Origin of the sequence: Natronorubrum amylolyticum (genome assembly GCF_052040145.1) — an archaeon.
GTDB lineage: Archaea > Halobacteriota > Halobacteria > Halobacteriales > Natrialbaceae > Natronorubrum.
This window is the reverse complement of record NZ_JBPPFW010000002.1, coordinates 225,478-334,170: the sequence shown is the minus strand read 5'-3', so window position 1 is coordinate 334,170 and position 108,693 is coordinate 225,478. Positions and strand designations below refer to the sequence as shown.

The window sequence follows — 108,693 nt, the reverse complement described above, 5'->3', positions numbered from 1 at the left end:
TGCTCGACCGCGACGACCGTCGCCTCCGCGACGCCCTCGTGGGCCATCAGTTCGTTCTCGAGTTGCACCGAGGAGATCCACTCGCCGCCGGACTTGATCATATCTTTGTCCCGATCCATCACGTCGACGTAGCCCAGCTCGTTCCGCACGGCGACGTCTCCCGTCCGAAGATAGCCGTCCGCCGTAAACGCGTGCTCGTTCTCCTCGGGACGGTTGTGGTAGTGGTCGGTCACCCAGGGGCTGCGAACCTCGAGTTCGCCCATCGTCTCGCCGTCCCGCGGGACCTCCTCGCCGTCGTCACCGATCACGCGGACCTGCATTCCCGGCACCGGGAATCCGGCCATCGCGCGGTACTCGTACTGCTCGTCGGCCGGCAGCTCCGCGACCTCCTTTCGGAGGGTGCTCAGCGTGCCCAGCGGCGACGTCTCGGTCATCCCCCAGCCCTGGAGGATCGGCGCGTCGTACTCCTCGTCGTACCGGCGGATGAGCGACTCCGGGGGTGCGGAGCCGCCGACCGTCAGCCGGTCGATGTTCGAGATGTCGACCTCCGGGTTGTCGTCCAGGTACTCGGCCATCTCGAGCCAGATCGTCGGGACGGCGGCCGAGAACGTCACCGCTTCCTCGTCGATCAGGTGGGCGATCGACTCGGGATCGGTGTGGACCGAGGGGAATACCTGCTTCGCGCCGACGAACGTCGCTCCGTAGGGGATTCCCCAGCCGTTGGCGTGGAACATCGGGACGACCGGGAGCACGGTGTCGCGCTCGCCGATTGCGTTGGCGTCGACGTGGCCGCCCATGACGCTGTGGAGGTACATCGCTCGATGGGTGTAGGGAACGCCCTTCGGAAGTCCCGTCGTCCCCGACGTGTGGCACATGCCGTACTCCGCGTCCTCGTCGATGTCGGGCCACTCGTACTCGGTGGGGTGGTCCGCGAGCAGCGACTCGTAGTCGGTTACCGGCTCGAGGTCGGTCTCCGGAATCTGCTCCTCGGTCCCGAGGACGACGTACTGCTCGACGCTCTCGAACTCGTCGGCGTTCGCCTCGACCTTCTCGACGAATGCCGGATCGACGAAGAGTACCTCGTCCTCGGCGTCGTCGATGGTGTGGACGAAGTGGTGGTCGGGCAGCCGCATGTTGCACATGTGGATCGAGCGCCCGGTGCAGGCCGGCCCGAAGTAGAGTTCGAAGTGCCGGTAGTGGTTCGTCGCGACCACGCCGACCCGAGCGCCCTCCTCGAGTCCCAGTTCGTCGAGCGCGTGGGCAAGCTGGCAGATCCGCTCGTAGGCGTCGGCGTACGTGTACCGGTGCGTACTCCCGTCGGGGAGCTTCGTCACCAGCTCTCGGTCGGGGAACAGGTCGACCGCGCGCTCGAGAAGCCTGTCAAGTGTTAACTGGACACCCATCATGGCTGGGGCAAATATTACGATCAGACAGTTAACTGTTCGGCTGATCGTATCCCAGTATACTCACTGAGCCGCTTCCTACCCGGTATCGAAGCACCTCCCCGACCGTCAGTCGTCGCCCTCGAGTCGCACTAACTCGTCGACGTCGGGAATGTCGGCCGCGGCGTCGGTGATCTGGCGCATCCGGTCGGTGTGTTTGTCGACGGCGTAGGCCGCAAGCTCTCCGTCCTGCAGACCGACGCGTTCCTCGCCGGGGTCGGGCTGGAATCGGTCGTCCTCGGTAATTCCCTGCACGAGCGGGAGCAGTTCGTTGACCGTCCCCTCGATCAGTTCGGGGTCGACGCCCTCCTCCCGAATGAGCGTCTTGAGTTGATTCATGCCGAAGCCGACGTGGCGTCCCTCGTCGCTTCTGATCTTCGTAAAGCCCTCGACCAGTCCCGGCAGGTACGGCAGTTCCTCGAACTCGCCGCCGTAGGACGTCTGCATCCCGTAGTAGCCCGTCTGGGCGAGGATCCCCTCGACGGTGAGGTGGTAGTGGCAGTACGCCTTCGCGCGGTTTTCCGGGGTGTCGTCCTCGAGCAGCCGATCCTGTGCCTTCTTGTTCCGGTCGAACAGCTCGATGTAGGGGTCGTTGAACCACTTCTCGTCGCGGGGGTTCGACCGCTCCCAGCCGAGTTCGTCCTCGACCGCCCAGATCACCTCGCGCCAGTAGCGGTCGAAGAAGTCGGCGTGTTTGGCCTCCTCGTAGAGCTGGGTCGTCAAGAACAGCTGGTCGTCGATGTCCTCGAGCACTGTCGCCAGCGGGGCGAGATCCTCGGTGACAGCGTCTTCCCCCGCCCCGAACTTGGCGATACCGTTCAGCGTTCGATCCCACGCCCGGGCGTCGTAGTCTTCGGCTCCCTGAATGTACTCGAGGAGATTTTTCACATCTTGTTCGAGGTCGATCTCGCCGGGATCCCAGTGCCGTTCGACGGCGTTCCGGTAGTATCGGTTCGATCGTGATTCCCGATCCATCAGCTCGGACGGCGTGTAGTCCGTTGCCATGGCCCAAACTAGTCGGCGCGGCTACTAAAACTGCTCTTCATCAAACGGTGAAAGAACCGGTCGTCGGTATCCCGCACTGGCGTCGTCCTCGGCCGGAACGGCACCCCTCGAATTACGCTCGTTGCGGTGCCGAGCCAATCTCGAAGATTTCCGCGTAGAGGCTCTCGGCCAGCGCGTCGATGTTCGCCTCCGCCTCGCTTGCGGCCATCGTGTCGCCGACGCCCTGCCACTCGACGGACAGCTGGGCCACCGGGACCAGTGCGATCCCGCCGACGGTGATCTCGCCGTCGGGGGTGTGAACCGTCCACTCCGTTCGCATGCCGTCCGACGAGCGGGTGACGTCGTCGATTCGGCCGCCGGCCGCGGCCCACCGTTCGACGAGCCCGTCGGTGATCCGGCGCAGCTTTCGCTCGCCGAGGACGTGGACGGCGACGCCGGCTCCCACGAGCGCGACGAACGCGACGAGCGCTACCGGCAGCCCGCCGTAGGGAACGTTCACCGACGCCGCGAGTCCTGCGGTGGCGACGACGAGTCCGAGAACTCGCGCGTCGACTGCGCTGGGGATCGTGCCGCTCCAGTCGGCTGTCCGGCTCTGGCTCTGAGTCGGCTGCTCGAGTTGCATCGTACCTACGACTGTCGAGGACGTCCGGGTAGCCGTTGGCCTGTTCCAGTGCTCGCTTTATACGCGAACTGTCAGATTCATTCGTAATCGAGTAATTCTCCGTCGCCGTGACGTTCACGCAACGATTCGAGGTCGGCTCGCTGTTCTTCAAGCCGCGGCGTTGGTTCCGCATACACGTGCTCGAATATCTCGCGAGGATCGATGTCCGAATCGGCATCCTCGGCGCGGTCGATCAGGCTCTCGAGGGTCGCGTCGATCTCCGACTCGATCGACTCGATTCGCTCGTCGTCGAGCAGGTCGCGGCTGCGGAGGTAGGCGTCGAATCGATCGATCGGGTCCCGGTCGCGCCAGCGTTCGACCTCCTCGTCGTCCCGGTAGACCGACGGATCGTCGGCCGTCGTGTGCGCGCCGTAGCGATACTGGACGGCCTCGATTAGGGTCGGCCGTCCCCGGTCGCCGTCGTTTTCGAGCGCCTTCTCCCGCGCGGCTTTCGTGACGACGTAGCTCGCCAGCGGATCCATCCCGTCGACCTGCACCCCTGCGAAGCCGTAGGCGTCGGCCTTCTGCGCCAGGGTGGCGCTGGCCGTCTGGCGCTCTCGCGGGACCGAAATCGCCCACTGATTGTTGTTACAGAAGAAGACCGTCGGCGTCTCGAAGACGCCGGCGAAGTTCATCGCCTCGTGGAAGTCGCCTTCCGACGTCGATCCGTCGCCGAAGTGGACGAGGCTCACGCGGTCGTCGTCGTTCAGTTTCGCGGCCCACGACCAGCCGACCGCCTGGGGGAGGTGGGCGCCGATCGAGATGTTCAGCGGGAAGACGTTGATCTCGTCGATCGCCGCGTTGCCGTCCTCGTGGCCCATCCAGTACAGCAGGTACTCCCAGGGTAGCTCCCGGGAGACGAGCGCGCCGTGTTCCCGATACTGGTAGGAGATCATATCGTCGGCCGCGAGCGCGTAGGTCGACCCGATCTGTGAGCCCTCCTGGCCGGCCAGCGAGGAGTACGTTCCCATTCGCCCCTGTCGTTGGAGGCTGATCATCCGCTCGTCGAACCGCCGGGAAAAGCGCATATCGCGGTACATTCCGAGCAGCGTCTCGTCCTCGAGATCCGGCTCGAGGTCCGGTGCGACGACCGTGCCGTCGCTGTCGAGCACCCGAATCCGATCGTCCGGCGCTCGCTCGAGAACGGCGTGCTCGAGGGCGTCTTCTGACATGCCTGCACCGTGGGGTTCGGACTACATAACGGTACTCGTGCCGGAACTGCAGTCGGAGACCGATGGAGACGGTCACTGACGGGAGCGTGGCGAAAAACGCTATGTGCTGGCCCCGGTACGCCCACGTATGACCTGGACGGTGATGCCGACGTTCGAGGACTACACGCAGGCACGAGCGCGGTTCGAGTGGGACCTCCCCGACGCGTTCAACCCGGCTGTCGACTTCCTCCGGAAACACGACGACACGAGTCGGACGGCACTCCGATACGAGGATCCCGAAACCGGTCTCGAGACTTACTCCTTCGACGACCTCGACGATCGCTCCGATCGGCTCGCGGCGGCGCTCGCCGACCTCAGTGTCGAGGCAGGCGACCGCGTTGGCGTCATCGTTCCACAGAAACCCCAAAACCCGATTACTCATCTGGCGAACTGGAAGCTGGGTGCCGTCTCCGTCCCGCTAACCGTGCTCTTCGGACGCGACGCGCTGCAGTATCGCCTCGCTGACAGCGAGGCCACCGCCGTCGTCGTCGATCCGAGCGTCCGCGAGACCGTTGAGGAGATTCGCGGCGAGTGTCCCGACCTCGAGCACGTGATCGAACTCGGGACCGACGACTTGGTTTCGGGGAACGCCCACGCCTTCGACGACCTGCTTGAGGCTCACGATCCTGGGCTCGAGGTATACGACGCTACTCCGGCGACGCCGTCTGCGATCATGTACACGAGCGGGTCGACGGGGCCGCCGAAAGGTGTCCGCCACAGCCACGCCCTCTGGCTCGGCCGGGCCGCGGCCGCGTACAACTACTTCGATCAGGGGCTCGAGGCCGGCGAAACGACGCTCTGGACGCCCGCCGACTGGGCCTGGGGCGCCGCGCTGGGCGGCACGCTCTTTGCGGCGTGGCACCACGGCTGTACGATCGTCGGCTGGCCCCGCGACGGGTTCGATCCCGAAGCGGCCTACGACCTCATGGCGCGCCACGACGTGGACAAGGCGTTCATGCCGCCGACCGCGCTCCGAATGCTGATGTCGGTCGACGATCCTGAGGATCAATTCGATCTTTCGCTCGAGACGTTTGCCTCGGCGGGCGAACCCCTGACCTCGGAGGTCGTCGACTGGGTCGGGGAGACGTTCGCGAACGTTTCGATCAACGACTTCTACGGCCAGACCGAACTCAACCTCGTCGTCGGCAACTCGGACACCTGGTTCGATACCCGTCCGGGAAGCATGGGGAAGCCGTTTCCCGGCTACGAGGTTCGCGTGCTCGACCCGGACAGCGACGAAGAACTCGAGACCGGCGAGGTGGGCGAACTCGCGGTGAAGCCGGGCGACCGACGTGTCTTCTTCGACGAGTACTGGAAGCTGCCCGAAAAGACGGCGGCGAAGCGGACCGATTCGGGGTGGTTCCGCACCGGCGACCTCGTCAGACGCGACGAGGAGGGCTATCTCTGGTTCGTCTCCCGCACCGACGATGTGATCCTCACGAGCGGCTACCGCGTCGGCCCGATGGAAGTCGAGGAAGCCATCCTTCACCACCCCGACACCGAACAGGCGGGCGTCGTCGGCATCCCGGACGAAACCCGCGGCGAGGCGATCAAAGCCTACGTCCAGCCCGCGACTGCCGACTACGACCCGTCCCAACTGCGCGAGGAGATTCGCGACCTCGTTCGAGAGCGCCTCGCGCAGTACGAGTACCCACAACACATCGAGTTCGTCGAGGAACTTCCGACGACGACTACCGGAAAGATCCAGCGTCGGTCGCTCCGAAATCGCGAGAACCCCTCGGACGGAACCGACGACTGAGACGGTTTGCTGTCGGTTTGCCGACTCGAGTCTCCTCGCTGAGCGTCTCAACGATGGCTGATTCCAGCGAATCGACAGTCAAAGTCGGTTTTATGGGTCCACTGTGTGAACGTCATCCTATGCACCGCGTGCTACTCCCCGTCGACGCGAACGAGAGTCGGGCGATCAAACAGGCGACGTACGTCGCCTCGCTGCCGAACGCAGCGCAATCGGTCGAAGCGCACATCCTGTTCATCTTCGACGAGGAGAGCGCGGACCTGCCGAAGGAGTTCGAGCAGTACAAGTCGGCCTCGAGAATCGGCTCCGTCCGCCGGGCGACGGAGCGACTCGAGGAGGCCTCGGTAGATGTCACCGTCCTCGAAAAAAGCGGCGGTGCCGAGGGCGGCGACATCCTCGAGACGGCCCAGGAGTACGACGTCGACTCGATCGTCCTCGGCGGCCGGAAACGCTCGCCGGTCGGCAAGGCGGTGTTCGGCAGCGTCACGCAGTCGGTCATCCTCGAGACCGATCGGCCGGTCGTCGTAACGGGCGGCGGGGAGGACTGAGTCGGTTCGCCGCGGCCGTTTTTTCGATCGATTTTACGGATTCGACGAGCGAACGCACTGGAAGGACACACCGCATCAGGCGGTGTCACTGCCTGTGCTTCGCGAAGAACCTCGTCAACCGACCACCATCCGGTGAAACTTCCCCACGTACCCGTGTCCAGTCGATCCAGAGTTTGTACCCGACGAGCAGGCATCCGATGACAACGAGCGGGTCAACAGAAGGTTCTGCAGCCAATTCCGCCGCGAGCAGGTACAGTACGACGACTGTCGAAGTCGAGACGATCACCGCTGGAAACAGGAGTACGGCGTACAGGATGTAGAATCGGTGAAGGAAGTAGCCGATCACCATCGCCGACTCGTCTTCGTATTTGTCCGGCCGGAAGTACAGCAACTGGACGATCGTAAGATGTGCAAGCAATATTGCCGCCATCACCAGGAGTCCGGCCGGTGTCAACAGCTCTTCGATTCCACCGAGAAACACCATCGGGTCGATTGCTTCGAAACGCACCCCCTCGGTCGTGGTGTCTCGGATGAGAAAGGAGCCAATAATGGGCGTAAACACGACAAGCAAGAATAGCGCCGGAACGAGCGCTCTGAGATTCCAGAGGTAGCCAGCCGGTAGCGAACCCGGGAGTGGAATCGTTCGTTGCCCGGGGTCCCACGGTTCTTCTGGGAGTCCGTCGCCGTAGTCCCAGCGGCGTTTTTGTTGTGCGGCCAGTGCACAGCAGCCGTACGCCACGAACAGCGCAACCGCGTCGAAACAGTACAACAGCACGACTGCCCGGCTGCTCCAGCCGAAGACGAGAAATCCGATCAACGGGAACGCGTTGATTATAAAGAGGAGTATAATAGATACTGTTCGATTCGTATCTGTGTCAGGCATAATTGACAATTTGGGATAATAAAATGGACTAATTAATATTATTTAAAGTTACTCTCTTCGGCTATGGTGTTAGTCCAGAGATGTCAATGCTTCCTCCAAGCGATTGGCAGTATATGCAACTGATCCAAGGACATGGGTCTGCACAGGCCTCAAAACTGCCACCTTCTCACTCCAGCAAAAACACGGCGAGGTTGTTCGAGCGAGAATATGGTTCGGTCAGTTACGCAAAGTTGTGCTCACGTTGCAGTCAGAAACACCGAACTAGCTATCGATGTCGATAACGGGTGATTTTAGGCGTCTACACAAGGCGATATATTGTCGTTTAGGATATCGGTTTCCAATTCAGAGTTCCAGTGATTAATTTAGTCCTTCAAATAATCATCTGTGATCTAGTGTTTGTAGGAACCTATCTTCCGAACCTCTGGCCGTACCGTCTACCGATTTACTATCGCACTCAGTAGTTTATCGCCCGCGTTCTCCTGTCGTTCGAGGTCCAAGTAACGAGGCTGTGACGACGCCTTGAGTCGGATCACGGGAGAACCGTCGTCTCTCCTGCCCGTTTGCTGACGCTTATCCGTCCGACGGTCGATGTGGACGCATGGCACTCGAGAAACCGGATCTCTCCGGCCAGACGGCGTTTATCACGGGAACGACCCGTGGCATCGGCAAGTCGATCGCACTCGCCCTCGCGGAACAGGGCTGCAACATCGTCTCGACGGGCAAGACGAGCGAGGAAGACGACGACTACGAGGACCGCGACCTCGAGGGGTCGATCGAGCAGACCGCCCGCGAGGCAGAAGAACGGGGCGTCGACGCCCTGCCGATCAAGCTCGACGTCCGGGACGAGGCAGCGGTCGAAGCGGCGGCCGAACGTGCGATCGACGAGTTCGGCGAGGTCAACATCGTCATCAACAACGCGAGCGCGATCCAGTTGGCGGCCGTCGAGGACCTCCCGCCCAAGCGGTTCGACCTCCTGACTGACGTCAACGTCCGGGGGACGTATCTCACCTCGAGGGTCTTCGCGGACCATCTCCGCGAGGTGGATAACGCCTGGCTGCTCACGAACTCGCCGCCGGTCGGCATCGACCGCTCCCCGGGATCGGGTCCGTACGCGTGGTCGAAACTCGGGATGTCGTTCGTCACGCTCACGCTGGCGAGCGAACTCGGCGGCGACGACGTCGGCTGTAACACCTTCTGGCCCGTGACGGCGATCGATACCCGCGCGACGCGGTACTTCGGGATGGGGACCGAAGACGACTGGCGAACCCCCGAGATCGTCAGCGACACGGTGCTCGAGATTCTCGGTCGCGATCCGGCCGAGTTCACCGGAAACGCCGTTTACGACGAGGAACTGCTTCGGGAAGCAGGTGTGGACGATTTCTCGCAGTACAACCTGACCGAGGGCGATCCGGCGCCCGGGTCGGCGCAGCTGTTCGATCCGGAGTACTCTCGGCCGGAGTAACAGTTGGCTGCGGTCACAGTCGGTGAACCGTCTCGAGTCAGCTACGACAGGAGTTCGGGCGCGTCGGTCGACGCAACCTCGGCCTCGAGCGCGACCGGAACCGAATCGAGGACGATCGACGGCGCCGCGTCGGACGGTTCGCCGGCAGTCGCACCACTGCTGCCGGTTTCTTCGACGACGTACCGCTGACCCAGCATCGGATCGAGTAAGCTGTCGACCTCGCCGCGGTCGTCCCGGAGGATCGGCGCGTCGGGGTCCGGATCGCCCAGGTGGTTGTCGATCTGGTCTGCGAGATCGACGCTCAACTCGCGTTCGTCGTTTCGCTCGAGGAGATCGGCCTCGGAGAACCCGGTCTCCTCGTTCGTCGCCACGATCTGGATGTTCTGGATGGCACTCGAGTCCGACGTGCGGTAGGCGTACGTGTCGCCGAAGGCCTCGTCCATGGTCCCCTGCTGGGCGTGATAGAACTCGGCGGCCGGCCCGTTCGGTGCGGCGATGACGTTGGCGTGGAAGATGCCGTCGTCGGTCAACCGATCGCTCACGAGGTCCATGAACTCTACGGTGGTCAGGTGGAACGGGACCTGATCCTGTTTGTAGGCGTCGAGGACGATCAGGTCGTACGTTTCGTCGCTGCTCTGGAGGAACTGCCGACCGTCGTAGACGTGTGAGGTCATGTTCTCGTCGTGCTCGAGGCCGAAGTAGTCCTCCGCGGCTCCGGTGACCTCGGGATCGATCTCGACCACGTCGATGTCGACGTCGTACTGTTCCTCGAAGTCCTGCGGGCCGGTGTAGCCCCCGCCCCCGATGAACAGGACGTTATCGACGTCTTCGACGTCGTCCGTCATGAGCATCGGCAGGTGAAAGTAGGTCGTGTACTCGAAGACGTGTCGGTCGGGATCCTCGAGGTCCACCGCGCTGTGTCGCGCGCCGTCTAAGTACATCGTTCGTTCGTCGCCGTCGTCGACGATCTCGAGTTCCTGATGGGCCGTTTGGGTCTGGTAGACGACGTCGCCGCGGTGATCGATGGCGACCGGCCCGGCGCCGGTCGCGGCGACCAGCAGGAGGAGGACGACGACGCTCGTGAGGACGGGTTTCCGCGGGAGCGTGGGGAGGTTGAGTACGAACGCCGTGCCGACGAGGATGAGTCCGAACAGGAGGCCGATGCCGTCGATACTCAGCCCCGGAATGAGGACGAACGTGGTCGCTCCAGAGCCGAGGATGCTGCCGATCGTCCCCAGCGCGTAGACGTGTCCAGACGCCTCGCCGGTTCCCTGCTTCTGTGAGAGTTCCGCGGCGTATGGGCTGATGAAGCCGAGCAGGTACGTCGGCGGGCCGAAGAGGATGATCGCCGCCGGGAGCGCGGCGTACCGCGGCGGCAGCGCGAGCGTCGCCGTATACCGCAGGAGGAAGTCGCTCGCGTAGATCACGACCGCGACGTACACCGCCGTCCCGAGCAACAGCCACGACATCTCCCGGTTCGTCGCGGTGCTGGCTCGTTTTCCGCCCTGCCAGTAGCCGATGCTCAACGCGGCGAGGACGACCGTCAGGATCCCGCCGACGGTGTAGATGTGGCTCCCGAACTGCGGGGCGATGAGTCGGACGGCCAAAATCTCGAGACCCATGCTGGTGACCCCCGAGACGAAAACGGCGAGTTCGGGTTTCGTGGGTCGATAGTTCGCGGCGGTCCGCACGTCCATTACCCGATTGGAATGGGTCCCGCCGTGAGTACTTGTCGTCTCGGTAGCGGTCCGGGACGCTTTACGGGGTCCATTACGGCCGCGTGATAACGTGCGTGAGCACGAACACTGCAACCGCGACGACTGCGACGGTCACGACGCCGAACTCGAGGGCCCCAACGAGGTCCGCACCCCAGACGAACATGGCGGCGAACAGCGTCGACAGCACCGCGTTCAGCAGGACCAGTACGCGCGGGTCACCCTCCGAGGACTCGAGTCCCTCCTTCAACCCGTCCGGTTCGGCGTCAGCGTCTGTCATGGCTGAATACGCGAACGTCGCCCACTTATCCGTTTCCCTGTCGGAACCCACTCGCGCAGTCGGCGATACGGGCATTTATATCGATTCCCACGAAGGTGGCCGGTATGCGCGAGGTGACGGTCTCTCGAGTCGTCAACGCGTCGCCGGTCGTCGTGGCCCGGTGGCTCGATCCGCCGACGATCGTCGAGGCGGAGGGGAGTTTCACCGTCGAGACGATCGACGAGCACGGGGACGCGACGGTCGTCGTCGCCAGCGGCCCCGGCATGCAACTGCCGCTGCGGTTCGAGGAACGCGACGAATCGATCTACTACACCCAGGAAGGTGAGGAGGGCCCGTTCTCCCACATGGAGACGTGGATCGACCTCGAGGACGTGCCCGACGGAACGCGGGTCACGATCCGGTCGACGGTCTCGCTCGCCGCACCGCTGCCGTTCGGCGATCGGCTGGCTGCTTGGAAACGAACGGGCGAACTCAAACGGGCGCTCGACGCGCTCGTCGAGGAGTTCGGAGAGAGTGGATGAATCGCGGAGACCGGACGTAGTCAGGGCGTTCGGACCACCACGTCTTCGTCGTCGTTGCTCGGGAACGGGTTCTCGAGATCGTTCTCTTCACCCCACTCCTCGTCCGTGACCAGACAGTCCTCGAGCGTCGCCCCGATCCGTTTCTCGTCGGTCTCGGTCCCGATGAAGACCAGTTCCGTCCGTCTGTCACCGTGGTCGTCGTGCCACTCGAGATTCGGTCGATTGGAGCGGTAGAGGTCCTGTTGCACCTCCGGGAGGGAAGCGATCCACGGGCCGTTGGTGCTCGCGCGAACTGACGGGCCCGCGTGGGAGACGTCTATTTTGACGTCTCGCCCGGCGATCCAGACGACTCCCTTCGAGCGAACGATCCCGTCGGGAAGCGCTCGGAGGAACGACGCGAACCGCTCGGGGTGGAACGGCCGCCGCGCGCGGAAGACGACGGAGTCGACGCCGTAGACCTCGTCTGGATGGCGGTGATCGTGGTCGTGATCGTGACCGTGCCCGTCGTCGCTGTGACCGTGGTCGTCGTGCGTGTGGTCGTGGTCGTGTTCGTCGTGACCAGCGTCCTGGTCGTGGCTGTGACCGTGTCCGTCCTCGCCGCGCTCGTCGCCACTGTCCTCGCCCTCGTCCGCCAGCGCGCGCTGCCAACCGGCGATCTCTCCCATCCGATCCGGATCGAAGAGTCCGACGCCGAGGACGCGGTCAGGATCGACGTTGCTGAACTCCGTACGGACGATCTCGGCCTCGGGCTGGAGCGCGCGGACCAGCGCCTCGGCCTCCTCGAGTTCCTCGGGCGAACAGAGATCGGTCTTGTTGAGTAAGACGAGGTTCGCGACCTCGAGTTGCTCGATCATGAGATCCGAGAGCGGGCGCGTCTCCTCGTCGTCTTCGTCACCTGCGACCGCCCCCTGCCGCTCGGGTACCTCGTCGCCGGCGAACTGGTCGAGAAAGCGTCGCGTGTCGAGGACGGTCACGAGCGCGTCGATCTCGTAGCTGGCGGCCACTCGCGAGGTGGTCGTAAACAGCCGCGCGACCGGTTCGGGCTCCGAGATGCCCGAGGATTCGACGAGCAGGTGATCGAAGTCGCGCTCGCGGGCGAGTCGAACTACCGCGGTCTCGAGGTCGTCCTGCAGTTCACAGCAGATACAGCCGTTCGAGAGCTCGGCGACGCCGTCCTCGAGGTCGAGATCGGAGCCGTCGGCGACCAGTTCGGCGTCGACGTTGACCGCGCCCATATCGTTGACCAGGACGGCGAGATTTCGCTCGCCCGCGTTCTTCAGCAGGTGATTGAGGAGCGTCGTCTTGCCCGCGCCGAGATTTCCCGAGAGCACGGTGACGGGAATGCCGCCGGATTCGGATGACATACCGGAGAGGTTGTAACTCGAGGGTCAAGAAGCGTCGTGTTGCGGCCGACAGGGCTCGCGAGCGGGGTGTCCGACGCGACAGGTTTTTGCCTTCGGGCCCGAGCATGACCGACGATGACACTCGCCGATCGGATCGCGTCGTTCCGGGAGACACTCGAGGAGTGGCTCCGCGGACTCTTTCACGGGATGTTCACGCACCCGGCCTACGAGAAGATCGAGGCCGAGGCCGAAGACACGGAGGACGCGTTCATGCTGGCGTGTTTCCCCGACGCCTTCGGCATTCCGAGTCCCGTCTCCTACTACACGGCCGAACTGCTGCCCTACCTCGAGGACGAGTATCAGGCCTGGGAGCGGCGCATGTGGGACCGCCAGTCCGTGATCGAACGCAAGGGCCACCAGTACCACTTCTGATCGATGGCGACCTTCACCTTCTTCGGCGGCAAGGGCGGCGTCGGCAAGACGACCGTCTCGAGCGCCTACGCGCTCGAGTGCGTCGAGGCCGGACTCGAGACGCTCGTCGTTTCGACGGACCCGGCCCACAGCACGGCCGACGTCTTCGATCAGGAGTTCAGTGACGAACCGCGGCCCGTCGAGGGCTACGACGGGCTCTCCGCGATGGAGATCGATCCGGAACAGGAGGTCCAGGATCACCTGATGGACCTGCGTCGACAGTTGAACTCGCAACTGTCGGCGGCGATGGTCAACGAGGTCGACATCCAACTCGAGATGGCTCACCAGACGCCGGGAGCCTACGAGGCCGCCCTCTTCGACCGGTTCGTCGAGGTGATGCAGAACGCCGACCCCTACGACCGGGTCGTCTTCGACACCTCGCCGACCGGGTCGACGCTCCGCCTGCTCGCCCTGCCGGAGCTCCTCGAGCGCTGGATCGATCGGCTGATGGCCAAACGCGAACGTAGCATCGATCTCTTCGAGAAGGCCGCAATCGGCAACCAGGAGCCCCGACGCGTGATGGAGGGGGATCCGATCCTCGCGCGCCTGCAGGGGCGCAAGGAACGTTTCGAGTTCGCCGGCGAGGTGCTCCGCGAGGACGCCTCCTTCTACCTCGTCCTCAATCCCGACGAGCTCTCGATCCGGGAAACCGCTCGGTCGCTCGAGACGCTCGGCGAGGCCGACCTGCCCGTGCGCGGACTCGTCGTCAATCGGCTGACGCCCGAGCCGGAGCCCCACGAGGAGGGCCGCGGTGCGACCTACCTCCGCGATCGGGTCGAGACGGAGCGCGAGCGCCTCGAGTACATCGAGCGGGAGTTCGACGCGCCAGTCGTCGCGACCATCGAGACGCGCGTCGCGGAAGTTCGGGGGAGTATACTCGAGGACGTCGCCGGCGAACTCGAGATTTCGGTTGGTGATGACCGACCGCGGCCGAGCTAAGTAACTCGGTCGTGTTCACGATCGAACGGTTATCTCGGAGCGGAGTGTCTTCTTGGTTTACAATAATCGGCGTTCTCGGGGGTATCTGGGCATATGATCAGGGCTAGAACAAACTACAATAAATTATATTTATAGTGCTCCCGTTCAACACACGGTTAGGGAGACAATACCATGGCAGGTGTAATCTGGATCGTGGCACTGGTGCTGACGACGTTTACCGTCGCGTACATCGGGTACGGACGGTACCTCTCGCAGTTCGTGGGGTTAGACGACAGTCGGGAGACGCCAGCACACAAGTACCAGGACGGACAGGAGTACGTCCCGGCGAAGAAGCCGGTACTACTGGGGCATCACTATTCGAGTATCGCGGGCGGCGCACCCGTCGTCGGGCCGATCACGGCCGCACTGGTCTGGGGCTGGGTGCCAGCCGTGCTGTGGGTGGCGATCGGGAACCCGCTGATGGGCGCGGTTCACGACTTCATCTCGCTGTCGAGCAGTCTTCGACACGAGGGGAAGTCGATCGGCTACATCATCGGCGAGTACGTCGGTGAACGGGGCAAAAACATGCTTCTGTGGTTCGCGTTCTTGCTGACGATCCTCGTCGTGGCGGTGTTCGCACTCGTCATCGGGGTCGTACTGAACGCGTACCCGTCGGCGGCGACCGCGAGCCTGCTATACATTACGCTCGCGTTCGTCTTCGGGATCTGGCTGTACCAGCTGGGACTGCCGTTCTCGGTCGGGACGGTCGTCTTCGTCGCGGGCGTCTTCGCGTCGGTCTGGGTCGGCATCCAGTACCCGCTCGCGATCGTCCCCGGCGAGTATCCCGAGGGCACGATCGTGCTGCTCGAGTCGGCGCTGTTCTTCCCGGAACTGCTCGACAGCGCGAACATCGGTGCGTGGGTGCTGATAATACTCGTATACGGGGCCGCTGCGAGCGTCCTGCCGGTGTGGATGCTGTTGCAGCCGCGTGACTACCTCTCGTCGTTCCTCCTGTACACAGGGGTCGGCGGGAGCCTGCTGGCGGTCATCGTCGGCACGTTCATCACCGGGATGGGCAGCGACGCAGTCCACCCCGACACCGGGAATCAACTGAGCTTCGATATCGCGACCGGGGCCTGGTACGGCTTCCTCGGCGAAGGCGGACCACTCGCCGAGATGCTGCCGCTCATGCCGTTGTTCCCGCTCCTGTTCCTCACCATCGCGTGCGGGACCATCAGTGGTTTCCACTCGCTGGTGTCCTCGGGAACGACCTCGAAGCAACTGAACAAGGAGACCGACGCCAAACTGATCGGCTACGGCGGAATGCTCGCGGAGGGGCTGCTCGCGGCAGTCGCCCTCTGTGCGGTGACGATCGTCGCGATTCCCGCTGCTGACGGCGGGATCGGTCTCGCGTTGCCGAACTTCGCGACTGGCGGTGGGGCGATCCTCACCGCGCTCGGCATTCCGTTCGAGTACGCCGCGCCGTTTATGGCGCTCGTGCTCGCGAGCTTCCTGTTGACGAGCATGGACACGGCCGTTCGACTGGGACGGTACATGTTAGAGGAGATCGTCGGCACGCCGGAGACGTCGGCCGAGGAGTACGCATCCAACCGCTACATCAACACGTCGTTCATCGCTATCGCGGCGTTCTTCCTGCTCGGCAGCGGCCGATGGGAGGACCTCTGGACGCTGTTCGGCGGTGCGAACCAGCTGCTGGCGTCGCTGGCGCTGCTGTCCGGTACCGTCTGGCTGGCCAACTGGAGCAAATCCAAGCAGCTGATCTCGACTGGCGGTCCGATGGTCCTGATGGGCTTCATCACGGTGATCGGTCTCAGCTGGGTCGGGCTCTATCAGATCCTCGCGGGTCGACTGCTCGGTATCACTGCCGACGCAGAGACGGGACTGATCGGGCAGGTGTCGGCGGTCGCCCAGCTCGTGATCATCGTCGTCCTCATCTACCTCGCGCTGTCGCTGTTCAAGATCGGTTACGACAACATGCAGACGGCTCGAGAGACCGGTGACGGCGTTGCAGCCGACGTGAGTACGGACGACGACTGATCGCGACTCGGCGTCGCGATTTCGACTGCAATTTTGCTTTTTCGACTCGAGTGAGAGCGACTGCGCCCGCTCGTCGCGCAGATTCGAAGCGAAAAGAGACTCGTCGTGTCGGTCACAACTACAACTGCAGTCGTCGGGAGATCAGATCGAGAATGCCCGGCTCCTCGCGCTCGATCGAGTCCCAGAGTCGAAAGGCGGTCGCGACGTCGGCGTTCTCGCTCGCGACGAGGGCCTCGCTCTCGGGCGAGACGACGGCCAGATTGATCTCGTAGTGGCCGTGGTAGCCGTACTTCAGCAGCGTTCTCCCGTCGAATCCCGAGACGCGGTTGCGGACTTCGTCGGGGATCGAGGGAGCGACCGCGACGAACGTAAAGTCCGTCGAGAAGTGTTCCTCGTCGGGATCGATCCAGTCGTCGGCCAGCCGCTCACCCAGGTCGACGAACCGGTCGAGCGTCCGGTCGTCGACGCGGTCGACCCGCCTGACGAACAGGTGTTCGGTGGACTCGTGTTCGGCCAGCGACAGCGCGGGGTGGAGGAAGTGTTTCTTGCTCGAGAGCGCCATCTGGCCGTACAGCGTGAACGTCTCACCCTCGACCGTGTAGTCCTTCTCGAGGTCGTAGTTGTGCATGAGTCGGTCGCTCACCCGATCGACGTACTCGTCGTCCCAGTCGGGGACGCCCTCGAGCGTCTCGCTCGGAGACGGCTCGGCGTCCGCGTCTGGAGACGTGGCCTCGAGCGGCTTTCCGGCGGTCTCGCTGTCGTCGGGGTCGCGTGTGCGATCACTCATATCGGTCACCGAGTTGATCCTCCGGGGCGTGCCAGCCGAGGGGTGGCGACTCGGCGCGTGGCCGGTCCATGTGGGCTGATGGCACGACGACTCCAAAAGTCCGTCGGCACCGGTGTGCAGTTGGGCGTTCGCCCGTGACAGCACTTAAGCCACAGTATCGCTAATACGGGACCACTATGGCCAAAGACCGCGAAGCGTGTGGCCGTTGCTCGATGTCGGTCGCCACCGAGGTCGCGAACGCGGACCGGTCCGCCGAGGAGCGGGCCGATCGAGATCCGTACGGCGAGCACCGGATCGAGGTCGACGAAGACCAGTTGCGAACGTTCTCGCCGGGCGCGTGGCTCTCGGGCGTCTCGAGCCGTCTCGACGACGCCGCTCAGCGCGTGATCTGGGGACGGTAGTCCGAACCGGCGAGACGCGACGGTGACTCGAGCGGCTAGCACTTGTGCGGGTGGCCGACACTCGTGGCGTTTCCACGAGCGGAGAATACGCTTTTCGTCGTCGGGACGGATTACTCTCGAGAGCCTCAGTTCGTCGTGATGACTTCGATCACGTCCCGCGACTCGACCTCGTAGTTCTTGCCGAGTTGCCGGTTCGATCGGCAGTCGATAGCGTGGAGGAAGCCGTCGCCGATATCGGAGTGGAGGCTGTACGCGAAGTCCTCCGCGGTCGAGTTCGGCGGGATCAGATAACAGTCGGGCAGCACCTCGCCGCGTTCGTTGCCGAGACCGTTTGCGCCGCCGGGGAACACCGGCGTCACCTCGAGGACGTCGAACAGCGCGGTCTCGATGGCCGCCTGCACGCCGCTCGCGCCGTACTCTGTGAGGAAATCGCGAATCTGCTCTAACCCCTGTTCTTGCTCGTCCGAGATGTCACCGACGATATCGAAGTCCTCGTCGCCGGGTCGGTAATCGACGACGCCGGCCTGATCCGCCGACTTCAGGGCCTTCTCGGCGTGAGCGCTGCAGGGGACGATCGTCAGGTGCTCGTACTCCGGATCGCTCGTGATCTCCTCGTAGTTGTCCTGGGCTTCGGGCGTATCCATCTTGTTCGCCGCGATGACCATCGGCTTGGTCTCCTTGCGGATCTCGCGGGCGAGTTCGAGTTTGTCCGCGTCCTCCCACTCCTCGGGCTCGAAGCCGACGTCCGTGCGCCGAATGAGGCGCTTGATCTCGTCCTCGTTGGTCTTGAACGCGCTCATCTGGACGGCGAGTTCCTCCTCGATGGCGTCGTCTTCGGTCGTGTAGCCGGAGGCGTAGCGGTCGATCCCCTTCTCGAGAACGCCGAGATACCACTGGTCGAGTTCCTCCTCTAAGAACGCGATGTCCTTGCGCGGGTCGTGGCCCTCGGTGGGCTCGCCCTCGAGGTCGGTCTCGCCGGAGAAGTCGACGACGTGGACGAGCACGTCGGTTTCGTTCAAGTCCGAGAGGAACTGGTTCCCGAGACCGTTGCCCTCGTGAGCGCCGGGGATCAGCCCCGCGACGTCGACGAGTTTCGTCGGAACGAAGCGGGTGCCGTGGTCGCAGTAGCCGACGTTCGGGGTACACTCCTCGTCGAACTCGGGAGCCGCACACTCGACGCGGACGTAGGCCTCGCCCACGCTGGGGTCGATGGTCGTGAAGGGGTAGGCCCCCTCGGGGACGTCGTTCATCGTCGCCGCATTGAAGAAGGAGGACTTGCCGACGGAGGGTTTGCCGACGAGTCCGATCCGGTAACTCGTACTCATTGTCCGTCCCACGAGCGGGGTCACTAAACGGGTTTCCTTCCGCTCTCGCAGTGTGATGCGTGTACGTAGCACGGAAATAGATTGGTCGCGCATCGCTCGAGACCGTCGCTCCCCGGTGTCGCCGTCGCACTGTTTGGTACTCTCCGTACTGCCCCATCCCCGGTACTCGGTCAGAGCCGTTCCCGTCTCAGTGTTCGGTCAGAGCCGTTCGCGCTCGTCCGCATCTCGGCTGCGCCACCAGTGGACCAACAGTCCGACGCCGGTGACGAAGAGTCCGAGACTGAGCAGGTCGATAGCTGTGGCCAGACTGCCGCTGAAGGCGGTGACGACCTGGAGGAGACTCCACGCCAGCCACATGAGCGCGCCACCGTTGGCCAGAGACAGCTCTCGTCGGGTGATCCGCTCGCGGTCGTATCGGTACAGTGCGACGCCGATCCCAACGACCCAGGCCGCAACGAAGACAGCACCGAGCGCCGCGCTCGAGAGTCCGAGTGTCTCGGGAATGCTCATTCGTCTCGGTTCGACAACGTACCGACACGTGTTGAAGATATCGGTGCCGATGAACGACCGAGTCGGTGTCGTTTCCGCGAACTTCCTGTCGGCGTCTCCCAATCGTGGTACCACGACCCTCGCAACCCTTATCCGGGGGCCGTCCCTACGTTTGGTTGTAATGGCAAACGGTAAGGTTGATTTCTTCAACGACACAGGCGGCTACGGTTTCATTGAGACGGACGATGCGGACGATGACGTTTTCTTCCACATGGAAGACGTTGGCGGTCCGGACCTCGAGGAAGGCACAGAGATCGAATTCGATATCGAACAGGCCCCCAAGGGTCCGCGCGCGACCAACGTCGAGCGTCTATAATATCGGCTTCGCGTCGCCCTAGGCGACGCTGACTACTACTATCATTTTTCGCACCGCTACACTCCAGCCACCGGTGACTCCGGCACTCGAGCCGTGGTCCGGTGGTCAGCGCCGGCTGTGAGAGACGGATGCGAGCGGCGTTCGTTCATCCACTCCGAAATCAGTATCCCTATCACGAATCGGTACTGACGGGAGTCCATGAAGGTCGGCGCACACGTTTCAATCTCCGGTTCGCGCGTCTCGTCCGACGACGAAACACCGCCGTACGACGACATGCGGAACGCGGTTCACCGACAGCTCGCCTTCGGCGGCAACTGCGGACAGGTCTTTACGACCTCCCCGCAGGTCTGGGCCCAGCCCGAACTCAGCGACGAGGCCGCCGAGGGCTTTCGGGAAGAAACCGAGGAACAACTCGAGGGGCCGTGGGTGATCCACTCGTCTTACCTGGTCAACCTCTGTACCCCTAAAGACGACCTCCGCCGGAAGTCCAAGGAAAGCATGCAGGCTGAGCTCGATGCCGCCGAGCGCCTCGACATTCCGTACGTCAACGTCCACCTCGGCGCGCACACGGGCGCCGGCGTCGAGGGCGGCCTCGACAACGCAGCGAGCCTGATCGACGAACTCGACGTGCCAGAGGATGTCGAGATTCTGATCGAGTCCGACGCGGGTAGCGGGACGAAACTCGGCGGCGAGTTCGCCCACCTCGCGGGGATCATCGACCGCACCGAGACCGATATCGGCATCTGTATCGACACCGCCCACACGCTGGTCGCGGGCAACGATCTGACGACGCCCGAAGCGGTCGACGAGACCGTGGGACGGTTCGACGACGAGGTCGGCCTCGAGTACCTCAAATACATCCACCTCAACGACTCGAAACACGACGTCGGCACCCACAAGGACGAACACGCCCTCATCGGCGAGGGCTACATCGGCGAGGACGGCATGAAAGCGATCGTGAACCACCCGGATCTGCGTGAGCTGCCCTTTGCGCTCGAGACGCCGACCGAGGACGGCCGCGGCTTCGCGTGGAACATCGAGAAGGTGAAAGAGCTGCGAGATTCGGAGTGAGCGCGGTTCGGAGCGAGCACTGCGAGCGAGAACCGCGAAAACGCGAACGGCGTGAGCCGTGAGCTAAGCGACTCGGAGTGAGCGGCGGAGCCGCGAACTGCGAGCCACGTAAGCGCCTCGAGATTCGAATACATCTCCTATCGCCGGGTTACGATGCATCTGACGGAAGTATAGCGAGATACGTGCCCGCGAATACGACACCGAGAAGCGGCGGTACGATCGTTCCGACGAGGATGGGCGCCGAGATCTCGATCCCGCCGTAAAGATCCACTACCGTAATCGCAGTCAGTACCGGTGCGACGAGCGCGGCGAACACGAGTAACGCGCCGGCGAACACGTACCCCCACCGCCGCTCCCGCCAGAGCCAGCGGGCGCTGATGGCGAGGGCGGGGACGAGAACGCCGAGATCGACGACGTACGTGTATGCGGCTTCGGCGCCGAGTTGCTCGATCGCCGACGGAAGCGTCCCCGCACCGAGAGCGGGAAGGATGTCCGACAGCCACATGGCGGCGAGTCCGACCGCGGCGGTCGCGAGGAAGCCCGCGTAGACGCGTACCGGCAGCGCACCACGTGCTGCCTCGCCGAGTGCGGCCGCGTCGGTTCTGGCGGAGCCGCTGATCAGCGTAAACGTCGAGAGGGCGAAGAGCGCGACGTAGCCGAGGAAGAACTCGTTGTACGCGACGACGAACGCGTAATGCGTCCACATGTACGTCATGAACGCGAGCGAGCCGAGCCACGCGACGCGACCGCGTACCGACCCGCGCGTCGCGTACAGTAGGCTGATCGCGAGCACGGGAACGCCGATTACGAGGACGACGGCGTCTTGTGCGTGTATTCGCAGCAGTTCCCCTGCGGGCTCGGCGTAGTGACCGTCCCGGAACAACCCGAGAAGGCACGACGTGCTCGCGAGCGCAAGGATCGCTACCGAGGATGCAACCTCCCAACGGTTCGGTGAGGCGTTCATACGAGATCACTATCGAGCGAAATACGCGCCGAAGAGCAGCGGTGCGACGAGCAACGTCAGCGGGACGACAATCCAGACCTGCCCGCCGAACACGTCGTACTGCGCGACGGTCTCGCTGACCGGAACACCCTCGAGGTAGCCGACGAGGAACTCGAAGCCGACTGTCAACACGACCCAGATCATTCCGACGAGCAGTCGTTCCGTTCGAGTGTAGTCGATCGCCGTGTACGCGAAGTAGCCGGCCGAAACGGCGAGAATCGCGACGACCAGAAGGGCCGTGCTGAGTAGATGACCGGAATACGCTCCGACCCGCGGGATGATTACCGTCTCCCTGAAGATTCCGTTAATGACGGCAAGAACGGCCATCACTATCCAGAGGCCAAGCGGGTAGACGATAGCTGTCGGCTCTACGGAGTGGCGCTGTGCGGCCGGCGTCTGGCTCGGCGAACCCATCTCTCCCGCGACTACGCCGAGGCACCTGAAAAATCGACGGGGGTCCGTCGTCGAACCTGACGTGTTGGATCGAACTGCGCCACTCGAGCGAGTGGACGAACGAGCGCAGGTCGCTGCGGGCGGCGAGGGGCACAACCCGTAGCCGCTTGCGCTCGCGGTCGGTATCGAATCCGCGACTGTCAGGGGAAGGTATAGGAATCGCCGCCGCTAACGGTCGCGTATGAGTTCCGCTGGACGGACGCCCGCACTCGGGATCGGACTCGGAATCGCCCTCGTCGCCCTGGGTATCGGTGCCTACGTGCTGTCCGACTTCGCGAGCGTTACGGCGCTCATTCCGGCCGTTTTCGGCGTCGTCATCGCTCTGTTCGGCGTCGTCGGCTGGCAAACGGATCGCCAACGGCTCGCCATCTACGGCATCGGCGCGCTTGCACTGCTCGGCGTGTTGGGGTCCGCCCGCGGGATCCCGGACGTGATCGCGCTGCTGACCGGCGGATCGGTCGAGTCGACCGTCGCTGCGGTCGCACAGGGGTCGATGATCCTCATCGGACTCGTCCTGCTCGTCGCCGTGGCTCGAGACCTGTGGAGCGGTTCTCGATAACTAATCCGCGGCAGCGTCGGCCAGAACCGCGAATCGACCCGCTTTTACTCGGCCCGTTCGTCTCTCGAATCGTGCGCGAGTTCTCCGAATCTTACCTCGAGCGGACCCGCGAGGGGATGTGGGACGATAGCCGCGAGGCCCTCGAGCCGCTCGCCCTCGAAACCCGGTCCCGAATCCTCGACGTCGGCTGCGGTACCGGCGAACTGAGCCGCGTCCTGCGCGAGGAGGCCGGCGACGACGCCACGGTGGTCGGCTGCGACGCGGATCTCGATCTCCTCGCGGCCGCCGCCGATCGCGATTCGACCGGCGACTCGATCCCGTTCGTCGGTGGCGACGCTCTCCAGCTACCGTTTCCCGACGACACCTTCGATCTCGTGGTCTGTCAGGCCCTGCTGATCAACTTGCCCGATCCCGCCGCCGCGCTCGAGGAGTTCGCCCGCGTCTCTACGGACCTCGTCGCGGCCGTCGAACCCGACAACGCCGCCGTCGAGATCGACTCGAGCGTCGAGAGCGAGGATCGACTCGAGCGGCGGGCCCGACGGGCTTACCTCGCGGGCGTCCCGACCAACGTCGCGCTCGGCGCCGACGCTCGCGAAGCGTTCGAGCGAGCGGGCCTCGAGGTGTGTGAGACCCGGCGGTACGATCACGTCCGAACGGTCGAACCGCCCTACAGCGAGGGGGCGCTGCTCGCGGCCCGGCGGAAAGCGATCGGGGCGGGGCTGGCCGACGACCGCGAGACGATGCTTTCGGGGGCGTTGACCGAGTCGGGGTACGACGACCTCCGAAGCGCGTGGCGGGAGATGGGCCGAGACGTGATCGAACAGATGGAGTCGCGGGAGTATTGCCGTGAGGAGGCGGTTCCGTTTTTCGTCGTCGTCGGCCGCGTGTAGCCTGACGGCTCCACTCCGTTTCAGTCGTGCCCGGCGTCGCCTTCGGAACGGTAACCGACGAGCGAGACGAGGACGCCGGCGAACCCGATCGTGACGAGCAGTATGCCGGTGACGATGTCGACGACCGAAAGCAGTGCGAGCACCGACCCCGTCATCACGAGGGCGAGATTGGCGATCATCGCAGTACGCGGCGAACGGATCCGGTCGGCGAGTGACGGCGCGCTCATACCGCCGTCACTGGACGCGACGGATATAGCCGTTCTCCTCGAGGCTCGGGCTGGCCGAGGAACCCCTCGAACCGCCGTTTCGGGGAAAACGGACCGATTCCGCCGGACTGTGACGTTGGGTTACATGTGCTCGGGTGACCAACGACTCCCCATGGCAGCGATCGAACTCGAGGGACTCACGAAGGACTACGGGGAGGTGCTCGCCAACGACGACGTGACGTTTTCGGTCGAGCGCGGCGAGATATTCGGCTATCTCGGCCCCAACGGGGCCGGGAAGACGACGACGATTCGGACGCTGCTCGGCCTCCTGTCGCCGACCGACGGCTCGGCCCGACTGCTCGGCCGCGACGTCATCGACGAGGGCGAACTCATCGAGGCCAAACGTCGCCTCGGTTACCTTCCCGACAGTCCCGCGTTCGACGAGACCGCGACGGGTCGGGAGATCCTCGAGTTACACGCCTCGATCAAGGGCGACGAGCGCAGCGACGAACTGCTCGAACTGTTCGATCCGCCGCTCGATCGCCCGGTTCGGGACTACTCCCACGGCAACGTCCGAAAGCTCGGACTCGTGACGACGTTCATGCACGAACCGGAGCTGGTCATTCTGGACGAACCGACGGGCGGGCTCGACCCGCTGATGCAACACCGGTTCGCCGAGTTCCTCCGCGACGAGCGAGAACGGGGCGTAACGGTGTTTTTCTCCTCGCACATTCTCGGCGAGGTGCGCCGGCTCTGCGACCGGGTCGGAATCATCCGCAACGGTCGGCTCGTCACAGTCGAACCCGTCGAATCCCTCCTCGACCGCAGCGGAAAGGTCGTTCGACTACGGGCCGCCGATCCGATTCCGTACGACGCACTCGAGATCGACGGCGTCCACGACCTCGAGGCGACGCTGGACCGCGGCTCGGACTCGACTACGGAATCCGCTCGTGACTGCTCGAAGTCGGTGTTTACGGAGTGTACGTTCACGTTCACCGGCGACGTCAACGCGTTACTCGAGCGCCTGCGGGAGTACACCTTGCTCGACCTGTCGATCGAGGAAGCGCCGCTCGAGGACGTCTTCATGCGATTTTACGGCGGTGAGGTGGACGAGGAAGAGAGCACCGCGGCCGGTCGCCAGGGGACCCCCACGGAGGTGACCGACGATGTTTGAACTCACCCGCTACGACGGTCGCCACCGCCTGAAGGGCAGCGTCTACCTCTCGATCGCGATGTCGCTGCTGGCGATCATCGTGATCTGGATCTACCCTTCGTTCAGCGGTTCCTTCGAAGACGTCGACGAGGAGTTCCTGCAGGCCTACCCCGACCAGATCATCCAGATGTTCAACATCCAGACGATGGCCTCGCTCGAGGGCTTCCTCGCGTTCGAGCTCTACGTCTTCGGCTGGATCATCCTGCTCGGACTCTACCTGGCCTACCTCGCGGCCGGAACGATCGCCGGCGACGTCGAGCGCGGCCGGATGGACATCCTGCTCTCGATGCCGATCTCCCGGGCTCGTACCGTCGGCGAGAAGTTCGCCTCGCTCGGCGTACCGATCGTCGTCGTCAACGTCATCACGCCGATCGTCGTCTACGTGACCGCGCTCCTGGTCGGCGAACCGCTCTCGGCCGCGGATCTGGCGGCCGTCCACCTCCTCTCGATTCCGTACCTGTTCGCCTGCGCTGGCATCGGGCTGCTCGCTTCCGTCGTCGTCGACCGGACGAGCATCGCCCAGCGGATCGCCCTCGGCGTCACGTTCGGGCTGTTCATGCTCGAGTCGCTGCTCTCGGGGACCGACTACGAGGCGATCGGGGCGATCGCGCCGATGCGGTACTTCGATCCGAACGAGATCCTGCTCGAGAGCACGTACGACCTCGTCGGTGCCGGCGTCCTGATCGCGATGACCGTCGCGTGCGTCGTGGTCAGCCAGCTCTGGTTCAGGCGGCGCGATATCCAGTAACGAGTTCCGCGTTGCTGGTGCCGAAAACGAATGTCACGTACGAAAACGCGGGTTACGGGTCGTCGCGCCGGTGTTCGTCGTCCAGTTCTCCGAGTCGATCGAGTTCCCGTTCCGCTGCCGGAGAGCGTCGGTGCTGGGGCGACGTGATCGCCTCGCCGGAGCCCTCGATCCGCTCCTCGGCGTCCTCGACGGCGATCCACTCGCGGAGTCGGGCGATCACTCTCCGAATCATGTTGACACCTTTCGTGTGATCAAGTAAAAGTGTAAGCCACGGGACGTGCGTTTGCAGGCCGGTTCCGGCGCCGATCAGACGACGTCGCCGCGCACGGTCACGCCCTCTTGCTCCTCGCGCCAGGCGTGGAGTTCCTTGGCTGCGTCCGTGGCCGCCTCCTCGTCCATTCCGAGCATCTCGAGGGCACTCGAGAGCGTCGGCAGCGCCAGTTCGCTCTCGCGGAGCTTTCGGAACGCCTCGTCACTGCGGGTGCCCTCGGCCCAGAGACAGACCCCGCGGGGGTCGAGCAACTGGGTATAATCCTCGCGCATCGTCGCGCCGCGGAGCCGCTGGGTGACGTTGTCCTCGAAAGGGGCGTTACAGACCTCGAGGTGGATCGGCTCCTCCTCGCTGGTATCGCCCAGCAGGTGGGCGGCGAGACACTTCTCTGGCGCGGCGTGACCGTTCGCGTTCGCCCGAAGATACTCCGGATGGTCGGCGGCCCAGTCGGCTCGGACGGACTTGCCGACGCCGTCGACGGCGAACGTCGCGTCCGGGTCGGCGCCATCGGCGCTGTCGTCGCGCATCAGGATGTCCTTCGTCAGGTAGACGTCGAGCCGTTCGACGGGGTCGAGCCCGAGCGCGACGTCGCCGAAGGCCCAGACCTCTCGCACCGGGACGGGCATTCGCTCCGCTTCGACGGTGTCGACGAGTCGCTCGAGACGGTCGACCGCGTCGTGGCGGTCAAATCCATTCATTACTCGACCTGGGGACTCGAGTCGCAAAACGGTTTCTTCGGCGCTCCCGGGCGCCCGATTCGACGGCGCCATCGCCGACCGTGCCTTCCCCTCCCACACGTGTCAAGAGAGCACCTTTTTTATCAGTTCCCGGCGAACACGAGGGTATGAGACACCGCATCTTCAACGAGGACGGCGACGAAGAGCTCGTCTTCGTCATGGGCTGGGGCAACCGCTGGACCCACGAGAACGTCAGCTGGCTCATCGGCACGCTGACCGAGGCCGACTACCGGGTGCACGCGTTCGAACTGCCGACCAACATCGACGATTTCAAAGCCGACTGGCTCGAGCCGATCGCCGAGTACGTCGTCGAGTTCGACGAGCCGTACCAGCTGCTGGGTCACAGCGCGGGCGCGCTCGTCGGACAGGCGCTCGACGGTGCGGAGAACCACGTCTACCTGAGCCCGTGGTGGGGGTACGGCGCGGACTACTCGGAGCCGCTGCTGGAGGTCGCCTCGAAGCTGCCGACGACGCTCCCGTGTCTCCCGGCCGGCGAGATGGGACGCGAAGCCCTCGGCGAGCTGGCGACCGATCACCAGATCGCGACGACGCCGGACTGGGTATCGCCCGCGTTCGTCCGGGAGACCCGTCGCGCACAGGAAGAGCTGCTAACGATCGACCACGACGCGGTCGTCTTCTGCTCGCTGCGCGATCCCGTCGTCAGCCTCCGCCCGATCGGCGAGCGCGTCCCCGCCGAACACGTCGTCCTCTACGACGGCGGCCACGAACTGTTCTCCTCCGCGAGCCGCGAGCGCCACGTGGAAACGCTGCTCGCCGCACTCGAGGACGGCGCCGACGCCGTCGAAGATGACGAGGACGAAGCGGACGAGGAGGAGCCGGTTCCGGCCTGAGCCACACCCAGTTCGGCGCTGTACATGCCGTGGTTCGCTGTCGGTTAGAGCGCATCGACGAGCGCCCGCAGTTACGGTCCGCCGTTCGTCAACACTGCACGCGGGAGCCCGCGGCGTGCACTCCCGAGCGCGTCAGCGAGTGCAGCCGCGGCGTCCTCGAGAATGCCGGGTCCGTGACCGACGAGGATGCGCTCCGGGGTACCGCAACGAATCGGAGAAATTGTTATGTACGATAGTTCCGATGATTGAACAATCAGGTATCCTGACGAACCGTACAGAAACCAGCCGCGAATCGGATTGCAGCCCCGTGCATCGACGAACCCCCATGACATCGAACCCAACGGACGAGACCGCGACGAACAGCACTGTCGAATCGATCACCGACCTCGAACGCCTCCGCGACCGTCCCGACGTTCAGTTTCACGAGGAGACGGAACGTGTCAATAGCGAACTGTTCGAAACGCTCGAGACCCTGGACGATATGGCCGTCGTCGGCGTCACGAACGGCGATGGCGATGTCTTGCTGATGCGCGTCACCGAGGAGTGTGCGTTGAAAGTTCCGACACCCGAGGTCGGCGCTGATGAGGACTACGCTGCAGCCGCGCGGAACTGGGTCGAATCGCAAGCGGGTCTCGAGATAACGCTCGATTCACTGGTGGGCGTGTGGTGCCACGAGGCGCGACTCGAGGGCACCGAACGAACGACGACGCGGGCCTTCGTCGTCTTCGGTGCCACACCGGAAGTCGACGGGGACGGTATCGTTGAGACGACGGCCGAACACCCCGAGGCACACGCTGTCGGCTGGTTTGCGGAACTTCCGGACGATGCAGCCGTGGCCCCGGGGACTCGACGCTTTTTCGACTGACGGGGACCACTTCGCGCAGACGAAACCGTGATGGGTATAGCCCGTCAACGGACCGCTAATGGACTGTAACCGGTGTGATGAGGAGGCAATTATGCACGCCGCCTACTCCGGGGCACACCTCTGTACGGATCACTTTCGGGAGTCGGTCGAAAAGCGGGTTCGCCGACGGGTCCGACGGGACGACCTCGTCCCCCACGGCGTAACACCCGAAGAGCCCCTGACGTGGGTGATCGGCCTCTCCGGGGGGAAAGACAGCGTCGTCCTCACCGAAATCCTCCACGAGACGTTCGCCGAGGACCCCCGCATCGAACTCGTCGGGCTGACGATCCACGAGGGGATCGAAGGCTACCGAGACAAGAGCCTCGAGGCCTGCGTCGAACTGACCGACGAACTCGGCATCCGCCACGAGGTCGTCAGCTACGAGGAGGAGTTCGGCGTCCGGATGGACGACGTCGTCGAGGACGATCCGGAGAACATGGCCGCCTGCGCGTACTGTGGGGTCTTCCGCCGGGATCTACTGTCGAACTACGCCGACGAACTCGAGGCCGACCTCCTGCTGACGGGCCACAATCTCGACGACGAGGCCCAGACGGCGATGATGAACTTCCTCGAGGGCGACGTCGAACAGATGGCGAAACACTTCGACGCCAGCCTCGGCCCGCTCTCCGAGCGCGACGAACAGGACGAGTTCGTCCCGCGGGCGAAGCCTCTGCGAGACGTCCCGGAGAAGGAAGTCGCCCTCTACGCTCACGTCAACGACCTTCCGGCCCACATCACGGAGTGTCCCCACTCGAGCGAGGCCTACCGCGGCGAGATCCAGCAGTTGCTCTACGGGTTAGAGGAGAATCATCCCGGCACCCGTCACTCGATTCTTTCGGGCTACGAGGAGTTGGCTAACATCGTGTCCGACGAGTTCAGCGGCGACGACGGGGCCGACCTGCAGGACTGTGCTGAGTGTGGCTCGACGACGACCCGCGAGATCTGTCGGAAGTGCTCGCTGCTCGAGTCGCTCGTCTGATTCCGTGAAACCCGGCAGCTATCACAACGCAGCGTCGCAGTGTGTACACGTCGTTCGATCCGGACCGTTCGGCGCGCCGCAGTCGGGACAGTTCTTCGTGCGACTCGCGGATCCGGCTTCGGTGGTGTCGCTTTCACGGTCGATTTTCGTTTCGGACCCGAGCGGCGCACCGCAGTTCGAGCAGTGCCGGACCTCCCACTGGTCGTCGCCCTCCTGGTCGCCGCCGAAGGCATCGGTATCGACAGCTTCGCCGCAGTGTCGGCAGTAGTTCGGGCGCTTGGAGCCGGAATCGGAGTCGCCCCGATGAGTCCGATTTCGGTACACCTGCACGGTACCGATCGCGAGCAACGGTACGAAAACGATGAGACCGATCGGCCCCATCGCGAGGAGCACCACGAACAGGAGATAGCCAGCGGCGAGGAGCCCGATAACCTGGAGGGCGGTATGGAGGGACATACTGGATACTGTTTATTGGATTCCATTAAATGGTTCCGATCGGACAAGTTCTCGGGCATCGCCTCCGCAGTCGACCGGTCGATGTCGCTGACGGTCACTACCGGATCGAATCGTCCGCACCGAAATACCGGCGCGCTCGCTCTAAGTCCGCCGGCGTGTTGACGTTCAGATGCCAGCCGGCGAGTTCGATGCCGACGTATCGGCTGCCGTCGGCGATCAGTCCCTCGAGCGCGTCCGCGAGTTCGTACTCCCCGCTGTCGCCTCGGTCGACCGCGCGACACGCCTCGAATAACGTCCGAGCGTCGTGGGTCTGGACGCCACCGGCGAGATACCCTGATTCGGGTTCGCTTGCCGAGGACTCGACCGACCGAACCGTCCCGTCGTCGTCGAGCACGCAGCGGGCCGTCGTCTCGGCCTCGTTTCTCGCGACGCGATCGAGCAAGAGCGTTCCGTCGACGCCGGGGTCGCGATGGCGCTCGACCAGTCTCGAGAGATCGCAGTCGCTATCGAACACGTTGTCGCCGTTGATGGTCAGTACGTCAGCAGGGGCCGGTCCGTCCCCGCTCTCGTTGATCTCTTCGGGAGCAGCAATACCGTATCCGTCCTCAAATGCCACACAGACCGCGTGGGCGAGTCCCTGACGATCGTCCTGTACGGCGTACCTGATCGGGACACCGTCGATCGCGGTGCCGATGGTGTCGATCACGTCGCCGGCCCGATAGCCGACCACGATGACGATTTCGTCGACGCCTGCGTTTACGACCGATCGCAGCGTTCGACCGAGCAGCGGTTCGCCACTGATCTCGAGAAGCGGTTTCGGCGTTCGGTCCGTATACGGACGTAAACGGGTTCCTCGGCCGGCGGCGAAGACGAGTGCGTGCATCGGGTGCTCGGCGGGATAGTACACGACACCGACTGTTGTGACTATCGGATCAGGTTCCCGTAGGATGCGTCGCGAACGGCGAAAACGGCCGTCGAACGGCACGCAGGTGGTGTGTCAAGTGGTGTGTCGCGTACCGTCGGACGTCTGCCGTGACTGCAGTGGTGTGTCAGTCGTGCCGATTACCGGATGACGTCGACGCCGTTCTGTTTATCGAGTTCCTCGCGGCCGCCGTCGCTGTGAGCGTTGAACCCGTTGTCGACGTTCTTGCTCGCGTCGAAGTCGGTGTTTTTGACGCCTTCGATGCTTTGTCGCGATTTGTCGGCCTGCTTCTGCGTCGTCGGGCCGAGCACCTGGGCGCTCTGGACGCCGGTCATGATCGCCATGACGCGGACCTTGCCCTTGTAGTTCTCTTGGATCCGGGCGCCCCAGATCACGTTCGCCGAGGCCTCGAGGCGCTCGGTGATGTTGTCTGCGATTCCTTCGGCCTCTTTGAGGGTGAGGTCGGGACCGCCGGTGATGTGGACGAGCCCACCCGACGCGCCGCGATAGTCGACGTCGAGCAGCGGGTGGTTCATCGCGTCCTTGACCACCTCGTCGGTCTTGTTCTTGTCCTGGGTCTCACCGACCAGCATGACGGCGACGCCACCCTGGTTCATGATGGTGGACATGTCCGCGTAGTCCAGGTTGATCAACGAGGGTTGGGTGATCGTCTCCGAGATTCCCTTGACGGTTTCGGCGATGATCTGGTCCATCACCGAGAACGCCTTGCCGATCGGGAGGTTCGGGACGTAATCGAGCAGCCGGTTGTTGTCGAGGACGATGATCGAGTCGGCCTGGTCTCGCAGCTTCTCGAGACCCTCTTCGGCCTTGACCGTTCGGGCACGCTCGACGTTGAACGGCGTCGAGACCATCCCGACGACGATCGCACCCTGCTCTTTGGCGATTTCGGAGACGACGGGGGCGGCACCGGTACCGGTCCCGCCACCCATGCCTGCGGTCACGAACACGAGGTCTGCATCCCCGAGGACCTCTTTGACCGTGCCCTGGGCCATCTCGGTCGCGCGTTCGCCCATCGAGGGATCGCCGCCGGCGCCGAGCCCGTTCGTGAGCGACTTGCCGACGAGGATCTTCGTGTCGGCCTCGATCATCTTGAGGTGCTGTTTGTCCGTGTTGATCGCGACGGTATCAGCACCGTCGACGCCGATGTTGTACAGCCGGTTGATGGTGTTGTTACCGGCACCGCCACAGCCGACGATGACGATCCGCGGATCGCCGAACTCGTCGTCGTCCATGTCTTCCATCTCCCGGGACTCCTGTTCGGCGTTTTCGAGGGCGTCTTGTACGATATCCTGCATCGTTACACCTTGGCCCAGTTGCGTTTGCCGGTCTGTTCGCTCGGTGCGTCCTGTTGTTCGTTGATCATCTCTCGGACAGCCGACCGGATCGCCTCGCTCCGGTTCGGGAACTCGCCCGAGTCGACCAGCTGCTCTACCTCATCGATCTGCTGTTTCGGAATTCGCAGTGTCACACGCTCCATTGTTGTATTCCCTTTGGGGTAAGACGGCGCGCGCCCCTGTCAGACGCGGCGTGTCTTACACGGATTCGCCCGACATCGGGCGTTTTTCGGCGTTTGCCGACCGTTGTAAGACGACCGTCTTACGCGAATAAGTGAAATACTGGCATAGACAATAAAGCTTTCGTCGGACACGACTTTCTGTGTCTTACACCGGTTCTTAAGTATGACTGTCACGGCCGAGCACGTCAGCGGCCGGCGTCCGACGCCCACAGCCCGGACAGAAGGCCCAGTCCGACCGAATTTCGTCACCGCAGTCACAGAACAGTCGTCGCGAGGTCTTCTCGCCGCAGTTCGGACAGTAAACGTGGTCGTCGTCGACGTGTTCCCCACACTGGTCACACTGACTCGTCGGCTCGTCCTCGAGCGACTGCGGCTCGCCGGCGTCCTCACGGGCAGGCCGTTTGGCTCCGTCGCCGTGACTGGCGTGGCCGTCTCCGCGTGCGTGCGTATCAGTCTGAGCCCGCTGGTCATCTCGAGCCGACCGCTCCGGCATCCGCCGGTCGTTCTCGAGTGAGACACTGATCGTAACGTCACCCGTATTCCGTCCGCGCGTACGGTACTCCTGCCGTCGGGTCTCGTCGAGTCCGTACTCGTGGAGCCGATCCGCGAGCAGTTCGTCGACACGCGTTCGGATCAGGTCGTCGATGGCGCCGGGCGACTCCGGCTCGCTAATCGACGCGCGTTCCGCTCCTCGGCCGGCCCCCGTGGAGCCGTCGAGGTACGCTCGCAGCGCCTCACGCATCGCTTCGCTCTTCGATACGTCGAGACGCTCGAGCTGCTCGACGAGGTCGTCGTCGGCGCGGAACGTGATCTTACTCATGTCCGTGATATACATGACATTGTGGCTCTATCCATATCAATCATTCTACCGTATGCCACCCGTCACACGCCTCCCGTCACCGAGAATAACAACCCTTATGTTATCCAGAGCGGCTACGTTGAAATGCAACCGCCCTTAGCTCAGACTGGTAGAGCAGTCGACTGTAGATCGACTTGCCCCCCGTTCAAATCGGGGAGGGCGGACTTTTACTGCGAACAACGTGAGCAGTCAAACGTCCAACCGAGCCGATTTGAACACGGAAGTCGCAGCCGCCGAGCGAAGCGAGGCGGACCGTCTTCCATCTGTTCAAATCGGGGAGGGCGGATTTTCGGAGACACTCTGACCAATACGATTTGTACTCGTGAGTCGCAGTCCCAGAACGACGCGCAGCGCCGCACGTCCGGAACGGCTTCCAACTGTTCAATCCGGGGAGAAACAGCGTTCGAGCGGCCATTTAAACGGAAGAGTTCCTCGAGCCACACCGCTGTGAGACACTCGTCTTACAGACCGTTCTACCGACTCACCGAGACCGGATCACTCGTCGGGTACGTCGTCCTCGAGGTCGATATCCGAGACCGATTCGTCGACGGGCGTAAACTCCAGGCTCCCGCATTGACAGCCGTCGCGTCTGCCGATGGGGCGGAAATCGTCCTCGCTGATCTCGAGAGCGGCGTAGAGGGCACCGCATTCCTCACACATGGCGATACTCCGTTGATTCTCGTCGCCGTCGGCCATAGCGTGGTGTCGAGTATCGAGAGGTCACTCAAGAGTGTAATCGGAGGACACAAGCGACAACACCGTCGTTACGACTGTCGTGACAACAGCCGTACGGGCCTCGCGTGGGTGTGCGAACACAGGCGATCGCTGGCCGGTCGCTTTTCCGTCGGCCGGAGATACCACGGGTATGAGAAATGAGGGTCCGAGCCGCGACCGCGCACAGGACCGCGCCGAGCAGCGCAAGTCCGAGCGGGCCGACGAGACCGAGTCGATCCTCGACGACGTCGAGCGTCATCTCAGCGAGCTCGAGTATCCGACCACGAGCGAGGAGATCGCCGCGGAGTACGGAAACGAGCCGATCGACATGCCCAACGAGACGGAGTCACTGGGGAGCGTTTTCGATCGGCTGGCGGGCGAGCAGTACGACACTCCCGAAGAAGTCCGGGAGGCGGTCTACGGCGAGATCACCGGCCAGGCGGGGAGTCCGAACGAGGCCAACACCGAGCGAGATCTCACCGGGCTGGACGCAGAGAGCCAGGGATCGATCAGCGAGAGCGGCGGCGACTCGCTCTGAGCGGGTGAGCTACAGGGGCTCGAGCGACGCTACGCCCGCCCCCGATCGTGATAGCAGAACCGATTTACGTCAGCGTCGTCTGCTCTCGAGTATGGATTACGAAGCGAGTCTCGACCGAGCGATGGAGGATGTTCCGGACATCGGCGGCGACGAGGAACGACTGCAGATTCCGGACGCCCAGACCCAGAAGGACGGTGCATTTACGCGGTTTACGAACCTCGGCGACATTGCCGACGTCCTCTCCCGCGAAGCCGAACATCTCCACCGATTCATCCAGCGAGAGATGGGGACCAGCGGCAAGTTCGAGGAGGGCCGCGGCCGGTACAACGGGACGTTCTCCGAGCAGGACTTCGACGTCGCCGTCGAGGCCTACATCGACGAGTACGTGCTCTGTTCGGAGTGTGGCTTGCCGGACACCCGCCTCGTCCGCGAGGACCGTACGCCGATGTTGCGCTGTGACGCCTGCGGTGCGTTCCGTCCCGTCACCAAGCGCTCGACGAGCAGCCAGCAACAGCAGCAGGCCGACGCCGTCGAGGAGGGGAAGACCTACACCGTCGAGATCACCGGCACCGGCCGCAAGGGCGACGGTGTCGCCGAGAAAGGCAAGTACACCATCTTCGTTCCCGGCGCCGAAGAGGGCGACGTCGTCGAAATCTACATCAAGAACATCTCCGGCAACCTCGCGTTCTCCCGACTCGCCTGATCGGTCGGACGAGTCGGTTTCGGTCGGTTACCGCCGACGGGTTTTTGAGGGGCGCTCGTCCCCTAACCGGCGATTCCGTTTCGGAGCGTTGTGCGACTTTCTGTGGATCCACTAGTCGATGGCAACGGGTCCCAGTGCGGACCGCGAAATTAAAGATAGTTTGTGCTAGTCACACGTACGTGGGAGTATCGTTCGACCTCTTCGGGACGCTCGTGACCGCCGACAGACCGTCCGATCCAGCCGCAGCCGTCGCGACTGAACTCGAGAAGCGAGACGTCGACGTGCCGGACGACTGGGCCGACGCGTACGCCGAGCCACACGTCGACGCGCCCGAGGGTGCGGAGGTACCGTTGCCCGCTCACGTCTCGCACGCGCTCGCGAGTCGCGAGGTCAGCTACGAGCACAACGCGGTCCGACGGGCGGTCGTCGCCGCGTTCGATCCCGATGTCGAGACCAGAGCCGGCGCCAGAGCGGCCGTCGACGCGGCACTCGAGCGGGGTCCCGTCGCGATCTGTTCGAACTGCAGCGTTCCGGAACTTGTCGGCCGAACGCTCGTCCGATCCGCGTTCGATCGCGACGAGTTCGACGCCATCGTAACGAGCGTCGGTTGTGGCTGGCGGAAACCCGCCCCCGAGATCTTCGAGCTCACCGCCGCCCAGCTCGAGGTTGACCTGGACCGACTCGTCCACGTCGGCGACGACTCCCGGACCGACGGCGGTGTCGAGGCAGTCGGCGGGACGGCACTGTTACTCGAGGAACACCCGCTCGAGACGATCCCGTCCCGGCTGGCGACGGTCGCGGAGTCAGAGAAGTCATGACTGCGCGACGGGATGGTGAGGGTCTGAGCGGAGCGCGCTACCTCGCCGAGCCCCGGGAGGGACGACCGTGATACTGACGACGATCGCACTGTTCGGACTGGCGTTCAGTCTGGACCTGCTGATCGGTGAGCCCCCGAACGCGCTCCATCCGGTGGCCTGGTTCGGCCGTTTGGTCGGCGCGCTCGATACGGAGTGGGCCGATACTGACGGTGGCCAGCGACTGGCTGGTGTCGGGATCGCCCTGTTTGCACCGCTGATTCCGGCCGTTGTCTCGGGTGGATTCGTCGTGCTGGCGAGTGCAGCGTCTCCGCTCGCGGGTGCGATCGTCGCCGGCCTCGTGCTCTTTCTGACTACGAGCCTGCGCTCGCTGCTCGAGTTGACCCAGACGGTCGTGGCCGCAACCGACGTCGGTGACGAGTTCCGTACCGACGGAACGACTGACGATACCGACGATGGCCTCGAGAGGGCTCGCGAGCAGGTCCGTGGCCTCGTCGGTCGCGACACTTCGTCGCTCTCGCCCGCCGAAATCCGCAGTGCAGCCGTCGAGAGCGCCGGCGAAAACCTCGCGGACGGACTGGTCGCGACGTTGCTTCCCTTCGCCCTGCTCGCCCCGATTTCGCTGCCGGCGGCCGCGGCGGCCGCGGCGTGGGTCAAGGGCGTCAACACGCTGGACTCGATGCTCGGCTATCCCTCGAAACCGCACGGCACCGGGAGTGCGCGACTCGACGATCTCGTGATGTGGCTCCCCGCCCGAATCACCGCGGTCGCGATCGCCGTCGCCGGAGCCGACCCGTTCGCGGTGCTCCGCGCACGCGAGTGGGCGCGCGATCCGCCGTCGCCCAACTCGGGATGGCCAATGGCGACGCTCGCCTGCGTGCTCTCAGTTCGACTCACTAAGCCAGGCGTGTACGACCTCAACACCGACGCCGATCTCCCGAGCGTCGCTGACGGCGAGCGAGCCGTCTCCGTGGTCGGGCTGGCCGCCGTCGTGTCGGTGCTCCTCGCTATCGCTCTCGCCGCGGGGGTGGCGATCGCCGTGACGACGCTCGAGGGAACGCAGGTAGGAGCGACAGCTCCTACCGCGGTTCTCGAGACTGGATCTAACGTCGTCTTCGCGGCGTTTACGTGGCCTGCGGAGGTGAGTCGATGAGTTTACTCGCCGCCGTTCGGGGTGGGCTCGGCTTTCTGACGCGGTTGCCAGTCGGCCATCACGACGGCGATTGGGACGCGTTTCGCACGCGGCCGGCGGCGTTCCCCGTCGTCGGATTCGTCGCGGGCGCAATCGCGGCGATTCCGCTGCTGGCGACCGAGACGCTGGCTGCGCCGACCGTCGCCTTCGGCTACCTGCTCGCGGTGTACGCCGTAATGGGAATCCACCACCTCGACGGCGTGGCAGATCTCGGCGACGCGCTCGTCGTCCACGGCGACGCCGACCGACGCCGCGAGGTCCTGAAGGATACGACGACGGGCGTCGGTGCGGTGCTCGCAGTGGCGATCACCGTCACGGGGCTCGCACTTGCCGGTCTCGGACTCGCTGGGGTCCCCGTCTTCGTCGCGATCGCCGTTGCGATCGCCGCCGAAGTCGGGACGAAACTCGGGATGGCGGCGATGGCCTGTTTCGGTCACGCGAGCCACGACGGTATGGGACGGCAGTTTACGACCGCGGCCGTCCCAACATCGTTCGTCGCACCCGTCGGCGTCGCGCTCCCGGCAGCCCTCCTTTCCTGGCCCCACCCGATCGCTGCGGTCGCGCTCTCGGGGGCCGTTGCCGGCGTTGCCCTCCCCTGGTACTGGGCGAATCGCCACCTCGGCGGCATCAACGGCGACGTCTTCGGCGCGGCCAACGAGATCGGCCGCCTCGCCGGCGTCCATTTGGGGGTGATCGCGTGGACGCTATCGTGATGTGCGGCGGGAAGGGCACCCGCCTCGAGAGCGCCCACGAGAAGCCGCTCCACCCGATCGACGGCGTCGCGATGGTCGACCGTGTGCTGGCGGCGCTCGAGGGGAGTCGCGTGGAGACGATCTACGCCGCCGTCTCGTCGAACGCCCCGGAGAGCCGCGCTCATCTCGAGCGTGGCGACGGCGAAACCCCGACCGTGACGATTCTTGAGACGGCCGGCGACGGCTACGTGGCCGATCTGATGACCCTCCTCGATCGACCCGCCGTCTCGACGCCGGTGTTGACCGTCGCCGCGGACCTCCCGCTGCTCGAGGCACCCGTTATCGACCGGGTTCTCACGACTCACGGCGAGTGCGACGCCTCGCGGACCGTCTGCGTTCCCGTCGCGCTCAAACGCCGCCTCGGCGCGAGCGTCGAGTCGACGCTCGAGCCCGACACCCACCTCGCGCCGACCGGGGTCAACGTCGTCGGCGACGCATCCGATTCCCAGACCATGACAGACGTACACTACGACCCACGACTCGCGATCAACGTGAACCGACTCGAAGACGCTCGTCTCGCGGCGAACGAACTACAGCGTCCCGACGCGGAGGAGCGATAAGATGCGCGTGATCCTCCCCGCTGGGACGACTGAGACTGCACTGATCGACGGCATCAGCGCCGCCGGCGCATCTCCGGACCTGATGGTGCATACCCCCTCCGCGGACGTCGAGATTCTCGCGTACGGCGAGCCGACGATGGCCCCCGTCACGCCGGTGAGTCCGAACGGCTGTCCGACACCGGCCGCGGTGACGCGAGCTGTCCGCGAGGTGATCGACTTCGACGTCTCGGTCGTCGACGCCGGTCTCGCACAGCCGACCGGCGCACCCACGGTCGACCTCGGCGTCGACCCGGGAGCGGACATTCGCGACCCTGTCGCCGTCCCCGACGCGCAGGCGATCTTCGACCGCGCTCACGCCTACGGCGCGAGCCTGCCCGACGACGAACTCCTGATCGGCGAGACGGTCCCCGGCGGCACGACGACGGCGCTCGGCGTCCTCACCGCGCTCGGCGAACCGGCCGGCGTCTCCTCCTCGCTCCCGAAAAACCCAATCGAACGTAAACGGCAGGTCGTCGACGAAGCCCTCGCCGCGAGCGACGCGTCGGCCGGGAGCTTCGACGGCTGCCCGCTCGAGGCGATCCGGGCCGTCGGCGATCCCGTGCAGGCGACCGTCGCGGGAATCGCCGCCGGCGCGCTCGAGTCGGGGATCGACATCACCCTCGCCGGCGGCACGCAGATGGTGGCCGTCGCGACCGTCTTACGCCACGCCGGCGTCGGCGCACCGTTCTCGATCGCGACCACCTCGTTCGTCGAGCGCGAGCAGGGCGACCGGCTCGGCGAGGCCTGCTATCGGCTGAACTGCCAGTTGACCGTCACCGATCCCGGCTTCGACGCGCGCGATCACGTCTCCATGGAGCGTTACTGCGCGGGCGTGGCGAAAGAGGGCGTCGCGATGGGCGGCGCGCTCTCGCTCGTCCCCGACGAGCGGATGGATGCTGTTCTGGATCGATTCGAGGCGGTCTGCGGGCGTCTCGGTATCGAGGACAAGGACGACGACGGGAACGGGAGCGGAAACGGAAACACCGCCGAATCCACGAACTCGAATCCGGAGGGTGATCGTGCACCCTGACTCGATACGAACCGGGGACCGCGTCCCCCACGGCGGCGAGACCGACCGAAACGTCCTCGACTTCTCGGCCAACACCAACCCGTACACACCAGACGGCGTCGAAGCGGTGTACGAAGGGGCGCTCGAGGCGTCCCGCAGGTACCCCGACGACGACTATCCCGACTTCCGTGCCGCCGCGGCCGCGTTCGTCGGGTGCGAGCCGGGCCGAGTGATCCCCACGCCTGGCGGACTGGCCGCGATTCGACTGGCGATGGAGTGTTCGCTCGAGCCGGGCGACGAGGCCCTGGTTCCGTACCCGAGTTTTGGCGAGTACGCCCGCGAAGTGCGTTTACAGGGTGCGTCGCCTCGATTCGTCCCACACGACGAGCTACTGGCGGTGGACGACGGACTTCTCGAGGACTGTCGGCTCGCGGTGGTCTGCACGCCGAACAACCCCACCGGCGAGGCGACCGATCCGGACGCGCTGGCGGCGTTTGCGGCCCGCTGTGGCGAGGCGGGAACGACGCTGTTGGTCGACGAGGCGTTTCTCGGCTTTACGGATCTGTCGTCAGCGGCCCGACTCGAGGCCGAGCACGTGATCGTCGCCCGTTCGCTGACCAAACTGTTCGGGCTGCCGGGGCTGCGAGCGGGATTTGCGGTCGCGACCGGCGAGCGGCAAGACGCGCTCGAGACGGCCCGTCGCGCGTGGTCGCTCGGCACGCCGGCCGCACGCGTCGGTGCGTACTGTCTGCGTCAGGACACGTTCGTCCGCGATACGCGCGAACGCGTCGAACACGAGCGCGAGCGGATGCGCGAGGCGCTCGAGCGGCGATTCGACGTCGTGCCGTCGGACGCACCGTACCTGCTGTGTGACGTTGGCGACCGCAGCGTCGACGACGTGATCGTGTCCGCTCGCGAGAACGGTGTCGCCATCCGCGACGCGAGGACATTCCGAGGTCTCGACTCGCACGTTCGCGTCGCCGTCAAGGATCGCGAACGGAACGACCGACTGCTCGCGTCGCTTGCGGTGCTCGAGGACGGTAAACGTCGTGTCGACGAGGGCGACGAGACTGAGGCGGACGACGACACCGACACGGGGACGACGTCCAAATGACGGATTCCGATGCAGCGTACGATTCAGTTTGTCGCGACGGCGTCCTCCAGGTACACCGGTCCGAGACCGAGTGGCTCTCGACCGGCTGGAACGGCGGCCGACGGACGGCCGACTGCGCGTACAACGTCTCGGTACCCGAGGGGTGGGATCGGACGGATCTCGGAGCGTACGTCGCCGAGCGCCTCGAGCAGGCGGAATTTTCTCACGCCAGCGGTGGCCCGGTTCTGCTCACCGGGGTCGATCAGGCGGACGCCCGCGGAGCCCGGTACGGTCCCGTCACGGCCTACGCGACAGCCGGCATCTCGAACCCCGCGGCGTTACCGATGGATCCCGACGAGCAGTCGGTGAGCGACGGCTCTCGCCCGGACTCGCGCTCCCACCCGGGGCGCGGAACCGTCAACGTGATCGTCGGGACGACGCGGTCGCTCGCACCCGGCGCGCTGGCGAACCTGATCGCCGTCGCCGCCGAGGCGAAAGCCGCGACCTTGCTCGCCGACACTGGGTTTCCCGGCACGACGACGGACGCCGTCGTCGTCGGCCACGACCCGACGGGCGAGCGCGCCGAGTTCTCCGGCAGCGGTACCGACGTCGGTGCGGCGACGCGCGCCTGCGTTCGAGAGGCCGTCTCCGCTTCGCTTCGGGCACACTACGAGGATCGCGACGAGACCCTTCCCGACTCGTTCGCGGACGCGACGTACGGCGTCTCGACCGACGTTCGGGCGACGGTTTTTCGACCGACGCGGTGAGCGCGCTGTTGCGTCCCGGCTCGAAACGTTAACCCGTCTCGAGGCGAACATCCCGACAATGGCCGGGGACGAAGCCGACGATCCGACGGCGATCCGTTCGCTCGCGCTCTCGCCGGCGGACGCCGCCGACGCCTACGCGTATACCCAGGAGAACCCGGGCGAGGCCGTGCTCCGCGTGACGCCGCCGTTTCACGGCCGGATGCGGGCGCGTATTCACGTATACCGCCTCGACGACACCGAACTGACCGGTGCCGTCCACGTCGCCCCGCAAGCGGTCATCGATGACGACGTCGTTGCCAACTATCCCACGCTCGAGACCGAACTCGAGGACGTCGATCCGAACAAGATGGATCGTGTCCGACAGAGACACGGCGAGGCGGTCGAGGCGTGGCAGGAACGCGCGCGAGAGGCGATCGTCGACGAGATCACGCTCGAGACCGGCGACGGACCCCATTCAGTCGAGATCAAACGGGTCGGATAGCGCGACCTGAACTGAGACCCGTTCTCGTCGCGGCGCTCGATATTCCACGGCACACGTACGCTGTCCTGCACTTTCACTTTCACTCCGGGTGGATCGGATTAACGTACTATCCGTCTCATTGACCAGTATGGCACTGATCGTCGACCGGAGTGAGGACCGAACCGAGCAGACCGAGAGCACCGACACGGTAACCACACTCGAGCCGGAGCCGGAACGACGCCGTATCGATGTCACGGACCTGCACGCCGCCGGAATCGAGGAGTTCGTCGAGTCGAACGTCGACACGGAGTTCGTCTCGCTCGAACACCGCGGCGCGCGGACCTACCTCGTCCTCGAGGACTGAGCGAGACCCACGCCGCGAATCGGTCAGATGCGCTACTTGTACCCCCACCGTTTTCACCGGAACCGTGGGAGGTGGGCGCATGACCGACACTCGAGACCGAGAGGGGAGACGCTCGCGCGGTCCGACGACGCGGCGACGTGTCCTCGAGAGCGGCGCTGGTCTCGTCGTCATTGTTGGCGTCGCCGGAGTCGCCCCGTCGTCGGCAGGCGCAACGGGCCGTGGGACCGAGCCGAACGCCGACGAGGCGTACGCACAGGGGTTTCTCGAGGACCACCACGAGCAGCTGGTGTTCGGGACGGACTTCCTCGCGCCGGACCAGGAGGTGCCACAGTTCGAGCTGTTCGATCGGTTCGAGCTGTCGATGGAGGCATGGGCGAATATCCGGTACCGGAACCTCGAGGGACTGCTCCGGTGAAAATCGGACGGCGACCGATCAGAATCGCTGCAGCCGGATCTCCTCGGCCGTGACCTCGTCGACGTACTCCTCGTCGAGCTGGTAGTTCTCCATCCCATCGGCGACCTCTCGATCCCGCTGGAGTCGTGATTTGATCGAGTCGGTCATCTCCGGTCCGGGTTCGACGTACGCGACGCCCGCGTCGACGTCCTGAACGACGCCGATCTCCGTTCCGTTCGTGTTGACGACCGGCTTCCCCTCGTCGTCGACCGTGAAGTTGGCGCACATACTCCCCCGTTACCGATCGACGAGGGTATACGCCGGACCCACATGTGCCTGTGTTCGTCAGTCGACGTGATCGACGGCGGAACGCGAGCCGCCGACGGAGTCGGAGCTTCGAACCGATCTGCGCTCGAATCGATACCACTACCGGGCTGGACTCGAGACCGCCGGTAATGAAACTCGCGCGGATCGCGACGGACGACGGACCGGTTACTGGACAGTACGAGGACGGCGTCGTTCACGGTGACGACGGCGCGTACGAGGTCGGCGTCGACGGGACCTTTCTGCCGCCCTGCGAGCCCTCGGCGCTGTACTGCGTCGGTCGGAACTACGCGGCGACGCTCGATCAGATGGAGTACGAACGGCCGGACGAACCCGACTTCTTCATCAAGCCGCCGGCGTCGGTGCTGGGCCATCGGGACCCCATTCCCTACCCCGAGTTCACCGACGAACTCACCTACGCCGGCGAACTCGCGGCGGTCATCGACGAACCCTGCCGAAACCTCTCGGAAGACGAGGTGTCGGATGTCGTGCGCGGCTACACGATCATGAACGATATGGACGCGCTCGATCAGCAGGGTCGAACCGCCCGCAAGGCGTTCGACGGCTCCGGCCCGCTCGGGCCGTGGATCGAAACCGCGGTCGATCCGACGGGCATCGACATGTGGACCGACGTCGCCGGCGAGCGCCGGCAGGAGGCCAACACCGAACTGATGCTGTTCGACCCCCACGAGATCATCTCGTATCTCTCGCGACGATTCACCTTCCGACCCGGCGACGTGGTCGCGTTCGGAAGTCCCGCCAACCCCGGACTGGTCGAACCCGGTGACACCGTCGAGATCACCTACGACGGTGTCGGGACGCTTCGGAATACGGTCGTCGACTCGAGCGAACGGGGCCGCTCGGCCACGAGTAGCGGTCGGTAGAAAGGCACTTCAGGCCGAACCGCCTCGCCAAACACGTGAGCGCTGACGCCACGCGACGCGTCGAAGTCTACCCCGACCGAGAGGTCGTCGTCGAGTTCGATCCCGACCTTACCTTCGAATGCGTCGAAGAGTGTACCTGGTGTTGCCAACACGGGGTCTTGCTCTACGATCAGGACTTGCTCGAGTTAGCCCAGCGGGCGAACCTCGCCGAGACCACGACCGACTTTCGCGGCGAGAAGTTCGTCACCCGCGAGGAGAAAGACCGGGACGACCACGTCGCGGACGACGGCTGCGCCTGTGCCTTCCTCCGCGAGGACGGCCTCTGTTCGCTGCATCTCGAGGAGGACTGGAAACCGACCAGATGCTCCGTCTTCCCGCTCGGCGTCTGGCTCGAGGACGGCGACCTCCACGTCGACATTCGGGACTCGGCCCACGAGCACTGCGAGGGACTGAACGTCAGCGATCGGAGCGTCATCGACAATCTCGAGGCGTTCCTGCCGGAGGTGCTCTGGGAGCTCGAGAATCCGGACTCGGACCGAGAACTGTAGCGCCGTTTGCCGCCCGAAATGGTCTCGTTCTAACAGATCTTTCGACCGGACGATTACGGTTGAGTTAGATGTTACCACGCCTCTCCAATGCTTTAAACGTCCGCCGTACGTAGTACGGGTGTGACAGAAGAATCCGGGCGACGGAACCTCCGTATGCCCAACAGCGATGAAGTATTCGCCGTCGTAACCGAACACCTTGGTGGCAATCACGTCCAACTCCGGTGTGAAGATGGCGAGGAACGACTCGGCCGCATCCCAGGCCGCATGAAGTATCGTACGTGGATCGAACAAGACGATATCGTCGTCGCCGAACCCTGGGACTGGCAGGACGAGAAAGCGACGATCGAGTGGCGCTACACCAGCCAGGACGCAGATCAACTGCGTCGCGAAGGCCACATCGATTGAACCTCGGTAGCGACCACTAAACGAGATTTCTCCGCACACTCCACGATACCGAGCGACGGCGTTCGACCGTTCGAATCGACACTGCCGATCATTCCCTGCGAGACGGCTTCTACGGCGAGTCCAATCCGTTCGAGCCTCGCCTGTAGTTCGGACGAATAAACCGATACCTGCGATAGTAATTCATCGCGTCGCCCGCTTCCACGTTCGGAGGTCGACCACCGCTCCATCGATCGCGTCCGATTCGGCGTCGGTCGCCGCCCAGACGAACATTCCTGCGATCGATTCCGGATCGCGTCCCTGGCCGCCCGAGAGCGCCGTCGCGACCTGCCCGAGATCCAGACAGCCGACGGTGTAGTCGGTGTCGGCGGCGAACCCTCGAGCCACCGCCTCCGCCGTCGCCTTCGATATCGCGTACGAGCCGTAGCCCGATTTGGCTTCGCGAGCGATAGCCCCCGTCGGGACGAGCACGCGAGCGCCGTCGTTCAGGTGGGGGAGCGCCTCGAGAACCGTTCCGAAGACCCCGCGGGCGTTGATCCGCCAGTGGTCGTCGAACGCCGAGTACGATTCGCGGTCGGTCGGCGTACTCCCCGGGGTGCCATGATAGACGCCCGCTGCGGGGACGAGGACGTCGATACCGGCAGACGGACCGGTCCGCGACGCGGTTTCGACGAGTCGCTCGAGGTCGAACTCGTCGCGGACGTCGGTCCGGTGCCCTGCCGCGGCGGCGTCCGTGGTCTCGGTCGACTCGAGGCGGTCCTCGAGTGCGTCGACCGTTTCCGTCACGTCGTCGCCGTCTCGAGCGCCGACGACCACCGTCGCACCCTCGTCGACGAACGTTTCGGCGACGGCGCGTCCGATCCCGCGAGTCCCACCGGTGATGACCGCTGTCGTTCCGTTCATACGGGCCCTACGGGTGGCTGACACAGGAATCCATCGCCGAGAGTCGTCGCCGGACTTGCCTCGTGGACGGATGGCGGCTCTCGTTGCCCGCCGACACTCGATCTTGCGGTCCCCTACGTAGGTATGGCGTACGTTTATCACCGCGCCGACAGTCACGGTAACATATGCAATCGCTGGCCGACGAGTCCGTCGTCGTGATCGGGGCCGGCGTCGGTGGGCTCTCGACGGCCTGCTACCTCGCGGATCGAGGTGCCGACGTCCACGTCATCGAGAAAAACGAGCAGCTCGGGGGCCGTGCGAGTCGGCTCGAGGAGGACGGTTTCCGGTTCGATATGGGGCCGTCGTGGTACCTCATGCCCGACGTCTTCGAGCGCTTTTTCGCCGCGTTCGACCGGACGCCGTCGGACTACTACGAACTGTCCCACCTCGACCCGCACTACCGGATCTTCTTCAAGGATGGCGATCAGGTCGACGTCACGCCCGATCTCGAGCGAACGAAGGCCGTCTTCGAGGAGTACGAGTCGGGCGCGGGTGACGCGCTCGAGCGCTATCTCGACAAATCGCGGGAGAACTACGAGGTGGGGATGGAACACTTCGTCTACGAGGATCGGACGCGACTGCGGGACTACGTCGACCTCGACGTGGCTCGACAGGCTCGCGGGCTCTCCCTGCTGGGATCGATGCAGGGTCACGTCGAGAACTACTTCGAACACCCGAAACTCCAGCAGATCATGCAGTACACGCTGGTGTTCCTCGGCGGCTCGCCGACGAACACGCCGGCGCTGTACAACCTGATGAGCCACGTCGATTTCAACCTCGGCGTCTGGTACCCAGAGGACGGCATCGGCGGCGTCATCGACGGGATCGCGGAGCTGGGACGCGAACTGGGCGTCACGTACGACACCGACCGACCGGCGACGGCGATCAAGGGTCGTGAGGGGGCGTTCCTCGTCGAGACGTCGAAGGGGCCGCTACGCCCCGATCTGGTGGTCAGCAACGCCAGCTACGCTCATACCGAACAGGAACTGCTCCCGGCCGAACGGCGGGGCTACGACGCCGACTACTGGGAGTCGCGGACCTACGCCCCCTCCGCCTTCTTGCTCTACCTCGGCGTCGAGGGCGAGGTCGAGGAACTGGCCCACCACACGCTGGTCCTCCCGACGGACTGGCAGGAACACTTCGATCAGATATTCGAGGACCCGCAGTGGCCGGACGAACCCGCCTACTACTGCTGTGTCCCCTCGGAGACCGACGACACGGTCGCTCCCGACGGCCACAGCGCCCTGTTCGTCCTCGTCCCGATCGCGCCGGGGCTCGAGGACACCCCTGAGATTCGGGAGGCCTACCGCGAGAAGATCCTCGCGGACATCGCCGCGAACACCGGCGAGGAGCTACGCGGTCGGATCGTCTTCGAGGAGCAGTTCTGCGTGCGGGATTTCGCGGATCGATACAACAGTTACGATGGAACCGCACTGGGGCTGGCCCACACGCTCCGACAGACCTCCCTCTTTCGGCCACCCCACCGCGCGAAGGGCGTCGACGGACTCTACTTCGTCGGCGGCGACACCACGCCGGGGATCGGCGTTCCGATGTGTCTCATCAGCGGCGAACTGACCGCGGAGAAGGTACTCGAGGACTACGGACAACCGATAGAACAGTGATCCAGCGAACGATCGATCGGGGTTGGGTCCGGACAGCGATGACCGCAGGTGCCACGTGCAGCCGACCATGACATCGGAGTCGACGTCCGCGAACGATGGCGGTCTCGGGGCGGAGCTGTCGTACCTGCTGACGCTCTCGAGACCGCGGTTCTGGCTCTATCTGGCGGGACCGGTGCTCGTCGGCGTCGCGTACGCCGCGAGTTCGGTCGACGACCTGTTCGCACCCGCCGCAGTCGCGTTGTTCGCCTACTTCCTCGTGCCCGCGAACGTCTTCCTCTACGGGATCAACGACGTCTACGACCGCGAGATCGACGTTGCGAATCCGAAGAAGGACGAAAAGGAGACACGGTATCGGGGTCAACGATTCGTTCCGGCCGCGGTCGTCGGCTGTGTTCTTCTGGGGCTGGCGCTCGTCCCGTTCCTGTCGCGGGCGGCCTGGCCCTGGCTCGCGGTCTTTCTCGTCCTCGGGGCCGCCTACAGCGCGCCGCCGGTTCGGTTCAAGACGACGCCGGTCCTCGACTCGGTCTCGAACGGACTCTACATCGCGCCGGGCGCGGCAGCCTACGCCGCCGTCGCCGGGGGACAGCCACCGCTGCTCGCCGTCCTCGGCGGCTGGCTGTGGGCGATGGGGATGCACACCTTTTCGGCGATCCCCGACATCGAACCCGACCGCGAGACCGGCATTCGGACGACTGCGACGGTACTCGGCGAGTCGCGAACCTACGCGTACTGCGGCGCGTGCTGGTTCGCGAGCGCGCTCGCGTTCGCCGCGCTCGACGGCCGCCTCGGCGCGCTCATGCTGGTCTACCCCGCACTCGTCGCGGCGCTCGTTACCTCGAGCGTCGCCGTCGATCGGGCGTACTGGTGGTTCCCGGCGATCAACACGGTCGTCGGCACAGTTCTGACGATGGGCGGACTCTGGAGACTGGTCTAAAATGAGCACACAACGGGGTCAGATCTGAATGGATACACCGAACTCGACGACACGCACGAACGAGACCAGAACGCGGATTCAGCGACGCCTCGAGACCGTCATCCGCGAGAATCGGTTTACGATCGCGGTCGTCTTTCCGTTCGTCGGCGCGGTGACGTTGGTCGCCAGCGCGGAGGGGCTGATGCCGGAACCGCTTGCGTACAACCCGCTGTTGATTCTCTTCGGGACGATGGTGATGCGCTCGCCGCTGGTCGTCGGCCTGCTGCCGCGTATCGGCTGGTGGGCCCTCGGTTGCCTGGGCGTGCTGACGGCGTACACGTACGCGATCGAGATCGTCGGCGTGCGAACCGACTGGCCCTACGGTGCGTTCGAGTACACCATCCAACTCGGGCCGATGCTGTTGGGAGAGGTGCCGTTAGCGCTGCCGCTCTTTTTCATCCCGCTGGTGCTGAACGCCTACCTGCTCACGCTACTCGTCCTCGAGGACTGGAGTGCGAACCCGCTCGTCAGGATCCCAGCGGCCATCGCGGCCGTCGTCGCCATCGACCTCGTGCTCGACCCCGCCGCCGTCGCCATCGGCTTCTGGGAGTTCGTCCCTCCAGGCGTCTACTACGGCGTCCCGGTCTCGAACTACGTCGGCTGGCTGCTCTCGGGCACCGTCGCCGTTCTCCTCGTGGACCTCGCCTTCGAGCGCGCGTCGCTGCTCGAGCGGGTGCGAAACTGCGAGTTCATTCTCGACGACCTGGTGAGTTTCGTCCTGCTCTGGGGGACGATCAACCTGCTCTACGGCAACTGGCTGGCGGCCGGCGTCGCCGGCGCGTTCTGTCTCGGCCTGTTTCGGACGGATCGGTACGACCGCGAGATGATTCGGCGCTCGCTTCCCTCGAGCGGCGTCGAAAGTCGGGATTCCTGATCGTTGCGTCGTGTTTTCGAACGCTTCGACGACTGGTGTAACAATTTGATCGCACGACCGATTCCTCGGGGACGAACATGCTTGCTCCACGCTTTTGCTCGTGTCGCTACTGATGGGTGTATGGCGACTATCGCACCGATCGAATGTCCGCTCTGTCACGACGAGCTAACGCGGAACCAAAACCTGGAGGATCACCTCGTCGCAACGCATTCGAAGCAGACGTTAGCGAAGTTCGTCGTCGCCGAAACCGAAGCGCTGGGCGAAGAGGACGTCTCGGAGTGACGGCGCTCCTTTAGGAGCGCTCTACACGAAGATGTTGGTCAACGTACTGCCGAACAGGAGCAAAAGGATCACGACGGCGAACGTGATCGTCAACCAGACGCCGAGTCCGATCGCGGCGGTACGGGCGTTTCGGCGATCGATAGCGAGCGGGTCGTGTGGATCGCTGGTGGACATACGGAATCAACTACGCTCCGAGGGCTCACAACAGGAAATCCACAATATAGTGGGGGTTAATAAGCGGCCGCGCGACGGCGTTACTGCGTTGGGACGTGACCGCCGTGGCCCGAGTCGTGGCGATCGGTCTCGACTGCGGGGACGGCGGAGACGCGTCGGAAGACGGCCTCCGGGTCGCGGTTCCAGTGCCAGTGCCAGCGGGTCTTCGCGAGACACCACAGCTTTCGAGTCGACGACAGCGCGGGGTCTCGGCTGAGGACGTCGTAGTTCTGTGACCGGATGACGGTGTGGTGTTCCGCGTAAAGGACGGCCGCGAGCAACACGGGAAGCTGGCAGTCGTCGGGGAGATACCGGATCCCCGCGACGCCCTCCCGATACAGATCCTCCGTTCGCTTGAGTTCGGCTGCCATCGCGGCGGCGAACGAGTCCGAGTACTCGAGTCGTTCGACCTGCGCGGCCGAAACGTCGTGGGAATCGAGCGTCTCTTGGGGCAGGTAGATCCGATCGCGCTCGAGGACGTCTTCGCGGACGTCCCGCAGGAAGTTCGTCATCTGGAACGCCTCGCCGAGTTTGACGGCGTGCGGGAGCGCGGCCTCGCGGTCCTCGGGTTCCATGATCGCGGTCATCATCACGCCGACCGCGGACGCCGACCCTCGCATGTACGACTCGAGGTCGGCGTAGCTCTCGTAGCGGTCGGTGTCGATATCCGACTGCATCGCATCGACGAAGGAGTTGATTTCGGCGTCCGAGATGTCGTACTCGCGGCGAAGTTCGCCGAACGCCTCGAGCACGGGGCCGTTGGGTTCGGTCTCGCCGAGTGCCTGGACACGGAGACTCTCGAGTTCGGCGCGCTGTTCTTCGGGCGGGCTACCGTTCGCGTCATCGACGACCTCGTCCGCGATCCGAAAGAACGCGTACAGAACGTGCGTGGCGTGGCGAACTCGTTTCGGAAGGAATCTCGTCGCGAGATAGAACGTTTTCCCGGTCCGCCGCTGTATCGCCTTGCCTACATCGATGTGTTCCTGTTGCATTCTCTCCTCGTGCCCAACTGACGGCTGTGGGGTGTAAACGGTACGACAGTAGTATATAAAACAATTAGCCCTTACTAAGCGGGTCTCCGTCGAACAGTTCGTCGAGGAGCTTTCGCTGTGCCGACCGGAGATGCTGGTGAAACGTGGATCGGGAGATGTCCATCGACTGTGCGAGGTCCTCGCCCGAGACGTTCCGCGGCCACTCGAAGTAGTCCGCGTAGTAGGCCTTCCGGAGGGCCGTGAACTGGCGATCGGTGAGCGACGATTCCAGCCGCGCCGTCACGTCCTGTCGCGACCGCGGCGGCCGATCCGTCTCGTGGTAGCTGAGGAGTTCGACGCCGTCGGCGCGCTCCTCGAGCAGGTCGTACACCGACCGAGCGGACTGGCCGTTCGGAACGTCGATAGTGAGATCGACGACGGGAACGTTCGCCCCCGTTCGGTGTGCCGTCTGGCCGACCGCACCGCTGGCGTCGAATCTGCGAATATCGGCGCCGTGTCCCGAGAGCGTCGTCACGATCGTGTCGTCGACGGCGATTTCGAGAAGCGTCCCCTCGTCGTACGTCGACAGGATCGTACAGTCGATTACTCCTTCGAACGCCGTCACCGGCGGGACGTCGTCGACGGCGCGGTCGACGTGGTAGAATGCGAGCGGCGTCCCGTCCCCGTCGTAGGTCAACCCGCGATAGGTGATCGTCGCCTCGAGTTCGGTCGCGAGCGCCGCGACGAACAGCGAGGAATCCTCGATTGCGATCTCGAGTTCGACGACCGTGTCGGTGGTCAACATCTGCTGGGTCTCGATCGCGTTCATCGCGGTCGCGATCGTCCCGGCGAGCGAGTCGAGTACGAGTCGCTCCCGTTCCGCGAAGGCGTCAGGCTCCGTCGCGAACAGCACGAGCACGCCGTAGGTGATGTCGCCGTAGGTAAGGGGGAGTGCAGCGAGCGACTGGACCCGTTCGACGCCCGCGGGCCACCAACGAGACGCGCCGTCGACCGTCTCGAGGTTTTGAATCACCTGCAACTCTCCCGTTTCGAGCGCCCGAACGGCCGGATGATCCTCGTCCGACTCGAGACAGAGATCGTCGTCCTCGAGCGGGACGTCGGCGTCGTGGGACCACTCGTGCAGTGAAAGCCGACTGTTCGCGATGTCGGCCCGACCGATCCAGGCGAGGCCGTACGGATCGGTGTCGGTGAGACACGAACACACCCGTCGCTCGACTTCGTCGCGCGTCGTCGCACCGAGGACGGCATCAGTCACGTCACGGAGGAGTCCGTCGATTCGGTCGAGGAGATGCTCGAGCGCGCGGTGCTCCTCGCGAAGCTCCGCCGCCGTTTCTTCGGCGGTGATCTCGGCCAGTTTTCGCTCGGTGATCTCGAGGTGGACGACGGAGACGCGACCCTCGCCGTCGACGGTGAACCGATTGGCTCGCATCAGAAACCACTGTTTCCGATCGGGGGTGTGGCACGGGTACTCCATCGCGAACGTCTCCTGTTCGCCCGCGATGACGGTCTCGATCCCCTCCACAGCGCGTCTGGCGTGTTCGTCGTCACCCATCTGGGCGGTTGCAATGTAGTTGATGCCAACGTGGTCCTCCCGGTACTCGTCGGGACCGAACTCGCGCCAGGACCGGTTGGTCAGCAGGATTTCCCCGTCGCTATCGATCACACCGACGATAACCGGGAGCGTCTCGAGGGTCGCGTCGGCGAGTGCCTTCCCGGAGTGCATCGGCTGAACGTTCGTGCTTGAACCACATAACGAAAGTGGGCGACTCGTGTCGAGACCGAGCGACGCTTGCACCTCATCGTTCGCGTTCGCCGAACTACTTTCGTTCCCACATCTGAAGTTTAAATACTAATACGCGGCCACAGTGGACATGGACTGGGAGGCCCCCGCCGACGCCTGGTACGTGTGGGTAGCAGTTGCCATCGTCAGTTTCGCGATGGCCGGCATCGTGCTCGGGCTCCCGACGGCGCCACCGCCGGACGCCGATGGAACGGCGAACGCGATCGAGGAGACGTCCGGCAGTTCCTACGAGGCCGCCTCGACCTACGGCTACGATGCCGACGAGATCAAGATCGACGGGACAACCATCGAACTGCGAAACGAGGAGGGAACGGATCGCTCGAGTCTCAGGTACGAGCAGGTCGTCGTCGTCAACGGCGACGATCGACTCGAGCGACTCATCTACGGCGAGACGTTCGAGGAGGAGTTCGAGGACGAAATCGACGAGCCGCACGAAGACGCAGCGACGGTGTTCATGGATCGCCTCGCTGCTGCCGAGGAGGACAACGCCGGCGAGTGGCTGACCGCGTCGGAGGAACTAACCGTTCGGCAGGTCGCCGTAGAGCCCGACGAAACGACGAATATTCACGTGGAAGTCGGGTCGCACGAAACCGCCGAGCTCATTGCGAGTTCCCACGACGACGTTCCACAATCGATAGATTCGACGTACGACGGGTTTAGCGATTACACGATCGAGGGGGAATCCGTCATCGAAGCGGAGTACGACGACTCCGATTCGTTCTGGGACCAAGCCAGAGACACGTTTTCGGACTGGATCGGTTCAGCCAGCTGCTGGCTCTCGGACTGTGAGGACGAGGAGGACCCGGAAGCCGAAATCAACCCTGGTCACGTGGCCGAGATCGAGAACGGTGGCGGAGACGTGAAGCTGTATTCGGAAGCGGGAACTGACGAAATAACACTCTCGAATCACATCTCGTGGGACCGCGGAGAGAACATCTGGGTCGGCGACTATCCACTCACCGTCACTGCCGAGTTCGACGGGACCACGTGCAGCGCAACGCTCAATTCCTCGTCGGACGACGAGTATCTGTGCCCGCTCGGTACCGATTCCGTCGACCGCGTAGACGAGCTGAACTGGATCGAACGAGACGACGAGACGGAGGACTACCATGTTACACTCGTCGTCTAAGGGCCAGACGGAGCCGCTCGCGGCACTGGTCGCCGTCATCGTTCTGGGGCTGGCGATCGTTCTCTACGGCGGGTTCGTCACCGACGTGCTCACGGACCGGACCGACCGAACGTCCGACGATGTCGCGATCGATCTGATCTGGGACGATATCTCTCACGACGGCGTCTACTCGTCCGATCGCGGTACCGATCTCTCCGACATCGAGATGGCGTCGCTGCCACAGGGACAGAACGTCTACGTCGAGGTGACAATAATCGACGACGACGGCCACGAACGTGTCGTCGACGACTTGCATTTCGACTCGGATGGAACGAGAGCGTCCCCACAGGAAGGCCCACCCGAGGACGGCTCCGGGATCGAAACGCAGGTCAGCGAGCGCCCCATCCCCGTCGAGACCGACGTCGCCGGTGACGTCCGCGGTGGAACCCTCCACGTCGAGGTGTGGTCGCCGTGAGAGCCGACCGAGTCGTCAGTACCGAACCGGTGACGTCCGACCGCGCCGTCAGTACCGTCCTCGACATCGCCCTGGCGCTGTTGTTGATCACGGCGAGCGTGCTCGTGATCGGGCTCTACCTCACCGGCGACGAGGACGATCTCGAAGTCGATCGAGCCGATCATACCGCCGAAACCATAAGCGGGTCGACCGTCTCGGTCGTCTACGACGTCGAAAACGTGACGAACAGTAGCCACTACGACGAATCCGAGGGAATTGAGAGCTACGAGCGAACGACGTACGGCCCGGCGATCGTGCCGACCGCCGAAGCGGCGGTCGTCAACGCGGAATTCGACGGAGCGCAGTTGATTCTGTACGCTGATTCGTTCAGCGAGAGCGTCGCCGCACACGTCGAGAGCCGCCTCGTCGGTGCTAATCACCAGGTCTACGTCACCGCTACCTGGCAGCCCTACGACGAGGCGTCGATCCACGGCAACACCACCGTCGGTACCCAACCGCCGGTCACCGACGACATCAGTGCCGTCACGATGACCGCGGACAGCGGCATGCCGACCGTCGACGACGAAGCGCTGGCCGACACGTACGCCAACGAGGGTGTCGACGAGGCCGCCGAACTGATCGCGGAGTCGATCGTCGCGGGCTACTTCCCCACCGAACGATCGCAACTGGCGCTCGAGCGCCAGAACCTCGACCGGGCGATCAAGTCCACGCACTCCTTCGGATGGCCGACCTCGTTGGCGCCGATCTCGACCGGGACGAGGCCCCGCTAGCTCGATCCGAGACACGGGCCGACGACGCCAACGAGGAATTGGTCGACGGTCTCGCCGACCTGATCGGCGACGATCTCGAGTCGGGCCAGATCGGCGACGCCGAAACGACGGTGTCCATCGACGGCCTCTCAGCCACTCCCAACACCGCAGTCGGCGATGCCGACGAGAGGGTCGACATCGCCCACCCCGATACCGGTACGATCGAGGTCGCACTCGAGGAGGTGACGATCTCGCTCGAGGACGACGATCGAGTTATCAGCGAGCGGACGCTCGAGGAGCTTACCGTCACCGTCGGCACGCCGATCCTCGAGCTACAGGAGAAGACCCAGGAGTTCAACGAAAGCCTCAACGAGGGCTTCTTCGAAGGAAGTCCGTCCGATCTCGACAATTTCGCCCACAAGACGGCCGTGCGTCTCTATCCGATGGCGTACTTCAAGTCGTTTATCAATCGGCTGGATTCAGGTACCGGGGTGGACCCGAATCCATGGACGTTCGACGAAATCCTCAAACACGATCACACGGAAGTGATGGCGAACGACGCCATCTTCGGCGTCCAGAAAGAGGTGTTCGGCGACGATCGTTACTCGAGCAACTCGTCGCGCAACATCGGGATGAACGTCCCGATGTCGGTCACCATGCCGATGGCCTGTGCGCTGCCGCGGTCGAGCAGTTGGGTGACGGTGGCGGGGTTGATGTCGACGCAGACGGTTTTGGTGGTCGAAGGAAGGCAGTTCCCGACGGCGACGGAGTGCAATAGCGTCGAGAGCATGAGCACGATGTCGGCTTCCTGGGCCTGCTCGCGGATCGCGTTTTGGGCCTCGATCGAGTCGGTGATCGTGTCCGGCAGCGGCCCGTCGTCGCGGATCGAGCCTGCGAGGACGTAGGGAACGTCGTTTTCGATACACTCGTACATCACACCCTCGTCGATGATTCCCTCGTCGACGGCCGCCTCGATACCTCCGAGACGGGCAATTTCGCTGATCGTGTAGATGTGGTGTTTGTGGCCCTTTCGCGGGTGCTCTAAGCTCTCCGTGTCGACGCCAAGCGACGTGCCGTAGAGGTCCCGTTCGAGGTCGTGGACGGCGAACCCGTTTCCTGCGCTCAGCCCGTCGATGTAGCCCGCACGGACGATATCGGCCAGCGCGTTCCGCCCGCCGGAGTGGACGATCGCCGGGCCGCAGACGACGAGCACGTTGCCGTCGTTTTCGCGAACCTCCCGCATCTCGTCGGCGATCTCCTCGATCAGCGACGCGGAGGGGCGCTCGCTCGAGACGCCACCCTGCATGAACCCGAACGAGCCGCCGCCGTTTCGGGGCCGTTCGGGCGGTTCGACGCGGATCCCCGTCTCGCCGGTGACGACGAGGTCGCCCTCCTCGACGGCGTTGAGGACTTTCGTGTACACGCGCGTGCCGTCATCGTCGTCGTCGGCACCGTCGGCGTCGCCGACTCCCTGCGATTCTTCGGGACCCGCTCGGTCGACGATCAACGCACAGTCCATCTCGACGTCCTCGACCTCGACGTACTCGCCGTCGACGCGGACGTAGGTCGGGTGGTTCGTCGTCGAATAGAACTCGACCGGGACGACCCCGTCCTCGGGAGCAGCCTCGAGCGTCGCGTCCCGCGGATCGGCCACGGTCGCGCCCTGCTGGTTGAGTTCGTGGAGGATGGCTCGAAGCTCCTCTTCGGTCTCGGCCATCACCCGCATCCGGCAGTACGTCTCGGCGTGTTTGTGGCGGCCGACCTCGAACTCCTCGACCTCGAACTCGCCGCCCATATCCATCACGACCCCGAAACACATGCCCATCGTCCCCGAGTCGATGATGTGCCCCTCGAGTTCGACGGTTCGCGCAACTGTCATCGGTGAGGGGTTGGCGACCGGGGATCGTGAATGTGTGCGTTGTGGGCCGACGAACCAGCGATTCGGCGTCGGTCATCGCTCGCTGGCAGTGGGGGCCGTCGATGGGTGGTTTCCCGGCAAACGGCTGACTATCGCGATCGGCAACCGTCCATCCTCACTCGCAGTACCGATTAGCAAAATCGGTTTACCGTTGTTGTCCTGTGAGACGCTGGGATTCGCCACGAGCGGATCGAAACGGTATTTCAGGGCTATTGATAGCTGAGACAACACTTTTGTACGTTTCTGCCGACAGCCACGACAACGTGTCGAACCCTACTCCCACCCCAGCGACAGTCGAACTCTGGATCCGATCGTTCGCCCCCGCGAGCGCCGGGCCGACCCAGGAGCGCGCCCTCGAGCGACTGGAAGCACTCGAGTCGAGCGAGCCGATCGAGTCGGTCGAGGTCGGCGTCTGGGGCAAAGAAGTCGAACAGACGACTCATGCGGCTCGCATTCCACAACTCCAGCGGATCGAAACGCGCCTCGAGGCGTTCGAGCAGTGGGCGGCCGACACTGGACGCCAGCTCGAACCGTTCTTTCGGAACACGCACGTCGAGTCGACGATCACCGGGACGTCTCACGACGTCTGGCGGCTCCCAACCGTCGCGCTCGCAGAGTTCGACGAGGACGACGAACTCGTCCACGTCGCCCCCTGCCGGACCGACGACCGGACCGTCGACGTCTTCGATCGGTTCGACGCGCTCGTCGCGGAGACGGAGCAGGCGCTGACAACCGACGGCGATCGACGACGGGACGAAGTGATGACTGACCGGCCGTCCGGCGGCGCGACCGGCTACAGACAGCGCCGTGTCGAACCGTTTTCGCCGAGTTCCGACTGACGACCGGCGATCGGCTGTGGGGGATGCAGTCTTCAGTTCTTCGACGTTCGTTCGTTTCGACCCAAATTAGCGCCGCGTACGGTAGCGGTTCGGAACGTTCACGCTCGCCGTGAACAACTACTATGCCATTCCATGTCATAGTTCGCATATGGTGAGCGACTCAGTCACGTTCGGCCCGTCACGGTGTCGAAACTGCGGCTTCGAAGCCCCCGGCGGTGACGACGCCTGGCGTCGGATTGATGTCCCGAAGCTGGGTCGGATGACCCAGTGTCCCGACTGCGAGAGCACGGACGTTATCACGAGCCGATAGAGTCGCTGTTGGACGAGCGGGAACGAATGCGGACAGACTCTTCAGTCTCTCGCCCGTAGGATGCGTATGGAACACGACACTGACGAGCAACCCCGCGACCGCCAGACCGACGCCGATCTCCCCTCGAGCGACGCCGAGTGGCGGGAGGAACTAAGCGAGGAGCAGTACCGCATCCTGCGCGAGGCCGGGACCGAAGCCCCGTTCAGCGGCGAGTACGTCGACCACAAGGACGACGGCAGCTACGCCTGTGCCGGCTGCGGGACGGAACTGTTCGACTCCGAGACGAAGTTCGAGTCCGGCTGCGGCTGGCCGAGTTTCTACGACGCCGACGACGACATCGTCGAGACCCGCCCGGACAACAGCCACGGGATGCAACGCACCGAGGTCCTCTGTGCGAACTGCGGCGGTCACTTGGGCCACGTCTTCGAGGACGGTCCCGAACCCACCGGAAAACGCTACTGTATCAACTCGGCGGCCCTCGAGTTCGACGACGAGTAGTCGATCGACGTCTGTCTGGAACTAGTGCTCGGACGACTCGTCGAGTCGGCGATTGTACTCCGCTTTCATCACGTGAAGGGTAAGCACCACTGGGAACAGTAAGAGGGGCCAGAGGACCGGTATCACAAGGACCAGTATCGAGAACTGCACCGCAAAGAGCATGAGGAGAATATCCTTCTGTCTCGTCCCGTTCATTGCTATCAGTGTCGGTTATATCTGTGATGTTTCTTCCGGTCCCACCGTTCCGAATCGAACGCGTCGAGATCACTCGGGACCGTCGCGAGTGCAGGCACTGCCCTTTTTGAGCGGACTGACTCACCACCACCTATGTCCAACGAACGACCAACCGCCGAGGAGCTGCGACAGGGCGTCACCGTCGAGATCGTCCAGGGCGATCAGGACGTCCGATCCGAGGATCAGGAGCCGATCATCGGCGAGATCGCGACGATCTACGGCGACGAGCCCGAAGGACCGGAGGTCGAACTCAAAAACGGCGTCGTCGGTCACGTGCAGTCGGTTCGTCCCGACGAATAGCGCTCCTCGTCGCTCGTTTTCACCGGTAGGTGCCGCGCCGAAACGCGCTCCAACCCGCTTGCCGGCCCAATCGATATCCGGCGCGCCGTCGATATCGAGATATGGCCGACTCGAGTCTCATGTCGCTCGCTCGCGACGTCGCCGCGGTCGCCCGCGAACGGCAGATCAGCGTCAAGTCCGCGGGCCTAGCCTACCACGGGTTCAACACCCTCGTCCCGCTGGTCATCCTGGCGCTCGTCGCCGTGACGCTCGTCGACGCGCTCGAGCCGCTGGTGACCGCACTGGAGTCGGCGTCGGGTCTCGAGGGTGTCGTGACCGACGAGGGTATCGAGGAGATGGCCGGAAACGGAGCCGATCGGACGCGGGCCGCGTTACTCGCCCTGATAATTTTGCTGTGGAGCGCAGTTCGGTTGTTCCAGGCGGTCAACAGCGCGTTTACGGACGTCTACGGCTCTCGGAAGCGCGAATCGTACGTCAACACGGCCGCGACGGTGACGCTCGTGACGGCGCTCAACGTCGTGCTCGTGACGGCGACGCTCGCGGTCGGCGTGACGTTGGTCAGCGTCATCGGGATCAGTCTCTCGATACTGGTCGGCGGTGTCCTGGCGACGGCCGCTAGCGCCGTCGTCCTCGCCGGCCTCTTGCTGACCGTCTTCCTGCCGATGTACTACTTCTTCCCCCAGCCCGACGTCTCGGTCGTCGAAATCCTGCCGGGAACGGCGTTCGCCGCCCTCTCGTGGACCGTCCTGGCGGTCAGCTTCAGAATCTACGTCGCGACGTCAGAAAGCATCGCGCTCTTCGGTATCGCCGGCGCGATCCTGATCATCCTGACGTGGGTCTACCTCGGCGGGCTCTGTCTCCTGTTAGGAGCCGTTCTCAACGCCGTTCTCGCGGATCATGTCGACCCCGAAGACGGATGGGTACCGATGCGAGAGGTGTGGCAGAAATACGCCTGATGGACCAACCGTTTGGCGAATCGATGGGTTCTATCACGTCGCGTCCGTACACGCGACGAATGGCTTCCGAAGGGATCGCCGACGACGCGCGAGTGCTCGCCGTCGGATTCGACGCCGAGCACGCGGGAACGGCCACGGGCTGGTGGACGGACCGAACGGAAACCACAATCGATCGCATCGGCGACATCGAGACGGTTTCGGGCGCAGCCGCGGCGTTCGAGGCGCTCGAGGAACGCCACGTCGACTGCGTCCTGACCGCTCAGCCGCCGTCGGACGGGGACGGAATCGATCTCGTCGAGCGGATTCGCGAGCGCGATCCCGATTTGCCGATCGTCTACGCCGCGCGGGAGGGCGACGAATCGCTCGCCGCGGAAACCGTCGCGGCGGGGGCGACGGAGTACGTCCCGAGCGAGTGGTCCGGCGCGGCTCTCACCGCGGCGCTCGAGCGGGCGATCGAACGCGGGACGGATCGACGAAACTGTCGAGCGCGAGCGCGCCAGTTCGGCGCGGTGTTCGACGACCCGGAAACGTACGCGTGGGTGTTGGACCCCGACGGCAGCGTTCGACGGGCCAACGAGCCTGCGCTCGAGGCGATCGACGCGACCGAAGCCGACGTGCGCGGACGGCCGTTTCCGGAACTGACGTGGTGGCAGCGCGCCGAAGCCGGGCCGACGATACTCCGGAGCGCGGTCGAACGGGCGGCGAACGGAACGGTCGTCCATCGGGAGGTGGAGATCCGCGCCGGCGATGTGAACGGGCTCAGTGACGAGTCGGTCGGCAACGAAGACGGGAGCGACGGCGACTCAGAGCCGCAACCGCGGACGCTCGAGGTGACGATCCGTCCGGTTCGTGACGACTCGGGCGCCGTCGTCTCGCTGCTCGCGCAGGCGAGTGATGTCACCGAACGCGTCGAACTCGAGCGGGAGCTCCGCGACTCCGAGGAGCTCCACCGAGTGACGCTGAACAACATGACCGACACGGTCCTCATCACGAACGACGAGGGCGAGTTCACCTACGTCTGCCCGAACGTCCACTTCATCTTCGGCTACGACGACGACGCGATCCACGAGATGGGGACGATCGACGAACTGCTCGGGCCGGAGCTGTACGACCGCGAAGCGCTCGAGGCCGAGGGCGTGCTGACGAACATCGAGTGTACGGCGACCGACCGAGCGGGCCGGGAGCACACGCTGTTGGTCAACGTCCGCGAGGTGTCGATTCAGGACGGGACGATCCTCTACAGCTGCCGAGACGTGACGAAACGCAAGCGCCGCGAGGAGGCGCTGACGGCGCTCCACCGTACGGCACGGGAACTGCTCTACGCCGAGAGCGAGCGCGAGATCGCCGACATCGTCGTCGACGACGCGACCGACGTCCTCGACCTCGAGGCCAGCGGCGCGTACCTGTTCGACAGGGACGAGAACGTCCTCGAGCCGGTCGCCACATCCCCTGGTTTGAACCGCCTCAACGGCCCGCTCACGCCGCGACGGGCGAACCCCGACAGCATTTCGGGACGGGTCTTCGTCGAGGGCGACGCCGAATTCTTCGCGGACGTCGCCGACTCGGCGGCGCTGGCGAATCCGGCGACCGACGTCAGGAGTGCCGGCGTCGTCCCGTTGGGCGATCACGGCGTCTTCCTCGTCGGCTCGTCCGAGATCGACGCCTTCGACGACGTCACGCGCGAACTGACCGATCTGCTCGCGGCGACGGCCGAAGCGGCGCTCGACCGCGTTGCCCGGGAGCGAACCCTCCGCGAACGCGACCGAGAGCTCCAGCGGCAGAACCGCAAACTCACCAGGCTCGACCGGGTGAACGAGATCATCCGCGAGATCGACGCGGCGCTGGTTCGGGCCGAAACCCGCGAAGAGATCGAGGCGGCCGTTTGCGAGCGACTCACCTCGGCCGACCGATTCTCGTTCGCCTGGATCGGCACGACCGACGTTGCAGACGAACGACTCGAGGCGAACACCCACGGCGGCACGGGCCGTGGACGGGACTACCTCGATAGCGTCTCGCTCTCGCTGTCAGAGGCGACCGAGCCCGCGGCCCTGACGGCGGCTACTCGCGAGGTGACGGTGGTTTCGAACGTCGTCGACCGGCTCCGCGAGGAACCGTGGCGTTCCGAGGCCTTGTCGCGGGAGTACCAGTCCGTCGCCGGCGTTCCGCTGGCGTACGACGAGTTTACCTACGGCGTGTTGACCGTCTATGCCGACCAACCCGACGCGTTCGACGGGGTCACGCGAACGGTTCTGGCAGAACTCGGCGAGACGATCGCCTCCGCCATCGCCGCCGTCGAGCGCAAACAGGCGCTGTTGACCGACTCCCGGACTCGCCTCGAATTCGACGTCCGCGACGAGGGCTTCGTCTTCTCGCGGCTCGCCCGTCGAGCCGACTGCACGCTCTCGTTCGACGGCAGCGTTCGGCTCCACGAGAACGGCGCGTCGGTGTTTACCACGGTCGAGGGCGGCTCCCCGCAGGCCGTCGTGGACGCCGCCGCCGATCTCGTCGCCGTCGAAGGGGTGCAAGTGATCGACAGCGATGACGTCAGCAACGGCGACCGCCGTGACAGCGACAACGAGCGCGACGGCGACGGAAACGGCGGTAGCGGTTCTGCCGAGGCGGCTGGTGGGACGGTACTTCTCGAACTCTCGCCGCCGTTTCTGGCGCTGCAACTCGCCGACCACGGCGTCCTGTTGCGCAGCGTGGAGGCGACGCCGGAGGCGACCCGCGTCGTGGTCGACGTCCCGCGGACAGTCGACGCAGGCGGCAGCGTCGACGTCGTCTCGAGTGCGTTCGCCGACGTCGATCTGCACGCGAAGCGAAGCGTCGATCGGACGACGGCACGCGATCTCCGGGCCGAACTGCTCGAGCGACTCACGGAGCGACAGCTCGAGGTCGTTCAGTTGGCGTACTACAGCGGCTACTTCACCTCGCCTCGGGAACGGTCGGGCGAGGACGTCGCCGACGCGTTGGGAATCTCGCCGGCCGCGTTCTACCGCCACATTCGGACCGTTCAGCGCAAACTCTTCACGATCCTGTTCGACGAGATCGGACTTCCGGCAAATGCTGCACCGGCAGTTGAATAGTGAACCCCAGTCTCTCGCAGGGGCTAGCCATCTGACGAATATACCTATCCTAATATCCTTATTATTCCTAAATGCAATTCCCATCTCCCCATGAAAGACGTCCAGTTCAACCCCGACGAGGTATCGAGCTACGAGTGTTTCGACTGCGGCACCGTCGTCCGTGCGACGACGGCCGCGTGTTGTCCCGACTGCGGCGCCGATATGCGTAATCGTCGAACACCGATCGAGTAATCTACTATCGATTCTCATGGCTTCACACCAACAGTCCGCAGTGTCTACCGAGGAACAGCAGGCGACCGATACGGCCGAACCCGAAACCGCGCTCGAGACCGCGCGCAGACAACTCGAGCGCGCCGCGGCCCACCTCGAGATCGACGACTCCGTTTTGGAGCGCCTCGAGCACCCGGCGAAAGTCCACGAGGTGACCGTCCCGCTCGAGCGCGACGACGGGAGCGTCGAGGTCTTCACGGGCTACCGCGCCCAGCACGACAGCGTCCGCGGGCCGTACAAGGGTGGCCTGCGCTACCACCCCGAGGTCACGCGCGATGAGTGCGTCGGCCTCTCGATGTGGATGACCTGGAAGTGCGCCGTGATGGATCTCCCCTTCGGCGGCGCGAAAGGTGGCGTCGTCGTCAACCCCAAGTCGCTGAGCGACGGCGAGAAGGAGCGACTCACACGCCGGTTCACCCAGGAGATTCGGTCGGTGATCGGCCCGACGACGGACATCCCCGCCCCCGACATGGGGACCGATCCCGAGACGATGGCCTGGATCATGGACGCATACAGCATGCAGGAAGGCGAGACCATCCCCGGCGTCGTCACCGGCAAGCCGCCCGTCGTCGGCGGCTCCTACGGTCGCGAAGAGGCGCCCGGTCGGAGCGTCGCCATCGTCACGCGCGAGACCTGCGACTACTACGACTACCCGCTTTCCGACACCACGGTCGCCGTCCAGGGCTTCGGGAGCGTCGGCGCGAACGCCGCTCGCCTGCTCGAGGAGTGGGGCGCGACCATCGTCGCCGTCAGCGACGTCAACGGCGCGATCTACGACGCCGACGGGATCGAGGTCGGGGCGATCCCATCTCACGACGAGGAGCCGGAGGCGGTTACCGCGTACGCGACGGAGACGCCCGACATCACGCGGATATCGAACGAGGCGCTGCTCGAACTCGACGTCGACGTTCTCGTCCCCGCGGCCGTCGGCAACGTCCTCACCGCGGACAACGCCGCCGACATCGCGGCGGACATCGTCGTCGAGGGTGCGAACGGGCCGACGACCTTCGCCGCCGCCGCCATCCTCGAGGAACGCGGTGTCCACGTGATCCCCGACATCCTCGCCAACGCCGGCGGGGTGACGGTAAGCTACTTCGAGTGGCTCCAGGATATCAACCGCCGGAAGTGGTCCCTCGAGCGCGTCCACGAGGAGCTCGAGTCCGAGATGGTCGGTGCCTGGTCGGCCGTGCGAGACGAGGTCGAGTCGAAGAACGTGACCTGGCGCGACGCCGCCTACGTCGTCGCGCTGTCGCGGGTCGCCGAGGCCCACGAGATGCGCGGACTCTGGCCCTGATCGCGTCGATCGGCCGGTGGTGAAACTCCCCCGAACGGATCAGTACGGCGGCTCCGGTCGGTCTCCGTCCCGCCGCAGGCTTTTCTGACCCCAGCCGGCAACGATGATGACCGCGACGACCACGAACAGCAGACTCTGAACCGTCCGCGTCTCGGCTGCCAGATCGAAGAACTGGCCGGTGAAGTTCTGCGAGAAGTGAAAGACGATCGCCGCGAGGACGCTCCGGCCCGCGTTGTTGTACAGCCAGGTGTAGAAGATCGACGCGACGACGATCCCGATCGTAAATCTGAACGGCTCCGGCGGGCCGCCCGCGGCCGCGAAGTAGCCGACCATCGCGAACAGCGGCAGGTGCCAGGTCAGCCAGGCGACTCCGACCGCGACACTCGAGACGAGCGCGCTCCACCGCTGCTGGCACCGGTCGAGCAAGAAGCCACGCCAGCCGATCTCCTCCGGAATCGGTCCGAGGACGAGGACGAACGCGACGTAGGCGAACAGCGCCGTCGGGCTGGCGAGCAGTTCTCGAGCGCCCGCGAGGTCGACCGGCTGGCTCGAGAACCCGAGGACGGCCACCAGCGCGGCCGCGAGGGCCGTGATCACTGGTACGAGCAGTATTGTAATCAGCCACCAGCGCGCGGGGACGAGCCTGGGATCGACGATTCGCCGTCCGAGGTCGCGCAGGCCCGCGCGGCCGCCGACGAGACCGCTCATCACCACGCCGCCGAGAAGCGGCCCCGTCCCGCCGAGCACCAGAAAGACGACGCCTGGATAAGTGAACGCCTCCCAACCTGTCACGACGACAATTCCCCAGAAAAACCAGCTCCAGCCGTGCGAGAACAGGAGGAACCCCCAGAGGTCCGCGTTGGGCCGGCCGAGTAGGCGGTTCACGTCGTGTCTCCGTGCTATCGATCACCGCGTTCGAGGTACTCGAGCGCCTCAGCGTCGCTCACCTGGCCGAACGTCCGGTAGAACTGCCCGACCGCCCGGAACGACTGGGGTTGCTCGAGCGCGATCACGTCGTCGGCTTCCCCCTCGAGGTCTCCGAGACCGCGCGGCGAGCCGACCGGAACGGCGAGCGTGACGTGTGCAGCCCCGGCCTCGCGGACCTGTCGGAGGCAAGCCCTCGCGGTCGCGCCCGTCGCGACGCCGTCGTCGACGACCACCACGCGTTTGCCCTCGAGATTGGGTAGTCCCGGCGTCTCGCGATACCGGTCCGCCTTCCGGCTGGCGTTGTTCGCTTCGGACGCCCGAACCTCCTCGAGGTAGTCCTCCGAAACGCCGAGTCGATCGATGAGGCTCTCGTTGTACCAGACGCTGCCGTCGCTGGCGACCGCTCCGAGCGCCAGTTCGGGGTTCTTCGGCGCGCCCATCTTCCGGGCCACCACCACGTCGAGGTCGGCGTCGAGCGCGTCCGCGACCGGTCGCGCAACGGGAAGCGCACCGCGGGGAATTCCGAGGACGATATCGGCCTCGAGGCCGCGGTTCTCGAGGTCGGCGGCGAGTCGGTTGCCGGCGTCGGTTCTGTCGTCGAACATGGCTCTAGCTACGACGGCGACGGCCTATGCTTTGGTGTGGCACACGACGGGGACGAGTCACTCTCGTCAACGCACGCGCTCGAACAGGATTGGTCAGCGACGTTGCGGTGGCGCGCGCTGTCGTGTGCTCGAGCGATTCTGCACAGAGTATTCTTCCGGGGCGTGTATTCGGTTGTTTCGTACAGCGTCGCAATGCACCAGAACTCGCCTGCCGAACGGCTACCCGTCACGACCGGCCAGACAACGTATGGCCCGTCTTCAGCAGACGCTTTCGAACATCTCGGAGGAAACGGGGGTCGACAACGGTCGCGTCGGTATCGTTGCGGGGGCGATCGAGTACCCAAATCAGCCGGCCCTCGTCGGCCGGTCGGCACTCAGGACCGGCTCGGATCACGTCCGGGCGTTCGTCGCCGATCCGATCTACGAGGTCGTCGCGGCTCACGAGCCGAACCTGCTCGTCGACCGCTACGCGGGCGAACAGTTCGAGGAGAGCGCGGTCGAACGCACCCGCGAGATGAGCGAGTGGGCCGACGCGCTCGTGATCGGTCCCGGGCTCGTCGACGCCGACGGGGACGCCGTCTGCCGGGCGATCGACACCGTCGACGTCCCGACCGTCGTCGACGCCCTCGCGATCGAACCCGCCCTCGAGGCCGATCTCTCGAGTGCAGTGCTCACCCCCAGCGACAAAGAGGTCGACCCGATCGAGGACGCCTACGGGAGCCTCGAGGCGTTCTCCGAGGAGACAGGTGCGGTCGTCACGCTGACCGGGAACGTCGACGAAATCGTCGCCGACGGCGAACGGACGAGCAACGAAACGGGGACCTCGGCGCTGACGGTGGCGGGGACCGGCGACACGATGGCCGGAATCACCGCCTCGCTGCTCGGGCAGGGAATGGACCGCGACGACGCGGCGGAACTGGGCGCGTGGGTCCTCGGCAAGAGCGGGGAACTGGCGACGGCCGAGTACGGTCCCGGCGTCCTCGCGACCGACGTGATCGATCGGATTCCGGATACGATCCGCTGAGCGAGCCCCGAGACGGGAAACCATTACCTCTCGTCGCGTCGTCGGTGCGACTGAGATGTCCGAACAGCGCTCCTCACCTGCGGCGACGACACAGGACGAGATATCCCACCCCGTCTTCGCCGCGCTCTATGACCTGTGTCCGGAACCGGCGGAAGTCGAGACCCAGCGAGCGTACCTCGCACGCGACCTCTCGGATCGGGTGCTCGAACTCGGCTGCGGCACCGGCGGCATGTTCCCGTTCGTCGTCGACGGCGCCGCGGGCGACCTCGAGTACCACGCGATCGAACCGGATCCACACATGCGTAAACGAGCCGCCGCCGCCGCGCGCGAGACCGGTCTCGACGTCGACCTCCGTGACGCGCGGGCCGAATCGCTGCCCTACCCCGACGGCAGCTTCGACGTCGTCCTCGCCGGGGTCGTTTTCTGCACCGTACAGGACCCTGACGCAGCGCTCGAGGAGGTCGTCCGGGTGTTAAAACCGGGCGGCGAGTTCCGCTTCCTCGAGCACGTCCACGCCGACGGCTGGCGCGGGACCGGTCAGGAACTGCTCGATCCGCTCTGGAAGCGCGGGGCCGGCGGCTGTCACCTCACCCGAGAGACCGTCGCGCGGTTCGTCGCCCACGACGCGCTCGGTGTCGAGGAAGTCGATCGGCTCGACGTCGGGGTCTTTCCGGCGTCGCCGATCGTTCGAGGAACGTTGCGTCGGCGGCGGAACGGCGTGCTCGGATAGGGGCTCCGGTTCGGCGTTCTCGAAGGCGGTCCGGGCTCGAGAGCGGGCACTCCTTTCGCCGTCGAAATCACCGAACCCGGAGTCTGCAGGTGGAACCGTTTCCCGCGAGTCTGTTCAAGAGGAGTATATGTCCGAACCGGATCGAGAACCAACGGAGACGACCACGACCTCCAAGGAAGAGGCCGAAGAGGAGGGACAGTGGATGGCCCGGAACGGGATCGGGATCGCCGTCGTCTCGATCTTCTCGCTGCTGTTGATCATGCTCGCAGCGATGCAGTTCACCGGCGTCATCGACATCTTTGCACCGATCGCAGAGACTGAGGGTCAGCAGTGGGGCGTGTTCTTCGTCCTCGCGTTGATCCTGATCATCGTCGGCGGCTGGAGCTGGAAGGCGATTATGAGCTGAACGGGTACGACCCGCTCGTCGTCGTCCCAATCCGCTACCGTCTCGCGGTGTGGCTCGAGGCGGTCCCCGTTTTCCGATATCCGATCACTGGTCCGGAGCCGCGGCACTGCCCGCGGGAGTCACTGCTCGCTCGCCTCGAGCACCTCCCGATTCCGGATCCACGCGTCGGCGCCGAACTTCCGGTCGGCGAGGTCGCGGGCGGCCTCGAGCTCGCCCTCGCGCCACGTCGATTCATCGGCGTCGCACCACTCCCCGAGCGCCGACGCGAGCGTGTCGACGGCTTCCTCGCGGTCGATCCCGGCTTCCTCACGGATGCTCGTTACCCGGTCGGTGAACGTCTCGGACTCGAGATCCGTGTCGAAGACGCCGACGTGGTGGGCGGGCTCGAGGTCGTAGCTGATCGAACCGTGCTGGATGACGACGTCGCGCTGGCGGTACTGGGCGTTGCCGCTGATCTTCTTCGCGTCTGCACCTGCACTCGCCGGCGCGACGACGTCGTGGGCCGGGTTGATATCCCGGAGGTAACAGGAGGGCTGGTAGATCGACGACTGTTCGGCGCCCGCGAAGTCGGCATCGACGCCCATGCGCTGAAGGCCCTCGAGTACCGGCTGGCAGAACAGGCCGTAACAGTCCATCAGGTTCCCGGGCACCTCGTCGGCCGGCGCGACGATCGTATAGGAGATGTCGGCGTAGCGATCGTGGTAAATCCCGCCGCCACCGGTCTGTCTACGTGTGACGTCGATACCCTCGCGCTCGCAGTAGTCCCAATCGACCGTCTCGGGGTCCTGGCGGTACCCCAGCGACAGCGTGCTCGGCTCCCACGAGTAGACGCGGACGGTTCGGAGGTCGTCCTCGAGCGCCGTCCGCGCGGCGATTTCCTCGACGGCCATCTGTACGTCCCCAGCACGAGGGTCGTCTCGAATCAGCCGCCACTCCTGATCGGCGAGGTCGCTCATACCCGTTCGGTCGCTCGCAATCGAGTTAGTGATTGCGACCCGGCGAGCAAACCGACTACGCGCTCGATTCGTCTCGATGTCGATCAGGCCGGAAACGCAGTGCAGTATCGACAGCCGTTACGGACTCGGACGAGGCATCGCTTCAATCTCCTCGATCTCACCCGTTTTCTGCACTCGTTCGTACTGTCGCGTCCACGCGTCCTCGGGGAAGAGGTCGTTCCGGTCGAACAGTTCCCGCGCCGACTCGCTTACGCGGTAGAACTTGTACGGATAGCCTCGAACCCGCGTTCCGGGTTCGACCTCGAGTTCCTCCAGGACCCCGACTTCCTGCAGCCTCTTGAGGTGGCGGCGAATCGCATCCGCCTCGAGGCTGGGATTCATGTAGTCCAGTTCTTTGACGCTCGGCGCGCCCTTCGGGTGACCAACGATATCCGCGAGGAGGTTCGCACGAGTCCTATCCGTCGATTTCTGGAGGGCAAGCCACGTGTTGAACCCGTCCGTGGGCCCTCGCTCACCGCCGTCGGTTGGTTGCGTCGTTTCCGGGTGCATAGTAGACACTACGGTGGCATCTCTCATAAACACTTGGTCGATAGAATCAACTATTTCAGTAACCGTTTCAAAAACAGTTCGTTGAACAGTACCTATATTAGTTGTCCGACTAATCCTGAAATAGCGTGACGATTAGCGAAGACCTCCCGCGAGACGAACCGATCGATTCGTCCCTCGACGGCGTCGATTCCGACGAACTCGTCGACGACGATCAGTTACAGCCGACACCCGAACAGCACGAACAGTTGAAAAACGGGTTACACGGAGATCGGTTCACGGCGATCAAACGTTCGGAACGACGGTATCTGGTAATCGGGCGTGGCGGTGACGACGGTCCCGGAAAGCGCCGAACCGAAGTCTGTACACTCCTCGACGAACGGCGGGCAGCGGCTGCGTTTCGGCTCGAGGACTTCGGCTTTACGGGCGAGGAACTCGAACTGTGGGCGCCCGCCTTCGACATCCTCTCCGAGATGGCGACCCACATCGTCGGGGTCCTCGAGGACTACAACGGCGGGCACGTCTGGGAACTCGGGTACCTGTATCGGTACCAAACTCGTATTCGGGACGCGCTCTGGCTGCTAAAGCGAATCTACGCTAGCGAGGCGGAAACGCGAGAGCACTACGATAACGGTATGGCTGCTTCCCATCTGGCGGCGCTCGAGGAAGCTGCCGATGACCGAGTCATCGAGTGGGAAGCTCCTGTTGACCTCTCGGATGCAGTCGGATCGATTCCGTGAGTAGGCGAGACCACTTGTCTGACTCGTTGTGATAGCGCTGGAGATGAGCTCGGCAATGATACTGTAGCTCGCGTCAGTGAGAGATACCGCTCGTAGCGTGAGTTCCGTCGGTCAAATACGATTTAATATCGCAAAATACGGTTCATCTTGGCGGCGGTGACGATACGACGCACGGCCTGAACAGCAGGTAGAACTGGATAGAACGCCGGGAACGGCCGATCGAACGACGATCGAAGACGAACGTTCTCGGGCGGACCGATCACGACAGTGCGATCCGCACGTCACGACGTTTTTACGTACACACCGGCTACCACGCGCTATGGTGCGGAACGTCGCCGGATTACTTCCGGAACTCGAGACCGAAGACTTCTATCTCCTATCGGGGGTCGAGCAGGGAATGCGCTTCTCCGAGTGGGTTCAACGGGAGAAACTCCCGAAGTTCTCGAGCCTGACCGAGGAGGAAGTCGACTACCGGCTCGAACGCTGTCTCAAACGAGGGTTGGTCGAGAAGAAAACGATCCAGTACGAGGGCTACACGCTCCAGTTCGAGGGGTACGATATCCTCGCGCTGCGAGCGCTCGTCGAGCAGGACACGATCAGCGAGTTCGGCTCGCCGCTGGGCGTCGGCAAAGAGAGCGACGTCTACGAGGTCAAATCCTACAAGCCCCACGCGCTGAAGTACCACCGCGAGGGGTACACGAACTTCCGGGAAGTCCACAAGGAACGGGACTACACATCGGACAACGAACACGTCTCCTGGATGTACACCGCCCGGAAAGCCGCCGAACGGGAGTACGACATCTTAGAGGAGCTGTATCCCGACGTCTCGGTTCCCCGGCCGATCGGTCAGAACCGCCACGCTATCGTCATGGAGAAGATGGAGGGCGTCGAACTCTCGCGAACGAAACTCGAGGACGCACAGGTCCTCGGCGTTCTCGACCTGCTCGTTCGTGAGGTCGCGCGCGCGTACGAAGAGGGCTACGTCCACGCGGACATGAGCGAATACAACGTCTTCGTCAGCGAGGACGGCGTGAAAGTGTTCGACTGGCCCCAGGCGGTCCCGACCGATCACGAGAACGCCGACGAGTTCCTCCGGCGCGATCTCACGAACATCGTGGGCTACTTCCGGCGGAAGTACCCCAAGCACGTGCCCGACGAACTCGAGAGCGACGACGTCGCGGAATCGGTCGCCGACGGATCGTTCGAGACGGTAACTGACGTCTGATCGGCGTCGGAAATCGGTAAAAACGGATGTTGGTGAATCGAACTGTTCTCAGGCCGGCGTCCCGGCGGCACCGGGTCGCGGCTCGGCTTCCGGCGGCTCCTCGAGCGTGTGAAGCTGATCGTACGCGCGAGCGGTGGTGGCGAGAATGTACACCGTGACGACGGCGCCGCCGATCTGAACGAGGGTTGTCCCGACAACCCCGCCGGCCAGAACCGCCGGCACGCCGACGGCGGCGTTGACGATCAGGCCGAGGAAGACGACGGCGACGCCGAGACCGAACAGTCGGAGTCGGCTGCCGCGGGTCAGCCCCCAACTGCTGCGGAACGCCTGCACGAAGTTCTGGTCTTCGACCGCGACGAACACGCTCCAGTAGTAGAGGCTGACGAGGATGAACAGCCCCGGTACGAGCAGGAAGATGCTCCCGATTGCGACGGCGAGGGCGAAGACGATCGCTCCGACGAAGAGGTTGAGCGTGGCCAGCCCGATATTTCTGCGCTGGAACTCACGCGGGATGCTCTCTCGCTCGTCGGAGGCGAACGTTCGCAGCGCAACGATCGCGACGACCAGCGTTGCGATCGTGATGGCGAACGAGAGCAGTCCCGTGGCGACATCGACGAGGCCGATCGCTGGTGCGGTTTCCGCGGCGGGGCCAAGGTTCGTGGGCGCGACGAGGGCGTTCACCACGGCAAGTACGGCAAATACGGCGACGAAGATGAGTCCGTTCCGCTCGCGGGTGCGGTCGAATCCATCGGTCATCGCGTCGATGATGCTGAAGACCATGCATATAGTACGCGCCCCGAGAAGATATAGTTATATTAACATATTCAGGCAATCAGGACAATATCGGCGGAGAAAGCCCCTCGAGGGCGTGTGAACGGTTTCGACTAATCGGACTCGAGCGACTGCACTCGTAACGTCAACCGCATATCGATATACAGAATAGCTCCTGTTGATTCGGCGCCGCGGCGACGGTCGCCGTCGCTCGGCCGAGGTCGCGTGGATGGTCGGACGATGGCTGTAGCTGTGTGCTATCGACTAGCGCCCCAGTCCCTCTTTTCGACGCCGAGCGCGTTCCCGGAGTTCGAAGCCCTTATACTCGAGAGTTGGGTAGACTGTCGTAGACTCGCTGAGTCGCGGGCATCAGCGGGCACCTGTTCGGCGACGACGCCACCACAGGTCGGGATGTGATCCGCGGGGATCGGCCCCGGTCGGGATTGAACCAAGAAACGCCCGCGGTGATAGCTATGGCAAAAAGCTTCTACTCCCACATCAAGGACGCATGGAAGGACCCCGACGACGGTAAGCTCGGGGAGCTGCAGTGGCAGCGAAAACAGGAATGGCGAAAGGAAGGCGCAATCGAGCGAATCGAGCGCCCGACCCGCCTCGACAAAGCCCGCGAACTCGGTTACAAGGCCAAGCAGGGCATCATCGTGACCCGGGTCTCGGTCCGCAAGGGGACCGCCCGAAAGGAGCGATTCACGGCCGGTCGCCGATCCAAGCGCCAGGGTGTCAACCGCATCGGGCGGCGCAAGAACATCCAGCGCATCGGCGAGGAGCGCGTCTCCCGCAAGTACCCCAACCTGCGCGTGCTCAACAGCTACTGGGTCGGGGAAGACGGCTCGCAGAAGTGGTTCGAAGTGATCCTCGTGGATCCCGAACACCCCGCCATCCAGAACGACGACGATCTCAACTGGATCTGCGACGACGCACACAAGAACCGCGCGTTCCGCGGCCTCACCAACGCTGGCAAGGCCAACCGTGGGCTCAACAACCGCGGCAAGGGCGCCGAGAAGGTTCGACCGTCGAACAACGGCGGCAAAGGCCGCGGCAAGTAATCCGCTCCGCCGACCGCGGTCGGCTTCACACCACCTGCTTCGATTTTTGGCGACTCGTCCGCACCTCAGAGCGACCGCGCTGCGAGATGCCGTGCAGTTCTCGGACGGTGGACGCGCGCTCCGTGCTCCAGTCTCACCCGCGCGATAGCGGCGACGGACACTAAGTAGCCGTCCGTGGTACGGCGGGTATGCCACGATCACCGGTCGCCGAGTTCACGATCGATCGCGTGCAGGTGCTCGATCAGGAGGGCCGCGTCGACGAGTCTCTGGAGCCCGATATCGACGACGAGCGGCTGCTCGAGTGGTACCGGACGATGAAACACGCCCGTCGACTCGATCGGCGGGTGATCGCCCTCCAGCGGCGGGGCGAACTGGGAACGTACGCGCCGTCGACGGGACAGGAAGCCGCACAGGTGGGGAGCACCGCGGCGCTTTCGGACGACGACTGGACGGTGCCCGCGTTCCGTGAACATCCCTCGGCGCTCGCCCGCGGGCTGTCCGCACAGGGCATCTTCGAGTACGCGATGGGGCTCGAGGAGGGCGGCGAACCGCCCGACGACGTGCCGATCATGCCGCCGTCGATCGCCGTCGGAACCCAGCCGCTCCACGCCGCGGGAATCGGCTGGGCCGAGGCGATGAACGAGAGCGATCGGGTCGCACTCACCTACTTCGGCGACGGGGCGACCAGCGAGGGCGAGGTGTACGAAGCGATGAACCTGGCCGGGGTCTACGAGGCCCAGACGATCTTCTTCTGCCAGAACAACCAGTACGCGATCTCGACGCCGCTGTCCAAACAGACGCGGGCCGCGACCCTCGCCCAGAAGGCCGTCGCCGCGGGTATCGAGCCGATTCAGGTCGACGGCAACGATATCCTCGGCGTCTATCTGGTCACGCGGGAGGCGATCGATCGCGCTCGGCGCGGCGTTCCGACGCTGATCGAGGCGACGACTTATCGCCGGGAGATGCACACCACTGCGGACGACCCTTCGGTCTACCGGACGGTCGAAGAGGAGGAGGAGTGGGAACCGTTAGACCCTATCCTCCGGTTCGAACGCTACCTCCGCGAGCGCGGGATCCTCGACGACGAGACCGTCACGGAGATCGAGAGTGACATCGAAGACGTTCTCGAGACTGACCTCGAGGCGGCCCGGGAGACCGCCTCGAACGCCGATCCCGCGGACATGTTCGAGACGGCCTACGGCGATCCGCCCGAGTACCTCGAGCGCCAGCGCGACGCATTTACCGGCGATTCCAGACGCGAAGTCGCCCCCGCAGACGGGAGCCGGCGCGGCGACGGCGGTTCGGCGGCGACCGAGTCGGGCGTCACCGAGGACGCCGAGCGGTTGAACATGGTCGAGGCGATCCGCGAGACGCTGGGCGCGGAGCTGGAACGAGACGACGACGTCCTCGTCTACGGACAGGACGTTGGGGTCGACGGCGGCGTCTTCCGAGCGACGCAGGGCCTGCTCGATACGTTCCCGGGACGGGTCCACGACGCCCCGGTCGCGGAAGCCGGCATCGTCGGACTCGGCGTCGGCCTCTCGGTGGCCGGCTACCGACCGGTCGCGGAGATCCAGTTCGCCGGCTTCAGCTTCCAGGCGTTCTCCCAGATCCACCAGCACGTCTCGCGGCTTCGGAGTCGCTCTCGTGGCAAACTCACCTGTCCGATGGTGATTCGGGCACCCTACGGCCTGGGCGTGAAAGCCCTCGAGCATCACTCCGAGAGCTACGAGGCCGGTTACGCTCACGTACCGGGACTGAAGGTCGCGATTCCCGCCACCGCGGGGGACGCGGCCGGGTTGCTCCGGTCCGCGATCCGGAATCCCGACCCCGTGCTCTTCCTCGAGCCCATGCCGCTGTACCGGGCCGCCCGACGACCGGTCCCCGAGGAGCACACCGTCCCGCTCGGCGAGGCGCGGGTCGTCGCGGACGGGACCGACGTCACCGTCGTTACCTGGGGGGCGATGGTCCGCGAGGTCGAGGGGGCCGTCGACGCGAGCGAGGTGTCGGCCGACGTGATCGACCTGCGGTCGATTAGCCCGATGGACGCCGAGACGGTCCTCGAGTCGGTCCGGAAGACGGGTCGCTGCGTCGTCGTCCACGAAGCGCCGCGGACGGGCGGCTTCGGCGCCGAGATCGCCGCTCGCATTTCGGACGAAGCGGTCTGGCACCTCGAGGCGCCGATCGAACGTGTCGCGGGCTACGACGTTCCGGTCCCGCTGTTCGGTCGCGAGGAGGCGTACCGACCCGACGAGGCGCGAATTCGGGCGGCGATCGAACGGGTCGCCTCGCAGTAGACGTCGAGTTCCAGCCCTCCGCTGTCCCGAAGCTTATTTCGGAGGACGGTGTAGGCCGACGTATGGTAGACCACGTGCTCGTTCCCGTCGACGACTCGGATCGATCGACGCAGGCCCTCGAGTTCGCCTGCAGGGAGTATCCCGGCGCTCGAATCACGGCGTTGCACGTCCTCGATCCGGGCGATTTCTACGCCGCGACGGGGATCGAAGGCGGTGCGATGGCCAACTACGAGGAGATTCAGGACGCCCACGAGACTCGGGCGGAGGAAATTCTGAAGCACGCACGCGAGGTGGGAGCCGAACACGGCGTCGAGATCGAGACGGACCACATCGTCGGCGGTATCTCGCGGTCGATCGTCGAGTACGCGGACGACAACGACGCCGATCACATCGCAATCGGCAGCCACGGGCGGACGGGTGCGAGCCGTATCCTGCTCGGCAGCGTCGCCGAGAAGGTCGCCCGTCGCTCGTCCGTTCCGGTGACGATCGTTCGGTGACGCGGTCACGCGGCGGGCCGGCGACCCGGAAGCGTCTCGTGAGTGTTATCTGTGTATACTGTTCTCACAGGAGGGCACATACGAACGATTAGGGCGTCCCAGCCACTGCTTCCGTGTATGACCGACGACGGCACCCACGTTGCGTTCGTCTGCGTCCAGAACGCCGGCCGAAGCCAGATGGCGACCGCGTACGCCGAACGCGAGCGCGAAGCGCGGGACCTCACCGACGCGGTCGTGATCCACTCCGGCGGCACGCATCCCGCGGACGCGGTCCACGATATCGTCCGCGAGGCGATGGCCGAGGAGGGGATCGATCTCTCCGAACGGGAGCCACAGCACATCTCCGACGAAACGCTCGAGTCCTGTGACTACGTCGCGACGATGGGCTGTTCGACGCTCGAGCTCGAGGCCGAAACGGACGTTCGCGATTGGGATTTGCCCGATCCCCACGGCCAAGAGCTCGAGACGGTCCACGAGATTCGCGAGGACGTACGTGGGCGTGTGGAGGCACTGTTCGACGAGATCGACGACTCGTGAGGAGTAACTGATCGGAACCGGGAGCACCGCCGCTCCGGGTCTTGCAGCGAAAAAACGCTCCGATAGTCGGCGGACTCGATTACGCGGAGACGGTCTGGCTTTCCCGCTCGGTTTCCGACGGACGAACGTCCAGGTCGGCTCGGAGCGCTTCGATAGCGTCCTCCGGATCGGTCTTGGAGTCGAAGACGCGGTCGAACCCCATCTCGCGGAACAGCTTTCGCGTCTCGTCGAAGTCGTCCTGGCCGACGGCGAGGTTGCCGCCGATGTAGGTCGTGACGTCCTCGAGATCGGCGTCTAACATCTCCTGGTGGAGTCCCTCACAGTCCTGCTCGGCGTGACCGTAGAGCGAGGAGACGAGTACAGCCTCGGCGTCGTGGGCGGTTGCGGCGTCGACGAACTCGTCTTGGGAGGTCTGCACTCCGAGGTTGACGACGTCGAATCCGGCCGCCTCAAACGCTTGTTCCAGGATGGTGATCCCGACAACGTGGGCATCGGACCCGATCACGCCGAGGATGACTGTCTTCGTCATGTTCGTACCTCCACCGAATACGGCGACCACCATAAACCTAATGATTAATAATGTGGCAACGGTTCACACGGTGATAGTCGTGCGATTGGGGCCACTCTGAAAGGGCCAATATTCGATTCGGTCGTCTACGCACGTGCTCGAGGCGAAACCCCACTAGTTAGTTTGAATCGGTGGATTACTGCTCTTCAGTCGATGACGAAAGTCACGATGTGAAAACTGCTCTCGTTGATACGTGCTCGCGAGACGGTCGATCGATCGAACACGACCGCAAACCCGGGAGCAGATATTTCGAGGCGGTTGATAGGCCGCCAAGCGGGGGCGATCAGACGGTCGTCAGCGCACCGATCGGTGCGTCGGTCCGGCCTCGAGCGCGCTCGATGCCGTCCTCGCCCGCGGCGATCAGCGCGAAGACGCCGGCGACGTCGGCGTCGGCGGTTTCGACGATGTCGAGGAGGAGTTCCTGCGTTTCGCCGGAGCGGATGAGGTCGTCGACGACGAGCACTGATTCGCCCTCCTCGATGGCGGACTCGGGGAGGTAGTAGGTGAGTTCGATCCCCGACTGGAGGCGCTCGCGCGCCTCGATGAACTCCTCGACGGCGGTCTCCTTGCGCTTTTTCGCGTAGGCACAGCGGGTCCCGTAGTAGCTCGCGAGCGACGCGGCGAGCGTGATGCCGTCGGTCGCGGCGGTCAACACCACGTCGGGGCGGTCGAACTCGAACCCGTTGGCGACGACGGGCGCGACGAGGTCGAGAAACGGCTGATCGAAGACGGCCGAACTGTTGTCGACGTAGCCCTCGTCGTCGACCCGAATACGGGCCTCGAGTTCCTGCCCGAGCGCCTCTCGGCCGAGGTCCTCGACGACCTCGCGTGCGCGTTCAGTTCCCGGAAGGACGTGCCCGTTGACGTACCGATTAAGGTCGCCCGCCGGAAGACCCGTGGTCTCGGCGAGTTCGTCGTAGGTCCGCGTCTCTTTCAACATCCGCAACACGTCGACGGCCCGCAGCTGAAGGGCGGCCTTCTCGGCTCTGTTCATACAGATATGCACGATTCCGCAACTATGGGTATTTCGATCGAAATCAGTGCTCGAGATCACCACAGACGTGGGTTCGTCTACGAGACGATCGGTAGCCGGTCGTCGGAACGGACGAGGGCTATTTGAGCGCGTGAGAAACGCCAGATCGACGGATAGCGTCGTCAGTCCTGCAGGAAGTCCGGCTCCGTCCGCTGCTCGTCGCGTTCGGCCTCGAGGTGGCTGCGGAACTCCTCGATCTCGACGTCGTACTCCTGGTCCTCAAAGCGGTCGCGCACGGAGATGTTGCCGTCGTCTTCCTCGTTGTCGCCGACGATGATCTGGTAGGGGACGCGGTCGTCGTGGGCCGCGCGGATCTTTCGCTCGAGCGTGCTGTCGCGGCCGTCGACTTCGACGCGGAAGTCGTCGAACTCGTTGGCGACGCGGTGGGCGTAGCCGAGGTTGTCGTCCGAAATCGGCAGCACGCGGACCTGTTCGGGCGCGAGCCAGAGCGGGAAGCGCCCCTCGTAGTGCTCGATGAGCATCATGAAGAACCGCTCGTAGCTGCCGTAGAGCGCGCGGTGGATCATCACCGGCTCGTGCTCCTCGTTGTCCTCGCCGACGTAAGAGAGGTCGAACCGGTCGGGCATGTTGAAGTCCAGTTGGACCGTCGGACCGTCCCACGAGCGGCCGATGGCGTCCTCGAACGCGAAGTCGATCTTCGGGCCGTAGAACGCGCCGTCTCCCTCCTCGAGTTCGTAGTCGAGGTTACGCTTCTCGAGGACGTTCTCGAGCTGTTCTTCCGCCTGCTCCCAGATCTCGTCGCTGCCGACGGACTTCTCGGGACGCGTCGCCAGTGCCATCTCGTAGTCGAGGTCGAACGTCTCCAAGACGTCCGTGATCATGTCCATGATCTCCTCGACCTCGCGTTCGATCTGGTCGGGGCGGATGAACAGGTGGCCGTCGTCGATCGTGAAGGCCCAGACTCGCGAGAGGCCCGACAGCTCGCCGCGCTGCTCTTTCCGATACACCTTCCCGTTCTCAGCGTACCGAATCGGCAGGTCGCGGTAGCTCCAGGACTGGTCCTGGAAGATGGCGGCGTGGCCGGGGCAGTTCATCGGCTTCAGGCCGAACTCGTCGTCGCCGACGTCGAAGATGAACATGTCGTCGGCGTAGTTCTGGTAGTGACCCGAGCGGTGCCAGAGATCCGTCTTGAAGACGTGGGGCGTCTCGACGTAGTCGTAGCCCGCGTCCTGGTTGAGCTCCTCGACGAAGTCCTCGAGCTCCTTGAGGACCGTCTTCCCCGGCGGGTGATACAGCGGCAGTCCGGGGCCGGTGACGTCCTGAATCGAGAACAGGTTCATCTCGTTGCCGATCTTCCGGTGGTCGCGCTTCTCGGCTTCCTGCTGGCGCTCGAGGTAGGCCTCGAGATCGCTCTCGTCCTCGAAGGCCGTGCCGTAGATGCGCGTCTGCATGGTGTTTTCCTCGTCGCCGCGCCAGTAGGCGCCGGCAATTTCCAACAGCTCGACGGCGCCGATCTCGCCCGTCGACTCGACGTGCGGGCCGGCACAGAGGTCCTCCCACTCGCCCTGGCTGTAGAAGGTGACCTGCTGGCCGTCCTCGGCGAGCTCCTCTAAGAGTTCGAGCTTGTACGGCTCGTCGGCGAGCCGCTCTTCGGCCTCCTCGATCGAGACGTCCTCGCGCTCGATCTCGTAGTCCGCCGCGATGATCTCCTCCATTTCGGCCTCGATCTTCGCGAGGTCCTCCTCGTCGACGTCGAGGTTGTCGAAGTCGTAGTAGAAGCCGTCGTCCGTCGGCGGGCCGATGGCGAGTTTGACCTCCTCGGCGTCGAACAGGCGCTCGACGGCCTGGGCGAGGCAGTGCGACGCGGAGTGGCGCATCACGCGGAGGTACTCCTCGGACTGGTCCGTGATGATCTCGAGTTCGGCGCCGTCGTAGGCTGGCTGTTCTTTTGCGACAAGTTCGCCGTCGAGTTTGCCGGCGATCGTGTCGCGGCCGAGACCGGGACCGATCTCGTAGGCGCAGTCCTCGACCGTCGCGTCGGCGGCGACCTCGAGTTCGGAGCCGTCTGGCAGTACAACTACGATTCGTTCCTCTGACTGGGAATCTGATTCTGACATGGGTAGCGCTGTGGCTGGTTGGTGAACTTCTCACAGAAGTTCGGTCGGGCGTCCGCGTGTGCCGCTCGGCTGTGCGTTCGGGCCGACACAGCGAGCGGTAGGTGTGGGTTAGAAGCGGGCGGAAGCCCCTGTAAAGCGGACACCTACCATCGTGAACTCGAATTGTCTCGAGTAGGATAAAAGCCTTCTGATGGTCTGCGGCGACGTTCCGATCCCGTCTCGGGTCCCGCGCTCGCGTCGCGCCGCGCTCGATTTGTCCCGTCGCCGATTACGTCATCCGCTCCGACTCCGCGCTCGGTCCGGACCGCCAATCACGTTACCCGCTCCGACGCCGCATCGTCGATCCGTCCCGACGCCGACTCGACTCGCTCCATCCGACCGTCACTCCGATCTCGTCTCGTCGCCGATATCCTCGAGCGGCGGAACCACGCCGAGTTGCTGGAACAGCCCGAGGGCGTCGTAGCTCGTCCACATCTCGACGATCCGCCCGTCTTCGATCCGGTACTGCTCCATCCCGGACACCGTGACCCGCTCGCCGGTCGGCTCTACGCCCGCGAACTCGCCCTCGTGTGTCCCGCGTGCGGTGTATCGCAACGTGGCGACATCGGTCTCGGCGACGATCGACTCGACCTCGTACTCGACGTCCGGAAACGCCGCTCGGTACGTTTCGACGTACTCCCTGTAGTCGTCGCGTCCCCGCGGTTCGCCGTCCGTCGCTGGATCGTGCAGGACGAAATCGTCGGCGAACAGCTCGTCGATTAGCTCGAGGTTACCCTCGGTCCAGACCTCCTCCGGGTCGCGTCGCACCAGTGATCTCGTCTCTGTCGTCATCGTGGTACCTCGTCCCGTCGGGGCTGCGGATCCGGGTCGCGACGCGCGTTCCGACTCGGCAGCACCCGAAGCGGTCCGGACGACGTACGCCGAATCGAGCCGTAAAGGGCGTCCCTGCAATGTGCGACCGGCGTGTGAGATCCGGGCCATCTGGTGTCCGAACCGCGCACCCACGTAGCCACCTACTGCGGCGGCGTGTCTCCGTCTCCGTCGCTGTCTGCTCCGTCCGACTGCGAGGCGTCGTCGGTTACGAGCAGCGCGCCCGCGATGCCGACGACCGCCACGACCGCACAGAGGATCATCGCGCCGTCGAAGCCGTAGACGAACGCCTCGCGGACCACGTGCTCGACCTCGCCGGCGGCGCCGGGCGCGAGCTCGCGGAGTTTCGCCTCGGCGGCGCTCGAGCCCGAGAGCAGCCCGCGGATCTCGCTGCGGTCCGACGCGTCGAGGGACGCACCGGCGCCCTCGAGCAGCGTTTCGAGCCGCCGGTTCTCGAGGGTCTTGAACAGCGCGCCGCCGATCGCGACGCCGAAGACGACGCCCAGCATGCGGACCATACCCAGGATCCCCGAGGCCGCGCCGGCCTTGGCGTCGGGAACCGCGGCCATCCCCGCGGTGCTCGAGACGGAGTACGCCACCCCGAGTCCGACGCCCATGATCGCGAGCGCGACGAGGACGAGCGCGAGGCCGCTCGTCGGGGTGAGAAACGCCAGCAGCAGGAACGATGCGGCCATCAGCGCCATGCCGCTGGCCATCGCCGATCGGGCGCCGATCCGCTCGCTGATCTCGTTCGACTTGATCTCGAAGGCGACCAGCGGGACGGAGAACCCGAGGAACACGAGCCCCGCGTGCAGCGGCGAGTAGTGCAACACGTTCTGGAGGTAGAGCGTGAGGAAAAACAGCAGCGCGCCGCTGCCGAAGTTCGCCGTGAAGCCGACCGTGTTCGCCCCGAGGTAGCTGCGGTCGCGAAACAGTGCGAGGTCGATCAGCGGATCGCGGAGGCGCGATTCGGCGACCACGAACAGCGCGAACAGCGCGACGGACCCGACCAGCAGTCCGATCACGAGCGGCGACGTCCAGCCGGCGGTGTCGCTCTGCTGGATGCCGAGCACCAGCGCCGCGAGCGCGGCGGTGACGGTGACCAGTCCGACGAGATCGACGTGGCGTTCAGCGGTCTCGTCGCGCGACTCGGGGACGGCCGCCAGCGTGATGACGACCGTGATCGCGGCGATCGGGACGTTGAAGAAGAAGAACCACCGCCACGAGAGGGCCTCCGTGAGCGCGCCGCCGACGAGCGGGCCGACGGCCAGTCCGAGGCCGCTGACGGCGGCCCACATCGCGATTCCCTTCGCGCGCTCGTCCGGCGGAAAGGCGTTGCTGACGATCGGCAGCGAGGCCGCGAAGAACGCGGCGGCGCCGAAACCCTGGATGATGCGCGCGCCGATGAGCCACCAGTCGGTCTGTGCGAGACCGCACAGCGCGGACGCGCCGGTGAAGACGCCGATTCCGGCGAGCAACACGCGGCGCCGACCGAAGATGTCGGCGAGTCGGCCGAACGCGACCATCGACGCCGCAAAGGAGAGCAGGTAGGCGTTGATCGTCCACTGCAGACCCGTCGTCGAGGTGCCGAGATCCTGACCGATCGTCGGGAGCGCGACCGTGATGCCGTTGAAGTCGATCGTGACGAGCACGATCGCTAGCCCAGTCGCAGCGACCACCCACCACTTCCGGTTCTCGTCGGTGATCCACACCCGTCCGCGGAGGCGCCGCGGCGCCCACCGTCGCACCGTCATGTGCTGTCTCTCTCCAGTCACCGACTCGTTTACCTGCGGTTGCTCGTCCGTTACCATCTCGTTCACCCGACTCGCGACAGAATCAGCGGGTCCGCGATCCCGAGGGAGTCACATCTCTTACGCTCACTGTTATCATCTACCTTGCGCCTGTTGGAATATTGGTCGGTACGAGGCCCCACTCGTTTCGAGACCCGAGATGAGCGGGGGACTCGAGTCCGGCCGCTCGGGCGCCGATTCTCTCAGACCGTACCGACCGATACTCGTTTTGCGGTTCGCGAGACATCACTCCGTATGACCACGACGACCGTGTTGTTCGACCTGGACGACACGCTCTACGCGTACCCGCCGTGTAAGGAGGCGGGGCTCGAGGCGGCTCGAACGACCGCGCTCGACCTCGGGTACGAGTTCGATCGGGCGGGCTTCGACGCCTTCTACCAGTCGGGCCGTCGGGAGGTAAAGCGCGAACTCTCCGGGACGGCCGCGACCCACGAACGGTTTCTGTACTTCAAGCGCGCGCTCGAGGAGCGAACCGAAGAGCCCAGAGTCGGCGACGCGCTAGCGCTCGGCGAGGCGTTCTGGGAGGCCTACATCGACGAGATGGAGCTTTTCGATGGCGTCGCGGAGACCCTCGAGACGCTGGGCGAGAACGGCGTCGCGGTCGGTATCGTCACGAACCTCACGACGCGCATCCAACTCGAGAAGGTCGATCGACTCGGACTCGAGGCCCACATCGACCTCCTGCTCACCTCCGAAGAGACCGGCCGCGAGAAGCCGGGTTCGGTCATGTTCACGCTGGCGCTGTCGCGACTCGAGTCCCGACCGTCGGAGGCGGTGATGGTCGGCGACGACGTCGAGGCGGACATCGTCGGCGCGAACGCGGTGGGCCTCGAGACGGTGCTCTGGAACGCCGATCCCGAAACTTCGCTCGAGGGCCACCGAGCGCCCGACCACAGATTAGATGCGTTCGGCGAGCTAACGGAGGTGATACTGTGATCCTCGAGAGCCAGCGACGACAGGTGGTCGAACACGCGCCGGATCTCGCCGCGTTGACGCCCGGCCGGACGGGCAATCTGAGCGTTCGCGACGGCAACACCGGCGACGCCTTCGCCGTCACGCCAACGGGCGTCCCCTACGACAGTTTCGACGCCGCAGACGTGCCGGTCGTCGGCGTCGATGGCGAGCACCGCGATGGAAATATGGCACCGAGCAGCGAGGTGCCGATGCACGCCGCGATCTACCGACGCGAGGACGTCGGCGCGATCGTCCACACCCACTCGCCGTGGTCAACGGCGATGGCGGTCGCCCACGAGCCCCTGCCGCCGATCCACTACATGATCGTCGCCGTCGGAAAGTCGGTCCCGATCGCCGAGTACGCCCCCTACGGCACCGACGCACTCGCCGAGAACATCGTGACGGCGATGGACGAGGCCGACGCGACGGCGTCGTTCATCGAGAACCACGGGCTGGTCGTTACCGCACCCGATTTGGGGACCGCCCTCGAGAACACCCACCACGTCGAGAGCCTGGCTCGGTTGTACCTGCAGACGAGAGCGGCCGGACTCGAGCCGCGGACGCTCTCGGACGAGCAGTTGGAGACGGTGCTCGAGAAGTTCGAATCCTACGGGCAGTGATCTGACGATCCACACGGACGAATCGGCGTTACGAGGCCTCGTCGAATCCCGCTTCGAACCAGAACGTACCGTCTCGCTGGATCACCTCGCCGTCGACCTCGAGGCGCGAATCGTGGCTCACGTCCACGAGGATGTCCGCGTGGACGGCACTCTCGTTGAACGGCCGGTCGTCGGGAACGCACTCTTCCATCGCGTTTCCGAGCGCGAGGTGGACGGTGTCGCCCATCTTCTCGTCGAAGAGGATATTGTCGGTGACGCAGTCGATGCCGCGGTTCATCCCGACGCCGAGTTCGCCGACGCGGCGCGCGCCGTCGTCGGTCTCGAGCAAACTCCGTAGCGCGTCGGCACCGTGGGTCGCGGCGTGGTCGACGACGATTCCATCCTCGAAGACGAGTCGGACGTCCCGAATCTCCCGTCCGTGTCGGTAGAGCGGTACGTCGAAGCGGATTTCGCCCTCCACGGTATCGGGCACCGGCGACGTAGCTACTTCGCCGCCGGGCATGTTTCGCTTTCCGGCGTCGTTGATCGTCGTCATTCCCGCTATCGAGAGCCGGAGGTCGGTGCCGTCACCCGAGACGACCCGAACGGTGTGTGCGTCGTCGAGGCGCTCGACGACTCGCTGCTGGCGCTCACGTTGGGCCGCCCAGTCGCGATCGATCGCGTCGTAGACGTAGTCGGTCCACGCCGCGGTGCTCATCTCGGCCCGCTGGGCGTCCCTAGGAGCGGGATGCTGGGTGATCACCCACCGGGTCTCGAGGCGCTCCTGCAAAACCGGCTGTTTCGCTCGACTCGAGGGTTGGCTCTTCGCCGGATCGACGTCACTCCCTTCGGCGGCGTTTTCGCTCGCCTTGATCATGATGACGGCATCCGTTTCCCGCATCGTTGCGAGCTGGTGGGCTTTCGTGTCGAAGTCGTCGGGGTCCATTGCGCGAGCGTAGGCGCGGCCGGCTCGCGGGTTCAGCCACTCGGTCACGGGGTGGGCGCCGCGTTCGCCGATCCGCTCATAGAGGGCGACGACGAGGTCCTCGGCGGCCGTCGGTGCGCGGACGAGCACGGCGTCCCCCGGTTCGATTTCAGTACAGTAGTCGACGAGAACCTCGGCGTGGCGCCTGATTCGATCGTCCATACTCGACCCACGAACGATCGGGGCAAATATGTCGGCCAGGCGGGACGAAAGTGAAAGTAAACCGGACCGCGGGTGTGGCCGGTGGAAATCTCGACCACACGGTCTTCGTCCGTCGATTGCGGAGACGACGGTCTGTCCGGCGAGGATCCGCTGGAGACCCGCTGTCAGTCTCGATCGGCCAGCAGGTCGCTCGCGGTCACCAGCGACTCCATCTCGACGCCGGCGTCCTCGACGTTCTCGCGGCCGCCCTCCTCGCGGTCGACGACGACCAGCGCGCGGTCGACGGTCGCCCCCGCTTCGCGAAGCGCCTCGATGGCGTCGACCAGACTCGTCCCCGTGGTCACGATGTCCTCGAGCACCACGACCTCCTCGCCGTCCTCGAGTCGGCCCTCGATCAGGTTCCCGGTGCCGTACTCCTTGCGCTGCTTGCGCGCGATGACGTAGGGAACGCCGGCCGCGACGCTGGTGGCTGCGGCGAGCGGGACGCCACCGAGGGCGACGCCGCCGAGTTTGTCGTCGGCGTCCACGCGCTCCGCGAACGCCTCGGCGATGGTCTCGAGGCAGTCGGGATCGGTCTCGAAGAGGTACTTGTCGACGTAGTACTCGCTGGTGCCGCCGTGGGAGAGTTCGAACTCGCCGAACTTGACGGCCTCCGCCTCGCGCAGGGCGTCGATGAGTGCCTGGTTCGTCATTGCTCGAAGGGGCGCACCGAACCAAAATAAGCGGTGTGGAACGGCGCGGTGGCGAGCACGAGGGATCGACGCGAGCGCAATCCAGCGACGGCGACACGAGACGCCCGGTCCGTCGCCGTCAGGCCGTCCTCCCGCGGACGAAGCTTTTTGTCCCCTTCAGTGAGTGTAACGAGTAATGACAGCATCTCGCGCACCAGAACCGCACCCCGACGTCAAGACCTTCCTCGAGATGTACAACTCCCTCGACACGCCGTCGTTCGACGAGGTCTCGGCCGAGGAGGCGCGTCAAATATTCGACCAGCGGGTACTCGGGGGTGATCCGGTGGTCGATCTCGAGTCCGTCGAGGATCGGACGATCGACGGCCCGAACGGGGAGATTCCGATTCGGATCTACGAACCCGGGACGGCGAACGGATCGAGCGACGACGCTGGCGCGGAGGGCGATCGACCGCTGATGCTGTACTTCCACGGCGGGGGCTGGGTGATCGGGAGCATCGAGACCCACGATAATACGTGTCGAAAGCTGGCCAACGACTCGGGGTATCCCGTCGTCAGCGTCGACTATCGGCTCGCACCCGAACATCCCTTCCCCGCGGGGCTCGAGGACTGTTACGCCGCCCTCGAGTGGGCTGTAGACGCCGCACCCGCCCTCGAGGCCGACTCGGATCGGATCGTGTTGGCGGGCGACAGCGCGGGCGGGAACCTGGCGGCGGCGACGGCGCTGCTCTCGCGGGATCGCGGCGGCCCCGAGATCGCGTATCAACTGCTCGTCTATCCAGGGACGGGCGACGCGGCCGAAACGAATTCCTACGAGGAGAACGCGGAGGGCTACGCCCTCACGGCCGACGACATGGCCTGGTTCCGCGAGCAGTACCTCGAGCGGGAGATCGACGACGGCAACATCTACGCGTGGCCGCGACTCGCGAACGATCTCTCCGGGCTCCCGCCCGCGACGGTGCTGACCGCCGGATTCGACCCGCTTCGGGACGACGGGGCGGCCTACGCGAATCGACTCGAGGACGCCGGCGTCCCCGTCATCTACCGCAACTACGACGACATGGTCCACGGCTTCTTCGGCATGATCTCCGAGCCCGTGAACCTCGACCGCGCCCACGCGGCCCACGAGGACGCCGTGAGCGATTTGCGCCGCACGCTCGAGTGACAGAGTGATCGGCCTCCTGGTCGCTCCCGTCACTCTAAACGGGAGTTACGGCTCGTCAGAATCGTCGTCCGGCTCTCGCGACGAATACCGAAAGAGCGCCCAGCTTTTGACAGCGGCGGTGAGCAGCATGATCACCAAGGCCAGAGTCAGCACGAACGTCTCGATCATCGCCGTTCGACAGCGTACTCCGTCGCGTCTCGTAACGTTGTCGACGCCCGACGGCGCGACGGCTTGACCTCTCCGCCGACCGACCAATCCAAAACCATCTAACGACGGCCGTACATCGCTTACAGCATGCACGTTTCTATCGTCGGCAGCGGCTATGTGGGAACGACCGTCGCCGCCTGTCTCGCGGATCTCGGCCACGACGTGGTCAACGTCGAAATCGACGAGGGGATCGTCGAGACGATCAACGCGGGCGAGGCCCCCATCCACGAGACCGGCCTCACGGACCGCATCGCCGAACACGCGGGCACGACCCTCCGGGCCACGACCGACTACGCCGAAGTTCGGGACACCGACGTCACCCTCCTCTGTCTGCCGACGCCGCAGGCCAACGACGGGAGCCTCGATCTGGCGATCATGCAGGCGGGTTCGGAATCCCTCGGTCGGGCGCTCGCCGAGAAGGACGACGACCACCTCGTGGTCGTCAAGAGCACCGTTCTGCCCGGAACCACCGAGGACGTCGTCGGTCCGATCCTCGAGGAGGAGTCCGGCAAACGGATCGGGAACGGTCTCGAGCTGGCGATGAACCCCGAGTTCCTGCGGATGGGGACCGCCGTCTCGGACTTCCTCGAGCCGGACAAGGTCGTCGTCGGGGCGACGAGCGAGGGGGCTGCGGCGACGTTGCGCGAACTCTACGCCCCAATTGTGGAGCGCGAGGAGACCGACCTCGTCGAGACCGACATCCGGGAAGCCGAACTCATCAAGTACGCCAACAACGCCTTCCTCGCGTCGAAGGTCTCGTTGGTGAACGAACTGGGTAACATCTCGAAGGAGTACGGCGCGGACGCCTACGAGGTCCTCGAGGCGGTCGGGCTCGACGACCGCATCTCCGAGCGGTTCATGCGCTCGGGACTGGGCTGGGGCGGCTCCTGTTTCCCGAAGGACGTCGACGCCTTGCGGGCCGGCGCGCGCGGTCAGGGCTACGACCCCGCGCTGCTCGACGCCGTTGTTGCGGTCAACGACGCCCAGCCCCGGCGACTCGTGGATCTGCTCGAGACCCACGTCTCACTCGAGGGCGCTCGCATCGCGGTGCTCGGGCTCTCCTTCAAGCCCGGCACGGACGACATCCGAAAATCCCGCGCGCTGGACGTCCTCGAGTACCTCGAAGCGCGCGGCGCACGAGCCGTCGCCTACGATCCGGTCGCGGTCGAGAACGTGCGCGAGAAACACCCGAATCTCGAGGTCGAGTACGCCGATTCCGCGGCCGCGGCGCTCGAGGGGGCCGACGGCGCGGTCGTCGCGACCGACTGGCCCGAGTTCGACGACCTCGCGTTCGACGGGATGGCTCGGCGAGTGGTGGTCGACGGCCGTCGGATCGACGTCGACGAAGCGGATCTCGAGGTCTACGAGGGCCTGACCTGGTAGGACGGCCGACGAACGGGCGGCGAATCGTCGACTGACCGTCGCCCGGTAGCCGATCCCTGATAAATCGAGTACCGGTCAATCAGTAATTTTTTGCGGTCACGGTGGAGAGTGGCTCTCGATGGACAATGACGCGGTTCGCGCGGACTCGAAAATTACCGTCGGCGACGGAGAGGTCATCGCCATGAGTCGCGAAACGCGCGAGATCACTCCCGAAGAGGTCTGCGTCCTCATTCCGACGTTGAACGAGGCGGCCACGATCGGCGACGTTATCGACGGCTTCTACGAGGAGGGGTACACGAACGTTTTCGTCGTCGACGGCGACTCGAGCGACGAGACGCGCGAGATCGCCCGCGACCGCGGGGCCCACGTCCTCGTCCAGTCCGGCGACGGGAAGGGACAGGCCGTCCGCGAGGCCCTCGAGTACGTCAACGTCCCCTACGTGTTGATGCTCGACGGCGACGGCACCTACGATCCGGCCGACGCGGGTCGGATGCTCGAGCCCCTCTCGCGGGGGTACGATCACGTCATCGGCAACCGATTCGCGGAGATGGACGACGACGCGATGAAGGCGCTGAACGGCTTCGGGAACCGGCTGATCAACAAGTCGTTCCGGTTTATCCACGGCGCGGACTACGACGACATCCTCTCGGGCTATCGCGCCTTCACCGTCGACTCGTTCGAGCGACTCGGACTCGATTCGGACGGCTTTACGATCGAGACGGAGCTCGCGGTCGAGTGTGTCAAACACGGGATCGAGACGACGGTCGTTCCGGTCAGTTACGCCGCCCGGCCCGAGGAGTCGGAGACGAACCTCCACCCGCTGAAAGACGGCGGGACGATCGTCCTCGCGCTGTACTCGCTCGCGAAGACGAACAATCCGCTCTTTTACTTCGGGAGCCTCGGCGTCGCCGGCATCCTCTCCGGCGGCGTCGTCGCGTCCTACGTTCTCTGGCAGTGGGTGCAGTACGGCATCGGCCACGAGATCCTGGCGATGGTTTCGGCGGCCGCGATCCTGCTCGGCGTGCAGCTGCTTATGTTCGGCGTTCTGTCGGACATGCTCGTCACGCTCCACCGCGAGCAGCGCCGTCGTCTCGAGCAGATCACGCGGAACTCTCGAGAGCGAGACGAACGAGACGACGAGTAGCGGCGGCCGGGATTAGAAGGGAAGCATCGAGCGGACTTGCTGGAAGACCCCACCGGAGTTGTTTCGACGGTACTCCTCGAACGGTTCGTGAAGCTGATTGAGCAGCTCCTGGCGCGAGCGAAACTCCGCCGTGGGGATTTCGTCGAGCATCTCCCCCAGCGCGACGGTGTTCCCGTGGACGTCGTAGGGGATCTGCTCGTGGCCGAGTTCAGCTGCGACGTCGTCCCTCGTCGCCGGAAACGAGAGGTCGGACCGTCTGAGCCGCGCGTCGATCGCGGCGATTCCGAACTCGACGCTCTCCGGTTCGTCGTCGTCTCCGCCCGATGGTGGCCGAACTCCCATACCGACCCGTAGGGAGTCCGATAGCAAAACCGCTACGAAGACTGGCGGCAGAAACTATGTGGTGTAGTGACATGGGGCTGCTGCGCTCCGTGCCGGCTGTCGACACGCATTTGACGCCGGCGACGGAGTATCGTGTATGACCGAGTACACCACGGTGTCGATCCCGAAGGATCTCGCCGAACGCGTCGAGGACACGATCGAAGGCACCAGCTTCCAGAGCACGAGCGACCTCACGCGATTCCTGCTTCGCAGTATCGTCATCCAGCACCAGAAGCGAGGCGAACTCACCGAGGCCGAGTTCGAGGAGATCACCGAACAGCTTCGCGGACTGGGCTATCTCGAGTAGTTGACGTTCGTCACCGCTGGTCGTTTCACTCCGCCGACGGACCAGCCGCGTATCAGACTCGAGGCGGCTAGTTCCGCCCGGAGGTCGAAACCCATGCCACACATTCCATCGAAATCGAACGACGATGAGGATGGACGAGAGTCGAACCGCGGCGGCATCATCGACCGGATAATCGGTGACGGGCCGTCGACGCCCAGCGGTTGATCAGTAGCGACTCGCTCAGCCCACACCGTCGCAGCCGCCCCGAACTCCCGTTTTCGGAGAGCTACTCCACAGCGGCTCGCTTCGCGGCGACTTAGCTCGGCAGCGACTGGTCCGGCGGGCGAGCGTCGATGACCTCGAGCGGCTGTCGCTCGCCGCGGCGGTCGAAGGCGGCGAACGTCCGCTCGTTGAGCTCCCACGGCGGCACGGCGACGAAGATGACCTCTGCGAGGTCGTCCCGTTTGGTCACCTCGAGCTCGCGGACCGGGTGGGAGACAAAGTGTCCCTGCGCCTGTCGGGCGGGCGTCGAGAGATTAACGCCGAAGACGGCGTTGACGGCATTGCCGGGGTCAGGGAGGAAAAAGTCCGTAAAGACCGGCGTCTCGGGTGCGAGTCCGGACGCGCCCTCGAGTTCGCCCGCGGGCGTGATCGAGACGCCGGTCGCCACGCGATCCGGATCGGCGTCGCTGGCCAGGTCGAGCAGGACGTCGACGAGGGCGCGCGTGATGTAGACCACACCGGTCGGTACGCCCGGAGCGTAATTAGCTGTATCCCCAGCAGGTGTCGACTACACCGGGGCGAACTGCCGGAGCATCCCGGCGACGAGTCGCGGCGTCCCCCGGCGGGAGTTCTCGAGTGCCTCCTCGAGTGCGCCGGGCGCGTCGGTCGTGATCCCGGCGCCGTGACCCACGAGAATTCGCTCGGGCGAGAAGCCGCCGAGAGCGTCCCGCGGCGGAACGAGCCGACGCATCGGGTGGACGCCGAGGCGTTCGCCGCCGGCGACGAAGTGGTCGACCGTCCCGAGCGACTCGGGGACGACGAGCGTGCCGTTCTCACGATCGTAGAGCGCGACCTCCCGCCAGAAGCGGTTGTCGACGACGGTGTGGGCCTCGAGACCGGTATCGGAGAGTTCGTCCGTAAAGCGGGCGACCGGGGCGTCGATCTCCTCGGTGACGCCCTCGAAGATTCGCGGCAGGTAGACCGGGACGTTGTGCCGGTTTGCGATCTCCGCGGCGTCGCGTTTGTGGCGGTCGAGCAGGACGACGACACCGGTGACGTCGCCGAACTCGGCGAACAGGTCGTCGACCCCTTCGGCGTCGACGGGATCGATAATCCAGACCTCGCCGTCGACCTCGAGGACGTGGCTCGTTCGCTGCATCGCCTCGTCGGGGTGGGCGATCCAGCTGACGCCGCCGTCGAAGCGGTTACACTCCGCGAAATCGGTCGCCTCCTCGTCGGCGCGAATAGTCATACCCGATTGCTACGGCCGTTTCGGGCATAAACGTGGGTGTCCCGGAAGGGGCTCTCCCGGCGCTGCCGGCGACGCCTCTATGCCCCTCCCGAAAGTACGGTCAGCTATGCTCACTGGGCTCTCCTGGCTCGCGCTCGAGGCCAAGTATCTCGATCGGGCGCGGTCGTTCTACGAGGAGACGCTGAATCTGACCCCGCTCGAGCGCGACGACGGCGAAATCGCGTTCGAGGCGGGCGAGACCGATCTCGTCCTCCGGCGCCCCGACGGCGTCCCTCGCGGCGGGCTCCACACCCACTACGCGTTCTCGATCCCCGAAGCCGAGTACGACGACTGGTGGAATCGGTTGAGCGAGGAGTACGACCTCGAGGAGGCCCAGTTCGGGCCGGCCAGTTCGCTCTACCTCTACGATCCCGACGGGAACTGCGTCGAACTCGGCCAGCAGGACGTCGCGGGGCCGGGGATCGACGGCATCTTCGAGGTCGTCCTCGAGGTCGAGAGCCTCGAGCGTTCGGAGTCGTTCTACGCCGATCTCGGCTTCGAGACGGTCGATACGGGTGCGGACCGCAAGCGCGTCCGGATGAACGGCCCGATGGCGCTGGAGCTGTGGGAGCCACACCTCGGAATCGCGGACGCCCGCGGCGGCGTCCACGTCGATCTGGGATTCGAGACCACCGAGCCGACGGCGGCGCTCGAGGCGGTCTCAGATCGCGTCCAGCGCGTCGATCACGTGGACGACGAGCGAGTCGTCGTTCGGGATCCGGACGGGCACTTCCTCACGTTTACGACGTAGATCCACCCTCGGTTCGTCAGTTGGCGAGTTACTGACGATCGAACCCGATCTGAGGGCGTCGACGACCGTCCTCCGACGTTTCGTCTGATCGTCGGCGGACTGCTCGAAACGGGTACGGCTCTGATCGAGTACGTGCCTGCCCAGCGCAAGCCCGACGCTTATCGAAATCAGCGCTGTCCCATCGAACGGAAACATGAGCATCGATTCAACCAAAGACCTCTTCGTAACCGGACTCAAGCACGCGTACTACACCGAACAGCGACTCCTCGACGCGCTCGAGGAACTCGAGGAGACCTCCTCCAACGAGGAACTGCAGAGCGGGTTCGCCGAGCACCGCGAGGAGACCGAGATTCACATCGACCGCATCGAGGACGTATTCGACCAGCTCGACGTCGAAGCGGAGGCCGAAGAAGACCCCGTCGTCGAGGGGATGATCGAGGCCCACGAGGAGTTCATGGGCAAGGGTCCCAGCGAGCAGGCCATCGACCGATTCAACATTGCCGCCGGGCAGAAGTCCGAACACTACGAGATTTCGGTCTACGGAAACCTCATCCCGATGGCCGACCAGATCGGGATGGACGACGCCGCCGACACCTTAGAGGAGACGCTTCGGGAGGAGCAAGCGGAACTCGAGACCCTCTCGGAGATGGGCGAGCAGTTCGATTACGACGAACTCGAGGCCTCTGGGTAACGCGCTGACCCGGTCAAACACTCGGATTTCGCTTTTTCGACGTTGTGTGCGTTCTGTGAGACGTTTGCGTACCCCTCTGAGAACACGTGCGAGGTATTTGGGACAAGTCGGCGATGTAGCTGACGGACAGCTTTCTGCTCACGCTGGTGGGGATGAGTGTGTCGTTCCCTCGAGGACAGGCACGCGCGAGTGTGAGTACTTAGGACCCCCACGTGGTAGCCACCTCGGCATGACGACCGACGAAATCACGGACCTCCTGACGGAGGCCTACATCGACGAACTCGAGACCGTAATGAACTACCTGACCAACGCCATCGTCCTCGACGGCGTCCACGCCGAGGAGGTCAAAGCGAGCCTCGAGGAGGACGTCCAGGAGGAACTCGGACACGCACAGATGCTCGGCGAGCGCCTGAAGCAACTCGACGAATCGCCGCCGGGATCGGAGGCCTTCGAGGCCAACCAGCACAGCCTTCAGCCGCCGGCGGACACGACCGACGTCCAGTCGGTCATCGAGGGGGTGCTCGAGGCCGAAGACGATGCGATGGAGACCTACCGCGCGCTCCATAAGGCCGCCTCGGAGGCGAACGATCCCGTCACCGAAGACGTCGCGGTGACGATTCTCGCCGACGAGGAAGCCCATCACACGGAGTTCCGCGGGTTCCACAAGGAGTTCCCGCAGAACTAGTCGTCGCGTGGCCGGCGTTCAGGTGTAGTGCTGCATGGACGGAGTTTGGGGGCTTCCGCGAGCGAAGCTTCTGGCTTCGCGAGCGGGCCGACAACCGATGTGGAGAACGCGGCACTATGCGCCGCGACTAGGTGAACGGCGAGGCCGTGAACCAAGAGCGCTTGCGCTCGGAACAGAGGGTGGAGGCGAACGTTTTTCTCATCCCGGTTCGACCCACCCGGTATGAGCGATTTCGACCTCGACTTACGGACCGTCGAGGAGCACATCGACGAAGAACTCGACATCGAGGGCAGCATCATCCTCGGCATGCTCGATGGAACGACGCCGCCAGAGGAGTGGCTCGAGGCGATCTCCAAGGGGAACGTGCTCGTCCTCAACGTCGAAGGCGACGTGAACGAACTGGCGTCGGGCTTCGCCCGCGACATCAAGGAGTCGGGCGGCAACCTCGTCCACTTTCGAGGCTTCCTGCTCGTGACGCCGCCGGGCGTGGACGTGAGCACGGATCGGCTCTAGTTGGACAAATAAACCAAGCACGTGCGATGGCGCGCGCCGTCGATCAGTCCGCGTGAAAGCGAGGTTCGAGCGGAGTGAGAACCTCGGAAAGAGACCGGTGAACGGAGTGAACCGTGAGCGACAGCGGGGACTGATCGACAACGACGTGCGAGGTCGTCGCGAGTACCATGAGCGACTGCTCGGAAGGTGCTTTGTACCTTCCGGTGGATGAGTGAGTGAGCATCGCGAGCGTCGCGAGGCGCGGAGCGCCTCGGAAAGCGAACGGGGAGGGACGACCCGTGAGCGAACGTTGACGCGGAACCGGCGGTTCCGCGAACCGTCCGAACGGGTGCAAAGCACCCGTGAGGAGAAATCGGCTGGGGAGGATGGGGCACTCATCGCCGCCAGCGTGAGCAGGACACTCGATTTTCTCGTTCGCATCTGTCGCTACGGATCTACGGCGCACTGATACCGGCAGTTCGAGGATTCTCGAGTCCCCACACTCTTAGCGGCCCGATACGTAACTGACTCCCATGCGCGAACTCGACGACACGGACCTCGAGATCCTCGACCTCCTCCTCGAGAACGCTCGCCGACCGTACAAGGAGATTGCCGAGCAGGTCGACCTCACGCCGCCGGCCGTCTCGGATCGTATCTCGCGACTCGAGGAGCAGGGCATCGTCCAGGGGTTTACGATCGACGTCGACCGGGAGAAACTGCGCGGCGAGGTGCCCGTCCTGGTCGAACTCGAGGCGAAACCCGAGACCGTCGACGACGTCTACGCGGCCGCCGCGGAACTTCCGGGCGTCGACTCCGTTTCGGAGGCGATGGACGGCCGCGTGATCGTCCGCGCGACGGTGCCCGACGCGACCGCGCGCTCGTGGCTCGAGTCCGAACTCGACCTCGCGTGGCTCTCGGGGTACGACGTCACGCTGCTCGCCCGCTCGGATCGCGTCGCCGGCCTCTCGGCGGCGGGCTTCTCACTCGAGTGCGTCGTCTGCGACAAGCGGATTACCGGCGACGGCGTCACGCGGACCGTCGGCGGCGAGGTGAAGACGTTCTGCTGTCCGTCCTGCGAGGCCCGGTACGTCGAGGAGTACGAGTCGCGTCGGGACGCCCTCGAGTGAGCGAGTTCGAGCACCGCTCGACGGCTCCGTGCTCCCGCTCACTCGGCAGCTTCGCGTTTCCGTTCGACCGGCGTTCAAACGGCCCCTTGGTGGACGAACGGACGATAGGATCCCCTAGTTTGTGAAAATCTGTGCTCGAGTGTCATATTTGCCGCAACTTTGTGCCCACACGTCCACTGAGGTGCGCGCGCCAGCACTGGGGTGGCCGTCTGGGCGACGTTCCGGGTCGAATCGGGCGATGAACGGTTCGTTTTCGAAACGAAAAACAGTATGATACTAGGAGCATGAATATGTATTAGGTCGTTGATGTCGTGCGGTTTTTCGGCCTAGACGGCGAATTGTGTGAGTGTCTCACAGCAGTGATCGCCTCTCACAGCGTCAAGTTTATATACGACGTCGCACCTCGGGTTCAGATACAATGTCTTCACCAGACAACCCGTCCTCTGACACCAGTCAGGGGGGTCGAGTTCTTCCAGGGCACGTTAGATTCCACTGACGAAATAGAGTCAGCACGTGTTTTCGATACGACCCTCCGGGACGGCGAACAGTCGCCCGGAACTTCGTTCTCCTACGACGATAAACGGCAGATCGCGTCCATCCTGGACGATATGGGTACCCACGTCATCGAGGCAGGGTTCCCGGTCAACTCGGACGCCGAGTTCGAGGCCGTTCGTGATATCGCGTCATCGACCCAGACGACGACCTGCGGGTTAGCCCGCGTCGTCGATGGGGACATCGAAGCCGCACTGGATTCCGGTGTCGAAATGGTGCACACGTTCGTCAGCACCAGCGACGTCCAGATCGAGGATTCGATGCACGCGACGAGAGACGAAGTTGTACAGCGCGCAGTCGACTCGGTCGAACGCGTCGTCGAGACGGGAACCACCTGCATGTTCTCGCCGATGGACGCGACGCGAACCGACGAGGCGTTCCTGATGGACGTGATCGAAGCGGTCACGGACGCGGGAGTCGACTGGATCAACATTCCGGACACGTGTGGCGTCGCCACGCCGACGCGGTTCAAGGCCATGATCGAGAAGGTCTGTGCCCACACCGACGCGCGGATCGACGTCCACACGCACGACGACTTCGGGCTGGCCACCGCCAACGCGCTGGCCGGCATTGAAGCGGGCGCGGATCAGGCCCAGGTCTCGGTCAACTCCATCGGCGAGCGGGCCGGTAACGCCGCCTACGAGGAGTACGTGATGGCCATCGAGTCGCTCTACCAGACCGATACGGGGATCGACACGACGCGAATCACCGAACTCTCCGAGATCGTCGAGGAGAAAAGCCAGATGGAGACGCCGGGCAACAAGCCGATCGTCGGCGACAACGCCTTCTCCCACGAGAGCGGGATCCACGCCGCCGGCGTCATCGAAAACTCCGACACCTTCGAACCCGGCGTGATGACGCCGGAGATGGTCGGCGCCACGCGAAAGCTCGTCATGGGCAAACACACCGGCACCCACTCGGTCCGCGAGCGGCTGATCGAGCGCGGATTCGACCCGTCGGAAGATCAGGTCAGAGCGGTCACCCGCCGCGTCAAAGACTACGGCGCCGAGAAGCGCCGCGTCACGGTCGACGACTTGGAGCGCTTCGCCGAAGAGGCCGGCGTCGAACGCCAGCAACAGGAGGAAGAGGAGGTGCGCGTCTGAGGGATGTCCGCCACGTTTGCCACCGGCCGCGAGCCTTTGCTGTCGCGCTCGAGCGGTCGAACGTTCGCGGTTCACGGCTCGCGCAAAAATTGCAAGAGCCGTGAGACTCGCAACCATTATGAGCCTCGAGCAACCTACGGTAACAGTAATGACGGTCAGCGCTTCGCAGTCGGCTCGCACGCACGCAGCCGACGGCAGCGCGTTCGCTTCGATTCGTATTGTAGGGGCGCTCTCGCCCCACTTCTAGTACCTCGTAGCTCCCGACCGGAATTCGTCGCATCGTTTTCAGAGCGACACGTAACCCAGCAGATGACAGCATACCACACACCCAGCGCACGCACAACGGATCGCCGCACGGCGGCGGGAGGCAATCGATGAGCGAACGTGCAGCAAAAATAACCCCGGCGGACTCGGAGGAAGAGGCGGACGACCAGATCACCGACAGCGCGGCGCCGGACGCGGCCACCGAGGTCGACGAGGACGCCGACGCGACGTCGGCCCCAACACCGGTCACGACGGGTGCGGAATCCGTCGTTCGCGCGTTAGAAAACGCGGGCGTGGAGTACGCCTTCGGCGTGCAGGGCGGAGCGATCATGCCCGTCTACGACGCGCTGTACGATTCGGAGATCACCCACGTGACGATGGCTCACGAACAGGGCGCATCCCACGCGGCGGACGCCTACGGCATCGTCTCTGGCGAACCGGGCGTCTGTCTGGCGACCTCGGGGCCGGGCGCGACGAACCTCGTGACCGGCATCGCGGACGCCGACATGGACTCGGATCCGATGCTCGCGCTCACGGGGCAGGTGCCGACGGAGTTCGTCGGCAACGACGCGTTCCAGGAGACCGACACGACGGGCGTCACGACGCCGGTCACGAAGGACAACACCTTCTCGTCGGATCCGGACCGCGTCGGCAGCGACGTCAGCGAGGCGTTCGCGCTCGCCCGCGAAGGGCGACCCGGACCGACGCTGGTCGACCTGCCGAAGGACGTGACGAAAGCCGAGACGGACCGCGAACCCGACGCGCCGAAGACGCCCGACACCTACCACGTCCAGGAGCGGGCCGATCCGGAGACCGTCGCCGCCGCGGCCGAACGGATCGAGAACGCCGACCGTCCGGTCATGCTGCTCGGCGGCGGCGTCATCAAGGGCGAGGCCAGCGAGGCCTGCCGCGAGTTCGCCATCGAACACGAGATTCCGGTCATCACGACGATGCCCGGGATTGGGTCGTTCCCCGAGGATCACGAGCTCGCGATGGAGATGGCCGGTATGCACGGCACCGGCTACGCCAACATGGCGATCACCCACTGTGACACCATGCTGGCGATCGGGACCCGATTCGACGACCGGCTGACCGGCGGCATCGAGACCTTCGCGCCCGACGCGGAGGTCATCCACGTCGACATCGATCCCGCGGAGATCAGCAAGAACATCCACGCGGACTATCCGCTGATCGGCGACGCCGAGACGGTCGTCGGCCAGCTCAGCGAGGCCGTCGACGCCTCGCCGGCGGCCAAGAAGTGGCGCGTGCAGTGCCAGCAGTGGAAATCCGACTACTCGATGGCGTACGACGCACCGGAGGACAGACCGGTCCAGCCGGAGTTCGTCGTCGAGGCGTTAGACGAGGCCACCGCCGACGACACCATCGTCACCACCGGCGTCGGCCAACACCAGATGTGGGCCTGCCAGTACTGGACCTACACCGAGCCCCGCACGTGGGTCTCGAGTCACGGTCTCGGGACGATGGGGTACGGGCTGCCGGCCGCTATCGGCGCGCGACTCGCAGCCGATGACGACCAGGACGTCGTCTGTATCGACGGCGACGGCTCGTTCCTGATGACGCTGCAGGGGCTCTCCGTGGCCGTCCGCGAGAACCTGGACATCACGGTCGCCGTGCTCAACAACGAGTACATCGGCATGGTTCGACAGTGGCAGGACGCCTTCTTCGAGGGCCGACACTCCGCGTCGAACTACAACTGGATGCCGGAGTTCGACAAGCTCGCCGAAGCGTTCGGCGCCGCGGGCTTCCGCATCGACGAGTACGACGACGTCGCGGACACCATCGAGGAGGCCCTCGACTACGACGGCCCCTCGGTCATCGACGTCCACATCGATCCGCAGGCGAACGTCTATCCGATGGTGCCGTCCGGCGGCGACAACGGCCAGTTCGCACTGGAGGATGATCACCTATGAAGCGAGGACTCGATGGCCCCGCCCCGGAAGAGCGTCCGACCCCGGAGGGTCGGCGCAACAAACAGGGTATCCGGATCGATCCGGAGGTCGAGGCGAAACACGAGCCGCGCCGAACGGTTATCTCGGCGCTGGTCACCCACGAGCCCGGCGTGCTCTCGGACGTCTCGGGACTGTTCTCGAGGCGGCAGTTCAACATCGAGAGCCTGACCGTCGGGCCGACGGAAGACGACGACCGCGCGCGAATCACGGTCGTCGTCGAGGAGCCCGACCCCGGCATCGACCAGATCAAAAAGCAGCTCCGAAAGCTCGTGCCGGTAATCTCGGTGCGAGAGCTCGAGCCCGACGCGATGCGCCGGGAGCTGGCGCTGGTCAAAGTCACCGCCGACGAGCCCGCACAGGTCAACGCCGTCGCGGACATGTACGACGCGACGACCGTCGACTCGAGTCCGGAGACGGCGACCTTCGAGATCACGGGCTCCCGCCAGAAGATCGAAGCCGCGATCGAGACGTTCGGCCAGTTCGGCGTTCGAGAGATCTCCCGAACCGGTACGACGGCGCTCGCCCGGGGCACCGAAGACACGGCTGCGCCCGTGAGCGCGACGGAATCGGCCGCCGACGGGGCGAACCAAGACGGAACCTACACACAGACAGCTGACGATGACTGACGAATTCACCACCGAGATTTACTACGACGACGACGCAGACGTATCGACGCTCGACGACGAAACCGTGGCCGTGCTGGGCTACGGGAGCCAGGGCCACGCCCACGCGCTGAACCTCCACGAGAGTGGCGTCGACGTGATCGTCGGTCTCCGCGAGGAATCGGCCTCGCGCGACGCCGCCGAAGCGGACGGGCTGACGGTCGCGACGCCCGACGAGGCAGTGAAACAGTCGGGCTATATCTCCGTGCTCGTCCCCGACACCGTCCAGGCGTCGGTCTACGAGAACGACATCGAGCCGAACCTCGAGGCGGGCGACACGCTGCAGTTCGCCCACGGTCTGAACATCCACTACGGCCAGATCGAGCCCCCGGAGGGCGTCGACGTCTCGATGGTCGCCCCGAAGAGCCCGGGCCACCTCGTCCGGCGGAACTACGAGAACGACGAGGGGACGCCGGGGCTGCTGGCGGTCTATCAGGACACGACGGGCGACGCGGAGGAACGCGCCCTCGCGTACGCGAAGGGAATCGGCTGTACCCGCGCCGGCGTCATCGAGACGACGTTCCAGGAGGAGGTCGAGTCCGACCTCTTCGGCGAGCAGGCCGTCCTCTGTGGCGGCGTCACCTCGCTGGTCAAACACGGCTACGAGACGCTCGTCGACGCGGGCTACTCGCCCGAGATCGCCTACTTCGAGTGTCTGAACGAGCTCAAACTGATCGTCGACCTGATGTACGAGGGCGGCCACGCCGAGATGTGGGATTCCGTCTCCGATACGGCGGAGTATGGCGGTCTCTCCCGCGGCGACCGTATCGTCGACGAGCACGTTCGCGAGAACATGGAGGAGACGCTCGAGGAGATCCAGAACGGCGAGTTCACGCGGGAGTGGATCCTCGAGAACCAGGCCGGCCGACCGAGCTACACCCAGCTTCGACAGGCCGAGAAGAACCACGAGATCGAGGAGGTCGGCGCCCGACTGCGCGACCTGTTCGCGTGGGCAGAGGACGAGGACGCGGAAGACGAAGAGGACGACTCCGTCCGCGTGCAGGCGGACGACTGAGATAGCACACGATTCAGAACCATGACCCAGAACGAGAACACGGACACGATGGCCGACGTCAGCCACAAGAATCCCTACACCGGGGAGACGGCTGGACGGCTGTTCAGCCGCGGCCCGACCGTCGTCACTGACGGGGGGACCGACGGTGAAGAGCCGTCGGCAACCGATCCGAACGGACGCACGGACGAGGAACCGGAGACGATGGCGGACGTCGAACACACGCCGCCACAGGACGCCGACGACGCGAACCGCGTCTTCGAGCGCGGCCGCAAACCCGCCCCAGAGGACACAGAATGAGCGAGGGAACGCTGTACGACAAGGTCTGGGATCGACACAAAGTAACCCGCCTGCCAACCGGGCAGGATCAGCTGTTCGTCGGCCTTCACCTCATCCACGAGGTCACGAGCCCGCAGGCGTTCGGGATGCTCCGCGAGCGCGACCTCGAGGTCGCCTTCCCGAAACTGACCCACGCGACGGTCGACCACATCGTCCCGACGGCCGACCAGTCCCGCCCGTACAAGGAGGACGCGGCCGAGGAGATGATGAGCGAACTCGAGCAGAACGTCCGCGACGCGGGCATCGACTTCTCGGACCCGACGACGGGCGATCAGGGGATCGTCCACGTCATCGGTCCGGAGCAAGGGCTCACTCAGCCCGGCAAGACGATCGTCTGCGGCGACAGCCACACCTCGACCCACGGTGCGTTCGGCGCGCTCGCGTTCGGGATCGGTACCAGCCAGATTCGTGACGTGCTCGCGACGGGCACCGTCGCGATGGAGAAGCAGCAGGTCCGCAAGATCCAGGTCGACGGCGAACTCGGCGAAGGCGTCGAAGCGAAGGACATCGTCCTCGAGATCATCCGCCGACTCGGCACGGAAGGCGGCGTCGGCTACGTCTACGAGTACGCCGGCGAGGCCATCGAGAACCTGGGCATGGAGGGACGGATGTCGATCTGTAACATGTCCATCGAGGGCGGCGCTCGCGCGGGCTACGTCAACCCCGACGAGACCACCTACGAGTGGATGAAAGAGACGGACTACTTCCAGGAGAACCCGGAGAAGTTCGACGAACTCAAACCCTACTGGGAGTCTATCCGTTCCGACGACGACGCGGAGTACGACGATGTCGTCACGATCGACGCGAACGAACTCGAGCCGGTCGTCACCTGGGGAACGACTCCGGGGCAGGGCGTCGGCATCACCGATCCGATCCCGGCCCCCGAGGACCTGCCTGCGGACAAGCAAGACACCGCGCGACGCGCCCAGAAGCACATGCGCGTCGAACCCGGCGAGACGATGGAGGGCTACGAGATCGACGTCGCCTTCCTCGGCTCCTGTACGAACGCTCGACTGCCCGACCTACGCCGTGCGGCGGCGCTCGTCGAGGGCCAGCAGGTCCACGACGACGTCCGCGCGCTCGTCGTTCCCGGCAGCCAGCGCGTCCAGGAGACCGCCGAGCAGGAAGGACTCAAGGACATCTTCGAAGAAGCCGGGTTCGAGTGGCGAAACGCCGGCTGTTCGATGTGTCTGGGGATGAACGAGGACCAACTCGAGGGCGACGAGGCCTGTGCCTCCTCCTCGAACCGGAACTTCGTCGGCCGTCAGGGCAGCAAGGACGGGCGAACCGTCCTGATGAGCCCGGGAATGGTCGCCGCGGCGGCGATCAACGGCGAGGTCTCTGACGTGCGCGATCTGAAGGAGGTGACGACAGCATGACGCACGAGGACGAGCGGAGCGAGTCCTCGGAACGAGCGAACGGGGAGGAACGACCCGTGAGCCACGCCGCCGAGGTTCGGGAGGTCCGAACCGACGGCGGCGACGAAGTCGAAATTCCGGAAGTCAACTACGTCTCCGGGTCGGCCGTCCCGATTCGGGGCAACGACATCGACACCGACCAGATCATCCCCGCGCGGTTCATGAAGGTCGTCACCTTCGACGGACTGGGCGAGTTCGCGTTCTTCGACCTGCGGTTCGATGACGACGACAACCAGAAGGAACACCCGTTCAACGAGGAGCGGTTCCAGGACTCCTCGGTGATGGTCGTCAACAGCAACTTCGGCTGTGGCTCCTCGAGAGAGCACGCGCCCCAGGCGCTGATGCGCTGGGGGATCGACGCCATCATCGGCGAGAGCTTCGCCGAAATTTTCGCGGGTAACTGTCTGGCCCTCGGCATTCCGACCGTCACGGCCGACAGTGAGACGATCCAGGCCTTACAGGACTGGGTCGACGCGAACCCCGACGGCGAGATCGATATCGACGTCGAGGCGGAAACCGTCACGTACGGAGACGAGACGATCGACGTTACCGTCGACGACGCCCAGCGCAAGGCGCTCGTCGAGGGCGTCTGGGACACGACGGCGCTGATGAAGTCCAACGCCGGCGAGGTTCGAAAGAAGGCCCAGGAACTGCCGTACGTCGAGGGCGCGGCGATTCCTGACGCCGAGTAGACTCGAGTCGACGACCTCGAAATCGAACGAGGTGGCGGTTCGTTTTTCTGCCTGTCTTCCGTCGTCGAGTGGCGACCCCGCTCGAGCTGTGACTCCTGCTATCACGCCGGAAGCGGCAGAACGCACGGCAGACCGTCATCGATTTCGGCACCTGTCCGAAAGCCAGTGTATGTCCCCGAACCGTGACGTCGCGTTGTTTCTCTCGCTGGCGGTGCTCTGGGGCCTCTCCTTTCCGGCGATTACGGTCGGACTCGAGTCGCTCCCGCCGCTGCTCTTTGCGGCCGCCCGGTACGACATCGCGGCGATCTTGCTGTTGGCGGCGGCAATCGTTCGCGTCGATCAGTGGCGACCCACCGCGCGGAACGACCTGGCGGCGATCGTCGGCGGCGGCATCTTTCTCGTCGCCGGCAACGGGTTGCTCTTTATCGGCCAGCAGACGGTTCCCAGCGGGGTCGCCGCGATCCTTCAGGGGCTGGTGCCGATCGTCACCGCGCTGTGGGCGATCCCGCTGTTGGGCGAGCGACTGTCGGCGATCGGCGCCGTCGGGGCCGCGATCGGGTTTCTGGGCGTCGGGCTGATCGTCCAGCCCGATCCCGCCAATCTGCTGGCCGGCGACACCGCCGCACGTTTGCTCGTCGTCGGGCAGGTCTGTAGCGTCGCGCTCGGCGGCGTCCTGGTCCAGCGAGCCGGCCCGACCCTGCCGCAGCTACCGCTCGTCGGCTGGTCGATGCTCGTCGGCGCCGTCGTCTTACATCTTGTGAGCTTCGGCACTGGCGAGTTCTCACGCGTCGGCGCGATCGAGCCCGCCTCATTCGGCGCCGTGGTCTATCTCGGCGTGTTCGCGACCGCGATCGCCTTCATGATCTACTTTACCATCCTCGAGAAACACGGCGCGTTCGAGGCGGCACTGATCGGCTATCTGGTGCCGATCGTTGCAACGGTCGCCGGCGTCGTTCTGCTCGACGAGTCGATCGGCGCGCTGACGATCGGCGGCTTCCTCCTGGTCGCAATCGGGTTCGCGCTGCTCAAGCGACGGGCGATCGCCGACGCCGTCGGGGTTTCGACGGGCGTCGGCAGCCCCTGATCGGGGCTCGCCTCGAGGAACACCCCCTACGTCGTTAGCGCGTCTCTCGTCTCCGTGACGGTCACCCGTTCGACGGCTGCTCCGCTCTCGAGGTTCGTCGCGAACTCGCTATCGACGCGTTCGCGACTCGTTCACAATGTTGGTATCGATACCCTCTTTTCGGACGCCACGAGATGGTCGAGCATGACTCACGAAATCGCCGTCATCCCGGGCGACGGAATCGGACAGGAAGTCACCCCCGCCGCAGTCGAGGTTCTCGAGGCGCTCGATATCGACTTCGAGTTCACCGAAGCGGACGCGGGCGACGCCGTCCTCGAGGAGACCGGCGAGGCGCTGCCACAGGAAACGTACGACCTCGCGGCGTCGGCCGACGCGACGCTGTTCGGCGCGGCCGGCGAGACCGCCGCGGACGTCATCCTCCCGCTCCGGGACGCAGTCGACTCCTTCGTCAACATCCGGCCCGCGAAGGCGTATCCGGGGATCGACGCTGTTCGACCCGAGACGGATCTCGTCTTCCTCCGCGAGAACACCGAGGGCGTCTACTCGGGGCTCGAGGATCGACTCACGCAGGACGTCTCGACGCTCACCCGCGTCGTTACGGAATCGGCCTCGAGAGATCTCGCGGAGTTCGCCTGCGACTACGTCTCGGAGGCCGACGAGCACGACGGCTTTTCCATCGTCCACAAGGCGAACGTCATGCGCGAGACGGACGGGCTGTTCCGCGACACCATCAAGTCGGTGGCCGACGAGGAAGGCGTCGAGACGGACGAGGTGCTGATGGACGCCTTCGCGACGCGGGTCTGTCTCGACCCCGAACAGTTCGACGTCATCGTCTGTCCGAACCTCGCGGGCGACGTCCTCTCGGATCTCGCCGCCGGCCTCGTCGGCGGACTCGGCTTGCTCCCCTCGGCCAACGTCGGCCCCGACCGCGCGCTGTTCGAACCCGTCCACGGCACCGCACCCGACATCGCCGGCGAGGGCGTCGCGAACCCGGCCGCGACGATCATCTCCGCCGCGATGTTGCTCGAGTACCTCGGCTACGACGCGGAGAGCGAGGCGGTCCACGAGGCCGTCGAAGCGACGCTCGAGGAGGGGCCGCGAACCGCGGATCTGGGCGGCGACGCCTCGACCGAGGACGTGACGAACGCCGTCATCGATCGACTGTAACGCTCGAACTGCGGTTTTCCGCTCGAGTACTCCTTCTGCGGCGGCTCGATCGGATACAGATTCAAGTAGGATCGCTGCTTCTGTCTGCGCATCTTCACCGTGACACCGACTGTCGTTCGATCCGTCCGAGTACGTTCGAATTCTCTCGGGGAGCGATACATGGAGCCGAGCCGATGACCACCGCGAACTTCGGCCGAATCGTCGACGACGGACCGCTCTTCGGGGCCTGTCGGCCCGGCCACCTCGGGGGGAGTCTCGCGGAGTGGACAGAGATACTCGAGACCAACGGCGTCTCCGGGGTCCTCTGTCTCCTCTCGGAACGCGAAGCCTCCCGCTGGGGGCTCCCCGAGGAGTACGGCGAGACGTTCGACACCGCTCACGTTCCGATTCGAGACCGCCACCTTCCCGATATCGAACGGCTCAGGAGTGCCGTCGAGTTCATCGAGGGGATGACGGCCGACGGCGACCGCGTCGTGCTCCACTGTAACGCCGGTCTCGGTCGCACGGGTGTGGTCGCCGCCGGCTGGGTGGCTCACGATCGAGACTGCCCGCCGGAAGCTGCAATCGATGCCGTCGAGACGCGACCGTGGCCCCGCGCGCCGCGAGAGGCGATCAGGGACGGGAACGCGACCGAGGCGGAGTTGTACGGGTTGCTCGAGCGGATATAGTTCGGCGCGGTCTGCCGGACGGACAATTAACACGGATCGCGTGGTAGCCGTTCGTGATGACCCGAGACGACACCCTCGCCGGCGTCCAGTCGCGAACCGTCGACACCGACCGCCTCGAGACGCACTACCTCGAGTCGGGCGGCGACTCCGAATCCGGTGAGACCGACGGCACGGTCGTCTTCGTCCACGGCAACGTCTCTTCCTCCAGGTTTTTCGAGGACGCGATGGTCGACCTACCTAATCGGCACCGCGCGATCGCCCCCGACCTGCGTGGCTACGGCGATTCGGAGACGAAACCCGTCGACGCGACGAACGGACTCGGCGATTTCGAGGCTGATCTCCGCGCGCTGTTCGGGGAACTCGACCTCGAGGCCCCCATCACGCTCGTCGGCTGGTCGAACGGCGGTGGGGCCGCGATGCGGTACACGATCGACAACCCCGAGACGGTCGACTCGCTCGTGTTGATCAACCCGCTCTCGCCGTACGGCTTCGGCGGCACGAAAGATCAGGACGGTACGCCGTGTTTCGACGACTACGCCGGCTCCGGCGGCGGCCTCGGCAACGACGAGTTCGTTGCGGGTCTCGCCGACCGGGACCGGAGCGAGGGCGGCGAATCCTCGCCGCGGAAGGTGCTGCGGACGTTCTACGTCGACCCGACCCACGAGTTCGACGAGGATCGCGAGGAGTCGTACCTGACGGGGATGCTCGACACCGCAACTGGGGACGAGAACTACCCCGGGAATGCAATCCTGAGCGAGAACTGGCCCGGTGTCGCGCCGGGAGATACCGGCGTGAACAACGCCATCTCGCCGAAGTACTGCTCGCTCGCGGCGATCACCGAGATCGATCCAGACGAGAAACCACCCGTACTCTGGATCCGCGGCGACTCGGACCAGATCGTCTCCAACGAGTCCTTTTTCGACGTCGGCACGCTCGGGCAGATGGGCGAGGTGCCTGGCTGGCCCGGCGAAGACGTCTTCCCGCCCCAGCCGATGGTCGATCAGACCCGCACGGTTCTCGAGGAGTACGCGGACGCTGGCGGCGAGTTCGAGGAGGTCGTTTTCAGAAACACTGGACATACGCCCCACCTCGAGGTTCCCGGGGAGTTCATGGACGAACTCGAAAGCGTGCTCGGTGCGTAAGCGCCGCGTCACGCTTTGGCTGCTGCTGGCTACTGCTCGTCTTCGTCCCTCCTACCCGTCTCCGTCCTCGTCGCCCCCTCGCTCGCTGCGCATCGTTCGGAGCGTGGAGAGCCCGC

121 protein-coding genes, 1 tRNA gene and 3 pseudogenes (2 of these 125 cut by a window edge) are annotated in these 108,693 nt (G+C 64.8%); 81 read left to right on the top strand and 44 right to left on the bottom strand.

From position 1 onward, the window contains the following. From ACSFDB_RS08010 to pdhA (ACSFDB_RS07995), 4 genes are all read right to left on the bottom strand, one after another. Positions 1 to 1,406 carry the 5' portion of a long-chain fatty acid--CoA ligase gene (locus ACSFDB_RS08010; protein ID WP_440770479.1) on the bottom strand. It extends 238 nt beyond the left edge of the window, so the window shows 1,406 of its 1,644 coding nt (coding positions 1–1,406); the start codon lies at positions 1,404 to 1,406; its stop codon lies off the left edge, out of view. A gap of 105 nt (positions 1,407 to 1,511) precedes the next feature. Next, a complete protein-coding gene (locus ACSFDB_RS08005) occupies positions 1,512 to 2,447 on the bottom strand; it encodes a ferritin family protein (protein WP_440770478.1) in 936 nt (311 codons plus the stop codon). Positions 2,448 to 2,559: 112 nt separating this feature from the next. Beyond that, positions 2,560 to 3,069: a hypothetical protein gene (locus tag ACSFDB_RS08000; RefSeq protein ID WP_440770477.1), complete on the bottom strand. Its 510-nt coding sequence runs from the start codon at positions 3,067 to 3,069 to the stop codon at positions 2,560 to 2,562. Between the two features lie 77 nt (positions 3,070 to 3,146). After that, entirely contained in the window at positions 3,147 to 4,280 is a 1,134-nt protein-coding gene (pdhA, locus tag ACSFDB_RS07995; protein ID WP_440770476.1) for a pyruvate dehydrogenase (acetyl-transferring) E1 component subunit alpha, read from the bottom strand. A 127-nt stretch (positions 4,281 to 4,407) separates the two neighbouring features. Between pdhA (ACSFDB_RS07995) and ACSFDB_RS07990 the strand changes: the two genes are divergently transcribed. Continuing rightward, the gene (locus tag ACSFDB_RS07990; RefSeq protein ID WP_440770475.1) at positions 4,408 to 6,078 is read left to right on the top strand and encodes an acetate--CoA ligase; all 1,671 of its coding nucleotides are present in this window, start codon (positions 4,408 to 4,410) and stop codon (positions 6,076 to 6,078) included. A gap of 119 nt (positions 6,079 to 6,197) precedes the next feature. Beyond that, positions 6,198 to 6,623 (top strand): universal stress protein, encoded by a 426-nt coding sequence (locus ACSFDB_RS07985; protein WP_440770474.1) that lies wholly within the window; start codon positions 6,198 to 6,200, stop codon positions 6,621 to 6,623. Between the two features lie 85 nt (positions 6,624 to 6,708). On the opposite strand, the gene ACSFDB_RS07980 is transcribed toward ACSFDB_RS07985, so the two are convergent. Beyond that, positions 6,709 to 7,506 carry a DUF6498-containing protein gene (locus ACSFDB_RS07980; RefSeq protein WP_440770473.1) on the bottom strand — a complete coding sequence of 266 codons (798 nt, stop codon included), beginning with the start codon at positions 7,504 to 7,506 and terminating at the stop codon, positions 6,709 to 6,711. A gap of 163 nt (positions 7,507 to 7,669) precedes the next feature. Here ACSFDB_RS07980 and ACSFDB_RS07975 point away from each other — a divergent pair. Continuing rightward, positions 7,670 to 7,794, top strand: a pseudogene (locus ACSFDB_RS07975) (IS5/IS1182 family transposase); the annotation flags it as partial. Between the two features lie 310 nt (positions 7,795 to 8,104). Continuing rightward, positions 8,105 to 8,968 carry an SDR family oxidoreductase gene (locus tag ACSFDB_RS07970; RefSeq protein ID WP_440770472.1) on the top strand — a complete coding sequence of 288 codons (864 nt, stop codon included), beginning with the start codon at positions 8,105 to 8,107 and terminating at the stop codon, positions 8,966 to 8,968. Between the two features lie 41 nt (positions 8,969 to 9,009). Here the strand turns inward: ACSFDB_RS07970 and ACSFDB_RS07965 are convergent, their stop codons facing one another. Further along, a complete protein-coding gene (locus tag ACSFDB_RS07965; protein WP_440770471.1) occupies positions 9,010 to 10,665 on the bottom strand; it encodes a spermidine synthase in 1,656 nt (551 codons plus the stop codon). Between the two features lie 73 nt (positions 10,666 to 10,738). Then, on the bottom strand, positions 10,739 to 10,963 hold the full coding sequence (locus ACSFDB_RS07960; RefSeq protein ID WP_440770470.1) for a DUF8107 family protein: 225 nt from the start codon (positions 10,961 to 10,963) through the stop codon (positions 10,739 to 10,741). A 104-nt stretch (positions 10,964 to 11,067) separates the two neighbouring features. Between ACSFDB_RS07960 and ACSFDB_RS07955 the strand changes: the two genes are divergently transcribed. After that, positions 11,068 to 11,484, top strand: coding sequence for an SRPBCC family protein (locus ACSFDB_RS07955; protein ID WP_440770469.1), 417 nt, complete (start codon positions 11,068 to 11,070; stop codon positions 11,482 to 11,484). A 20-nt stretch (positions 11,485 to 11,504) separates the two neighbouring features. Here ACSFDB_RS07955 and ACSFDB_RS07950 read toward each other — a convergent pair whose 3' ends face one another. Further along, positions 11,505 to 12,848, bottom strand: coding sequence for a CobW family GTP-binding protein (locus ACSFDB_RS07950; protein WP_440770468.1), 1,344 nt, complete (start codon positions 12,846 to 12,848; stop codon positions 11,505 to 11,507). Between the two features lie 114 nt (positions 12,849 to 12,962). Between ACSFDB_RS07950 and ACSFDB_RS07945 the strand changes: the two genes are divergently transcribed. The 3 genes from ACSFDB_RS07945 (at position 12,963) to ACSFDB_RS07935 (ending at position 16,274) form a co-directional block, all read left to right on the top strand. Further along, the gene (locus ACSFDB_RS07945; RefSeq protein WP_006090117.1) at positions 12,963 to 13,259 is read left to right on the top strand and encodes a DUF7990 family protein; all 297 of its coding nucleotides are present in this window, start codon (positions 12,963 to 12,965) and stop codon (positions 13,257 to 13,259) included. Positions 13,260 to 13,262: 3 nt separating this feature from the next. Next, positions 13,263 to 14,237 carry an ArsA family ATPase gene (locus tag ACSFDB_RS07940; RefSeq protein ID WP_440770467.1) on the top strand — a complete coding sequence of 325 codons (975 nt, stop codon included), beginning with the start codon at positions 13,263 to 13,265 and terminating at the stop codon, positions 14,235 to 14,237. A 171-nt stretch (positions 14,238 to 14,408) separates the two neighbouring features. Next, entirely contained in the window at positions 14,409 to 16,274 is a 1,866-nt protein-coding gene (locus tag ACSFDB_RS07935) for a carbon starvation CstA family protein (protein WP_440770466.1), read from the top strand. 118 nt (positions 16,275 to 16,392) lie between these two features. Here the strand turns inward: ACSFDB_RS07935 and ACSFDB_RS07930 are convergent, their stop codons facing one another. After that, a complete protein-coding gene (locus ACSFDB_RS07930) occupies positions 16,393 to 17,061 on the bottom strand; it encodes a DUF8052 family protein (protein WP_440770465.1) in 669 nt (222 codons plus the stop codon). Between the two features lie 176 nt (positions 17,062 to 17,237). Between ACSFDB_RS07930 and ACSFDB_RS07925 the strand changes: the two genes are divergently transcribed. Then, positions 17,238 to 17,462 carry a DUF8007 family protein gene (locus ACSFDB_RS07925; protein ID WP_006090121.1) on the top strand — a complete coding sequence of 75 codons (225 nt, stop codon included), beginning with the start codon at positions 17,238 to 17,240 and terminating at the stop codon, positions 17,460 to 17,462. Between the two features lie 125 nt (positions 17,463 to 17,587). Here ACSFDB_RS07925 and ACSFDB_RS07920 read toward each other — a convergent pair whose 3' ends face one another. Both ACSFDB_RS07920 and ACSFDB_RS07915 read right to left on the bottom strand, forming a co-directional pair. Beyond that, positions 17,588 to 18,787, bottom strand: coding sequence for a redox-regulated ATPase YchF (locus ACSFDB_RS07920; RefSeq protein WP_440770464.1), 1,200 nt, complete (start codon positions 18,785 to 18,787; stop codon positions 17,588 to 17,590). A 198-nt stretch (positions 18,788 to 18,985) separates the two neighbouring features. Beyond that, positions 18,986 to 19,297, bottom strand: a complete 312-nt coding sequence (locus tag ACSFDB_RS07915; RefSeq protein ID WP_440770463.1) for a hypothetical protein — start codon at positions 19,295 to 19,297, stop codon at positions 18,986 to 18,988. Positions 19,298 to 19,457: 160 nt separating this feature from the next. Here ACSFDB_RS07915 and ACSFDB_RS07910 point away from each other — a divergent pair, with 160 nt between their 5' ends. Together ACSFDB_RS07910 and ACSFDB_RS07905 are read left to right on the top strand one after the other, a co-directional pair. Continuing rightward, positions 19,458 to 19,652 (top strand): cold-shock protein, encoded by a 195-nt coding sequence (locus tag ACSFDB_RS07910; protein ID WP_006090124.1) that lies wholly within the window; start codon positions 19,458 to 19,460, stop codon positions 19,650 to 19,652. A gap of 198 nt (positions 19,653 to 19,850) precedes the next feature. Beyond that, on the top strand, positions 19,851 to 20,723 hold the full coding sequence (locus ACSFDB_RS07905; protein ID WP_440770462.1) for a deoxyribonuclease IV: 873 nt from the start codon (positions 19,851 to 19,853) through the stop codon (positions 20,721 to 20,723). 148 nt (positions 20,724 to 20,871) lie between these two features. On the opposite strand, the gene ACSFDB_RS07900 is transcribed toward ACSFDB_RS07905, so the two are convergent. Further along, positions 20,872 to 21,687: a hypothetical protein gene (locus ACSFDB_RS07900; protein WP_440770461.1), complete on the bottom strand. Its 816-nt coding sequence runs from the start codon at positions 21,685 to 21,687 to the stop codon at positions 20,872 to 20,874. Positions 21,688 to 21,696: 9 nt separating this feature from the next. After that, entirely contained in the window at positions 21,697 to 22,140 is a 444-nt protein-coding gene (locus tag ACSFDB_RS07895) for a hypothetical protein (RefSeq protein WP_440770460.1), read from the bottom strand. A 220-nt stretch (positions 22,141 to 22,360) separates the two neighbouring features. On the opposite strand from ACSFDB_RS07895, the gene ACSFDB_RS07890 reads away from it, so the two are divergent. Continuing rightward, complete coding sequence (locus ACSFDB_RS07890) at positions 22,361 to 22,738, top strand: hypothetical protein (protein ID WP_440770459.1); 378 nt, start codon at positions 22,361 to 22,363, stop codon at positions 22,736 to 22,738. 71 nt (positions 22,739 to 22,809) lie between these two features. Continuing rightward, the gene (locus tag ACSFDB_RS07885) at positions 22,810 to 23,628 is read left to right on the top strand and encodes a class I SAM-dependent methyltransferase (protein WP_440770458.1); all 819 of its coding nucleotides are present in this window, start codon (positions 22,810 to 22,812) and stop codon (positions 23,626 to 23,628) included. Between the two features lie 20 nt (positions 23,629 to 23,648). Here the strand turns inward: ACSFDB_RS07885 and ACSFDB_RS07880 are convergent, their stop codons facing one another. Continuing rightward, positions 23,649 to 23,855: a hypothetical protein gene (locus ACSFDB_RS07880; RefSeq protein ID WP_440770457.1), complete on the bottom strand. Its 207-nt coding sequence runs from the start codon at positions 23,853 to 23,855 to the stop codon at positions 23,649 to 23,651. A 151-nt stretch (positions 23,856 to 24,006) separates the two neighbouring features. Between ACSFDB_RS07880 and ACSFDB_RS07875 the strand changes: the two genes are divergently transcribed. Together ACSFDB_RS07875 and ACSFDB_RS07870 are read left to right on the top strand one after the other, a co-directional pair. Further along, complete coding sequence (locus ACSFDB_RS07875; RefSeq protein ID WP_440770456.1) at positions 24,007 to 25,008, top strand: ABC transporter ATP-binding protein; 1,002 nt, start codon at positions 24,007 to 24,009, stop codon at positions 25,006 to 25,008. Beyond that, positions 25,001 to 25,795, top strand: a complete 795-nt coding sequence (locus ACSFDB_RS07870; protein WP_440770455.1) for an ABC transporter permease subunit — start codon at positions 25,001 to 25,003, stop codon at positions 25,793 to 25,795. Before ACSFDB_RS07875 ends, ACSFDB_RS07870 begins: the two co-directional genes overlap by 8 nt. A 52-nt stretch (positions 25,796 to 25,847) precedes the next feature. On the opposite strand, the gene ACSFDB_RS07865 is transcribed toward ACSFDB_RS07870, so the two are convergent. Together ACSFDB_RS07865 and ACSFDB_RS07860 are read right to left on the bottom strand one after the other, a co-directional pair. Continuing rightward, complete coding sequence (locus ACSFDB_RS07865) at positions 25,848 to 26,027, bottom strand: hypothetical protein (RefSeq protein WP_440770454.1); 180 nt, start codon at positions 26,025 to 26,027, stop codon at positions 25,848 to 25,850. Between the two features lie 74 nt (positions 26,028 to 26,101). After that, positions 26,102 to 26,764: a DUF7095 family protein gene (locus ACSFDB_RS07860; RefSeq protein ID WP_440770453.1), complete on the bottom strand. Its 663-nt coding sequence runs from the start codon at positions 26,762 to 26,764 to the stop codon at positions 26,102 to 26,104. A gap of 146 nt (positions 26,765 to 26,910) precedes the next feature. Between ACSFDB_RS07860 and ACSFDB_RS07855 the strand changes: the two genes are divergently transcribed. The 3 genes from ACSFDB_RS07855 to ncsA all read left to right on the top strand — a co-directional run bounded on the left by ACSFDB_RS07855 (position 26,911) and on the right by ncsA (position 29,537). Beyond that, entirely contained in the window at positions 26,911 to 27,654 is a 744-nt protein-coding gene (locus ACSFDB_RS07855; protein WP_440770452.1) for an alpha/beta fold hydrolase, read from the top strand. A gap of 325 nt (positions 27,655 to 27,979) precedes the next feature. Next, the gene (locus tag ACSFDB_RS07850; protein ID WP_440770451.1) at positions 27,980 to 28,519 is read left to right on the top strand and encodes an NUDIX hydrolase; all 540 of its coding nucleotides are present in this window, start codon (positions 27,980 to 27,982) and stop codon (positions 28,517 to 28,519) included. Between the two features lie 58 nt (positions 28,520 to 28,577). Further along, positions 28,578 to 29,537: a tRNA 2-thiolation protein NcsA gene (gene ncsA, locus ACSFDB_RS07845; RefSeq protein WP_440770450.1), complete on the top strand. Its 960-nt coding sequence runs from the start codon at positions 28,578 to 28,580 to the stop codon at positions 29,535 to 29,537. A 21-nt stretch (positions 29,538 to 29,558) separates the two neighbouring features. Here ncsA and ACSFDB_RS07840 read toward each other — a convergent pair whose 3' ends face one another. The 5 genes from ACSFDB_RS07840 to ACSFDB_RS07820 all read right to left on the bottom strand — a co-directional run bounded on the left by ACSFDB_RS07840 (position 29,559) and on the right by ACSFDB_RS07820 (position 33,272). Further along, positions 29,559 to 29,993, bottom strand: a complete 435-nt coding sequence (locus ACSFDB_RS07840) for a hypothetical protein (RefSeq protein WP_440770449.1) — start codon at positions 29,991 to 29,993, stop codon at positions 29,559 to 29,561. 97 nt (positions 29,994 to 30,090) lie between these two features. After that, positions 30,091 to 30,876: a nucleotidyltransferase family protein gene (locus ACSFDB_RS07835; RefSeq protein WP_440771092.1), complete on the bottom strand. Its 786-nt coding sequence runs from the start codon at positions 30,874 to 30,876 to the stop codon at positions 30,091 to 30,093. 179 nt (positions 30,877 to 31,055) lie between these two features. Continuing rightward, complete coding sequence (gene ftsZ, locus ACSFDB_RS07830; protein WP_090303102.1) at positions 31,056 to 32,231, bottom strand: cell division protein FtsZ; 1,176 nt, start codon at positions 32,229 to 32,231, stop codon at positions 31,056 to 31,058. Between the two features lie 2 nt (positions 32,232 to 32,233). Further along, complete coding sequence (gene cdrS / locus ACSFDB_RS07825; RefSeq protein ID WP_006090142.1) at positions 32,234 to 32,413, bottom strand: transcriptional regulator CdrS; 180 nt, start codon at positions 32,411 to 32,413, stop codon at positions 32,234 to 32,236. Positions 32,414 to 32,609: 196 nt separating this feature from the next. Continuing rightward, entirely contained in the window at positions 32,610 to 33,272 is a 663-nt protein-coding gene (locus ACSFDB_RS07820; protein ID WP_440770448.1) for a double zinc ribbon domain-containing protein, read from the bottom strand. Positions 33,273 to 33,401: 129 nt separating this feature from the next. On the opposite strand from ACSFDB_RS07820, the gene ACSFDB_RS07815 reads away from it, so the two are divergent. Then, a tRNA-Tyr gene (locus ACSFDB_RS07815) sits at positions 33,402 to 33,475 on the top strand. Positions 33,476 to 33,806: 331 nt separating this feature from the next. On the opposite strand, the gene ACSFDB_RS07810 is transcribed toward ACSFDB_RS07815, so the two are convergent. Then, on the bottom strand, positions 33,807 to 34,007 hold the full coding sequence (locus tag ACSFDB_RS07810; RefSeq protein WP_440770447.1) for a hypothetical protein: 201 nt from the start codon (positions 34,005 to 34,007) through the stop codon (positions 33,807 to 33,809). A gap of 169 nt (positions 34,008 to 34,176) precedes the next feature. Here ACSFDB_RS07810 and ACSFDB_RS07805 point away from each other — a divergent pair, with 169 nt between their 5' ends. The 12 genes and pseudogenes from ACSFDB_RS07805 to ACSFDB_RS07750 form a co-directional block, all read left to right on the top strand. Beyond that, the gene (locus ACSFDB_RS07805; RefSeq protein WP_440770446.1) at positions 34,177 to 34,563 is read left to right on the top strand and encodes a DUF5789 family protein; all 387 of its coding nucleotides are present in this window, start codon (positions 34,177 to 34,179) and stop codon (positions 34,561 to 34,563) included. 91 nt (positions 34,564 to 34,654) lie between these two features. Next, on the top strand, positions 34,655 to 35,266 hold the full coding sequence (locus ACSFDB_RS07800; protein WP_440770445.1) for a translation initiation factor IF-2 subunit beta: 612 nt from the start codon (positions 34,655 to 34,657) through the stop codon (positions 35,264 to 35,266). Between the two features lie 179 nt (positions 35,267 to 35,445). Continuing rightward, entirely contained in the window at positions 35,446 to 36,084 is a 639-nt protein-coding gene (locus ACSFDB_RS07795) for an HAD family hydrolase (protein ID WP_440770444.1), read from the top strand. A gap of 67 nt (positions 36,085 to 36,151) precedes the next feature. Beyond that, positions 36,152 to 37,234, top strand: a complete 1,083-nt coding sequence (cbiB, locus tag ACSFDB_RS07790; RefSeq protein ID WP_440770443.1) for an adenosylcobinamide-phosphate synthase CbiB — start codon at positions 36,152 to 36,154, stop codon at positions 37,232 to 37,234. Then, positions 37,231 to 37,986, top strand: coding sequence for an adenosylcobinamide-GDP ribazoletransferase (gene cobS, locus ACSFDB_RS07785; RefSeq protein WP_440770442.1), 756 nt, complete (start codon positions 37,231 to 37,233; stop codon positions 37,984 to 37,986). Before cbiB ends, cobS begins: the two co-directional genes overlap by 4 nt. Further along, a complete protein-coding gene (locus ACSFDB_RS07780; protein WP_440771091.1) occupies positions 37,986 to 38,585 on the top strand; it encodes an NTP transferase domain-containing protein in 600 nt (199 codons plus the stop codon). The genes cobS and ACSFDB_RS07780 overlap by 1 nt, the downstream gene beginning before the upstream one ends. Before the next feature lies 1 nt (position 38,586). Further along, complete coding sequence (locus tag ACSFDB_RS07775; protein ID WP_440770441.1) at positions 38,587 to 39,654, top strand: nicotinate-nucleotide--dimethylbenzimidazole phosphoribosyltransferase; 1,068 nt, start codon at positions 38,587 to 38,589, stop codon at positions 39,652 to 39,654. Then, positions 39,644 to 40,747 carry a threonine-phosphate decarboxylase CobD gene (gene cobD, locus ACSFDB_RS07770; RefSeq protein WP_440770440.1) on the top strand — a complete coding sequence of 368 codons (1,104 nt, stop codon included), beginning with the start codon at positions 39,644 to 39,646 and terminating at the stop codon, positions 40,745 to 40,747. The genes ACSFDB_RS07775 and cobD overlap by 11 nt, the downstream gene beginning before the upstream one ends. Continuing rightward, entirely contained in the window at positions 40,744 to 41,493 is a 750-nt protein-coding gene (locus tag ACSFDB_RS07765) for an adenosylcobinamide amidohydrolase (RefSeq protein WP_440770439.1), read from the top strand. Before cobD ends, ACSFDB_RS07765 begins: the two co-directional genes overlap by 4 nt. A gap of 58 nt (positions 41,494 to 41,551) precedes the next feature. Then, positions 41,552 to 41,974, top strand: coding sequence for a DUF8009 family protein (locus ACSFDB_RS07760; protein WP_440770438.1), 423 nt, complete (start codon positions 41,552 to 41,554; stop codon positions 41,972 to 41,974). A gap of 127 nt (positions 41,975 to 42,101) precedes the next feature. Then, positions 42,102 to 42,317: a hypothetical protein gene (locus tag ACSFDB_RS07755; RefSeq protein WP_440770437.1), complete on the top strand. Its 216-nt coding sequence runs from the start codon at positions 42,102 to 42,104 to the stop codon at positions 42,315 to 42,317. A gap of 238 nt (positions 42,318 to 42,555) precedes the next feature. Then, a pseudogene (locus ACSFDB_RS07750) lies at positions 42,556 to 42,732 on the top strand (amidohydrolase family protein); the annotation flags it as partial. 18 nt (positions 42,733 to 42,750) lie between these two features. On the opposite strand, the gene ACSFDB_RS07745 reads toward ACSFDB_RS07750, so the two are convergent. Next, complete coding sequence (locus ACSFDB_RS07745) at positions 42,751 to 42,999, bottom strand: DUF8593 domain-containing protein (RefSeq protein ID WP_440770436.1); 249 nt, start codon at positions 42,997 to 42,999, stop codon at positions 42,751 to 42,753. Between the two features lie 167 nt (positions 43,000 to 43,166). Here ACSFDB_RS07745 and ACSFDB_RS07740 point away from each other — a divergent pair, with 167 nt between their 5' ends. The 3 genes from ACSFDB_RS07740 to ACSFDB_RS07730 all read left to right on the top strand — a co-directional run bounded on the left by ACSFDB_RS07740 (position 43,167) and on the right by ACSFDB_RS07730 (position 44,872). Beyond that, positions 43,167 to 43,919: a fumarylacetoacetate hydrolase family protein gene (locus ACSFDB_RS07740; protein ID WP_440770435.1), complete on the top strand. Its 753-nt coding sequence runs from the start codon at positions 43,167 to 43,169 to the stop codon at positions 43,917 to 43,919. A gap of 35 nt (positions 43,920 to 43,954) precedes the next feature. Beyond that, positions 43,955 to 44,467 carry a hypothetical protein gene (locus tag ACSFDB_RS07735; RefSeq protein WP_440770434.1) on the top strand — a complete coding sequence of 171 codons (513 nt, stop codon included), beginning with the start codon at positions 43,955 to 43,957 and terminating at the stop codon, positions 44,465 to 44,467. A gap of 120 nt (positions 44,468 to 44,587) precedes the next feature. Then, positions 44,588 to 44,872 carry a translation initiation factor eIF-1A gene (locus ACSFDB_RS07730; RefSeq protein WP_076609512.1) on the top strand — a complete coding sequence of 95 codons (285 nt, stop codon included), beginning with the start codon at positions 44,588 to 44,590 and terminating at the stop codon, positions 44,870 to 44,872. Between the two features lie 180 nt (positions 44,873 to 45,052). Here ACSFDB_RS07730 and ACSFDB_RS07725 read toward each other — a convergent pair whose 3' ends face one another. Then, positions 45,053 to 45,772, bottom strand: a complete 720-nt coding sequence (locus ACSFDB_RS07725) for an SDR family NAD(P)-dependent oxidoreductase (RefSeq protein WP_440770433.1) — start codon at positions 45,770 to 45,772, stop codon at positions 45,053 to 45,055. Positions 45,773 to 45,936: 164 nt separating this feature from the next. Between ACSFDB_RS07725 and crtID the strand changes: the two genes are divergently transcribed. The 4 genes from crtID to ACSFDB_RS07705 all read left to right on the top strand — a co-directional run bounded on the left by crtID (position 45,937) and on the right by ACSFDB_RS07705 (position 49,562). Then, complete coding sequence (crtID, locus tag ACSFDB_RS07720) at positions 45,937 to 47,433, top strand: bifunctional phytoene desaturase/3,4-desaturase (protein ID WP_440770432.1); 1,497 nt, start codon at positions 45,937 to 45,939, stop codon at positions 47,431 to 47,433. A gap of 67 nt (positions 47,434 to 47,500) precedes the next feature. Then, positions 47,501 to 48,367: a prenyltransferase gene (locus ACSFDB_RS07715; protein WP_440770431.1), complete on the top strand. Its 867-nt coding sequence runs from the start codon at positions 47,501 to 47,503 to the stop codon at positions 48,365 to 48,367. Between the two features lie 28 nt (positions 48,368 to 48,395). Then, complete coding sequence (gene cruF / locus ACSFDB_RS07710) at positions 48,396 to 49,280, top strand: bisanhydrobacterioruberin hydratase (RefSeq protein WP_440770430.1); 885 nt, start codon at positions 48,396 to 48,398, stop codon at positions 49,278 to 49,280. 120 nt (positions 49,281 to 49,400) lie between these two features. Further along, the gene (locus tag ACSFDB_RS07705) at positions 49,401 to 49,562 is read left to right on the top strand and encodes a hypothetical protein (RefSeq protein ID WP_440763913.1); all 162 of its coding nucleotides are present in this window, start codon (positions 49,401 to 49,403) and stop codon (positions 49,560 to 49,562) included. Between the two features lie 21 nt (positions 49,563 to 49,583). Here ACSFDB_RS07705 and ACSFDB_RS07700 read toward each other — a convergent pair whose 3' ends face one another. The 3 genes from ACSFDB_RS07700 to ACSFDB_RS07690 form a co-directional block, all read right to left on the bottom strand. Further along, positions 49,584 to 49,736 carry a hypothetical protein gene (locus ACSFDB_RS07700; protein ID WP_440770429.1) on the bottom strand — a complete coding sequence of 51 codons (153 nt, stop codon included), beginning with the start codon at positions 49,734 to 49,736 and terminating at the stop codon, positions 49,584 to 49,586. An 80-nt stretch (positions 49,737 to 49,816) separates the two neighbouring features. Next, positions 49,817 to 50,767 carry a phytoene/squalene synthase family protein gene (locus tag ACSFDB_RS07695; RefSeq protein ID WP_440770428.1) on the bottom strand — a complete coding sequence of 317 codons (951 nt, stop codon included), beginning with the start codon at positions 50,765 to 50,767 and terminating at the stop codon, positions 49,817 to 49,819. A 64-nt stretch (positions 50,768 to 50,831) separates the two neighbouring features. Next, on the bottom strand, positions 50,832 to 52,490 hold the full coding sequence (locus ACSFDB_RS07690; protein WP_440770427.1) for a bacterio-opsin activator domain-containing protein: 1,659 nt from the start codon (positions 52,488 to 52,490) through the stop codon (positions 50,832 to 50,834). A 148-nt stretch (positions 52,491 to 52,638) separates the two neighbouring features. Between ACSFDB_RS07690 and ACSFDB_RS07685 the strand changes: the two genes are divergently transcribed. From ACSFDB_RS07685 to ACSFDB_RS07670, 4 genes and pseudogenes are all read left to right on the top strand, one after another. Beyond that, entirely contained in the window at positions 52,639 to 53,697 is a 1,059-nt protein-coding gene (locus tag ACSFDB_RS07685; RefSeq protein ID WP_440770426.1) for a DUF7283 family protein, read from the top strand. Continuing rightward, the gene (locus ACSFDB_RS07680; protein ID WP_440770425.1) at positions 53,678 to 54,151 is read left to right on the top strand and encodes a DUF7285 family protein; all 474 of its coding nucleotides are present in this window, start codon (positions 53,678 to 53,680) and stop codon (positions 54,149 to 54,151) included. The genes ACSFDB_RS07685 and ACSFDB_RS07680 overlap by 20 nt, the downstream gene beginning before the upstream one ends. Continuing rightward, positions 54,148 to 54,921 (top strand): DUF7284 family protein, encoded by a 774-nt coding sequence (locus ACSFDB_RS07675; RefSeq protein WP_440770424.1) that lies wholly within the window; start codon positions 54,148 to 54,150, stop codon positions 54,919 to 54,921. The genes ACSFDB_RS07680 and ACSFDB_RS07675 overlap by 4 nt, the downstream gene beginning before the upstream one ends. Further along, positions 54,873 to 55,439: pseudogene (locus ACSFDB_RS07670) on the top strand (DUF7286 family protein); the annotation flags it as partial. The gene ACSFDB_RS07675 and the pseudogene ACSFDB_RS07670, both read left to right, overlap by 49 nt. 62 nt (positions 55,440 to 55,501) lie before the next feature. Here the strand turns inward: ACSFDB_RS07670 and ACSFDB_RS07665 are convergent. Beyond that, a complete protein-coding gene (locus tag ACSFDB_RS07665) occupies positions 55,502 to 56,779 on the bottom strand; it encodes an ornithine cyclodeaminase, nickel-pincer nucleotide-dependent (RefSeq protein WP_440770423.1) in 1,278 nt (425 codons plus the stop codon). A gap of 302 nt (positions 56,780 to 57,081) precedes the next feature. On the opposite strand from ACSFDB_RS07665, the gene ACSFDB_RS07660 reads away from it, so the two are divergent. The 8 genes from ACSFDB_RS07660 to gdhB all read left to right on the top strand — a co-directional run bounded on the left by ACSFDB_RS07660 (position 57,082) and on the right by gdhB (position 64,605). Next, entirely contained in the window at positions 57,082 to 57,657 is a 576-nt protein-coding gene (locus ACSFDB_RS07660; protein ID WP_440770422.1) for an HTH domain-containing protein, read from the top strand. Positions 57,658 to 57,805: 148 nt separating this feature from the next. Next, positions 57,806 to 57,967 (top strand): hypothetical protein, encoded by a 162-nt coding sequence (locus ACSFDB_RS07655; RefSeq protein WP_436344924.1) that lies wholly within the window; start codon positions 57,806 to 57,808, stop codon positions 57,965 to 57,967. Positions 57,968 to 58,033: 66 nt separating this feature from the next. Continuing rightward, positions 58,034 to 58,465, top strand: a complete 432-nt coding sequence (gene msrB, locus ACSFDB_RS07650) for a peptide-methionine (R)-S-oxide reductase MsrB (protein ID WP_440770421.1) — start codon at positions 58,034 to 58,036, stop codon at positions 58,463 to 58,465. A 327-nt stretch (positions 58,466 to 58,792) separates the two neighbouring features. Next, positions 58,793 to 58,999 carry a DUF2196 domain-containing protein gene (locus ACSFDB_RS07645; RefSeq protein WP_440770420.1) on the top strand — a complete coding sequence of 69 codons (207 nt, stop codon included), beginning with the start codon at positions 58,793 to 58,795 and terminating at the stop codon, positions 58,997 to 58,999. 101 nt (positions 59,000 to 59,100) lie between these two features. Continuing rightward, positions 59,101 to 59,955 carry a YihY/virulence factor BrkB family protein gene (locus tag ACSFDB_RS07640; protein WP_440770419.1) on the top strand — a complete coding sequence of 285 codons (855 nt, stop codon included), beginning with the start codon at positions 59,101 to 59,103 and terminating at the stop codon, positions 59,953 to 59,955. 59 nt (positions 59,956 to 60,014) lie between these two features. Beyond that, positions 60,015 to 63,041 carry a bacterio-opsin activator domain-containing protein gene (locus tag ACSFDB_RS07635; protein WP_440770418.1) on the top strand — a complete coding sequence of 1,009 codons (3,027 nt, stop codon included), beginning with the start codon at positions 60,015 to 60,017 and terminating at the stop codon, positions 63,039 to 63,041. Between the two features lie 90 nt (positions 63,042 to 63,131). Continuing rightward, positions 63,132 to 63,272 (top strand): rubrerythrin-like domain-containing protein, encoded by a 141-nt coding sequence (locus tag ACSFDB_RS07630; RefSeq protein ID WP_139171254.1) that lies wholly within the window; start codon positions 63,132 to 63,134, stop codon positions 63,270 to 63,272. A 16-nt stretch (positions 63,273 to 63,288) separates the two neighbouring features. Beyond that, positions 63,289 to 64,605 carry a glutamate dehydrogenase GdhB gene (gdhB, locus tag ACSFDB_RS07625; RefSeq protein ID WP_440770417.1) on the top strand — a complete coding sequence of 439 codons (1,317 nt, stop codon included), beginning with the start codon at positions 63,289 to 63,291 and terminating at the stop codon, positions 64,603 to 64,605. Between the two features lie 39 nt (positions 64,606 to 64,644). Here the strand turns inward: gdhB and ACSFDB_RS07620 are convergent, their stop codons facing one another. Further along, positions 64,645 to 65,490: a CPBP family intramembrane glutamic endopeptidase gene (locus ACSFDB_RS07620; RefSeq protein WP_440770416.1), complete on the bottom strand. Its 846-nt coding sequence runs from the start codon at positions 65,488 to 65,490 to the stop codon at positions 64,645 to 64,647. A gap of 14 nt (positions 65,491 to 65,504) precedes the next feature. Continuing rightward, positions 65,505 to 66,137, bottom strand: coding sequence for a phosphoribosyltransferase (locus ACSFDB_RS07615; RefSeq protein ID WP_440770415.1), 633 nt, complete (start codon positions 66,135 to 66,137; stop codon positions 65,505 to 65,507). 247 nt (positions 66,138 to 66,384) lie between these two features. On the opposite strand from ACSFDB_RS07615, the gene ACSFDB_RS07610 reads away from it, so the two are divergent. From ACSFDB_RS07610 to ACSFDB_RS07600, 3 genes are all read left to right on the top strand, one after another. Beyond that, positions 66,385 to 67,161 carry an NAD(P)H-hydrate dehydratase gene (locus tag ACSFDB_RS07610; protein ID WP_440770414.1) on the top strand — a complete coding sequence of 259 codons (777 nt, stop codon included), beginning with the start codon at positions 66,385 to 66,387 and terminating at the stop codon, positions 67,159 to 67,161. 55 nt (positions 67,162 to 67,216) lie between these two features. Continuing rightward, positions 67,217 to 67,891, top strand: coding sequence for a class I SAM-dependent methyltransferase (locus ACSFDB_RS07605; RefSeq protein ID WP_440770413.1), 675 nt, complete (start codon positions 67,217 to 67,219; stop codon positions 67,889 to 67,891). Between the two features lie 127 nt (positions 67,892 to 68,018). Next, positions 68,019 to 68,297, top strand: a complete 279-nt coding sequence (locus ACSFDB_RS07600) for a hypothetical protein (protein WP_440770412.1) — start codon at positions 68,019 to 68,021, stop codon at positions 68,295 to 68,297. Positions 68,298 to 68,416: 119 nt separating this feature from the next. Here ACSFDB_RS07600 and ACSFDB_RS07595 read toward each other — a convergent pair whose 3' ends face one another. Both ACSFDB_RS07595 and ACSFDB_RS07590 read right to left on the bottom strand, forming a co-directional pair. After that, a complete protein-coding gene (locus ACSFDB_RS07595; protein WP_440770411.1) occupies positions 68,417 to 69,253 on the bottom strand; it encodes a lipoate--protein ligase family protein in 837 nt (278 codons plus the stop codon). Positions 69,254 to 69,370: 117 nt separating this feature from the next. After that, on the bottom strand, positions 69,371 to 69,802 hold the full coding sequence (locus ACSFDB_RS07590; protein WP_440770410.1) for a helix-turn-helix domain-containing protein: 432 nt from the start codon (positions 69,800 to 69,802) through the stop codon (positions 69,371 to 69,373). A gap of 125 nt (positions 69,803 to 69,927) precedes the next feature. Here ACSFDB_RS07590 and ACSFDB_RS07585 point away from each other — a divergent pair, with 125 nt between their 5' ends. Both ACSFDB_RS07585 and ACSFDB_RS07580 read left to right on the top strand, forming a co-directional pair. Further along, complete coding sequence (locus ACSFDB_RS07585; RefSeq protein ID WP_440770409.1) at positions 69,928 to 70,539, top strand: aminopeptidase; 612 nt, start codon at positions 69,928 to 69,930, stop codon at positions 70,537 to 70,539. Positions 70,540 to 70,858: 319 nt separating this feature from the next. After that, on the top strand, positions 70,859 to 71,764 hold the full coding sequence (locus ACSFDB_RS07580) for a serine/threonine-protein kinase RIO2 (protein WP_440770408.1): 906 nt from the start codon (positions 70,859 to 70,861) through the stop codon (positions 71,762 to 71,764). A gap of 48 nt (positions 71,765 to 71,812) precedes the next feature. Here the strand turns inward: ACSFDB_RS07580 and ACSFDB_RS07575 are convergent, their stop codons facing one another. Continuing rightward, positions 71,813 to 72,544 carry a DUF7847 domain-containing protein gene (locus ACSFDB_RS07575; protein WP_440770407.1) on the bottom strand — a complete coding sequence of 244 codons (732 nt, stop codon included), beginning with the start codon at positions 72,542 to 72,544 and terminating at the stop codon, positions 71,813 to 71,815. Between the two features lie 464 nt (positions 72,545 to 73,008). Here ACSFDB_RS07575 and ACSFDB_RS07570 point away from each other — a divergent pair, with 464 nt between their 5' ends. The 4 genes from ACSFDB_RS07570 (at position 73,009) to ACSFDB_RS07555 (ending at position 76,930) form a co-directional block, all read left to right on the top strand. Next, entirely contained in the window at positions 73,009 to 73,599 is a 591-nt protein-coding gene (locus ACSFDB_RS07570) for a 50S ribosomal protein L15e (RefSeq protein WP_006090230.1), read from the top strand. Positions 73,600 to 73,787: 188 nt separating this feature from the next. Next, positions 73,788 to 75,896, top strand: a complete 2,109-nt coding sequence (gene pdhA, locus ACSFDB_RS07565; protein WP_440770406.1) for a pyruvate dehydrogenase (acetyl-transferring) E1 component subunit alpha — start codon at positions 73,788 to 73,790, stop codon at positions 75,894 to 75,896. A gap of 62 nt (positions 75,897 to 75,958) precedes the next feature. Continuing rightward, positions 75,959 to 76,393 (top strand): universal stress protein, encoded by a 435-nt coding sequence (locus ACSFDB_RS07560; protein WP_440770405.1) that lies wholly within the window; start codon positions 75,959 to 75,961, stop codon positions 76,391 to 76,393. A gap of 117 nt (positions 76,394 to 76,510) precedes the next feature. Next, positions 76,511 to 76,930 (top strand): arsenate-mycothiol transferase ArsC, encoded by a 420-nt coding sequence (locus ACSFDB_RS07555; protein WP_440770404.1) that lies wholly within the window; start codon positions 76,511 to 76,513, stop codon positions 76,928 to 76,930. Between the two features lie 79 nt (positions 76,931 to 77,009). On the opposite strand, the gene glmS is transcribed toward ACSFDB_RS07555, so the two are convergent. From glmS to ACSFDB_RS07530, 5 genes are all read right to left on the bottom strand, one after another. Continuing rightward, a complete protein-coding gene (gene glmS / locus ACSFDB_RS07550; protein ID WP_090303148.1) occupies positions 77,010 to 77,459 on the bottom strand; it encodes a methylaspartate mutase subunit S in 450 nt (149 codons plus the stop codon). Positions 77,460 to 77,781: 322 nt separating this feature from the next. Then, positions 77,782 to 78,492 carry a phosphoribosyltransferase family protein gene (locus ACSFDB_RS07545; protein ID WP_440770403.1) on the bottom strand — a complete coding sequence of 237 codons (711 nt, stop codon included), beginning with the start codon at positions 78,490 to 78,492 and terminating at the stop codon, positions 77,782 to 77,784. A gap of 161 nt (positions 78,493 to 78,653) precedes the next feature. Then, positions 78,654 to 80,609, bottom strand: a complete 1,956-nt coding sequence (gene thrS, locus ACSFDB_RS07540) for a threonine--tRNA ligase (protein ID WP_440770402.1) — start codon at positions 80,607 to 80,609, stop codon at positions 78,654 to 78,656. A gap of 381 nt (positions 80,610 to 80,990) precedes the next feature. Beyond that, positions 80,991 to 81,440 (bottom strand): ester cyclase, encoded by a 450-nt coding sequence (locus ACSFDB_RS07535; protein WP_440770401.1) that lies wholly within the window; start codon positions 81,438 to 81,440, stop codon positions 80,991 to 80,993. A gap of 182 nt (positions 81,441 to 81,622) precedes the next feature. Beyond that, positions 81,623 to 83,233, bottom strand: a complete 1,611-nt coding sequence (locus tag ACSFDB_RS07530; protein WP_440770400.1) for an MFS transporter — start codon at positions 83,231 to 83,233, stop codon at positions 81,623 to 81,625. Between the two features lie 291 nt (positions 83,234 to 83,524). On the opposite strand from ACSFDB_RS07530, the gene ACSFDB_RS07525 reads away from it, so the two are divergent. Together ACSFDB_RS07525 and ACSFDB_RS07520 are read left to right on the top strand one after the other, a co-directional pair. Beyond that, positions 83,525 to 84,226, top strand: a complete 702-nt coding sequence (locus ACSFDB_RS07525) for a ribulose-1,5-bisphosphate 5-phosphatase (RefSeq protein WP_440770399.1) — start codon at positions 83,525 to 83,527, stop codon at positions 84,224 to 84,226. After that, a complete protein-coding gene (locus ACSFDB_RS07520; RefSeq protein WP_440770398.1) occupies positions 84,223 to 84,864 on the top strand; it encodes a ribulose-1-phosphate aldolase in 642 nt (213 codons plus the stop codon). Before ACSFDB_RS07525 ends, ACSFDB_RS07520 begins: the two co-directional genes overlap by 4 nt. Before the next feature lie 28 nt (positions 84,865 to 84,892). Here ACSFDB_RS07520 and ACSFDB_RS07515 read toward each other — a convergent pair whose 3' ends face one another. Together ACSFDB_RS07515 and pyrE are read right to left on the bottom strand one after the other, a co-directional pair. Next, entirely contained in the window at positions 84,893 to 85,990 is a 1,098-nt protein-coding gene (locus ACSFDB_RS07515; protein WP_440770397.1) for an aminopeptidase, read from the bottom strand. A 164-nt stretch (positions 85,991 to 86,154) separates the two neighbouring features. Then, positions 86,155 to 86,682 (bottom strand): orotate phosphoribosyltransferase, encoded by a 528-nt coding sequence (pyrE, locus tag ACSFDB_RS07510; protein ID WP_440770396.1) that lies wholly within the window; start codon positions 86,680 to 86,682, stop codon positions 86,155 to 86,157. A gap of 175 nt (positions 86,683 to 86,857) precedes the next feature. On the opposite strand from pyrE, the gene lipP1 reads away from it, so the two are divergent. The 3 genes from lipP1 (at position 86,858) to aglJ (ending at position 90,578) form a co-directional block, all read left to right on the top strand. Beyond that, on the top strand, positions 86,858 to 87,844 hold the full coding sequence (gene lipP1, locus ACSFDB_RS07505) for a LipP1 family hormone-sensitive lipase (protein ID WP_440770395.1): 987 nt from the start codon (positions 86,858 to 86,860) through the stop codon (positions 87,842 to 87,844). A 294-nt stretch (positions 87,845 to 88,138) separates the two neighbouring features. Further along, entirely contained in the window at positions 88,139 to 89,434 is a 1,296-nt protein-coding gene (gene aglM, locus ACSFDB_RS07500; protein ID WP_440770394.1) for a UDP-glucose 6-dehydrogenase AglM, read from the top strand. Between the two features lie 118 nt (positions 89,435 to 89,552). Continuing rightward, entirely contained in the window at positions 89,553 to 90,578 is a 1,026-nt protein-coding gene (gene aglJ / locus ACSFDB_RS07495; protein WP_440770393.1) for an S-layer glycoprotein N-glycosyltransferase AglJ, read from the top strand. A gap of 12 nt (positions 90,579 to 90,590) precedes the next feature. Here aglJ and ACSFDB_RS07490 read toward each other — a convergent pair whose 3' ends face one another. Beyond that, entirely contained in the window at positions 90,591 to 90,920 is a 330-nt protein-coding gene (locus ACSFDB_RS07490; RefSeq protein ID WP_440770392.1) for a hypothetical protein, read from the bottom strand. Positions 90,921 to 91,056: 136 nt separating this feature from the next. On the opposite strand from ACSFDB_RS07490, the gene ACSFDB_RS07485 reads away from it, so the two are divergent. Next, positions 91,057 to 91,266, top strand: coding sequence for a ribbon-helix-helix domain-containing protein (locus tag ACSFDB_RS07485; protein WP_006090254.1), 210 nt, complete (start codon positions 91,057 to 91,059; stop codon positions 91,264 to 91,266). 295 nt (positions 91,267 to 91,561) lie between these two features. On the opposite strand, the gene ACSFDB_RS07480 is transcribed toward ACSFDB_RS07485, so the two are convergent. Next, positions 91,562 to 91,984, bottom strand: coding sequence for a JAB/MPN domain protein-containing protein (locus ACSFDB_RS07480; protein WP_440770391.1), 423 nt, complete (start codon positions 91,982 to 91,984; stop codon positions 91,562 to 91,564). Between the two features lie 51 nt (positions 91,985 to 92,035). Then, positions 92,036 to 92,719, bottom strand: a complete 684-nt coding sequence (locus ACSFDB_RS07475) for a hypothetical protein (protein WP_440770390.1) — start codon at positions 92,717 to 92,719, stop codon at positions 92,036 to 92,038. Between the two features lie 106 nt (positions 92,720 to 92,825). Between ACSFDB_RS07475 and ACSFDB_RS07470 the strand changes: the two genes are divergently transcribed. The 16 genes from ACSFDB_RS07470 to ACSFDB_RS07395 all read left to right on the top strand — a co-directional run bounded on the left by ACSFDB_RS07470 (position 92,826) and on the right by ACSFDB_RS07395 (position 108,577). Continuing rightward, the gene (locus ACSFDB_RS07470) at positions 92,826 to 93,509 is read left to right on the top strand and encodes a VOC family protein (protein WP_440770389.1); all 684 of its coding nucleotides are present in this window, start codon (positions 92,826 to 92,828) and stop codon (positions 93,507 to 93,509) included. A 193-nt stretch (positions 93,510 to 93,702) separates the two neighbouring features. Continuing rightward, positions 93,703 to 94,200 carry a YciE/YciF ferroxidase family protein gene (locus tag ACSFDB_RS07465; protein ID WP_440770388.1) on the top strand — a complete coding sequence of 166 codons (498 nt, stop codon included), beginning with the start codon at positions 93,703 to 93,705 and terminating at the stop codon, positions 94,198 to 94,200. A 229-nt stretch (positions 94,201 to 94,429) separates the two neighbouring features. Further along, positions 94,430 to 94,885, top strand: coding sequence for a ferritin-like domain-containing protein (locus tag ACSFDB_RS07460; RefSeq protein WP_440770387.1), 456 nt, complete (start codon positions 94,430 to 94,432; stop codon positions 94,883 to 94,885). Positions 94,886 to 95,107: 222 nt separating this feature from the next. Then, complete coding sequence (locus ACSFDB_RS07455; protein ID WP_090303165.1) at positions 95,108 to 95,398, top strand: DUF5779 family protein; 291 nt, start codon at positions 95,108 to 95,110, stop codon at positions 95,396 to 95,398. 512 nt (positions 95,399 to 95,910) lie between these two features. After that, positions 95,911 to 96,504: a winged helix-turn-helix transcriptional regulator gene (locus ACSFDB_RS07450; RefSeq protein ID WP_440770386.1), complete on the top strand. Its 594-nt coding sequence runs from the start codon at positions 95,911 to 95,913 to the stop codon at positions 96,502 to 96,504. 413 nt (positions 96,505 to 96,917) lie between these two features. Next, complete coding sequence (locus tag ACSFDB_RS07445) at positions 96,918 to 98,159, top strand: LeuA family protein (protein WP_440771090.1); 1,242 nt, start codon at positions 96,918 to 96,920, stop codon at positions 98,157 to 98,159. A gap of 374 nt (positions 98,160 to 98,533) precedes the next feature. Further along, on the top strand, positions 98,534 to 100,354 hold the full coding sequence (ilvB, locus tag ACSFDB_RS07440) for a biosynthetic-type acetolactate synthase large subunit (protein WP_440770385.1): 1,821 nt from the start codon (positions 98,534 to 98,536) through the stop codon (positions 100,352 to 100,354). Further along, positions 100,351 to 101,019, top strand: coding sequence for an acetolactate synthase small subunit (ilvN, locus tag ACSFDB_RS07435; protein WP_440770384.1), 669 nt, complete (start codon positions 100,351 to 100,353; stop codon positions 101,017 to 101,019). Before ilvB ends, ilvN begins: the two co-directional genes overlap by 4 nt. Then, positions 101,012 to 102,070: a ketol-acid reductoisomerase gene (gene ilvC, locus ACSFDB_RS07430; RefSeq protein WP_440770383.1), complete on the top strand. Its 1,059-nt coding sequence runs from the start codon at positions 101,012 to 101,014 to the stop codon at positions 102,068 to 102,070. Before ilvN ends, ilvC begins: the two co-directional genes overlap by 8 nt. Before the next feature lie 21 nt (positions 102,071 to 102,091). After that, positions 102,092 to 102,367: a DUF7989 family protein gene (locus ACSFDB_RS07425; protein ID WP_440770382.1), complete on the top strand. Its 276-nt coding sequence runs from the start codon at positions 102,092 to 102,094 to the stop codon at positions 102,365 to 102,367. Then, complete coding sequence (gene leuC / locus ACSFDB_RS07420; protein WP_440770381.1) at positions 102,364 to 103,785, top strand: 3-isopropylmalate dehydratase large subunit; 1,422 nt, start codon at positions 102,364 to 102,366, stop codon at positions 103,783 to 103,785. Before ACSFDB_RS07425 ends, leuC begins: the two co-directional genes overlap by 4 nt. Next, positions 103,782 to 104,516 carry a 3-isopropylmalate dehydratase small subunit gene (gene leuD / locus ACSFDB_RS07415; RefSeq protein ID WP_440770380.1) on the top strand — a complete coding sequence of 245 codons (735 nt, stop codon included), beginning with the start codon at positions 103,782 to 103,784 and terminating at the stop codon, positions 104,514 to 104,516. The genes leuC and leuD overlap by 4 nt, the downstream gene beginning before the upstream one ends. A gap of 169 nt (positions 104,517 to 104,685) precedes the next feature. Next, positions 104,686 to 105,600 carry a DMT family transporter gene (locus tag ACSFDB_RS07410; protein WP_440770379.1) on the top strand — a complete coding sequence of 305 codons (915 nt, stop codon included), beginning with the start codon at positions 104,686 to 104,688 and terminating at the stop codon, positions 105,598 to 105,600. A gap of 183 nt (positions 105,601 to 105,783) precedes the next feature. Beyond that, positions 105,784 to 106,767 carry an isocitrate/isopropylmalate dehydrogenase family protein gene (locus ACSFDB_RS07405; protein WP_440770378.1) on the top strand — a complete coding sequence of 328 codons (984 nt, stop codon included), beginning with the start codon at positions 105,784 to 105,786 and terminating at the stop codon, positions 106,765 to 106,767. Between the two features lie 173 nt (positions 106,768 to 106,940). Continuing rightward, positions 106,941 to 107,435 (top strand): protein-tyrosine phosphatase family protein, encoded by a 495-nt coding sequence (locus ACSFDB_RS07400; protein WP_440770377.1) that lies wholly within the window; start codon positions 106,941 to 106,943, stop codon positions 107,433 to 107,435. Between the two features lie 56 nt (positions 107,436 to 107,491). Continuing rightward, on the top strand, positions 107,492 to 108,577 hold the full coding sequence (locus ACSFDB_RS07395) for an alpha/beta hydrolase (protein ID WP_440770376.1): 1,086 nt from the start codon (positions 107,492 to 107,494) through the stop codon (positions 108,575 to 108,577). A gap of 51 nt (positions 108,578 to 108,628) precedes the next feature. On the opposite strand, the gene ACSFDB_RS07390 is transcribed toward ACSFDB_RS07395, so the two are convergent. After that, a protein-coding gene (locus ACSFDB_RS07390) for a hypothetical protein (protein ID WP_440771089.1) crosses the window boundary here: on the bottom strand, positions 108,629 to 108,693 show its end. 640 nt of this gene lie beyond the right edge of the window; only the last 65 of its 705 coding nucleotides appear in the window; its start codon lies beyond the right edge, outside the window — the gene reads right to left on this strand; its stop codon occupies positions 108,629 to 108,631.

Bases quoted from the DNA above. Each gene is read 5' to 3' on its own strand.
- ACSFDB_RS07940 (WP_440770467.1), top strand. From the start codon at position 13,263: ATGGCGACCTTCACCTTCTTCGGCGGCAAGGGCGGCGTCGGCAAGACG.
- ACSFDB_RS07760 (WP_440770438.1), top strand. From the start codon at position 41,552: ATGGCCGGGGACGAAGCCGACGATCCGACGGCGATCCGTTCGCTCGCG.
- ACSFDB_RS07860 (WP_440770453.1), bottom strand. From the start codon at position 26,764: ATGAATGGATTTGACCGCCACGACGCGGTCGACCGTCTCGAGCGACTC.
- ACSFDB_RS07960 (WP_440770470.1), bottom strand. From the start codon at position 10,963: ATGACAGACGCTGACGCCGAACCGGACGGGTTGAAGGAGGGACTCGAG.
- ilvC (WP_440770383.1), top strand. From the start codon at position 101,012: ATGACTGACGAATTCACCACCGAGATTTACTACGACGACGACGCAGAC.
- ACSFDB_RS07450 (WP_440770386.1), top strand. From the start codon at position 95,911: ATGCGCGAACTCGACGACACGGACCTCGAGATCCTCGACCTCCTCCTC.
- ACSFDB_RS07525 (WP_440770399.1), top strand. From the start codon at position 83,525: ATGACCACGACGACCGTGTTGTTCGACCTGGACGACACGCTCTACGCG.
- ACSFDB_RS07640 (WP_440770419.1), top strand. From the start codon at position 59,101: ATGGCCGACTCGAGTCTCATGTCGCTCGCTCGCGACGTCGCCGCGGTC.
- ACSFDB_RS07410 (WP_440770379.1), top strand. From the start codon at position 104,686: ATGTCCCCGAACCGTGACGTCGCGTTGTTTCTCTCGCTGGCGGTGCTC.
- aglM (WP_440770394.1), top strand. From the start codon at position 88,139: ATGCACGTTTCTATCGTCGGCAGCGGCTATGTGGGAACGACCGTCGCC.
- ACSFDB_RS07690 (WP_440770427.1), bottom strand. From the start codon at position 52,490: ATGCACTCCGGGAAGGCACTCGCCGACGCGACCCTCGAGACGCTCCCG.
- pdhA (WP_440770476.1), bottom strand. From the start codon at position 4,280: ATGTCAGAAGACGCCCTCGAGCACGCCGTTCTCGAGCGAGCGCCGGAC.
- ACSFDB_RS07590 (WP_440770410.1), bottom strand. From the start codon at position 69,802: ATGCACCCGGAAACGACGCAACCAACCGACGGCGGTGAGCGAGGGCCC.
- ACSFDB_RS07930 (WP_440770465.1), bottom strand. From the start codon at position 17,061: ATGAGTGATCGCACACGCGACCCCGACGACAGCGAGACCGCCGGAAAG.
- ACSFDB_RS07545 (WP_440770403.1), bottom strand. From the start codon at position 78,492: ATGAACAGAGCCGAGAAGGCCGCCCTTCAGCTGCGGGCCGTCGACGTG.
- ACSFDB_RS07610 (WP_440770414.1), top strand. From the start codon at position 66,385: ATGGCCCGTCTTCAGCAGACGCTTTCGAACATCTCGGAGGAAACGGGG.
- ACSFDB_RS07850 (WP_440770451.1), top strand. From the start codon at position 27,980: ATGACATCGAACCCAACGGACGAGACCGCGACGAACAGCACTGTCGAA.
- ACSFDB_RS07630 (WP_139171254.1), top strand. From the start codon at position 63,132: ATGAAAGACGTCCAGTTCAACCCCGACGAGGTATCGAGCTACGAGTGT.
- ACSFDB_RS07395 (WP_440770376.1), top strand. From the start codon at position 107,492: ATGACCCGAGACGACACCCTCGCCGGCGTCCAGTCGCGAACCGTCGAC.
- ACSFDB_RS08005 (WP_440770478.1), bottom strand. From the start codon at position 2,447: ATGGCAACGGACTACACGCCGTCCGAGCTGATGGATCGGGAATCACGA.
- ACSFDB_RS07635 (WP_440770418.1), top strand. From the start codon at position 60,015: ATGGCTTCCGAAGGGATCGCCGACGACGCGCGAGTGCTCGCCGTCGGA.
- aglJ (WP_440770393.1), top strand. From the start codon at position 89,553: ATGGACAATGACGCGGTTCGCGCGGACTCGAAAATTACCGTCGGCGAC.
- msrB (WP_440770421.1), top strand. From the start codon at position 58,034: ATGGAACACGACACTGACGAGCAACCCCGCGACCGCCAGACCGACGCC.
- ACSFDB_RS07680 (WP_440770425.1), top strand. From the start codon at position 53,678: ATGTTACACTCGTCGTCTAAGGGCCAGACGGAGCCGCTCGCGGCACTG.
- ACSFDB_RS07575 (WP_440770407.1), bottom strand. From the start codon at position 72,544: ATGGTCTTCAGCATCATCGACGCGATGACCGATGGATTCGACCGCACC.
- ACSFDB_RS07895 (WP_440770460.1), bottom strand. From the start codon at position 22,140: ATGGGTTCGCCGAGCCAGACGCCGGCCGCACAGCGCCACTCCGTAGAG.
- ACSFDB_RS07780 (WP_440771091.1), top strand. From the start codon at position 37,986: ATGTGCGGCGGGAAGGGCACCCGCCTCGAGAGCGCCCACGAGAAGCCG.
- ACSFDB_RS07805 (WP_440770446.1), top strand. From the start codon at position 34,177: ATGAGAAATGAGGGTCCGAGCCGCGACCGCGCACAGGACCGCGCCGAG.
- ilvN (WP_440770384.1), top strand. From the start codon at position 100,351: ATGAAGCGAGGACTCGATGGCCCCGCCCCGGAAGAGCGTCCGACCCCG.
- ACSFDB_RS07970 (WP_440770472.1), top strand. From the start codon at position 8,105: ATGGCACTCGAGAAACCGGATCTCTCCGGCCAGACGGCGTTTATCACG.
- ACSFDB_RS07890 (WP_440770459.1), top strand. From the start codon at position 22,361: ATGAGTTCCGCTGGACGGACGCCCGCACTCGGGATCGGACTCGGAATC.
- pdhA (WP_440770406.1), top strand. From the start codon at position 73,788: ATGCCACGATCACCGGTCGCCGAGTTCACGATCGATCGCGTGCAGGTG.
- ACSFDB_RS07875 (WP_440770456.1), top strand. From the start codon at position 24,007: ATGGCAGCGATCGAACTCGAGGGACTCACGAAGGACTACGGGGAGGTG.
- thrS (WP_440770402.1), bottom strand. From the start codon at position 80,609: ATGTCAGAATCAGATTCCCAGTCAGAGGAACGAATCGTAGTTGTACTG.
- ftsZ (WP_090303102.1), bottom strand. From the start codon at position 32,231: ATGCAGGATATCGTACAAGACGCCCTCGAAAACGCCGAACAGGAGTCC.
- ACSFDB_RS07470 (WP_440770389.1), top strand. From the start codon at position 92,826: ATGCTCACTGGGCTCTCCTGGCTCGCGCTCGAGGCCAAGTATCTCGAT.
- ACSFDB_RS07985 (WP_440770474.1), top strand. From the start codon at position 6,198: ATGCACCGCGTGCTACTCCCCGTCGACGCGAACGAGAGTCGGGCGATC.
- ACSFDB_RS07605 (WP_440770413.1), top strand. From the start codon at position 67,217: ATGTCCGAACAGCGCTCCTCACCTGCGGCGACGACACAGGACGAGATA.
- ACSFDB_RS07945 (WP_006090117.1), top strand. From the start codon at position 12,963: ATGACACTCGCCGATCGGATCGCGTCGTTCCGGGAGACACTCGAGGAG.
- ACSFDB_RS07725 (WP_440770433.1), bottom strand. From the start codon at position 45,772: ATGAACGGAACGACAGCGGTCATCACCGGTGGGACTCGCGGGATCGGA.
- ACSFDB_RS07535 (WP_440770401.1), bottom strand. From the start codon at position 81,440: ATGACGACAGAGACGAGATCACTGGTGCGACGCGACCCGGAGGAGGTC.
- ACSFDB_RS07990 (WP_440770475.1), top strand. From the start codon at position 4,408: ATGACCTGGACGGTGATGCCGACGTTCGAGGACTACACGCAGGCACGA.
- ACSFDB_RS07655 (WP_436344924.1), top strand. From the start codon at position 57,806: ATGGTGAGCGACTCAGTCACGTTCGGCCCGTCACGGTGTCGAAACTGC.
- ACSFDB_RS07530 (WP_440770400.1), bottom strand. From the start codon at position 83,233: ATGACGGTGCGACGGTGGGCGCCGCGGCGCCTCCGCGGACGGGTGTGG.
- ACSFDB_RS07745 (WP_440770436.1), bottom strand. From the start codon at position 42,999: ATGTGCGCCAACTTCACGGTCGACGACGAGGGGAAGCCGGTCGTCAAC.
- ACSFDB_RS07615 (WP_440770415.1), bottom strand. From the start codon at position 66,137: ATGTTCGACGACAGAACCGACGCCGGCAACCGACTCGCCGCCGACCTC.
- ACSFDB_RS07905 (WP_440770462.1), top strand. From the start codon at position 19,851: ATGAAGGTCGGCGCACACGTTTCAATCTCCGGTTCGCGCGTCTCGTCC.
- ACSFDB_RS07775 (WP_440770441.1), top strand. From the start codon at position 38,587: ATGCGCGTGATCCTCCCCGCTGGGACGACTGAGACTGCACTGATCGAC.
- pyrE (WP_440770396.1), bottom strand. From the start codon at position 86,682: ATGACGAACCAGGCACTCATCGACGCCCTGCGCGAGGCGGAGGCCGTC.
- ACSFDB_RS07700 (WP_440770429.1), bottom strand. From the start codon at position 49,736: ATGTCCACCAGCGATCCACACGACCCGCTCGCTATCGATCGCCGAAAC.
- ACSFDB_RS07705 (WP_440763913.1), top strand. From the start codon at position 49,401: ATGGCGACTATCGCACCGATCGAATGTCCGCTCTGTCACGACGAGCTA.
- ACSFDB_RS07920 (WP_440770464.1), bottom strand. From the start codon at position 18,787: ATGAGTACGAGTTACCGGATCGGACTCGTCGGCAAACCCTCCGTCGGC.
- ACSFDB_RS07820 (WP_440770448.1), bottom strand. From the start codon at position 33,272: ATGAGTAAGATCACGTTCCGCGCCGACGACGACCTCGTCGAGCAGCTC.
- ACSFDB_RS07595 (WP_440770411.1), bottom strand. From the start codon at position 69,253: ATGAGCGACCTCGCCGATCAGGAGTGGCGGCTGATTCGAGACGACCCT.
- ACSFDB_RS07485 (WP_006090254.1), top strand. From the start codon at position 91,057: ATGACCGAGTACACCACGGTGTCGATCCCGAAGGATCTCGCCGAACGC.
- ACSFDB_RS07685 (WP_440770426.1), top strand. From the start codon at position 52,639: ATGGACTGGGAGGCCCCCGCCGACGCCTGGTACGTGTGGGTAGCAGTT.
- glmS (WP_090303148.1), bottom strand. From the start codon at position 77,459: ATGACGAAGACAGTCATCCTCGGCGTGATCGGGTCCGATGCCCACGTT.
- ACSFDB_RS07910 (WP_006090124.1), top strand. From the start codon at position 19,458: ATGGCAAACGGTAAGGTTGATTTCTTCAACGACACAGGCGGCTACGGT.
- ACSFDB_RS07965 (WP_440770471.1), bottom strand. From the start codon at position 10,665: ATGGACGTGCGGACCGCCGCGAACTATCGACCCACGAAACCCGAACTC.
- ACSFDB_RS07570 (WP_006090230.1), top strand. From the start codon at position 73,009: ATGGCAAAAAGCTTCTACTCCCACATCAAGGACGCATGGAAGGACCCC.
- ACSFDB_RS07955 (WP_440770469.1), top strand. From the start codon at position 11,068: ATGCGCGAGGTGACGGTCTCTCGAGTCGTCAACGCGTCGCCGGTCGTC.
- ACSFDB_RS07490 (WP_440770392.1), bottom strand. From the start codon at position 90,920: ATGGGAGTTCGGCCACCATCGGGCGGAGACGACGACGAACCGGAGAGC.
- ACSFDB_RS07580 (WP_440770408.1), top strand. From the start codon at position 70,859: ATGGTGCGGAACGTCGCCGGATTACTTCCGGAACTCGAGACCGAAGAC.
- crtID (WP_440770432.1), top strand. From the start codon at position 45,937: ATGCAATCGCTGGCCGACGAGTCCGTCGTCGTGATCGGGGCCGGCGTC.
- ACSFDB_RS07555 (WP_440770404.1), top strand. From the start codon at position 76,511: ATGACCGACGACGGCACCCACGTTGCGTTCGTCTGCGTCCAGAACGCC.
- ACSFDB_RS07400 (WP_440770377.1), top strand. From the start codon at position 106,941: ATGACCACCGCGAACTTCGGCCGAATCGTCGACGACGGACCGCTCTTC.
- ACSFDB_RS07755 (WP_440770437.1), top strand. From the start codon at position 42,102: ATGGCACTGATCGTCGACCGGAGTGAGGACCGAACCGAGCAGACCGAG.
- ACSFDB_RS08000 (WP_440770477.1), bottom strand. From the start codon at position 3,069: ATGCAACTCGAGCAGCCGACTCAGAGCCAGAGCCGGACAGCCGACTGG.
- ACSFDB_RS07455 (WP_090303165.1), top strand. From the start codon at position 95,108: ATGAGCGATTTCGACCTCGACTTACGGACCGTCGAGGAGCACATCGAC.
- ACSFDB_RS07515 (WP_440770397.1), bottom strand. From the start codon at position 85,990: ATGGACGATCGAATCAGGCGCCACGCCGAGGTTCTCGTCGACTACTGT.
- ACSFDB_RS07460 (WP_440770387.1), top strand. From the start codon at position 94,430: ATGACGACCGACGAAATCACGGACCTCCTGACGGAGGCCTACATCGAC.
- ACSFDB_RS07880 (WP_440770457.1), bottom strand. From the start codon at position 23,855: ATGAGCGCGCCGTCACTCGCCGACCGGATCCGTTCGCCGCGTACTGCG.
- ACSFDB_RS07695 (WP_440770428.1), bottom strand. From the start codon at position 50,767: ATGCAACAGGAACACATCGATGTAGGCAAGGCGATACAGCGGCGGACC.
- ACSFDB_RS07425 (WP_440770382.1), top strand. From the start codon at position 102,092: ATGACCCAGAACGAGAACACGGACACGATGGCCGACGTCAGCCACAAG.
- ACSFDB_RS07935 (WP_440770466.1), top strand. From the start codon at position 14,409: ATGGCAGGTGTAATCTGGATCGTGGCACTGGTGCTGACGACGTTTACC.
- ACSFDB_RS07665 (WP_440770423.1), bottom strand. From the start codon at position 56,779: ATGACAGTTGCGCGAACCGTCGAACTCGAGGGGCACATCATCGACTCG.
- ACSFDB_RS07835 (WP_440771092.1), bottom strand. From the start codon at position 30,876: ATGCACGCACTCGTCTTCGCCGCCGGCCGAGGAACCCGTTTACGTCCG.
- cobS (WP_440770442.1), top strand. From the start codon at position 37,231: ATGAGTTTACTCGCCGCCGTTCGGGGTGGGCTCGGCTTTCTGACGCGG.
- ACSFDB_RS07800 (WP_440770445.1), top strand. From the start codon at position 34,655: ATGGATTACGAAGCGAGTCTCGACCGAGCGATGGAGGATGTTCCGGAC.
- ACSFDB_RS07475 (WP_440770390.1), bottom strand. From the start codon at position 92,719: ATGACTATTCGCGCCGACGAGGAGGCGACCGATTTCGCGGAGTGTAAC.
- ACSFDB_RS07865 (WP_440770454.1), bottom strand. From the start codon at position 26,027: ATGATTCGGAGAGTGATCGCCCGACTCCGCGAGTGGATCGCCGTCGAG.
- ACSFDB_RS07645 (WP_440770420.1), top strand. From the start codon at position 58,793: ATGTCCAACGAACGACCAACCGCCGAGGAGCTGCGACAGGGCGTCACC.
- ACSFDB_RS07980 (WP_440770473.1), bottom strand. From the start codon at position 7,506: ATGCCTGACACAGATACGAATCGAACAGTATCTATTATACTCCTCTTT.
- cruF (WP_440770430.1), top strand. From the start codon at position 48,396: ATGGATACACCGAACTCGACGACACGCACGAACGAGACCAGAACGCGG.
- ACSFDB_RS07925 (WP_006090121.1), top strand. From the start codon at position 17,238: ATGGCCAAAGACCGCGAAGCGTGTGGCCGTTGCTCGATGTCGGTCGCC.
- gdhB (WP_440770417.1), top strand. From the start codon at position 63,289: ATGGCTTCACACCAACAGTCCGCAGTGTCTACCGAGGAACAGCAGGCG.
- ACSFDB_RS07915 (WP_440770463.1), bottom strand. From the start codon at position 19,297: ATGAGCATTCCCGAGACACTCGGACTCTCGAGCGCGGCGCTCGGTGCT.
- ACSFDB_RS07465 (WP_440770388.1), top strand. From the start codon at position 93,703: ATGAGCATCGATTCAACCAAAGACCTCTTCGTAACCGGACTCAAGCAC.
- ilvB (WP_440770385.1), top strand. From the start codon at position 98,534: ATGAGCGAACGTGCAGCAAAAATAACCCCGGCGGACTCGGAGGAAGAG.
- ncsA (WP_440770450.1), top strand. From the start codon at position 28,578: ATGGACTGTAACCGGTGTGATGAGGAGGCAATTATGCACGCCGCCTAC.
- ACSFDB_RS07740 (WP_440770435.1), top strand. From the start codon at position 43,167: ATGAAACTCGCGCGGATCGCGACGGACGACGGACCGGTTACTGGACAG.
- ACSFDB_RS07855 (WP_440770452.1), top strand. From the start codon at position 26,911: ATGAGACACCGCATCTTCAACGAGGACGGCGACGAAGAGCTCGTCTTC.
- ACSFDB_RS07715 (WP_440770431.1), top strand. From the start codon at position 47,501: ATGACATCGGAGTCGACGTCCGCGAACGATGGCGGTCTCGGGGCGGAG.
- ACSFDB_RS07900 (WP_440770461.1), bottom strand. From the start codon at position 21,687: ATGAACGCCTCACCGAACCGTTGGGAGGTTGCATCCTCGGTAGCGATC.
- ACSFDB_RS07870 (WP_440770455.1), top strand. From the start codon at position 25,001: ATGTTTGAACTCACCCGCTACGACGGTCGCCACCGCCTGAAGGGCAGC.
- leuC (WP_440770381.1), top strand. From the start codon at position 102,364: ATGAGCGAGGGAACGCTGTACGACAAGGTCTGGGATCGACACAAAGTA.
- ACSFDB_RS07765 (WP_440770439.1), top strand. From the start codon at position 40,744: ATGACGGATTCCGATGCAGCGTACGATTCAGTTTGTCGCGACGGCGTC.
- cdrS (WP_006090142.1), bottom strand. From the start codon at position 32,413: ATGGAGCGTGTGACACTGCGAATTCCGAAACAGCAGATCGATGAGGTA.
- ACSFDB_RS07560 (WP_440770405.1), top strand. From the start codon at position 75,959: ATGGTAGACCACGTGCTCGTTCCCGTCGACGACTCGGATCGATCGACG.
- ACSFDB_RS07405 (WP_440770378.1), top strand. From the start codon at position 105,784: ATGACTCACGAAATCGCCGTCATCCCGGGCGACGGAATCGGACAGGAA.
- ACSFDB_RS07840 (WP_440770449.1), bottom strand. From the start codon at position 29,993: ATGTCCCTCCATACCGCCCTCCAGGTTATCGGGCTCCTCGCCGCTGGC.
- ACSFDB_RS07950 (WP_440770468.1), bottom strand. From the start codon at position 12,848: ATGTCATCCGAATCCGGCGGCATTCCCGTCACCGTGCTCTCGGGAAAT.
- leuD (WP_440770380.1), top strand. From the start codon at position 103,782: ATGACGCACGAGGACGAGCGGAGCGAGTCCTCGGAACGAGCGAACGGG.
- lipP1 (WP_440770395.1), top strand. From the start codon at position 86,858: ATGACAGCATCTCGCGCACCAGAACCGCACCCCGACGTCAAGACCTTC.
- ACSFDB_RS07810 (WP_440770447.1), bottom strand. From the start codon at position 34,007: ATGGCCGACGGCGACGAGAATCAACGGAGTATCGCCATGTGTGAGGAA.
- ACSFDB_RS07600 (WP_440770412.1), top strand. From the start codon at position 68,019: ATGTCCGAACCGGATCGAGAACCAACGGAGACGACCACGACCTCCAAG.